The organism is Hyalangium versicolor (assembly GCF_020103695.1).
Classification (GTDB): domain Bacteria; phylum Myxococcota; class Myxococcia; order Myxococcales; family Myxococcaceae; genus Hyalangium; species Hyalangium versicolor.
On record NZ_JAHXBF010000037.1, the window covers coordinates 1 to 110,265 of the forward strand.

General features: G+C 68.0%; 95 protein-coding genes. 52 read left to right on the plus strand and 43 right to left on the minus strand.

Annotated elements, in window-relative coordinates:
• Window positions 1–87: 87 nt before the first annotated feature.
• A complete protein-coding gene (locus tag KY501_RS46495; protein WP_224371446.1) occupies window positions 88–1,371 on the minus strand; it encodes a hypothetical protein in 1,284 nt (427 codons plus the stop codon).
• 183 nt (window positions 1,372–1,554) lie between these two features.
• A complete protein-coding gene (locus KY501_RS46500; protein WP_224371448.1) occupies window positions 1,555–2,118 on the minus strand; it encodes an imm11 family protein in 564 nt (187 codons plus the stop codon).
• A 182-nt stretch (window positions 2,119–2,300) separates the two neighbouring features.
• Between KY501_RS46500 and KY501_RS46505 the strand changes: the two genes are divergently transcribed.
• Entirely contained in the window at window positions 2,301–2,864 is a 564-nt protein-coding gene (locus KY501_RS46505) for an imm11 family protein (protein WP_224371450.1), read from the plus strand.
• Between the two features lie 2 nt (window positions 2,865–2,866).
• Here the strand turns inward: KY501_RS46505 and KY501_RS46510 are convergent, their stop codons facing one another.
• Both KY501_RS46510 and KY501_RS46515 read right to left on the minus strand, forming a co-directional pair.
• Window positions 2,867–3,796 (minus strand): DUF2381 family protein, encoded by a 930-nt coding sequence (locus tag KY501_RS46510; protein WP_224371452.1) that lies wholly within the window; start codon window positions 3,794–3,796, stop codon window positions 2,867–2,869.
• Window positions 3,797–3,896: 100 nt separating this feature from the next.
• Window positions 3,897–5,909 carry a serine/threonine protein kinase gene (locus KY501_RS46515; protein ID WP_224371454.1) on the minus strand — a complete coding sequence of 671 codons (2,013 nt, stop codon included), beginning with the start codon at window positions 5,907–5,909 and terminating at the stop codon, window positions 3,897–3,899.
• 210 nt (window positions 5,910–6,119) lie between these two features.
• Here KY501_RS46515 and KY501_RS46520 point away from each other — a divergent pair, with 210 nt between their 5' ends.
• Both KY501_RS46520 and KY501_RS46525 read left to right on the plus strand, forming a co-directional pair.
• Window positions 6,120–6,593, plus strand: coding sequence for a cupin domain-containing protein (locus KY501_RS46520; RefSeq protein WP_224371456.1), 474 nt, complete (start codon window positions 6,120–6,122; stop codon window positions 6,591–6,593).
• 126 nt (window positions 6,594–6,719) lie between these two features.
• Entirely contained in the window at window positions 6,720–7,583 is an 864-nt protein-coding gene (locus KY501_RS46525) for an AAA family ATPase (protein ID WP_224371458.1), read from the plus strand.
• 133 nt (window positions 7,584–7,716) lie between these two features.
• Here the strand turns inward: KY501_RS46525 and fdhD are convergent, their stop codons facing one another.
• From fdhD to KY501_RS46540, 3 genes are read right to left on the minus strand one after another with little or no spacing between them, the layout of a single operon-like run.
• The gene (gene fdhD / locus KY501_RS46530; protein WP_224371460.1) at window positions 7,717–8,595 is read right to left on the minus strand and encodes a formate dehydrogenase accessory sulfurtransferase FdhD; all 879 of its coding nucleotides are present in this window, start codon (window positions 8,593–8,595) and stop codon (window positions 7,717–7,719) included.
• Entirely contained in the window at window positions 8,585–9,109 is a 525-nt protein-coding gene (gene mobB, locus KY501_RS46535) for a molybdopterin-guanine dinucleotide biosynthesis protein B (protein WP_224371462.1), read from the minus strand. The genes fdhD and mobB overlap by 11 nt, the downstream gene beginning before the upstream one ends.
• Window positions 9,106–10,350, minus strand: a complete 1,245-nt coding sequence (locus tag KY501_RS46540; protein WP_224371463.1) for a molybdopterin molybdotransferase MoeA — start codon at window positions 10,348–10,350, stop codon at window positions 9,106–9,108. Before KY501_RS46540 ends, mobB begins: the two co-directional genes overlap by 4 nt.
• A gap of 153 nt (window positions 10,351–10,503) precedes the next feature.
• On the opposite strand from KY501_RS46540, the gene mobA reads away from it, so the two are divergent.
• A complete protein-coding gene (mobA, locus tag KY501_RS46545; RefSeq protein WP_224371465.1) occupies window positions 10,504–11,103 on the plus strand; it encodes a molybdenum cofactor guanylyltransferase in 600 nt (199 codons plus the stop codon).
• Here the strand turns inward: mobA and KY501_RS46550 are convergent.
• Together KY501_RS46550 and KY501_RS46555 are read right to left on the minus strand one after the other, a co-directional pair.
• Complete coding sequence (locus KY501_RS46550; RefSeq protein WP_224371467.1) at window positions 11,082–12,548, minus strand: sensor histidine kinase; 1,467 nt, start codon at window positions 12,546–12,548, stop codon at window positions 11,082–11,084. The two genes, mobA and KY501_RS46550, sit on opposite strands and share 22 nt — an antisense overlap.
• Before the next feature lie 4 nt (window positions 12,549–12,552).
• Window positions 12,553–12,918, minus strand: coding sequence for a response regulator (locus KY501_RS46555; RefSeq protein WP_224371469.1), 366 nt, complete (start codon window positions 12,916–12,918; stop codon window positions 12,553–12,555).
• 180 nt (window positions 12,919–13,098) lie between these two features.
• On the opposite strand from KY501_RS46555, the gene KY501_RS46560 reads away from it, so the two are divergent.
• Window positions 13,099–14,727, plus strand: coding sequence for a sigma 54-interacting transcriptional regulator (locus KY501_RS46560; protein WP_224371471.1), 1,629 nt, complete (start codon window positions 13,099–13,101; stop codon window positions 14,725–14,727).
• A 281-nt stretch (window positions 14,728–15,008) separates the two neighbouring features.
• The gene (locus tag KY501_RS46565; RefSeq protein ID WP_224371473.1) at window positions 15,009–15,149 is read left to right on the plus strand and encodes a hypothetical protein; all 141 of its coding nucleotides are present in this window, start codon (window positions 15,009–15,011) and stop codon (window positions 15,147–15,149) included.
• On the opposite strand, the gene KY501_RS46570 is transcribed toward KY501_RS46565, so the two are convergent.
• The 4 genes from KY501_RS46570 to amrS form a co-directional block, all read right to left on the minus strand.
• The gene (locus KY501_RS46570) at window positions 15,133–18,744 is read right to left on the minus strand and encodes a serine/threonine-protein kinase (protein ID WP_224371475.1); all 3,612 of its coding nucleotides are present in this window, start codon (window positions 18,742–18,744) and stop codon (window positions 15,133–15,135) included. The genes KY501_RS46565 and KY501_RS46570 overlap by 17 nt on opposite strands.
• A 128-nt stretch (window positions 18,745–18,872) precedes the next feature.
• Complete coding sequence (locus KY501_RS46575) at window positions 18,873–20,225, minus strand: hypothetical protein (protein ID WP_224371477.1); 1,353 nt, start codon at window positions 20,223–20,225, stop codon at window positions 18,873–18,875.
• Complete coding sequence (locus tag KY501_RS46580) at window positions 20,215–21,609, minus strand: hypothetical protein (RefSeq protein ID WP_224371479.1); 1,395 nt, start codon at window positions 21,607–21,609, stop codon at window positions 20,215–20,217. The genes KY501_RS46575 and KY501_RS46580 overlap by 11 nt, the downstream gene beginning before the upstream one ends.
• A 113-nt stretch (window positions 21,610–21,722) precedes the next feature.
• Window positions 21,723–22,805, minus strand: a complete 1,083-nt coding sequence (gene amrS / locus KY501_RS46585) for an AmmeMemoRadiSam system radical SAM enzyme (RefSeq protein ID WP_224371481.1) — start codon at window positions 22,803–22,805, stop codon at window positions 21,723–21,725.
• Between the two features lie 117 nt (window positions 22,806–22,922).
• On the opposite strand from amrS, the gene KY501_RS46590 reads away from it, so the two are divergent.
• A complete protein-coding gene (locus KY501_RS46590; protein ID WP_224371483.1) occupies window positions 22,923–24,221 on the plus strand; it encodes a cytochrome P450 in 1,299 nt (432 codons plus the stop codon).
• A 33-nt stretch (window positions 24,222–24,254) separates the two neighbouring features.
• On the opposite strand, the gene KY501_RS46595 is transcribed toward KY501_RS46590, so the two are convergent.
• A complete protein-coding gene (locus KY501_RS46595) occupies window positions 24,255–24,902 on the minus strand; it encodes a hypothetical protein (RefSeq protein WP_224371485.1) in 648 nt (215 codons plus the stop codon).
• A 221-nt stretch (window positions 24,903–25,123) separates the two neighbouring features.
• Between KY501_RS46595 and KY501_RS46600 the strand changes: the two genes are divergently transcribed.
• On the plus strand, window positions 25,124–26,119 hold the full coding sequence (locus KY501_RS46600) for an SDR family NAD(P)-dependent oxidoreductase (RefSeq protein ID WP_224371487.1): 996 nt from the start codon (window positions 25,124–25,126) through the stop codon (window positions 26,117–26,119).
• Between the two features lie 25 nt (window positions 26,120–26,144).
• On the opposite strand, the gene KY501_RS46605 is transcribed toward KY501_RS46600, so the two are convergent.
• The 3 genes from KY501_RS46605 to KY501_RS46615 form a co-directional block, all read right to left on the minus strand.
• Complete coding sequence (locus KY501_RS46605) at window positions 26,145–26,477, minus strand: SPW repeat protein (protein WP_224371489.1); 333 nt, start codon at window positions 26,475–26,477, stop codon at window positions 26,145–26,147.
• A gap of 134 nt (window positions 26,478–26,611) precedes the next feature.
• Window positions 26,612–27,352, minus strand: coding sequence for a hypothetical protein (locus KY501_RS46610; protein WP_224371491.1), 741 nt, complete (start codon window positions 27,350–27,352; stop codon window positions 26,612–26,614).
• 11 nt (window positions 27,353–27,363) lie between these two features.
• Window positions 27,364–27,501, minus strand: coding sequence for a hypothetical protein (locus tag KY501_RS46615; protein WP_224371493.1), 138 nt, complete (start codon window positions 27,499–27,501; stop codon window positions 27,364–27,366).
• Between the two features lie 144 nt (window positions 27,502–27,645).
• Between KY501_RS46615 and KY501_RS46620 the strand changes: the two genes are divergently transcribed.
• Together KY501_RS46620 and KY501_RS46625 are read left to right on the plus strand one after the other, a co-directional pair.
• Window positions 27,646–28,569, plus strand: coding sequence for a DUF2381 family protein (locus KY501_RS46620; protein ID WP_224371495.1), 924 nt, complete (start codon window positions 27,646–27,648; stop codon window positions 28,567–28,569).
• Between the two features lie 11 nt (window positions 28,570–28,580).
• Window positions 28,581–29,075, plus strand: a complete 495-nt coding sequence (locus KY501_RS46625; protein WP_224371497.1) for a hypothetical protein — start codon at window positions 28,581–28,583, stop codon at window positions 29,073–29,075.
• A gap of 10 nt (window positions 29,076–29,085) precedes the next feature.
• Here KY501_RS46625 and KY501_RS46630 read toward each other — a convergent pair whose 3' ends face one another.
• Window positions 29,086–29,658 (minus strand): hypothetical protein, encoded by a 573-nt coding sequence (locus KY501_RS46630; protein ID WP_224371499.1) that lies wholly within the window; start codon window positions 29,656–29,658, stop codon window positions 29,086–29,088.
• 542 nt (window positions 29,659–30,200) lie between these two features.
• Here KY501_RS46630 and KY501_RS46635 point away from each other — a divergent pair.
• Complete coding sequence (locus tag KY501_RS46635) at window positions 30,201–30,695, plus strand: hypothetical protein (protein WP_224371501.1); 495 nt, start codon at window positions 30,201–30,203, stop codon at window positions 30,693–30,695.
• Window positions 30,696–30,736: 41 nt separating this feature from the next.
• Entirely contained in the window at window positions 30,737–32,128 is a 1,392-nt protein-coding gene (locus KY501_RS46640) for a hypothetical protein (protein ID WP_224371503.1), read from the plus strand.
• Between the two features lie 3 nt (window positions 32,129–32,131).
• Here KY501_RS46640 and KY501_RS46645 read toward each other — a convergent pair whose 3' ends face one another.
• Genes KY501_RS46645 through KY501_RS46655 form a run of 3 tightly spaced genes read right to left on the minus strand, consistent with a single transcriptional unit; the run spans window position 32,132 to window position 34,663 of the window.
• Complete coding sequence (locus tag KY501_RS46645; protein WP_224371505.1) at window positions 32,132–33,067, minus strand: proline dehydrogenase family protein; 936 nt, start codon at window positions 33,065–33,067, stop codon at window positions 32,132–32,134.
• Between the two features lie 20 nt (window positions 33,068–33,087).
• Complete coding sequence (locus tag KY501_RS46650; RefSeq protein ID WP_224371507.1) at window positions 33,088–33,957, minus strand: alpha/beta fold hydrolase; 870 nt, start codon at window positions 33,955–33,957, stop codon at window positions 33,088–33,090.
• Complete coding sequence (locus KY501_RS46655) at window positions 33,950–34,663, minus strand: lysophospholipid acyltransferase family protein (RefSeq protein ID WP_224371509.1); 714 nt, start codon at window positions 34,661–34,663, stop codon at window positions 33,950–33,952. Before KY501_RS46655 ends, KY501_RS46650 begins: the two co-directional genes overlap by 8 nt.
• 213 nt (window positions 34,664–34,876) lie before the next feature.
• On the opposite strand from KY501_RS46655, the gene KY501_RS46660 reads away from it, so the two are divergent.
• From KY501_RS46660 to agmC, 9 genes are all read left to right on the plus strand, one after another.
• Entirely contained in the window at window positions 34,877–35,374 is a 498-nt protein-coding gene (locus tag KY501_RS46660; protein ID WP_224371511.1) for a hemerythrin domain-containing protein, read from the plus strand.
• A gap of 135 nt (window positions 35,375–35,509) precedes the next feature.
• Complete coding sequence (locus KY501_RS46665) at window positions 35,510–36,016, plus strand: cell wall protein (protein ID WP_224371513.1); 507 nt, start codon at window positions 35,510–35,512, stop codon at window positions 36,014–36,016.
• A 209-nt stretch (window positions 36,017–36,225) separates the two neighbouring features.
• Window positions 36,226–37,089: a tryptophan 2,3-dioxygenase gene (locus KY501_RS46670; protein WP_224371515.1), complete on the plus strand. Its 864-nt coding sequence runs from the start codon at window positions 36,226–36,228 to the stop codon at window positions 37,087–37,089.
• A 127-nt stretch (window positions 37,090–37,216) separates the two neighbouring features.
• Window positions 37,217–37,390: a hypothetical protein gene (locus KY501_RS46675; RefSeq protein WP_224371517.1), complete on the plus strand. Its 174-nt coding sequence runs from the start codon at window positions 37,217–37,219 to the stop codon at window positions 37,388–37,390.
• A gap of 65 nt (window positions 37,391–37,455) precedes the next feature.
• Window positions 37,456–38,574: a hypothetical protein gene (locus KY501_RS46680; protein WP_224371519.1), complete on the plus strand. Its 1,119-nt coding sequence runs from the start codon at window positions 37,456–37,458 to the stop codon at window positions 38,572–38,574.
• 129 nt (window positions 38,575–38,703) lie between these two features.
• Window positions 38,704–41,613, plus strand: a complete 2,910-nt coding sequence (locus tag KY501_RS46685; protein ID WP_224371521.1) for a GAF domain-containing protein — start codon at window positions 38,704–38,706, stop codon at window positions 41,611–41,613.
• Window positions 41,614–41,826: 213 nt separating this feature from the next.
• On the plus strand, window positions 41,827–43,731 hold the full coding sequence (locus KY501_RS46690; RefSeq protein WP_224371523.1) for an OmpA family protein: 1,905 nt from the start codon (window positions 41,827–41,829) through the stop codon (window positions 43,729–43,731).
• A 611-nt stretch (window positions 43,732–44,342) separates the two neighbouring features.
• Window positions 44,343–46,271: an OmpA family protein gene (locus KY501_RS46695; protein WP_224371525.1), complete on the plus strand. Its 1,929-nt coding sequence runs from the start codon at window positions 44,343–44,345 to the stop codon at window positions 46,269–46,271.
• A 15-nt stretch (window positions 46,272–46,286) separates the two neighbouring features.
• A complete protein-coding gene (gene agmC / locus KY501_RS46700; RefSeq protein WP_224371527.1) occupies window positions 46,287–52,508 on the plus strand; it encodes an adventurous gliding motility protein AgmC in 6,222 nt (2,073 codons plus the stop codon).
• Window positions 52,509–52,789: 281 nt separating this feature from the next.
• On the opposite strand, the gene KY501_RS46705 is transcribed toward agmC, so the two are convergent.
• Together KY501_RS46705 and KY501_RS54475 are read right to left on the minus strand one after the other, a co-directional pair.
• Window positions 52,790–53,548, minus strand: a complete 759-nt coding sequence (locus tag KY501_RS46705) for a DUF5953 family protein (protein ID WP_224371529.1) — start codon at window positions 53,546–53,548, stop codon at window positions 52,790–52,792.
• Window positions 53,545–53,955, minus strand: coding sequence for a DUF6310 domain-containing protein (locus KY501_RS54475; RefSeq protein WP_373691726.1), 411 nt, complete (start codon window positions 53,953–53,955; stop codon window positions 53,545–53,547). The genes KY501_RS46705 and KY501_RS54475 overlap by 4 nt, the downstream gene beginning before the upstream one ends.
• Before the next feature lie 610 nt (window positions 53,956–54,565).
• On the opposite strand from KY501_RS54475, the gene KY501_RS46715 reads away from it, so the two are divergent.
• From KY501_RS46715 to KY501_RS46735, 5 genes are all read left to right on the plus strand, one after another.
• Entirely contained in the window at window positions 54,566–54,763 is a 198-nt protein-coding gene (locus KY501_RS46715) for a hypothetical protein (protein WP_224371533.1), read from the plus strand.
• Window positions 54,764–54,891: 128 nt separating this feature from the next.
• On the plus strand, window positions 54,892–56,352 hold the full coding sequence (locus KY501_RS46720; RefSeq protein WP_224371535.1) for a cyclic di-GMP-binding domain-containing protein, MshE-related: 1,461 nt from the start codon (window positions 54,892–54,894) through the stop codon (window positions 56,350–56,352).
• Between the two features lie 4 nt (window positions 56,353–56,356).
• Entirely contained in the window at window positions 56,357–56,752 is a 396-nt protein-coding gene (locus KY501_RS46725; RefSeq protein WP_224371538.1) for a type II secretion system protein GspG, read from the plus strand.
• Between the two features lie 124 nt (window positions 56,753–56,876).
• Window positions 56,877–58,262 carry a universal stress protein gene (locus KY501_RS46730; RefSeq protein WP_224371540.1) on the plus strand — a complete coding sequence of 462 codons (1,386 nt, stop codon included), beginning with the start codon at window positions 56,877–56,879 and terminating at the stop codon, window positions 58,260–58,262.
• Between the two features lie 129 nt (window positions 58,263–58,391).
• Entirely contained in the window at window positions 58,392–58,979 is a 588-nt protein-coding gene (locus KY501_RS46735) for a Fis family transcriptional regulator (RefSeq protein WP_224371620.1), read from the plus strand.
• A 276-nt stretch (window positions 58,980–59,255) separates the two neighbouring features.
• On the opposite strand, the gene KY501_RS46740 is transcribed toward KY501_RS46735, so the two are convergent.
• A complete protein-coding gene (locus KY501_RS46740) occupies window positions 59,256–59,804 on the minus strand; it encodes a hypothetical protein (RefSeq protein WP_224371541.1) in 549 nt (182 codons plus the stop codon).
• Between the two features lie 150 nt (window positions 59,805–59,954).
• Between KY501_RS46740 and KY501_RS46745 the strand changes: the two genes are divergently transcribed.
• A complete protein-coding gene (locus KY501_RS46745; protein WP_224371543.1) occupies window positions 59,955–60,497 on the plus strand; it encodes an O-acetyl-ADP-ribose deacetylase in 543 nt (180 codons plus the stop codon).
• Entirely contained in the window at window positions 60,494–61,324 is an 831-nt protein-coding gene (locus KY501_RS46750) for a methylase (protein WP_224371545.1), read from the plus strand. Before KY501_RS46745 ends, KY501_RS46750 begins: the two co-directional genes overlap by 4 nt.
• Here KY501_RS46750 and KY501_RS46755 read toward each other — a convergent pair.
• Entirely contained in the window at window positions 61,310–61,873 is a 564-nt protein-coding gene (locus KY501_RS46755; protein WP_224371547.1) for a putative ABC transporter permease, read from the minus strand. The two genes, KY501_RS46750 and KY501_RS46755, sit on opposite strands and share 15 nt — an antisense overlap.
• A gap of 159 nt (window positions 61,874–62,032) precedes the next feature.
• Here KY501_RS46755 and KY501_RS46760 point away from each other — a divergent pair, with 159 nt between their 5' ends.
• Both KY501_RS46760 and KY501_RS46765 read left to right on the plus strand, forming a co-directional pair.
• Complete coding sequence (locus tag KY501_RS46760; RefSeq protein ID WP_224371549.1) at window positions 62,033–62,455, plus strand: hypothetical protein; 423 nt, start codon at window positions 62,033–62,035, stop codon at window positions 62,453–62,455.
• A 122-nt stretch (window positions 62,456–62,577) separates the two neighbouring features.
• Window positions 62,578–63,012: a hypothetical protein gene (locus tag KY501_RS46765; RefSeq protein WP_224371551.1), complete on the plus strand. Its 435-nt coding sequence runs from the start codon at window positions 62,578–62,580 to the stop codon at window positions 63,010–63,012.
• Between the two features lie 82 nt (window positions 63,013–63,094).
• Here KY501_RS46765 and KY501_RS46770 read toward each other — a convergent pair whose 3' ends face one another.
• A complete protein-coding gene (locus KY501_RS46770) occupies window positions 63,095–63,775 on the minus strand; it encodes an SCO family protein (RefSeq protein WP_224371553.1) in 681 nt (226 codons plus the stop codon).
• Between the two features lie 191 nt (window positions 63,776–63,966).
• Between KY501_RS46770 and KY501_RS46775 the strand changes: the two genes are divergently transcribed.
• From KY501_RS46775 to KY501_RS53490, 5 genes are read left to right on the plus strand one after another with little or no spacing between them, the layout of a single operon-like run.
• Complete coding sequence (locus tag KY501_RS46775; protein ID WP_224371555.1) at window positions 63,967–64,293, plus strand: hypothetical protein; 327 nt, start codon at window positions 63,967–63,969, stop codon at window positions 64,291–64,293.
• Entirely contained in the window at window positions 64,293–65,084 is a 792-nt protein-coding gene (locus tag KY501_RS46780; protein WP_224371556.1) for a cytochrome c oxidase subunit II, read from the plus strand. Before KY501_RS46775 ends, KY501_RS46780 begins: the two co-directional genes overlap by 1 nt.
• Complete coding sequence (locus KY501_RS46785; protein WP_224371558.1) at window positions 65,081–66,829, plus strand: cytochrome c oxidase subunit I; 1,749 nt, start codon at window positions 65,081–65,083, stop codon at window positions 66,827–66,829. Before KY501_RS46780 ends, KY501_RS46785 begins: the two co-directional genes overlap by 4 nt.
• Window positions 66,826–67,386 (plus strand): cytochrome C oxidase subunit III, encoded by a 561-nt coding sequence (locus KY501_RS46790; protein WP_224371560.1) that lies wholly within the window; start codon window positions 66,826–66,828, stop codon window positions 67,384–67,386. The genes KY501_RS46785 and KY501_RS46790 overlap by 4 nt, the downstream gene beginning before the upstream one ends.
• The gene (locus KY501_RS53490) at window positions 67,383–68,366 is read left to right on the plus strand and encodes a cytochrome c (protein ID WP_255637403.1); all 984 of its coding nucleotides are present in this window, start codon (window positions 67,383–67,385) and stop codon (window positions 68,364–68,366) included. The genes KY501_RS46790 and KY501_RS53490 overlap by 4 nt, the downstream gene beginning before the upstream one ends.
• A 15-nt stretch (window positions 68,367–68,381) precedes the next feature.
• Here KY501_RS53490 and KY501_RS46800 read toward each other — a convergent pair whose 3' ends face one another.
• Entirely contained in the window at window positions 68,382–69,164 is a 783-nt protein-coding gene (locus KY501_RS46800) for an AraC family transcriptional regulator (RefSeq protein WP_224371562.1), read from the minus strand.
• Window positions 69,165–69,271: 107 nt separating this feature from the next.
• Between KY501_RS46800 and KY501_RS46805 the strand changes: the two genes are divergently transcribed.
• From KY501_RS46805 to KY501_RS46825, 5 genes are all read left to right on the plus strand, one after another.
• Window positions 69,272–70,270, plus strand: coding sequence for an aldo/keto reductase (locus tag KY501_RS46805; RefSeq protein WP_224371564.1), 999 nt, complete (start codon window positions 69,272–69,274; stop codon window positions 70,268–70,270).
• A 48-nt stretch (window positions 70,271–70,318) separates the two neighbouring features.
• Window positions 70,319–71,494: an AAA family ATPase gene (locus KY501_RS46810; RefSeq protein WP_224371566.1), complete on the plus strand. Its 1,176-nt coding sequence runs from the start codon at window positions 70,319–70,321 to the stop codon at window positions 71,492–71,494.
• Entirely contained in the window at window positions 71,491–72,054 is a 564-nt protein-coding gene (locus KY501_RS46815; protein ID WP_224371568.1) for a hypothetical protein, read from the plus strand. The genes KY501_RS46810 and KY501_RS46815 overlap by 4 nt, the downstream gene beginning before the upstream one ends.
• Window positions 72,055–72,252: 198 nt before the next feature.
• Window positions 72,253–75,744, plus strand: a complete 3,492-nt coding sequence (locus tag KY501_RS46820; RefSeq protein ID WP_224371570.1) for a GAF domain-containing protein — start codon at window positions 72,253–72,255, stop codon at window positions 75,742–75,744.
• Window positions 75,745–75,862: 118 nt separating this feature from the next.
• Window positions 75,863–77,521: a glucosaminidase domain-containing protein gene (locus KY501_RS46825; RefSeq protein ID WP_224371572.1), complete on the plus strand. Its 1,659-nt coding sequence runs from the start codon at window positions 75,863–75,865 to the stop codon at window positions 77,519–77,521.
• Between the two features lie 80 nt (window positions 77,522–77,601).
• Here the strand turns inward: KY501_RS46825 and KY501_RS46830 are convergent, their stop codons facing one another.
• Together KY501_RS46830 and KY501_RS46835 are read right to left on the minus strand one after the other, a co-directional pair.
• Complete coding sequence (locus KY501_RS46830; RefSeq protein ID WP_224371574.1) at window positions 77,602–78,387, minus strand: hypothetical protein; 786 nt, start codon at window positions 78,385–78,387, stop codon at window positions 77,602–77,604.
• A gap of 37 nt (window positions 78,388–78,424) precedes the next feature.
• Window positions 78,425–79,219, minus strand: a complete 795-nt coding sequence (locus KY501_RS46835; protein WP_224371576.1) for a hypothetical protein — start codon at window positions 79,217–79,219, stop codon at window positions 78,425–78,427.
• 167 nt (window positions 79,220–79,386) lie between these two features.
• On the opposite strand from KY501_RS46835, the gene KY501_RS46840 reads away from it, so the two are divergent.
• Entirely contained in the window at window positions 79,387–79,812 is a 426-nt protein-coding gene (locus KY501_RS46840) for a nuclear transport factor 2 family protein (protein ID WP_224371577.1), read from the plus strand.
• Between the two features lie 6 nt (window positions 79,813–79,818).
• On the opposite strand, the gene KY501_RS46845 is transcribed toward KY501_RS46840, so the two are convergent.
• The 5 genes from KY501_RS46845 to KY501_RS46865 all read right to left on the minus strand — a co-directional run bounded on the left by KY501_RS46845 (window position 79,819) and on the right by KY501_RS46865 (window position 82,598).
• On the minus strand, window positions 79,819–80,466 hold the full coding sequence (locus tag KY501_RS46845) for a hypothetical protein (RefSeq protein WP_224371579.1): 648 nt from the start codon (window positions 80,464–80,466) through the stop codon (window positions 79,819–79,821).
• On the minus strand, window positions 80,463–81,320 hold the full coding sequence (locus tag KY501_RS46850; RefSeq protein WP_224371581.1) for a hypothetical protein: 858 nt from the start codon (window positions 81,318–81,320) through the stop codon (window positions 80,463–80,465). The genes KY501_RS46845 and KY501_RS46850 overlap by 4 nt, the downstream gene beginning before the upstream one ends.
• Before the next feature lie 20 nt (window positions 81,321–81,340).
• Complete coding sequence (locus KY501_RS46855; RefSeq protein ID WP_224371583.1) at window positions 81,341–81,886, minus strand: hypothetical protein; 546 nt, start codon at window positions 81,884–81,886, stop codon at window positions 81,341–81,343.
• Between the two features lie 134 nt (window positions 81,887–82,020).
• Window positions 82,021–82,398, minus strand: a complete 378-nt coding sequence (locus KY501_RS46860; RefSeq protein WP_224371585.1) for a hypothetical protein — start codon at window positions 82,396–82,398, stop codon at window positions 82,021–82,023.
• Between the two features lie 11 nt (window positions 82,399–82,409).
• Window positions 82,410–82,598 carry a hypothetical protein gene (locus tag KY501_RS46865; RefSeq protein WP_224371586.1) on the minus strand — a complete coding sequence of 63 codons (189 nt, stop codon included), beginning with the start codon at window positions 82,596–82,598 and terminating at the stop codon, window positions 82,410–82,412.
• A gap of 332 nt (window positions 82,599–82,930) precedes the next feature.
• Between KY501_RS46865 and thiD the strand changes: the two genes are divergently transcribed.
• Entirely contained in the window at window positions 82,931–83,743 is an 813-nt protein-coding gene (gene thiD / locus KY501_RS46870) for a bifunctional hydroxymethylpyrimidine kinase/phosphomethylpyrimidine kinase (protein ID WP_224371588.1), read from the plus strand.
• Between the two features lie 107 nt (window positions 83,744–83,850).
• On the opposite strand, the gene KY501_RS46875 is transcribed toward thiD, so the two are convergent.
• The 3 genes from KY501_RS46875 to KY501_RS46885 form a co-directional block, all read right to left on the minus strand.
• On the minus strand, window positions 83,851–85,347 hold the full coding sequence (locus KY501_RS46875; protein ID WP_224371590.1) for a CBS domain-containing protein: 1,497 nt from the start codon (window positions 85,345–85,347) through the stop codon (window positions 83,851–83,853).
• A 226-nt stretch (window positions 85,348–85,573) separates the two neighbouring features.
• A complete protein-coding gene (locus KY501_RS46880) occupies window positions 85,574–86,257 on the minus strand; it encodes a hypothetical protein (RefSeq protein ID WP_224371592.1) in 684 nt (227 codons plus the stop codon).
• 81 nt (window positions 86,258–86,338) lie between these two features.
• Entirely contained in the window at window positions 86,339–88,186 is a 1,848-nt protein-coding gene (locus KY501_RS46885) for a vWA domain-containing protein (protein ID WP_224371595.1), read from the minus strand.
• A 251-nt stretch (window positions 88,187–88,437) separates the two neighbouring features.
• Between KY501_RS46885 and KY501_RS46890 the strand changes: the two genes are divergently transcribed.
• Window positions 88,438–92,847: a pilus assembly protein gene (locus tag KY501_RS46890; protein WP_224371597.1), complete on the plus strand. Its 4,410-nt coding sequence runs from the start codon at window positions 88,438–88,440 to the stop codon at window positions 92,845–92,847.
• 92 nt (window positions 92,848–92,939) lie between these two features.
• Here the strand turns inward: KY501_RS46890 and KY501_RS46895 are convergent, their stop codons facing one another.
• Entirely contained in the window at window positions 92,940–93,884 is a 945-nt protein-coding gene (locus tag KY501_RS46895; protein WP_224371599.1) for a tetratricopeptide repeat protein, read from the minus strand.
• A 651-nt stretch (window positions 93,885–94,535) separates the two neighbouring features.
• Between KY501_RS46895 and KY501_RS46900 the strand changes: the two genes are divergently transcribed.
• From KY501_RS46900 to KY501_RS46915, 4 genes are all read left to right on the plus strand, one after another.
• Window positions 94,536–95,891: an AHH domain-containing protein gene (locus tag KY501_RS46900; protein ID WP_224371601.1), complete on the plus strand. Its 1,356-nt coding sequence runs from the start codon at window positions 94,536–94,538 to the stop codon at window positions 95,889–95,891.
• Window positions 95,892–95,909: 18 nt separating this feature from the next.
• Window positions 95,910–96,473, plus strand: a complete 564-nt coding sequence (locus KY501_RS46905; RefSeq protein ID WP_224371603.1) for an imm11 family protein — start codon at window positions 95,910–95,912, stop codon at window positions 96,471–96,473.
• On the plus strand, window positions 96,460–96,702 hold the full coding sequence (locus KY501_RS46910) for a DUF5953 family protein (RefSeq protein WP_224371605.1): 243 nt from the start codon (window positions 96,460–96,462) through the stop codon (window positions 96,700–96,702). The genes KY501_RS46905 and KY501_RS46910 overlap by 14 nt, the downstream gene beginning before the upstream one ends.
• Window positions 96,703–96,933: 231 nt before the next feature.
• The gene (locus tag KY501_RS46915; RefSeq protein ID WP_224371607.1) at window positions 96,934–97,179 is read left to right on the plus strand and encodes a hypothetical protein; all 246 of its coding nucleotides are present in this window, start codon (window positions 96,934–96,936) and stop codon (window positions 97,177–97,179) included.
• Window positions 97,180–98,073: 894 nt separating this feature from the next.
• On the opposite strand, the gene KY501_RS46920 is transcribed toward KY501_RS46915, so the two are convergent.
• Both KY501_RS46920 and KY501_RS46925 read right to left on the minus strand, forming a co-directional pair.
• On the minus strand, window positions 98,074–98,313 hold the full coding sequence (locus KY501_RS46920) for a hypothetical protein (protein ID WP_224371626.1): 240 nt from the start codon (window positions 98,311–98,313) through the stop codon (window positions 98,074–98,076).
• A 129-nt stretch (window positions 98,314–98,442) separates the two neighbouring features.
• A complete protein-coding gene (locus KY501_RS46925) occupies window positions 98,443–98,769 on the minus strand; it encodes a hypothetical protein (protein ID WP_224371609.1) in 327 nt (108 codons plus the stop codon).
• 283 nt (window positions 98,770–99,052) lie between these two features.
• Here KY501_RS46925 and KY501_RS46930 point away from each other — a divergent pair, with 283 nt between their 5' ends.
• The 3 genes from KY501_RS46930 (at window position 99,053) to KY501_RS46945 (ending at window position 101,964) form a co-directional block, all read left to right on the plus strand.
• Window positions 99,053–99,430, plus strand: coding sequence for a response regulator (locus tag KY501_RS46930; protein WP_224371611.1), 378 nt, complete (start codon window positions 99,053–99,055; stop codon window positions 99,428–99,430).
• A 56-nt stretch (window positions 99,431–99,486) separates the two neighbouring features.
• On the plus strand, window positions 99,487–101,538 hold the full coding sequence (locus KY501_RS53800; RefSeq protein WP_304608720.1) for a response regulator: 2,052 nt from the start codon (window positions 99,487–99,489) through the stop codon (window positions 101,536–101,538).
• A 147-nt stretch (window positions 101,539–101,685) separates the two neighbouring features.
• Entirely contained in the window at window positions 101,686–101,964 is a 279-nt protein-coding gene (locus KY501_RS46945) for a hypothetical protein (RefSeq protein ID WP_224371613.1), read from the plus strand.
• A 3-nt stretch (window positions 101,965–101,967) separates the two neighbouring features.
• Here KY501_RS46945 and KY501_RS46950 read toward each other — a convergent pair whose 3' ends face one another.
• Both KY501_RS46950 and KY501_RS53495 read right to left on the minus strand, forming a co-directional pair.
• Window positions 101,968–103,548, minus strand: a complete 1,581-nt coding sequence (locus KY501_RS46950) for an LVIVD repeat-containing protein (protein ID WP_224371615.1) — start codon at window positions 103,546–103,548, stop codon at window positions 101,968–101,970.
• On the minus strand, window positions 103,545–105,338 hold the full coding sequence (locus KY501_RS53495; RefSeq protein ID WP_255637404.1) for a response regulator: 1,794 nt from the start codon (window positions 105,336–105,338) through the stop codon (window positions 103,545–103,547). Before KY501_RS53495 ends, KY501_RS46950 begins: the two co-directional genes overlap by 4 nt.
• A 533-nt stretch (window positions 105,339–105,871) precedes the next feature.
• Between KY501_RS53495 and KY501_RS46965 the strand changes: the two genes are divergently transcribed.
• The gene (locus KY501_RS46965) at window positions 105,872–106,981 is read left to right on the plus strand and encodes an AAA family ATPase (protein WP_224371617.1); all 1,110 of its coding nucleotides are present in this window, start codon (window positions 105,872–105,874) and stop codon (window positions 106,979–106,981) included.
• Between the two features lie 80 nt (window positions 106,982–107,061).
• Window positions 107,062–108,486, plus strand: coding sequence for a serine/threonine protein kinase (locus tag KY501_RS46970; protein ID WP_224371619.1), 1,425 nt, complete (start codon window positions 107,062–107,064; stop codon window positions 108,484–108,486).
• A gap of 10 nt (window positions 108,487–108,496) precedes the next feature.
• Here KY501_RS46970 and KY501_RS46975 read toward each other — a convergent pair.
• Window positions 108,497–110,265 (minus strand): tetratricopeptide repeat protein (locus KY501_RS46975; RefSeq protein ID WP_373691727.1); only part of this gene is annotated, 1,769 nt, incomplete at its 5' end.

Genomic DNA, 110,265 nt, shown 5'->3' on the forward strand with positions numbered 1-110,265 from the left:
TCTCCAAGTACGCTGCTTCTTCGGGGACCAGATGGATCAGGTGCGGCGGTCGTCTCCTCATCCACCAGAGCTATTCATTCCCCACGACTATGTCGAATGACTTGTCGGACACTCCACTAGCCCCCGCAAAGAAGCACGCTCCTCGGTGGTGAGGGCGCGCTCGCCTTCCAGCTCCAGCTTGGCCCAGAGCCACTCGAACTCCCGCTTCTTGTCTCCAGGTAGCCGTGCGAGCGCAGTCCGCAACCACCCGGCCGCTGCCTGGCCGCCGTGGCCCAGGGCCCGGCGCATGATGGAGCCGGACCAGCGCGCCAGGTAACTGCCGCCCTTGAGCAGGACACCCCCTGCGTACCAGAAGGCCAGCTCCTCGACACCGCGCTGAGCCAGCCAACGGGCGCCCTCTTCCACCTCTCGTCCCCAGCGCCAGAGGATGAGCTCGTGCATCGCCCGGTACTCGGCCACGAAGGCCGCGTTGGCCTCGGGAGGAGGTGGCTGGTGCATCACCTCGGCGGACTCCACCCAGCCCTGTGCTTGGTGTTCCTGGGGAGCGTGGAGCAACTTCAGGCGCAGGCGGACGGTGCGAGGGCCGAGTCCAAGGGTGAAAGGCAGCAGTACCTGCACTGCCTGCTGCGAGACCTGGGGAGAGAGTGCTCGAGGGGGTCCACCTCCTCGTGTGATTTGGAACAGGCGTAGACGCCATCCCTCCACCCGGCCATCGTCCAGGTTCGCCTCAAGCTCCACCCGAGCCTCGCCGCCCGAGGGCACCTGGAGAGCCGCGAGCAAGGGGCGGAGACCATCGGTGGTTGCGTGCACCGTATCCGCTGGAATCTCTCGCAGGAGCAGTGGCAGTGAGCGAGCCTCTGGGGGCCGCAAGGCGGCTGCTGTGACGTAGTCCACCGTCCAGCGCCCTGGATCACGCTGCAGTGTGAGGGTGGACGCTCCCGTCTGGCGAGGGGCATAGCGGGAGAGGACGGTGGCAACCGCGAACCGGGTCTCCTCGTCGTCCCCTGAAGTTGTGGCAGGAGCGGCGAGCCCCTCTGCCGAGAAGCCTGTGAGGGTGAGGGCGCCGCGCTGGTTCCAGAAGATGAAGGAGAGGCGAGTTCCCGGTACTCGAAGAGCCCCGGCCACGGACGCTACCTGAGCCGCCAGCAGGGAGGACTCTGCCTTGGTGGCCTCTTCCAGCTCCTGCTCGCTCAAGGCGGGTGTCAGCCCGGTGCCGGAGGAGCCACTTCCCCCCATCCCCGATTGCCCCGTTGCGCACCCCAAGCCGTTCAGGCTCAGCCACAGGCACAGCACGGTCTGGACGAACCACCCCACGTGAGAGGTCGAGTAGAGCAAGGCACGTGGAAAGAGCGAGGGGCGTCGAAGGCTCATGAAGAGGCCAGAGAAGGGCTTGCTGCTACATGTCTGAGGTGGCTGAGGCGGGGCCTACGTGCCGTAAGTCCCAGGGAAAGGTGAGGGCTGGGAAGAAGCCTCCATTGGACGCGATGGAGAGTAGCAGGGATACGCCGGACGGGCGGCTTGCGCGGGCCCAATCCGAGCACTGCCCCTCCGGGTCTAGACCTCCTCGAACCTTGTGCCTTTGGCTCCCATGTCCGCCAAGGCGTCCTTGATCTCCCCTGAGACGATCAGCGGGCCGGTCCATCCCTCGCACCGGAACACCTGTGCGCTTCCCACCTTGGTCTTGTCGATGCGCATGTCCCGCACGGAGGCATACTGACCGACCTTGTGAGGCACTCCGTCCTCGTGCGTCCAGAGTTCGATCCGGGACGCTTGCTCGTCGATACAGCGGATCAGGTGTGTGGCCACCAGGATGAGGTACTGATCCGGTTGGCCCTCCACGTCCACGGGGATCAGTTGCACCTCGTCCGGAGTCAACTCCGCGAACATGGACGCGACCCGTATATGGACCACCGGGATCATGATGCCCGCTTCTGTGAAGTCCAGCGGCTTGCCCGCAGCTTCGACGGGAATTCTCAAGCGGTCCGCGATGTGGATGGGCGTTCCGAGCCTGAACTGCCCGTCATCCACCTTTCGGCCCTGACTGTCCGTCGGCGTGTCGAGGTCCCAGCGGTGCGGGACTTTCAGATCGTCGGCCAGTCTGAAGAACCGCTTGGTCATGGGCTCCGTTTATCGCGGCTTGGGTTGGGTGACGGGTTGCTTGAATTCTGTTTCCGGCGTGGCGATCTGCCTGGCCAGTTTCCGGAGTCGGGCCTGCGCGCGGTGGACTTCTCGTTGCGGATGGTGGCGATGTGGTGCGTCTCGATCTCGTTACCCGGCGGTAGTCGCGCTAAGTGAAGTTCATGGCTCAGCGTTACTTCAAGCTGGCTGACGACGTGACGTTCCCGAACCGCTGGCACCTGGCGATGCCCCGAAACACTCAGGGCATCAAAGTGGACGACTATGAGTTCTGGAGGGGAATGCCCGTCCACATCATGGGGCGTTTGAGAATCCCCATCGAGATCGCGGGTACGCCGCTGGACTACACGGAAGCAGGCCTCAACATCCCGGTCGTCCATGTCCGGATCGCATCCATGTTCGCGGAACTCGCCCCTGATGATTTGCAACTGATCCCTGTAGACGTCGAGGGCCAGCCGGACCAGTACCTCATCCTTGTGGCGACACGCCTGAGCTGTTGTATCGACGAGCAGGCGTCCCGCATCGAACTGTGGACGCATGAGGACGGAGTGCCTCACAAGGTCGGCCAGTATGCCTCCGTGCGGGACATGCGGATCGACAAGTCCAAGGTGAGCAAAGCCCAGGTGTTTCGCTGCGAGGGGTGGGAAGGCCCACTGATCGTCTCCGAGAAGATCAAGGAAGCGCTGACGGCCATGGGTGCCACAGGCCCGCGATTCGAGGAAGTCTAACGCTATGGGAACTTCAACCCGGGCACGGTGATGGTTCGTGCCTTGCCCTCGTCCCACAACTCGAGGGTATAGCTCCCATGAACCCTGCGGTTGGAGATCTCCACCCAGACCGAGCCCGAGTCGCCCGCCAACAGCGGAGCGGGTTGGAAGATCCATGGCTGCAGCGCCGGGCCTGAAGGCTGCTGCAATGAGGCCCCCTGCGTCCGCCAGGCCTTCCCCCCCTCACGCATCGCCATCTCCACCTCCACCACGATTCGCGTCTTGGCGCGGTACACCGTGACTCGAATCAACTGGGGCATGTCCTCATTCGAGGAAAGCTGCTTGCGAAACGTGAGTTGCTGGACCGTGAGTCCATTGTCATCGATGGCGCCCTGCGCGAGCAGTTGCGCGAGAAGGGCGCTCTCTTCCAGCCCCGCAGGGGGCGCAGCCCGCTCCGCCAGGCAACGTTGCAACTCCGCCTCCTTGCGTTGCAACTCCGCCTCCTGACGCTGAACCTCGCCCTGACAGGCGTCCGCCGGGCGCGCCGGACGGGAGACTTCCACCTGGCGCTCGGCTTGGTCCCGATAAACGACGAGCACGAAGCTCACGCTCTCGGGGGCCTCCGCGTCCGCGAAGCGCACCTTCAGCGAGAGCCGCTCTCCCGGCTGGAGCTTCTCCGAGGGTACCAGCACCAGCAGGCTTCCCAGGGCTTCCACTCTCCGGAAGCGCTCGCGCCCCTCCAGTAGCACCGCATCCCGGACCAGGGCCCGGTCGAACAGCACCGTGGTGGACAGGCCCGGGCTGATGCAGAGCTCCGGGGGAACCGCGCCACCACCCGTCGGCAGCTCGATGCGGCGCACCGCCGTCTGACAGGGAGGAGGCTGCGCCCCCGCGACGGAGGCTGTCACGAGCAGCACGAGCGCCAGGAGGACTTCACGAGGGGAAGGGCGCATGCGACGGAATCTCCGGATCGGCGGGGGATGCGGACGTTCCGCCTCTACCACGCCTTCCAGGATACAGAGCGGGAGGAGCCCGCTACACCCCCCAGTCGACTCAGTGGTCCTCGAACGTGGCGCGGACCCGCTGGCCGGCCCCCACCATCATGGCACCCGGCTTCGAGCCCGGAAGGAAGGGGACGCCCCAAGAGCCGCGCTCCGTATCCAACTCGGCACAGAACGGGATGCGCTCTCCATTGGGCAGCCGAGCCTCGACGAATCGCGCGTAGAGCTTGTCCGCGATGATGAAGTCGCCCACGAGCACGAGCCCCGGGGGCACCTTGGGGGCCGCGCTTCTCCTATAGGCAACCACCTCATGCCGCCCCTCTGTGACGATGACGGGCTCTTCATCCGTCATGCCCTTCTTCCATCCCGGCATGCGCACCCGCTCGTACCAACCCAGCGCATCTCCCAGGCCGAAGCGCTCCTTCATCGCCTCTTCGGCTCCGGGAGGACACAGTTGGCGGGGCGGAGGCCCAAGCCGCACGGCCGCATCGGATGAGGCACAACCCCCCACCAGGGCGCAAGCGGCCACGACTCCCGCGAGCGGGCTGACGGTGCCGGAGCCCGGGCTCCGCGGCTTCTCTGGCTCTGGCGGGGCAGAGGGGTTCTTCGCGGGAGGTTTCGTCCTCATGGATGGACCTTTCAGGTGTGGGGAAGAGGGGTGCGCTTCGGCGAGCGCCGACAGGCCCGCGTCAGCAGAGAGGCTCGCGACGCCAGAATCCGGGCCCGCATCGCCGCGGAAGTCCGCCGCCGTGAGCCCCGAGCCCGCGTCCCGTACTGCCTCGGAGGGAACTGGCTCGGTGGGGAGCAGCAGGGGTTCGGACGAGATGACGGGGGGCTCCCAGGCGGGAGCGTCCGGACTCGAAGGCTCCACAGGCCGGTTACCCCACAGCGCCACGCCCAGCACGGCGAGCAACACGAGGCCCGAGGCTCCCAGCAGCACCCACCGGCGGCGTTCCGGCTTCGAAGGACCCGGAGAGGCCCGCTCCTCGAGCACCGTAGGGGCACGGTCCTCGCTCGGAGAGGTGGTCCCAGGCAAGGCCCGTGGCCCCCCCCAATCCGTCGGGCCCGAGAGGGGCCCCTCCGGGTCTTCGGCGCTGGACATGACGGCCGGGCCCCCCATGCCCTCTGTCGTCGCGGCATTCGCGCCGGGCGAGAGCGACACGTCCAAGTTGGGGGCTTCGTCACGCAGCCACGGCTCGAACAGCTCGTGCAGCGCCCGTCCGCTCGCAGGGCGATCCTCGGGACGCTTGGCCAACAGCCGTAGTACCAGTTCCCCCAGCGGCTCGGGCACCTGCGCGTTGAGCGCGGCCGGTGAGGCGGGCATCTCCTTCTCAATCAGCGAGGTGAGCACCTCTCGAGGCAGCGTGGGCGGGAAGGGCGGAGCGCCGGTGAGCACCTCGTAGAGCGTGCAGCCCAGCGCGTACAAGTCATCCGAGGGCTGGAAGCGGTAGCGCGCCTCGGGGTCGGCGTACTGCTCGCGGTGGAAGCGCACGGCCTCGGGGGTGCGCAGGTGCGGGGTGCCCGGAGGCAGGGGGCCCTCGGTGAGCGGCTCGTGCATCAAGGGGTGCTCGGCCGCGCCGAAGTCCACCAGCATGGGCTCGCTGTCCCGCGCGCGCACCAGGATGTTGGAGCCCTTCAAGTCCCGGTGGTGGATGCCCTCGGCGTGCAGCGCGTCCAGCGTGAGGGCCAACGTGTCGAAGAGGCGGAGCACCTGGCGCAGCGGGGGGCGCGTCTTCTTCACCCACTCGAGCAGGGTCGTGCCCTCCACATAGTCCATGACGAAGTAGAGGTGGCCGGTGAGCGGGTGGGGCCAGCGGCCGTGCGCCCAGACGCGGACGACGTTGGGGTGGCGGATGAGCAGCAGGCAGGCCAGCTCGCGCCGGGTTCGCGCATCCGTGAGGTTGAGATCCTCGCTGCCTGGGGGGTGCGCGGCGAACTTGATGGCATACAGCTCGCCGTTGCACTCCGCGCGGAACACCGCGCCGAAGCCCCCAGCTCCCAGCCGAGCCTGGATGCGAAAGGGGCCCACCATCATGTCCGGCATCAGGTGGAAGGGGTGCTGCATCGTGCTTGCTCTGGCGCGGGGAGCCGATCCGTCACGTCTCCACCGACTCGCGCCTGGGTGCGGGCCATGTGACCCATGAGGAGGGGTTGGAACAGTATGACCTACAGAGCAGGTTGGTTCAAGAGAGAAGGACCTGATGGGTTGAGCCCTGGCCGCGCGGGTGGCGAAAGGGCCCTGCGCAGGGGCGTGGGCCGGGCTAGGGTGCGCGGCATGGTCGACGAGCTGGTGAGAGCGTTGGGGCTCCAGCCCCATCCCGAGGGCGGCTTCTACAAGGAGACGTACCGCGCCTCGGTGCGGGTGGAGACGCCTCGAGGTTCACGCTCGGCGGGCACGGCCATCTACTACCTGCTGCCGCGCGGAGAGTTCGCGGCCTGGCACCAGGTGGCCTCGGACGAGGTGTGGCACTTCTACGATGGCGCGCCCCTGACGTTGTACCTGCTGAGGGATGCGGGGCTGGAGGAGGTGACGCTCGGCCGGGACGTGGCGCGCGGGGAGCAGCCCCAGGTCGTCATCCCGGCGGGAGTGCTCCAGGCGGGGGTGCCTCGAGGGGACTACACGCTGGTGGGCTGCACCGTGGCGCCCGGCTTCGACTTCGCGGACTGGGAGATGCCCACGCGCGACGCCCTGCTGGCGCGCTACCCGGAGCACGCGGAGCTGTTCCGCCAGTTCACCCGCCCCGGCTGAGCCGTGGGTGTGCGCACCCACAGGGGAGGGAGTCACCGGCTGGCGGGTTGCTCGGCGCTACAGCGTTCACGGGTACTGGAAAATTGAAAATATGGGAGGATGGGGGTGGGTGGTGCGCCAGGGCATATGATCCAGTCGGTCCGCTTCGAAAACTTCCGGAGTTTGAAGGACGTGGAGGTGTCGCTGGAGCCGTTGACGGTCCTGGTGGGGCCGCCGGCTTCGGGGAAGACGACGTTGCTCGACGGGTTCGATTTGCTGCTGGGCTGCGACGCGACGGACTTCTGGCGGCAGGATGAGGCGCATCCGGCGGTGGTCGAGTGGCGGTACGACACCGGCACGAAGACGCGGGTGGAGTACCCGGTGGGGAGGTTGGATTCGACGCCGATGCTGACCCACACGGTCCAGGCGCTGGCGTTGGACCTGGTGGCGCTGCGGGAGGAGAGCACAACGGGGCGCTCGCCGGCGCTGAACCGGACGGGAGACAATCTGGCGGGGGTGTTCGCTTCGCTGCAGACGGGGCAACGGCAGCGGGTCATCCAGGAGCTGTGCCGGCTGGTGCCTTCGTTGGGGGATGTGGCGCTCCACCAGACGGGGACGCGGACTCAGCGGCTGAAGTTCCGGGACTGGTGGAAGACGGACCTCTGGTTCACACCGGATCGGGTATCGGACACGGTGTTGCTGCTGCTGGCCTACCTGGTGCTGCCGTACCAGGTGCCACCTCCGGACCTCATTACCCTGGACATGCCCGAGCGAGGGTTGCCGCCTCAGCTCATGAGCGACCTGATGAAGCTGCTGCGGAGCATGAGCACGGGCAGCCTGGGGAGCGCGCCGATCCAGGTGGTGGTGGCCACATCCTCGTCCGGGCTGCTCAAGCATGTGGACTCGAAGGAGATCCGCGTGTTCTCACGCTCCACGGATGATGGCGCGGTGACGGTCAGCTCGGCTCTGGAAGTCGTGGCCGACTGGCGGCAGCGGCTCGAGATGGCGTGAGTGGATCCACGGTAGGCACGGTAGGACGCGCAGGTCGCGGGCCCCTCGTCTCGGCGCGGGTCCCCCCGTCGGCGGACGGGTCCTCCCGCGCCGGCCGTCCCGCTCTTCCTCGTCACACAGCTCCTTTACGAACCTACGTGCCCCCAAGTCGTTGAGCGTGGGTGTACACGTTGAAGCGTCCGTCTCGGACGAACGTGGCCAGTGTCACTCCCGAACGATGGGCCAGATCGATCGCGAGCGAACTGGCCGCGGACACACTGGCCACCACGGGAATCCGCGCCACGGCGGCCTTCTGGACGATCTCGAAGCTCGCTCGCCCACTGACCACGAGCAGCGCGGGAGGCAGCTCGGAACGCGGGACCGAGGAACTCGTCGAGGCCCGTGAGGAGCGCACCCTCCCACTGAGCACCAGCGCCCCCACCACCTTGTCCACCGCGTTGTGCCGACCTATGTCCTCGGCGGCCGCGAGGAGCTCTCCCCGCGAGTCCAGCACCGCTGCCGCGTGCACTCCGCCCGTCCTCGCGAAGTTGAGCTGCACCTCGCGCAGCCGCTCCGTGGCGCGAGCCACCACCTCGGGCCCAAGCGCCAGTCCCGCAGGAATCGGTGAACACACGGCCATCAGGTCATCCACGCTCCGCCGCCCGCAGACGCCGCACGCTGCCGTCGTCAACGTGCCGCGCCTCGCCGCGCTGACCCGCTCCACCTCCAGCACCAACCCGGCAGCGGGAGTCACCTCGATGACGTTGCCCCAGCCCTCCTCTCCCGGCCGGCCACAGTAGGCGACACCTCCCAGGTCATCCACGGAGCGGAGGATTCCCTCGGAGAACAGGAACCCCACCGTGAGCTCCCGGTCCTGACCCGGGGTACGCATGGTGATGGCCACCGTGTCGCCGCTCACGCGGATCTCCAGCGGCTCCTCCACAGCCACCGAGTCCTCCTCGGAAGCCAGGCCCCCCGCATCGGAGAACCGCACCATCGGGCGTTGGGTGATGCCCTTCTCTTCACGACTCATGCGTCTGCCCTCGCGCAAGGCGCGTGATGAACTCCGCGAGCCCTGGAAGTTCCGTCGTCCCGAACCGCAATAGTCCCGTGGGTGCACCCTCGGGGAGCCGAGGCTCATCCGTCACCACCGCGAGCACGTCCGAGCGCGTCGAAGCCAGCAGTGGCCCATGGTCCTCGCGCCAGACCTCCAGCTTGGGCAGAGGCCCGTCCTTCCAGCCCTCGACGAGCACCACATCCACCCTGTCCCGGAAACGCTCGAGCAGCGGCAGCAACGCCTGCTCCGGTGCATCACTCACCGAGAGCTGTACGCCAGCCGGTGTGGCGAAGGCGACCAGCGCCGCACCTCCCTGCTCGAAGCGAGCCGTGTCACTGCCGGCACGGTGCAGCGGGTGCGCATCCGAAGAGTGTTTCACCACGCCCACGCGCAAGCCTCGGGAGCGCAGCTCGGGTACGAGCCGCTCCACGAGCGTCGTCTTCCCTGCTCCGGACCAACCGATGATGCTCACCGCGGGCAGGGTCTTCACTCCTCCACCGCCACGTACCGGGGCCGGTCAAATAGCTCCAGGTCCACCTCATCGCCCTCGGCGAAGTCGGCCCGGCCAGGAGCCAGGATGGCGAACCCCTCGGCGCCCACGTTTTGGAAGATCTGCCCCGCTCCCTGGGGCCTCAGCCGGGCCCATGGAAGGCCACCGCCCTCGCGGGACTCCACAGTAGCGGTGATGAGGTAGGTGAGACCCGCCTGCTTGTGCCGGCCCTCGGAGAGCCTTACGCGCAGACGGCGGCGCTCCTCGTGCACGCCCTGGAGCCTGAGCAGCAGCGGCCGCCCAAGCTGATCAAACGCCACGGTGGCTGCACCGGGATTGCCGGGGAGCACCACCACGGCCAGGTCTCCCAGCCGCGCCACCGCCACGGGCTTGCCGGGCTTGAGGGCCACGCCGTCCACGAAGAATCGGGCTCCCAGCTCCGCGAGCACTCGCTTGACGCGATCCTTGTCGCCCACGGAAGCACCACCCGTGGTGACGAGCACGTCCACCTTCGTGGCCAGCGCCGTGATGGCGGCACGCAACTCCGCGTCGTCGTCTCGGGCCCGCTCGGTGGCAACCACCTGTGCACCGGCCTCCTGAGCCAGCGCAGCCATGAGGATGAGGTTGCTCTCGTACACCTGGTAGGGCAGGGCGGGTGTCCCAGGAGAAATCAGCTCATCACCCGTGGCGAGCACGGCCACGCGAGGCGCGGGGCGCACGAGCGCGGTGGCAGCGCCCATGGAGGCCAGCACCCCCAGCACATGGGAGTCCACACATTGGCCGGCAGGGAAGAGCGCAGTCCCCGCAACGACTTCCTCTCCCGCACGGCGGATGTCGTGGCCGGGAGGAACGGTGATGAAGATGGAGACATGGCCATCCTCCTCGGCGCGCGCGGCCTCCTGACGGACCACGGCATCGGCGCCTGGAGGAATGGGGGCACCGGTGAAGACACGCGCGGCCTCGCCGGGCTGGAGGGTGCGCAAGGCCGGAGCCCCGGCATACACAGTGTCGACGATGCGCAGGCGCGCGGGCCGATCCCGGTTCACCCCCCGAGTTTCCTCGGCCCGCAGGGCCCACCCGTCCATGGCGGAGTTGTCACAGCCGGGCAGCGATCGCGCCGCACTCACGGCCGAGGCCAGGAAGCGGCCATGGGCGAGCAGCAGGGGCACGGACTCCGGAGCCGCCGGGGTGACGGCCTCGAGTGCGGCTTGACGCGCGGGGATGAGGGGAGTGAGCGACATGAACTCTCGCTGAGTCTCCAAGACTCCAACAAAACCGTCGGGGGAGGAACTCCCGCGAGCATGAGAGGCGCCTGCTGGACAGAAAACGCTCTCAACCCTCCACGGCGGGTGCGGGGGTGCGATGCTGGGCGGGTGGGCTCCGGAGGTGGATTCATGGACTTCTTTCCCGATGTCACACTGGCAGTAGTGGCTGGAGGCCAGGGCCGGCGGCTGTCCGGAGTACCCAAGGGGCTCCTGAAGCTGGGCGACCGCACAGTGCTGGAGCGGCTGCTCGAACTGTCGCCGCTGTTCGCGGAGGTGCTGCTCGTCGCGAACACACCCGAACCCTATGCCCGCTTCGGCCTGCGCACGGTAGCGGACGTGGTGGAGGGCAAGGGCGCCCCGGGAGGTGTGCACGCGGCGATGGCGGGAGCGAAAACGGCGTGGGTGCTGGCGGTGGCGTGCGACATGCCCTTCGTGATGCCCGAGGTCGTGCGCGTCCTGCTGGAGGCCCGGAGCCCCGAGGTGGACGCGGTGTGCTTCACCGTCGAGGGGCGTGTCGAGCCGCTGCTCGCCGTCTACCGCTCCACCCTCGCGGGCCCATGGGGCGGGGCCTTACAGCAGGGAGACCCCTCCCTGCGCGAACTCCTCTCGCAGTGCAGGCCCCAGCTCCTGCCAGAGGAAGCGCTTCGAGCCGTGGACCCGGAAATGAACTCCCGGGTGAACGTGAACACGCCCGAGGACCTGCTCCGTTATGGGCTCTCGTTGCCCTGAGGCGAGCGCGGCAGGCGCACGGTGAAGGTGGTGCCCTCCTCTCGAGTGGAGCGGGCCTCGAGCGTCCCGCCATGCGCCCGCGTGATCTGGTACGCGATGAAGAGCCCCAGCCCCAACCCGGCGCTCTGCCCGTTCTCCTCCTTGCGCATGCCCCGGCGGAACGGCTCGAAGAGCCGAGGGAGCAACTGAGGCTCGATGGGCTCGCCCAGGTTGTGCACCTCGAGCCGCACCCATGCCTCCTCACCTCTCACGGTCACCGTCACCGGCTGATCCGGAGGGCTGTAGTCCAGGGCGTTCTTCACCAGGTTGCCCACCAATTGCGCCAGCCGATCTCCATCCCACTCGCCCTGGAGATCTCCCTCCACGTGCACCCGCAGCTCTCGCTCCGGCCACGCCACCCGCAGCTCCTCCAGCACCGGGCGGCAGGTGACGCGCAGGTCCACCTGCTGGCGGATGATGGGAATGCCTCCGCCCAGCCGCCCGCGCGTGAAGTCCAGCAGGTCGCTGATCATCCGCGCCATCCGCTCGGCGCTCTGGGAGATGCGCCCGGCCGGCTTGCGCAGGCGCGTCGGCATCTCGTCGTCGCGCAGCAACACGCTGGCCGACAGCGCGATGGCATTGAGCGGGTTGCGCAGATCATGACTGACGATGCCCAGGAAGCGCTCGCGGAACTCCGCCGTCCGCCGCAGCTCCTCCTCCCGCCGCTGGTGGTCCGTCAGGTCGGTGCTGATCACCACCGCGCCCACGATGCGCTCTCCCATGCGCACCGGTGCCGCCGCGCAGCGGGCCACCAGGGTCCGGCCCGTGCTCGCGTGGCGCAGCACCACGTCGCGTGTCACCGCCTCGCCCCTCAGGGCGCGCGCGAAGGGCTCCTCCTCGGCGGGGAGACGCTGGCGCGTCACCGAATCCAGGCTCTGGAGCCGCTCCCCAAGCTCCAGTGGGGAGGTGTTCTTGAGGTTGCCTCCCAGCAGCGCCCGGGCCGGAGCGTTGGCGTGCGTGATGGACTCGGAGTCTCCCACGTACACGGCGTCCGGGATGCTCTCGAGGATGGCCTCCAGCTGCGCCGCGTGGTGAGCCACGGTGTCCTGCTCCTCTGGGCTCTTCGCGGCGGCCGCCTCCTGGACCTGATCGAGGAAGCGGTGGAGCACCCGCAGCTCCGAAAATTGGAGCACTCCCCCGGTCTCCTCCAACAACCCGAGCAGTCCATCGCGCAACAGTCCACACGCCCGAGCCACCACCGCGGCACCTGGCGACATCGAAGGCAGCACTCCGTCCAGCGGCTTCCCTTCGAGCCGGGCCTGGAGCCCGTCCAACATCCGGGGCAGCAGCTCGAGGAGCCGCTTGCGCATCGACTCCGCGTTCGGGAGCCCTTCGGATACATTTCGCCCGAGCCGGGAGAGGAGTTCCTCGCGCCGGGTCGCGAGCACCTCTCGCAGGCCGTTCATTGCTTCATCCACAGTGCATGGAGACAGTAGCGAACAGCTCGCTGATCTCGAACGGCTTTTTGAGGATGCCCTGGGTTCCCGGAAGGACCGTGCGGCCACTGGCGGTGACGATGATGATGGGCACCGGGCTCATGGCCGGGTTGTCCCGGATGTGCCGGAGGAACTCCTCGCCACTCATCACCGGCATCATCAAATCCAACAGCACGAGGCAGGGGGGGCCGATCTGATCGAGCACCTCCAGCCCCTCCTGGCCATTCGAGGCCACGGCCACCTCGAAGCCTTCGGTCTCGAGGAGCTCAGCCATGGCCGCACGGATGTCCTCATCGTCCTCGACGATCAGGATGTTGCCTCGTTCGCCGATCGTGCTCACACCTGGATTGTAGGCAGCCTTACGGTGATGGGGAGTGCGTGCCCGAGAACTCTGTCGGATTCCAACGAGCGCACGGCCTCGGAGTGCGAGTGGGGGGTGATCCGGACTCCTTCGCGCCACCGTCCAACGTTCGATACAGTGCCACGCCGGGACGGTGGTCAGCCGGAGCGGATTTCTACCATGCGCGAGGGAAGATTTGCCGACGAGTCGACGATCGGCTTCAAGAAGCGGAACCACAGCGAGCCCGTGGCCCGCCTCGTCCCCGCGTTGACCATCGTCTCGCACCCCATGTCGCATCGCGTGGGCGAACGCCTGCTCCTGGACGGAGTCATGGCGGGCCGCGAGGAGGGCGTCTCCCGCAACGCCCCGGACTTCATGCGCCCGGATGCCGCGCTGGGCTCTCCCCTGGCCGATCCCTTCCTGAGCCGCAAGCCCGTCGTCTTCGCGTCGGGCTCGACAGGGGGCGTGCGGTTGACCCCCGGCGATGGCATCAAGGTCACCCTGGCGGGCGAAGTGCTCAAGAGCCCCTGGGAGTTCTCTCCCGAGGAGCTCTCGGTGGGCGTGGCGCTGGAGCTGGCCGAGCGCGTGGTGGTGCTGCTGCACTGGGCCGATCCTTCGGCGAACTCCCCCGTGGATGCGCTGGGCATGGTGGGCACCAGTGTGGGCATCCAGAACGTGCGTCACCACATCGAGCAGGTGGCGGACTTGCGGGTGCCGGTGCTCGTGCGCGGAGAGACGGGCTCGGGCAAGGAGCTCATCGCCCAGGCCATCCACCGGCAGAGCGCGCGCCGCGAGAAGGTTTTCATCAGCGTGAACCTGGGCGCCATCCCCAAGGAGCTGGCGGCCTCGGAGCTGTTCGGCGCCACGCGCGGCGCCTTCACGGGCGCAGTGAGGGACCGCGAGGGCTTCTTCCGCGCCGCCCACGAGGGCACGCTCTTCCTGGACGAGGTGGGCGAGGCGCCCCCCGAGGTGCAGGTGATGCTGCTGCGCGTGCTGGAGACGGGGGAAATCTATCCCGTGGGCGAGCGCACTCCGGTGAAGGTGGATGTCCGGCTCATCGCCGCGACGGATGCGCATCTGGAGCAGCAGATCCAGGAAGGGCGCTTCAAGGCGCCGCTGCTGCACCGGCTGGCGGGCTATGAGATTCGCGTGCCTCCGCTGCGGGAGCGGCGGGAGGACATCGGGCTCTTGTTCCACCACTTCGCGCGCGAGGAGCTGGAGTCCATCGGCGAGGCGTGGCGGCTGAAGCCGGAGGACTCGTCCACCGAGCCGTGGCTGCCGGCACCGTTGGCCTCGCGGCTGGTGCGCTACGGGTGGCCGGGCAACATCCGGCAGCTGCGCAACCTCACGCGCCAGCTCATCATCGGCAGCCGGGGGCACTCGCGGCTGCGGCTGGATCCGCGCTTGGAGAAGGAGCTGGAGCAGTCCCTGCTGCCACGGCCCGGCCGTCCCATCTCCGGGACCGGGCAGGCCGTGGGGGCCGAGCCGAAGCCTCCCGAGCAGAAGGGCTCCTCCCGCCGCAGGGCCTCGGAGGTCTCCGAGCCGGAGCTGCTCGCGGCCCTGCGCGAGAGCGCGTGGGACCTGAAGGCCGCCGCGGACCGGCTGGGCATCCCCCGCTCCTCCATCTACGACTTGATCGACAAGAGCCCCAACATTCGCACCGCGGGGGACCTCACCGTGGAGGAGATCACCCGCTGCTTCCAGGAGTGCTCCGGAGACCTGGATGCCATGGCGCAGCGCCTGGAGGTCTCCAAGCGGGCCCTGGGCCGCCGCATCAAGGAGTTGGGTCTGGAGGACCGGAGGACCTGATCCTCTGAGCAGGTTTCCGTGTCAACGGCCGGTCCGACGTGTCGGGTCTCCCTGTCCGACGTGTCGGAACCCGGCCTGACACATCTGTTGGCCAGCCGATAGAAATGACAGACCCGAAAGAGCAGCCGATTTTCCGGCTCTTGGGCGTGGCATCGCGATTGCTCAAGCGTTCCCTCGGTAGGGAGGAGCGCAGGGGGTTGGGTAGGGCAGTGGCGGGTTCTCACGGGGGGTGAGAGCCTCCTCCACCTTCCAAATCAGTTCAGGACACAGGGGGTAGCACCATGGCGACCGAGAGCGACAAGAAGACGACCCAGACGAGCGGTTCAGGCAAGTCGACGAACAGCGGTAACACCGGGTCGACCTCGAGCGCCGGTGGTGGCGGCGGCGGCGGGACCGGGGACGTGATCATCGTCTCGGGTTAGTCCCCAGGTGGGGGTTCTTTAGCAGTGCTCGGGAGAAGTCCTCCTGAGCCCGAGCCCGCAGGGTCAGCTGCTCATCAGGGCGGTTCTCCAAGGACGCCCGCAGCAACGACAACTGAGCACGCACAAGCAGCGCCTGCGGCCACTCGGGACATGTTGACAGGGCTTCTTCCACCAAGGCGAGGCCGCGCTCTAGCTGGGGGGCTGGGGCGCGGCCCGCATCCTTTTCGAACATCGCCCAGGAGTGCTGCAGCGAACCGAAGGCCAGTCGAGCCTCGGCCGCATCCGGCAGCAGCGCGAGTGAGCGCTCGAAGTGGCGTTCCGCCTCCTGGAATTCCTGCAGGCTTCCCTGTCCGCGCTGTGCGTGCCAGCGGGCCATGAACCCCTGGAGCTCCGCCAGCTCGAGCCACGCCCGGCCATGTTGAGGGTTGATGGCCAGGGCCTCGCGCAGGGCCTTCTCCGAGTGCTGGAGCTGAGGGCGCGGATCCTTTCCCTGCCGCAGGTCCACCTCGGCCAGCAGGAGGAAGCCGCTGCCCACGCTGATCTGCGGCTCGGTGCCATTCTTTCCCAGTCGGATGGCCTGCTCGAGCGACGCGAGCGCGGAGCGCATGCTCGCGGTGGGGTTCTGGGACTGGCGCCAGAGGTACGTGGCGCGCCACAGGTGGGCCTCGCCCAGGTTGGTGTGACCGAACACTTGTTGCGGCGCCAGGTGGATGGCCTGCTCGAAGGCGGCCTGGGCCTTGTCGAGGAGGGGGAAGGGATCGCCTCCGTGCTCCCACGTCTGCTGCGCCTGGTGGAGCAGCGCGATGCCCAGTCCATTGTGGAGCTGTGGGTTCTGATTGATGGCCAGCCCCTGGCTGTACAGCTCGAGGGCCGTGCTCAGGTGGCGCGAGGCCTCCGGGCCGCACGGGTGCAATTCGGCCCACTGTGCCTGGATGAGGCCGCCATAGAGGTAGGGCACCCAGTTGCGGGGGTTGAGCTCCATGGCCCGTTGGAGCGCGGTCCACGCCTGCCTCAGGTCCTCCTCCTGCTGCTCGCTCACCGGGCCCTTCTCGTTGGGCGCGGGGTGCTCGGCCCGGCGGTAGAAGGCCATGCCGAGGTTGCTCCACGCGTCCGGGATGCGCGGGCTCAGGCGGGTGGCCTCCTGGAAGGACTCGATGGCCTGGCGACGATGGTCCGCGGAGCTGGCGCCGGTGTCGTCCTCGTAGCCGGCCCACATGAAGAAGAGCCCGCCCAGCGTGTTGTGGAAGTCATAGTCCCGATCCTTGGGAGCGATCTGCTGGAGGGCCTGCACCGACTGGCGCAGTTGCTCGCGCGGATCCTGGCCCCGGCTCACGCGGAAGTTCGCGGACTGGAAGAGGATGCGCCCCAGCTCCAGGTGCGTCTGCGGACCGGTGAGCCCCTGTTCGAGCGCCTTTCGCGCGGCGGCGAGCGCCGCATCGAGCGCGGCCTGCGGATCCTCTCCGTGGGTGGTGCGGTACTCGGCGAGCCGGCGGTGGAAGCGGGCCTCGAGCAGCAGCGAGGTGGGATCCTCGGGCAGGGCCTCGAGGGCGTGCACCACGGCTTGCCTGCCTCGGGTGAGGGGAGGCAGCACGTCACCGTGCCCGTACATCTCCATGAGCGCGGCGGTGTATTCGAGCTTGGCCAGGGCCTGGTGCACGGCGGGCACGCTCTCGCCAATGGCGGCAGCGGCGGCGTAGGCGTTGCGGCCGGCCTCGAAGTCGGCGAGCGCGCCCTCACGGTCTCCCTGGTTCCAGCGCCGGGCGGCGCGAGCCTGGAGGATGTCTCCGTGCAGCAGGGGCACCTCGTAGAGCCAGGGCAGGCGATTGCCCATGGCATCCACTCGCGCGAGGGCCTCGTCCAGCCGGTCCTCATAGAAAGAGAGCAGGGCCGAGACGTAGTCAGCGGAGGGCACGTCGGCGCCCTGGCTCAGGCGCAGGTAGACGAGGGCCGGATCGCGGAAGTCGCGTTGGAGCTCCTGCTTGCGGACCTCGCGCAGTTCGGGGTTGCGGGTGCGCTCCACCTCCAGGAGCTGATCCTGGTACAGGTGGCCCAGCACGAGGGCCAACGCATAGGCGACGCGGGGTTCGTGGAAGCCGCTGTTCCATGCGAGCTCCAGGTGCTTGCGCGCCAGCGCATCATCCCCGAGCGCCAGGTAGCCGCGGGCCAGGGCGTAATTGCCGGGGCCCACGGCGGCGTCTCCGGCTTGGCGGATCTGCGTGCCCAGCTCCTCCATGTGCTGGCGGATCTCCTTGCGGTCCTCGCGCGTGTCGTGGAGCGGCGAGAGGCCCGAGTAGCGCGCCAGGGCTTCGATGTGCTCGACCTTCTCGGTGAAGCGGCGGGCGAGCTCCTCGCGGTGGGTGGCCTGGGAGTGGGTGTAGATGGCCGAGCCCAGCGCGAGGGCGACGGCGAGCAGGGCCGCGGAGGCCACGCTGACGATGAGCCGGTGCTTGCGAGCCTTCTTGCGCAGCCAGTACCAGAAGCCGGTGGGGCGGGCCTGGATGGGCTCGCCGGCCAGGAAGCGATCGAGATCCTCGATGAGGGAGCGCGCCGAGTCGTAGCGGACGGAGCGGTCCTTCTCGAGACACTTGAGGACGATGGCCTCGAGGTCCGCGGGGATGTTCGGGTTGAGCTTGCGGGGCGGGGTGGGCTCGACGGTGGCGATGTTGTTGAGAACCTCCAACCCGTTGGCGCCGGGGATGGGAGGCTCGCCGGTGAGGAGGAAGTAGAGCGTGGCGCCGAGGCTGTAGACGTCGGCGCGCCGATCCAGGCTCTGCACCTCGCCCCGGGCCTGCTCGGGAGACATATAATGTGGCGTGCCGAGCACCGAGCCGGTGGAGGTGGCGCCGCCCTTCTCACTCCAATCATGGGCCAGGCCGAAGTCCATGACGAAGGGCTTGAGGCGGCCGTCTTCGGAGCGCTCCACGAGGATGTTGGAGGGCTTGAGGTCTCGGTGGATCAGCCCGGCGCGGTGGGCGGCGTGAACGCCCTCGGCGGCATCCCGGAGCGCGAGCACCTTCTGTTCCACGGTGAGCTCGTCCGACAGTTGCCCCAGGGGCAGGCCATCGACGAACTGCATGGCGATGTAGGGCTTGCCCTGAACTTCGCCGACTTCGTGGACCTTGCAGACGCGCTCGTGCTCGACGCGGGCCTGGGAGCGAGCCTCGGACAGCAGGCGGCGGACGAGTTCCGCGTCATCGCCCTTGACGAACTTGAGGGCGACGTTGCGGCGCAGGCGCAAGTCGTAGGCGAGGAAGACCTGGCCCATGCCGCCCTGGCCGAGGAAGCGGACCCCCGAGTAGCGATCCCAACCGGGGATGGGGAAGGCGGGGTCTACCTTGTCGCGATCGTTGAGCGTGAGGGCGGGGCCGAGCGTCTCGCCATTGTCCGTCCGCGAGCGCGGCACGAGGGTGGGGTCGACATCGGCCTTGCGGATTTCGGCGAGGGACTCCTCGGAGATGAGGCCCCGCTCCTTGAGGAGGGACATGGGGCTGCGGCCCAGGCGGCGGGCCTCTTCGCCCAGCGAGGTGGCCTCCTCGCGCGAGATGAGGCCCTCGGCCACGGCCATGCGCAGCTCTGCCTCGGTATCGACGCGCATCAGGGAAGAAGGGGGCCCACGGGTGGCGGGCCCCAGTCATACCCGATGCAGGGCTGTCTGCGTAGGGGACGAGCGGCGGACGGTGGCCGTACCCTTGGTACGCGGGTGAACGGGCGGCGGGGCGTGCTTCAGTGCGAGTGAACGCGAGCCAGGCGCTGAGCGGTGCGGAAGAGCTGAGAGCAGGAGTAGTCCAGAGGCGCCTCCTGGTTCTGGAGGGCATGGCGGGCCCGGAGGAAGGGCAGCCAGGCCCTGTCACCGATGATGACCGCGGCCTCTTCCAACTTCTTGCGCGGCAGCCAGCGGCCGCCGAGCACATCCACCAGATAACGGCCGAGGAAGGCCCCCAGGGCGGGTACGAGGGTTTCTCGCTGCTCGTGGGACAGGCGCCTGCCCCAGTTCGCGTGCCACAAGTGCCAGTCGAGGTGAGGCAGGGCCTCCAGGGTACCCTTCATGACCTGGGGCACTTTCTTATGGAACAGGGCGACGAGCTGCTCGGAATAGAGGCCCTCGTAGGTGTCGATGGCGGCCTTGATGTTGTCCACATCCGACTCGGGAGCCTGGGAGGCGGGCAACCACTCGGAGACGGCGGGAGGGCGGTAGCGGTTGAAGCGCTCGACGAGGGCGCGCTTGCCGCCGAGCACGCCTTGGAAGTCCGCCTCCATGCGCAGGATGTCGGCGACGTCAGGGTCGAACTCCATGGGGACGGGAACGAACTCGAGCGAGCGCTGACGCAGGGTGGCCAGAGTGGAGTCCAGGGAGAGCTCGGGGCGCAGGTGGACGAGGGCACGGGCCTGGGCGAGGCGGGCCTCTTCGGAACTGAAGTCCGCGGGAGTGGGGCGTGTGAGCCAGAGGACGGCGCCGTGGGGTAGTTCCTCCATGAGGGCGGAGGGGGTGGCCAGCAGGCGCTCGCGGCCGATGGCCTGCACCGTGGCCGGGCCGTACACGTTGAGCCAGAACGTCTCGTAGATGGGCCGGGGCGTGCTCAGGTCATTCACGGTGGGATCGGTGCTCAGACCGAGATCGGCGGAGTTGTGCCCTACGCCGAAGGTGAGCGGGAGGCAGGAGGCCATGGCTCGCACGAAGGAGACGAGGTACGCGGCGCGCCTGTCGGCTTGACCCGGCTCACGCAGGAACGAGAAGGGCTGCAGGTATATGGAAAGAGAGCAATAGACTCCCTCCTCCTTAGTCGTCCTGCTCGCGAACGAGACAATGACCTCTGGCGGCTGGGAGCGCACCAGCATGAGCGTGAAGGTCTCTCCAATGTAGGACTCAGGGAGCCGCTTCCGCAGAGCCTGGCGCGAGTAATTCAGCCAACGACGACGACCGACGTGCGACATCTTGTTTGGGCGTACCTCGGGGTCCAGTGACTCGATGGTCTCCAAGACTTTCTCCAGTTCCTCGAAGCCCCTCTCCATGGGGTTCTGGGAGAAGAAGAGATCAAGCCGCAAACTGGCGTCATGGTTCCATTCGTCAGGGGACATAGAAGTGAAGTTGGACCCCAAATCGAGGTGCTGCTTTCAAGAGGGCATCCTTGAATTCGAAAGAAAGCTCTGCCCCGTCATAGACGACGTGCACTTGTGAGACCCGCACTTTCTGGCCGAAGAGCGGGTGGCTGCGTCGACGCACCTCGACCCCTCCCCCGTACTTGGTTGTGGCCTCCCGGCTGTCGATCTCGAGCTGTTTGAGCACCTCGTTAGGGTTCTTCCCAGAGAAGTCGTGCTGCTTGTTGCTGAAGGAGTGGATGGAAGGTTGACGGCCTGGGCCGAGCGTCGCCTGGTCGACGGCGAGCTGATCGACATACACGGGGGTGGCACGGCCCTCGAGCTGGAGCCCCGTGTTGTCGGTGACCAGGGGTTGCTTCATCCCCGGGAGGCACTGCCGCGAGCCCTCTGCCTGCTGGAGCCAGCGTGTGACGGCGCGCTGGAACTCCAGGGAGCGCTGGAACGTGTTGAGAAGTCCCGAGTAGCTGTTCCAGATGAGAGGCGGCTTGACTTGCACCCCGGGGGACACGGGGCGTGTACCGGCCAGCTCCTCGTAGCGGCGATGCCAGTAGGCCACGTAACTGGTCCAGCGAGGATGATCGGCCTCGATGCCTGCGGGAGGCTGCGAGGAAGCAGGGCGGTGGCGGGCGAGCTCATTCAGGCTCCGAGGGTGGCGCGCGCCCGTCTCCAGGGCCTCGGCTTCGGCGAGGCGAGCCTCCAACGCCGGCAGTTCCTCCGCGGCGATACGAGCCTCCAAGCCTGCCAACGCCAGCCTTCCAGCCTCTACCGGAGCAGCGGCTTCCGCTGCTGTGGTCCTGGCATCGGCCGTTGCTGCTTCCACTTCCGTGGCACCGGCGGCACCTTGCTTGAGGACGGTGCCCACCAGGAGCACGTCGAGCACGGCGGCGATGGTGGTGTTCCTCACATGCTGGAGCTTGGCCTCTTGGGAGAAGCTGGCAGCCATGACCTGGCGCAGGTGCATGCCCCCTTCGCCGCGTGAGGGCATGAACTCGTCCAGCTTGTGCCACTGCACCACGCAGGCGGGCAGCGAGCCGCAGACAATGCCCAGGGATTGTCGGGCCAACTCCTGGCCAGTGGCGCGGAGGGAGGTCTCCAACTGTCCGAAGAGTGCCCGGGCACGCAAGTTGCCGGTCTGGGAGTCGGCGTAGACGCGCTCGAGGTGCTCCGCACGGTAGACGAGGAGCACCGCGGAGCGCTTACCCACCAGGGTGCCGCGCTCGTCGCAGTAAAGCGCGTAGTCGAAGGAAGGAGCGATGTCCTTCTGCAACTCCTCGAGAGGAACGGCGTCGGGTTCGGAGCACGAGCCGCCCAGTTGCGTGGAGGCCAGCAGGACCAGGAGCACCCAACAGCACAGGCGTGGCATGGGCGCAAAGCCTGTCATCGCCCCCGAGTCGGCAGAAGGACCTCACAGGCAGGGACCCGGGACGGACGAAAGCCGTACCCCTCAAGGCCCTCTTGTTGGCGCTGCTCGACGAGCTATGCGCCGGTGGCCTGGATGCGCACGGGAATGCGCCGCCGCCCGAACTTCCCCGGCGCAGCATCGAAGCGGCCCGGCACTGCGGCTCCACAATCCGGGCAGTGGCCCTCCGGCGTCACCCGGTACTCCAACAACTGGTACCAGTCCCGCACGATGAGCGATGCCCCACACCCTCCACAGAGCGTGGTGTCCCCTTCCACGTCATGCACGTTGCCCGTGTACACGTGGCGCAGGCCCACCTGCCGGGCAATCCGCCGCGCCCGCCTCAACGTCTCGGGAGGCGTGGGCGGCACGTCCATCATCTTGAAGTCCGGATGGAAGCCCGAGAAGTGCACCGGCACGTCCGGTCCCAGCTTCTCGTGCACCCACTCGGAGAGCTGCGTCAGCTCCGCCTCCGAATCATTGTGCCCGGGGATGAGCAGCGTGGTGATCTCGAACCACACGCGCGTCTCGTGCTTCAGGTACTCCAACGTCTCCAGCACCGACTGGAGCTTCGAGAACGTGATGCGGTGGTAGAAGTCCTCGGTGAACGCCTTCAGGTCCACGTTCGCCGCGTCCATCTTCGCGTAGAAGTCGCGCCGCGGCTCGGCGTGCATGTAGCCCGCGGTCACCGCCACCGTCTGGATGCCTCGCGCATGGCACGCGTCCGCCACGTCCATCGCGTACTCGGCGAAGATGACCGGATCATTGTATGTGAACGCCACGCTCTTGCAGCCCAGCTCCTGCGCGCGTTTCGCGATGGCCTCGGGCGAGGCCTGATCCATCAGCCGATCCTGCTCGCGAGACTTGGAGATGTCCCAGTTCTGGCAGAAGCGGCACCCCAGGTTGCACCCCGCCGTGCCAAACGACAGCACGCTGCTGCCCGGATAGAAGTGGTTCAACGGCTTCTTCTCGATGGGGTCCACGCAGAACCCAGACGAGCGGCCATACGTGGTGAGGACCATCCGGTCCCCCGCTCGCTGCCGCACGAAGCAGAAGCCCCGCTGGCCCTCGTTCAGCTTGCAGTCGCGCGGACACAGGTCGCACTGGATGCGCCCGTCCTCGAGCACGTGCCACCACCGCCCTGGATATTCGAGGCTCACGCCAGTCCTCCTCCCGTCCTTCGATGATTATCAGCCACGAGCGGGATCCGCCTCGTGCTCGGCCGGTGCGCGGCCGGGTCTCCAGGCCCCTGGCGCACAGGGCATATGATGCGTCCCATGGCCAAGACTCCCCCGCACCCTCCTGGCGCCTCCGAGGGCCGCAAGCCCCTCTCCGCCGACCAGTGCCCGCATCTGGGCCGCGAGTACAACCACTTCGCCGGCCCGCACCTCGAGAATCCCTATCCGTTCTTCGAGCAGCTGCGGAAGGAGGCGCCCGTCACCTTCAATCCCATGCTGGGCATGTGGCTGATCAGCCGCTACGACGACGTCATCTCGGTGCTGAACAACCCCACGGCCTACTCCTCGGCGGGCGTCGCTACCACCTCGGTGGACAGGCTGACGCCCGAGGCCCAGGCCATCCTCGGGCCCGGACCCATCATCCATGACAGCCCGCTCAACATGGATCCGCCGGTCCACACCCGCATGAAGCGCCTGCTCCAGCGCGGGTTCACGCTCGCCAAGGTCTCGCGCCAGGAGGAGCGCGTCCGGCAGCTCACCAACGCCCTCATCGATGGCTTCATCCACGAGGGCCGGGTGGATCTCGTCCAGCGGTTCACCCATCCGCTGCCCGCACAGGTCATCCTCAACATGGTGGGCGTGCCGCAGGAGGATGTGGAGAAGGTGCGGCGCTGGTCCGGTTCCCTGTTCGGGCTCATCTTCGCGGACATTCCCCCTACGGTGCAGCCCGCCATGGCGCGCGACGTGGTGGAGTACCGCAACTACTGCACGCAGCTCATCGAGCAGCGCCGGCGCCAACCGCAGGAGGACCTCACGAGCGATCTCGTGCAGGCCGAACCCGATGGCGAGGCACTGACGATGCCAGAGCTCATCTCGCTGATCGGCGGCTCCCTGCTGGCCGCAGGCCATGAGACGACGAGCGCGCAGCTCTCCATCGCCGTGAAGAACCTGCTGGAGCATCCAGAGCGCTGGCAGCAGCTGCGCGAGGACCGGACGCTCATCCCCAAGGCCCTGGAGGAGTGCATGCGGTTGGAGGGCGTCGCGCCCGGCATGGTCCGCACCGCCATCCAGGACGTGGAGGTGGGAGGCGTGCTGCTGCCAAAGGGCTCGCGCCTGTTCCTGGTCTACGGATCCGCCAACCGCGACGAGGCGCACTTCAAGGACCCGGAGCACTTCGATCCGCACCGCGAAAACATGCAGCACCTCAACTTCAGCCGGGGCATCCACTTCTGTCTGGGCGCTCCCCTGGCCCGGCTGGAGCTGCGCGTGGCGCTCGAGCAGCTCATCGAGCGCATTCCCGGCATGCGCCTGGTGCCCGGCCAGGACTACGGCTACCACCAGGAGATGCTGATCCTTCGCGCCATCCGCCAGCTCCAGGTGGAGTGGACCGTTTCCTGAGCCGAGCGGAGGCCCCTCGCACAGCTGGGGGCCTCACCTGCTCATCGCTGGCGAGTGGCTGAGCACATCGCGCCGCCACTCGCCGAGCCGGTCGAATTCATCCTCCGGCCACGTGCCCAGGTGCACCATGACGATGCCTCCATCCGAGGTCATCAGGCTCGCGTCCACGTGGACGCTCGGCTCCACCACGGCATTCGGAGGATCCACGTAGCCTTCCTGGTGCTCCAACTCGAGCGATGCCAGGCGCGCCCCGGGAAACTCCGCGAGACAGAGCGTGAGGAACTCGTGCGGCGGCCGGTACGGCGGAGGCGAGCCGATGTGCATGCCCCACGGATCCATGCGCCGCTGGAGCGTGGTGGTCCGCACCCAGGCGAGCACGGCCCGCTCGTACAGGGCTCCCACGTGGTCCACCGCCTGCGGGTGCCGCATGCCGTCCTGCCCTCGCAGGTGCAGCGTGTAGTGCGGCCGCTCGCCCGGCCACCACCAGCTCAGCTCGAAGCGATCTCCCGGGCCGGACTCGTTGGAGGGGAAGAGCGCCTCCAGGTGCCGGAGGTATTGCTCCTGGCTCAGGCTCAGCCGGTGCGCGCGCAGGGCATGCCAGTCCGTGCGGGAGAAATGCAGGACTCTCGCGCGGTATGCGCGCGGATCCGTGTTCAGCAATTCTACCCAGTCGTCGCTCATGCGGACGGTACCAGCCTACTCCTTCACGGCCGCGCGTGCCGGAAGTTCCCCGTGGAAGGGGCTTGCCCCTCCGTCGCGGTCTTGCGTTCAGTGGTAGGCACCGCGGGTGCAAAGGGTGGTCCGCCCTACAAGCGGACAGCCGAGCCATCCTCCCGCAACCCCTGTTTCCTCCCTTCTCCCCTGCCCATCCTGGGGGACGGACGAGCGGATCGAGGACGGGAATGGCTCGAGAGAATCTTCAGGGCAAGGTGGCGCTGGTCACGGGGGCTTCGAGCGGAGTGGGCTGGCAGTCCGCGGTACGCCTGGCGGAGCAGGGCGTGCGGCTGTGCGTCACCGCGCGGCGTGTCGAGGCACTCGAGAAGCTCCAGCGCGAGGTGCTGCGGCGGGGCGGCGAGTGTCTCGTGGCGCCAGGGGATGTCACCGTCCAGGAGGATGTGGAGCGCGTGGTCCACGCCTGCCTGGAATACTACGGACAGTTGGATCTCCTGGTGAACGTGGCGGGCGTCCAGTCCTACGGGTATTTCGACCAGCTGCCGTGGGAGCACGTCATCCGCACCTTCGATGTGAACTGCTTCGGGTACATGCGCTTTGTGCGCGCGGTGCTGCCGCACTTCCGGGCTCGGGGCCGGGGCCACATCCTCAATGTCCAGTCCATGCTCTCCGTGGGCGCGGCGCCGCTGCTGGGTGCGTACACGTCCTCGAAGCACGCGGCGCTCGGATTTGCCCAGTGTCTGGAGTTGGAATTGCGCGGCACGGGCATCCGCGTGTCCAACGTGCTGGTGCCCTCGGTGGCCACGCCGATGTTCGACCACGCGCCCACGCAGTTCCACCTGGCACCGGTGCCGGTGCCGCCCACGTACGAGCCGGATGTGGCGGCGCGCGCCGTGGTGAGGTGCGCGCGGCGGCCGGGGCGGACCTCGGTACCGGTGTTCCTCCAGGGGCGGCTCATCCTCTGGATGGATCAGTTCCTGCCGCAGGTGGGCAAGTGGCTGCTGGGGAAGTTCGGCGCGCGGATGCAGATGCGCGAGAAGCCGGTGGAGCGCTCCGAGGGCAACCTCTTCGTCCCGGTGGCACAGGGCGTGGGGCCTCGGGGGAGCGTGCCGCCCACGCCGCGCTGGAAGCGCTTCTCCGCGACGGCGGCCCTGGTGGCGCTGGCGGGCGGGGCGCTCGGGGGAGTGGCGCTCGGGGCGCACGAGGTGGCTCGGGCCGTGAGGTGAGCGGAGGACGGTCGTCCTCGAGAGGTCATGTCTGGGTCGGGCGCTGCAGGCTGCGAGCGGGGGCCTGCCCGGACAGGACGGACATACAGATGACGAGCACGCCGACGATGATGTCGTGCGCCGTGGGCAGGGTGCTGTCGCCGTAGCCGAGCAGGAGCGGGGCGAGCAGGAGCCAACCTCCGAGCGCCACATTGACGAAGCGCAGCGCGGGGCGGGAGGCGGCGCAGAGGGCCACGATGGCGACGGCCAGCCCCACGATGAGCTCATTGAAGCGCGCGGCGCGCTCGGGATAGGCGAAGACGAGGGGGGCGATGAAGAGCCAGACACCCAGGACAAAACTCAGCCAGCGAGCCCACATGATGCAGCCCTCCCGTGCACTGTCCAACACAAGGTGGGGAGCGCCGGGGGGAACCCGCAAGCAGAGGAGGAGGCGGGCGAGCGTGCGTCACGCGGGCCCCTGGCACAGCGGAGACAGTCATCCGCCGGAGTGAGTCACAACACGCGGGCGGCGCGGGCCTCCTCCAGGGTGTACTCTCGCCCGGCGGTGGTGAAGGGGCCCGTCTTCTGGAGGAGCCACGCGCGGGCGCCCGGAGGCATGTAGAAGTCCTCCTCGAAGGGCGAGAGCCCCAGGTGGCGCAGGTAGTCCTTGAGCATCTCAAAGGTGAACCGGTCCCTCACCCGGCGCGCCTGGTACTGCTCCACCTGCTCGAAGGGGAAGGGCTCGCCCGACTGGTCGAAGACCCAGCGGCCCCCATCATTGGAAGCGGCCAGGGCGCGCACATAGTTGTTGAGTTTCCCCGGCTGTTTCGGGCCGTACACCTCCAGCATGACGGCACCGTAGCGGCCTCGGTCTCCGCGCAGTGTGTGGGGCACGGCGACCACCCGCAGGCACCGGATGCTCAGCTTCCGGGCCATGACGCTCATGGCGCTGGCGGCATCCGTCCCAGTCCACCCGCTCTCGACGTAGGCTGTCCAGGTGCTGCGCGTCGGGATGAAGAGGTACCGTCGCTGCCCTTCCCCACTGGTCAAGGGCAGCAGGCTAGAGAGGACTTGCTCCAGAGTGCCCGTAACGGGGAGCACCTCCACGGTGAGGCCACGAGAGATCTCCAGCCCTTTGTGCCAGTTGGCGAAGGCTTGCGCTGCCTGCTCCGCACCTGACTCCAGAAAGCCCATCGTCGAGGTGACAGGCGCCCAGCGGTCCTCCAGCAGGAGTCCCTTCATCTCTTGCGTCATTCAGGCCCGCCTCATTCCTCAGGGATGATGATCAGGATGACCTCGCCTTCCGGGTCGTTGGCGGTGAGGCGCGACTGGTGGCCAGGGCCATGGCCCGAAGCGTACTCCACGGAATAGCGACGGCCCTTGATGTGAGCCGCATCGGTCACTCCTTAACGCATGCACGCACCGCTCGTTGAACGCGCGCCATGCGGCCGATGATGGTTGTCCCTGTCCCACTGCGGCGGGATTCGAGTGGCAGAGGCCTTCACGGGTTGGAAGCTTGGAGACCCATCTGGTAGGTTTGCCGCACTATGCGGAACTTGTTCTTCTCTGGCGCGGTCCTGCTTGTTGCGCTCGTGTCATCCGTCACGCTGGCCCGAGAGCGTGACCCGGTCGCCGTTCGGACACTCCTGCTCTCGGAGCACCCGCACGATGCCACCCATCGCATCTACGTGGCGGGGCAGGTGGTGACAGTGCTGCGGTTCGAGCAGGCGTGCGACCCCGCCAGGACGAAGCTGCTGGGCTGGGAGGGCCGGTTCGAGCCGCTGGCCTGCGTGGGGAAGCACGTGGTGCTTGAGCCGCTGCGGGATCTCGACGAGGACGAAGGTGTCCCGCTGCTCGTGACGCTCGCTGACGAGACGGAAGTGCCGTTCCTGTTGAGGCCGCCCAAGCGCGACGAGTGGGCATGGACGGACCAGCAGGTGAACGTGTTCAAGGACCGCGAGAGCTACGCGTCCATCGTCTCGGCTTTGGGTGACGCGCGCCGCAAGAACGCGGAGCTGCGAGAGGAGGTCGAGCGCCTCCGACAAGAGAAGACCTCGAAGGACAGTGCCCTTGCCGCGGTTCTGGCTTCGGGTGCCATTGATCAGACGCAGTTCAAGCCGGCGGATTGGGTCTCCGGCAAGGACACTGATGCCGAGTTCCACGTCACTTTGTTCCGGGGAAAAGGTAAAGCGGGGGCGGTGTTCAAGATCAAGAACCTCGACGCGCGGCAGTCTTGGGCTTTGAAGACGGCGCGCCTTGTGACTCTGGCTGGCGGTCAGGAGCGGGTGGTCGCTGTGAGCGCGACCAGCACATCGATCTCTCCAGGCGGGTCCGGCGTTGTTGCCTTCGTCGTGGACAAGAGCGCGTTCATGGAGGAGGGGGCTCTGACGAACTTGTTGCTGGAAATCTACCGGCACGATGGGCTTCGGCAGGGGTTCGTCCAACTGGATCATTCACTGGTCGAGAAGTAAAAGCGGCGAGCATGAGTTCCAACAAGATCGCCCTCTTGAGCTGCGCCGTCCTGTTGGCGACCTCCTCCTGCAGTACGGCGATGGGGGATGTGTACCTCCGCCCGGACGGCACCCCGGGGCCGGAGGAGTGCCCAGCGGAGGCACGCAAGATGATGGACGTTCTCCAGATGTTCGTGGGGAAAGCCGCTTTCGCTCAGCTCGATGCGAACCAGTCTCGTGTATGGCCCATCACTCTGTACGAAGGGCCCATCGAGAGCGTTCTCGAAGATGATATCGGCCTGCTGGCGGCGCCGGCACGACTCTATGGACGGGTCTGGACCGGAGGCCCGCAGGCAGTCATCCGGTACTACGAGGCTCACCCGTTGACAGGGGGCAGCAAGATACCCATCTGCGCGGTTGCACGGCTGGGGCTGGGCCAACTCAGGAAGCGGCCCGACTCCAAGCCCGGGACCGCCGTCCTCGACTCCTCGGCAGCAGGGGTTGTCATCGTGGACGCGTTCCGGTGAGCCCTCCCGCTTAGAAGAGCAGCTCCACCAGCCAGGGAGCCCGGTGCTCGAAGCGCCCATGGGGCGGACGGAGATCCGGTACGGGAGTGAAAAGCACTTCATTGGGCAGGCGGGCGAAACCGAACGTCGCCTCAACCATGGCAGCGAGCTTCTCCTCGTGGGTCTGGAACTCGAGAGGCAGCGGTGGGTAGCGCGTCCAGGATTCCCGCTCGGTCCTGTCATTCTTCCAGTGGTGCGCACAGAGGGCGTACACGGGAGCCAGCACGCTGAGCCTGCAGATGACGGAGTCCTCACGTGTCCGGTCGAGATACGGCTCCTGGCCCGGCAAGTCGACCTGACATTGGTAGGACGGGCCGTACGGAAGGCGCGTTCGTTCGAAGACCTTGCAGCCTGGGAATGATTCCTTCACCCGCTGGAAGAAGTCACTCCAGGCGCGAGTGTCCTTGGCGGCGGAGTGGAGCCTTTGGTTCAGGTGCTGAATCTCAGGGGAACTCTCGTAGCGGGGATCCTCTTCGGAGAGACCCACAGGGTAGTAACGGTGAACGCACTCGAGGAGCGCGGGGACGGAAATCTCCGGGAGCATCGCGGTCACCACCGATCAGGAGTGAAGAGCAAGTCGATGAGTCGTGCCTTCCCCAGCGCAAGGTTCCCGCCTGGAGTCGTCAGGTCGGGCAGAGGTGTGAAGAGCACTTCATTGGGCAAGCGGGTGGACCGGAAGGTGGACTCGATGAGCAACGCGAGTCTGGCCTCGTAGGGTTGGAACTCGGAGGGCAAGGGTGGATAGCGGGTCCATGACTCCGCGAACGGTCCTGTGTCCAGGGAGTGTGAAGCATAGATGACGTATGCTGGAGCGAGCAGGCTCAGCAGGCATACGACTGCGTCGTGCCGCTCTCCTTGGATCACCGGCATCGGCAAGGAAACGCGAAGGCGGTAGCATGGGTCGTGGAACAGCAAGGTCGTGTCCCAAAAGCCGCAGTTCGGGAACGCTTCTCGCGCACTCCGGATGAAGGACTTCCAGGCTTCAGTGTCTTGCTGTGCGACGGCCTTCAACAGTGCAAGCCGCTGAGCTTCCTCGGAAGCGTCATAGGCGGGGTCGTCAGGCCAGAGCCCCGAGGGGTAGAACTGGTGAACGAGTTGGCCGAAAGCATCGGCGGATGGAGTTGGCGCCATGAGGCAGTCACTACCGAGAAAGTGATGGAGGTGGTGGCCGTAGCGAGCGGACTGACTTGTTCATGGGAATGTTCTCCGGGGGACACCCACCTCCTTGAAGCGGCTGACGCGAGTACCCGGAACGTTGCCGAACCCGGGATTGCTCATGAAGGCCTGCATCCTCGTTCGGAACTCGTCACAGGCAACGGCCGTGGGAAGTCGCTCCTTCAGAACGTATCGGGCCGCTTCGTCAGCTGCATTGGCAGCAGCGCGTTGCGCCTTGGTGGCCGTAATCTTCCCTGCCTCCTCAGTGACTTCCGGTACACCTACTTCAATGTCGCAGAGTGCTGTTTCTGGATACGCGGGCGAGAGCCTGCCCAGCAGGATGACGACCTGCGCGACCTTCCATCCCCCCGGATCCTGCCCTCGACGGGCGACGACATTGGTGAACGGGATGGCATGAAGCCCTGACCTCTTCGCATGGTGATGCGATGCTACTCAGCGAGCAGTGAGTGCTCGCCACCAAACAATGCCCCCTCTCCCTGAAGGCTCCCATCGGAGCTACCGATTCCGGTCAGGTGCTCGGGTGGGCGGGGCGCCTGTTGCTCGCGCTTTGCGTGCTGGGCGGTGCTCTTGTCCTGGCGGCGCTCCTGTCGCCTCGAATCTGGTTACCAGAACCCGTGGAGCCCTCGCCTCCCACCCCTCGGCCCGTGCTGCTCACCGAAAGCGCCGGGCAGGCCGTGATCGTAGGTGACGTGGCGTTGGCCCGAAAGCAGATCGATGAAGCTGTGGCGGAAGATCCGCACCATGCCCCCGCGCTGCTGCTCCAGGCGTGCATGGCCTTGGAGTCGGGAGACTTCTCGGCGGCCCGAGTTGCTCTGACACGGCTCAAGTCCGAGGTTCCCGAGCGTCGGGGAGCGGAGTTGTTGGAGCGGTTGCTGGTGTACCGCACACGCGCCCCCGAGATGGGCTGGAGGCAGGCGTTCCTGAAGGCGTGGACAGAACTGGGTCGCCCCGGCTTCCTGGACAGCCCGCTGTTGCTCCCACGGGTGGAACTCCCAGCGGTCCAGGACTTCATGCCCGCGCACGTGGAGGAGCACGCCACGTCCGCTGCGGGTCGGTTGGCCCTGGTCCTCGCCAGACCCCGGATTCCCCAGGAGAACGCGCGCTGGCTCGTGGAACAACTCCCCACGCTGGAGGAGCCGGGATGGGTGTTGGCTACCTCCGTGGCCCTGCTGCCAGCGAATGTCCCGCCAGCACTCCATGAGAAGGCCCGTGCTGTGATCCGAAGGCGATTGAGCCGGCTCGTGGAGGCCTCTCCACGAGTGATGCAGCCACGCCTGTTGCTGCTCTGGGCTGAAGCTCCCGAGTGGGCGGCCTTCAGCGAGCAGGAGTTCACGGTGCTGGAGGCCATCGCCGCGCTGCCTGTTTTGAGCGACACCTCTCCCTTCCAGATCTTCCTGGAGGCGCGAGCACGCCTGAAGGAGGCGGGGATTCCCCACCCCGGTATCGGTGCCTTCGAAGCCGCACTCTGGTCCAACACCAATTGGTCCGCGTACCTGCTCCTGGATAGGGCGGAGAGCACCCGCAGTCTGCTCCTGCCCGGGGCGCGGCACAGGCTTGGCCGTATTCTCTGGAAGATTGGATCGCGGGTGAGCCAGCAGTCCACTCATCTGGAGCGCATGATGGGCCTCCAACTCATGGAGGATGGTGCCATGGACATGGAGGATGAAGCGGAACGTGAGCGCGTGGAGCACGCCAGGAAGGAGGCCATCGCGCTTTTTCACTCTGCGGATCAGGCCGACCTCGAGCGGTGGCCCCTTCCCTCCCTTTGGGAGGAGGTGGCGGAGGCCCGCGCCCGTGACGAGTGGGGCCACATCCGCGAGTTCGCCGGCACTCCCTGACGGCTACCCCTTCACCAGGTTCTTCAGCACGAACCACAGGTTGGCGGGGCGCTCGGCCAGACGGCGCATGAAGTAGGGATACCAGTAGCGCCCATACGGCACGTAGATGCGCACCGGAAACCCTGCCTGTGCCAACCGCACCTGCAAGTCTCTCCGGATGCCATACAGCATCTGGAACTCGAACGCGTTCTTCGGCAGCCGCTGCTTCGCCGAGTAATCCAGCGTGGCGTCGATCATCCGCTCATCGTGCGTGGCGATGCCATGGTACACGCCGCTGTCCAGCAGGATGCGCATCACCTTCAAGAAGTTCGCATCCACGTCTCGCTTTTCCTGGAACGCCACCTCCGGGCCCTCCAGGTAGGCTCCCTTGCACAGTCGGATGCGCACCCGCTCCGCACACAGCGCCCGCGCGTCCTTCTCCGTGCGCCGCAGGTAGCTCTGCAACACCGCGCCCACGTGCGCCTCGCCAAACTCCGCGTGCAGCGCGCGCACCGTGTCCAATGTGGCCTGTGTCACCGCGCTCTCTTCCATGTCCACCCGCACGAACGAGCCGCGTGCCTTCGCCTCGCTCACCACCCCCCGCGCGTTCTCCAGCGCCAGCTTCGGATTGAACAGCAGGCCGCACTGCGTCAACTTCAAGGACACATTGGCTCGCGCGCCCTCCGAGTCGATGCGCGCCAGCAACCTCCGGTACTCACGCACCTCGTCTCGCGTCTCGGCCGGTTTGGACACCGCCTCGTTGAGGTGGTCGAAGCTGGCCATCAACCCCTGTGCGTTGAGCCCCTTCACCGCCTCTACCGCCTCCTCCAATGTCTCCCCGGCGATGAAACGCCCGGCCAGCTCGCGCAGCGGACCCACGCGCGTGGCGACATCTTTCAATCCCTCACGGCGTGAGAGGAACAGCAGGGCGGAACGGGACAGGTGTGTGGTCGCGGTCATGGCACTCGCAATTACATGTGTCAGGTGGTTCCGGAGAGGTATTGCAGAAGGAAGTCACCCACGAAGGCGTTGAAGGCTTGTGGATGGCTCATGTACGGCAGGTGGCTGGCCTCGCGGAGCACCTCCAACCGCGCGCCAGGGATTCTCCGCGCCACGTCTCGCGCGTACCCCAGCGGCACCAGCGTGTCTCGCGCCCCGTGGATGATCAGCGTGGGCACGCGCAGCTGCTCCAATACACCCAGGTAGTTCGCATCCAGCACGTCCCGCAGCCGGCGCAGCAGCTCCAGCGGGGACAGCCTCCGCGCCTCGCGGACGATCTCCGCCCGTCCCTCGGGAGGAAGGTGCCGCCCGCCCAGCACGCGCGCCACCGTGGGCGCGAAGACATAGGCGAACGGCTTGGGCATGCGCACCAGCGTGGACAGGCTCAACGCCCATCGCCGCACCCGCTGCACGCTGGCCACCGGAGACACCAGCACCAGCGCTCGCACGCGCTCCGGGTGCTCCAGCGCGAAGGCCAGCGACACGAGGCTGCCAAATGAAGAGCCCAACAACGCGAAGCGCTCCGGCAACCGCGCCTCCGGATGCTCCAGCGACGCCACGTTCCACTGCAGCGGCGTGTGCGTCATCGGCGTGCGCAGCGTCGGCGTCCACAGCAACATCCTCAAGTGCGGAGCCAGCGGCGCCATGGGCGCGAAGGAGCGTCCCGAAGCCCCCAATCCTGGCAGGCACACCACCGTGCGCGACGCGTCCGCGTTGCCCCCGGGAAAGGTGAAGAGCCGCACCGGCACGCCTCGCACCCGGCGCTCCTCGAGCGACAGCTCATAACCAGGCTGGATCTCCTCCGGCTCGGGGACAAAGGGCGGTCGAGGCGTCGCCATCGTCTCAAGCATGGCATGCTCGCAGCAGGAGCCGCCGCACGCTGGCGGCCACCCTGTCCCGGAAGGCACTCAGGCGCGACTCAGGCGCATCCGCCGGGGGCGGCTCGTGCGGCTCTCCCACGGCGAAGGTGATTCGCACCGGCAAGGGCAGCGGCCCCAGCCCCACCACCAGCGGCATGCGGTATTTCTCCTCCGAGGACAGTCGCAAGCACAGCCGCTCCTCGCCCGGCGGATAGACGAACGTGTCATCCACCCCGAAGCCCGCGAAGGGGACAATGGGCACACCCGTCCGCGCCGCCAGCCGCACGAAGCCCAGCGCCCGCTCCCAGCGCAGCGTGTAGCGCCCCTGCGGACGCTTGAACGTCTCCCACGCCCCGCCCGGGTAGCACACCACGAGGTTGCCCTCGCCCAGCGCCGCCAGCGCATTGTCTCGCGTGCCCTCCACCCCACCCAGCCACGGCAGCACCGTGCGGATCAACGGAATGCGGAAGAAGCCTCGCTCGGCCAGCCCCAGCGGATAGCGCCCGGTGGCCTGGTGCACCAGATGGAAGAAGACCGGCGTCTCGTAGCCCCACACCCCGTGGTTGCCCACCAGCAACACCGGGCCCTTCGTGGGCAGGTGCTCGGCGTCCAGCAGCCGGGCGCGGTGGTACAGCGCCGACAGCGCGGCCCCCACTTCGGCCAGACGGAACACGGCGCGGCGCGTGGTGCGGAACAAGGTCTCCACGAGAGACCAAGATGGGGACGCGCCTGTTTTCTGGCAGCCTGCTCCCCTCGCCAGACCAGCCAGCCAGCCGAGCCCTCCATCTCCAGCCCGAGTCAGGGAAAGCGCCCGCTCCTCCCGAGAAGGTGCTTCGCCTTGTCATCCCCGGGGCGGCAATGCACTCGGGCCATTGTCCCCAGGGCCCATCGTGCCGATGGTTGTGAGGCCATGGGACCCTTCGACATCCTCACGGAGCAGCACCGGGAGCTGGAAGATCAGCTCGAGGCATTCGAGTCCGATGAGGGCCCACGCGAAGCCCAGACGCAGCGGGAGCGGTTCGAGGCGCTCGCCGAGCTGCTCCGGCTCCATACCTGGCTCGAGGAGCGTTACCTCTCCCCGCTGCTCACTCGCGTGGAGGGGCGGGGGCGCGCCTGCCAGGAACGGGAAGAACACCTCACCATGAGCGAGCTCATGGAAGAGCTCGAGGAGTTCGAGCCCGAGGCCGATGAGTGGTGGGCTCGCCTCACGGCCCTGGAGGATCTCATCGTCGCCCATGCACGCCAGGAGGAGCTGGAGACCTTCCCCCGGCTCGACGCCACGCTCGAGCCCGAGGAGCAGGATTCCCTGCGCCGAGCACTCCTCGGGCTGCGGGAGCAACTGCTCTCGCGGCCGTCATCCCTGTCGGGTAACGGGCCTTCATTCGAAGAAAACTCAGGGAATGCGTGACTCGCGACACAACTCTTTGTAAAGAGATTCGACAATCTCTCTCTTGAGAGCTATTGAGCGTTTCGAGCGTTCTCACGCTTGATTCACCAAGTCTCACCCACACATTCACATACCCAGTAAGGAGTTCCCCCCAACATGTCTGTCGACAAAGCGTTTCGGGAGATGATTCGCAACGAGATCGAGGTCCAACTCAAGCCCCTGCGCGCGGTGATTTCGCGGCTGGAGGCCGGCACGTCGGACCTGGACGCGTTGCGGGATGTAGCAGAGCGTCTGGCCCCCGTGGCCCAGGCGATGGCGCCGCTGTTTGGCGCTCCGGCGGCGAAGCCCATCAAGCGGGGCCCCGGCCGGCCGGCGAAGGCGGCCGCGCAGCCTGTCAGCACGGGCGGCAAGCGCCGTGGCCGCAAGCCGGCGTCGGATGGTTCGCGTGAATGCGCAATCATCGGCTGCGGCTCGCCGAGCCGCACCAAGGGCTACTGCGCCGCGCACTACCAGAAGCTTCGCATGCTGACGAAGACGAACCGTCGGCCCTCCGCGTGGGTGGACTACGCGCCGCCCAACAGCGTGGAGGACATCCGTCTTCCCCGTGGCCGCGCCGCCGCCAAGGCGCTGGCCCAGGCGGCTCAGGGCGGCAGCTCAACCTGATACGTCTGTCGCGATTTACGAAACGTTGAGACAGTTCCCCGCCGGACAACGGCCCTTGTCCACCCCACCGGGGGGGTGAGGTACGGCGGACTGTCTCAACCACACGAGGCCAGGGTCGCCACGGTTTCACGCCGGGCACCCTGGCCTCTGTCTTTTCGCCCCACGCCCATTGCGCCGGGAGGGCTCCTGGGGGCATGAATGCTCCCCTCATGAACAAGCGCGAAATGGAGCCCGGCATCCTCACGGAGCTCGCCGGCCATACCACTTACGGAGAATATCTGCAGTTGGATCGCCTGCTGGCCACGCAGGTGCCGCGCTCCCAGCCGCCCCACCATGACGAGATGCTGTTCATCATCCAGCATCAGACGAGCGAGCTGTGGATGAAGCTGCTCATCCACGAGCTGACGGCGTGCATCCGCTATGTGCAGTCCGACAAGCTGGAGCCCTCCTTCAAGAGCTTCTCCCGGGTGGGCCACATCCAGCGCATGCTCTTCGAGCAATGGAGCGTGCTGGAAACGCTGACACCCAACGAGTACCTGGAATTCCGCGCTGCCCTGGGACACGCCTCGGGCTTCCAGAGCTTCCAGTACCACGCCGTGGAGATGCTGCTGGGCATGAAGGAGCCCAAGGTGCTGGGGCCCTTCAAGCACGTGCCCGCCCAGTATGCGGAGCTGGAGCGGATGCTCGAGTCTCCCAGCCTCTATGATGAGTTCCTCCGGCACCTGGCCCGCGTGGGCCACCCCGTCCCCGCCGACCGCGTGCAACGCGACTGGCGCCTGCCCTATGAGCGCAGCGAGCAGGTGATGGAGGTGTTCCGTCGCATCTACGAGAACACCGAGAAGCACTGGGATGCCTATGAGATGTGCGAGAAGCTGGTGGACACCGAGGAGCGCTTTCAGCTCTGGCGCTACCGCCACATGATGACGGTGATGCGCATCATTGGTTTCAAGCAGGGCACCGGGGGCTCCTCGGGTGTCACGTTCCTGCGCCGGGCGCTGGATACTCGTTTCTTCCCGGAATTGTGGGATGTGCGTACGGAGCTGTCGCCGCCCCAGACCCGGCGGACCCCGTAGCATTTTTCATCCATGCATTAGAAAGACGCACTCCGGAAGGCGGGAGGGGTGCCATGCATTCAGGCCGATAGGCGAGACGGGCCCTAGTTTGAGAGGTTGAAAACCCTTTCATCGAAAGGAGCCCATCATGGCCGAGCATGAGAACCCTCGTCCGGAGCCGCGGTTGCCGGAGGATGAGGAGCGCATCAAACGTCAGGCGGGAGAGAGGCCCGTCCCCACGCCGGGGCACATCGGCAACCTGCCGGATGATGCGCCGGGGCCTGGCAAGCCTGTCGTCTTCCCGCCACGTGAGCCGGAGTGAACACGCGCCGTGTGACTGGAGATCCACATTCCGTGGGGGGAGTGGGAGTAGACTCCTCGGCCCTTATGTCCGCAGAGCCCCTCATCCTCGAGAAGGCCCACGCTCTCTGCTACCGCATCTATGACGTCGCGGACGAGATCGACCTGGAGAAGGCACGCCGGGTGCTCGCCCAGGACGCGCGCCGCCTGAAGCTCTCGCGCGAGAACAGCCAGTACATCCAACTGCCCAACCCGCCCGTGGCCTACGAGCTGGGCCGCCGGGTGCTCGCGCTGCGCGCAGGGCCCGTCACCGTGGACGCCACCGCGCGCCTGTTCGACCATGGCGCCGTCTCCATCATCCTCGCCGTCCCCATCCCCGAGGGCACCACCTTCGAGCAGCTCGCGGGGGTGGCCGACGAGCTCTATGACAGCCAGGCCCTGGAGGCGCTCACCGCCGAGCTGTTGGAGGGCGTGCGCAAGACGATCTCTCCCGCCGCCCAGGAGCGGCGCACCTGGGAGCAGAACGAGAGCTATACCGTCCTCTTCGTCGAGCGCATCCGTGGCAATCCCCCCGCGGAGGACATCCTCGCCCGGGGAGACCTGGCCCGGCTGCTGCTGGGCGAGGTGGACTCGCGGCCCCTGTCCCGCGGCGAGAGCGAGGCCGTCACCCAGAACCGCTTCAGCTACTCGGTGGAGGACCTGGTCGTCGTCGATTGGAACAGCGCCTTCGTCTACGAGCCCTCCGGTTCGCGCGACATCCCGGATCTTCTGGAGATCGCCAACGCCCAGCTCCTGGAGTTCCGCTTCTATGACGAGGTGCTGGATGGGCACATCGCCCGCATCCATGATCAGGTGCAGGCGCGGCGGCAGGGAATGGAGGCCCTGTTCCGCAGCCCGTACCGCGACCTGGTGCGCGAGACGCTGTCCACCCTGGTGGATCTCAATGAGTTCATCGAGCGGGTGGAGAACAGCCTGAAGATCATCGGCGATTTCTATCTGGCCAAGGTCTACGAGGCGGCGGTGAGAAGGCTGCGCATCCCCGCGTGGCAGGGCTCCGTCACCCGCAAGCACCAGTTGCTGGAGCAGACGTATGGACTGCTCAAGGGCGAGGTGGACACGGCGCGCTCGCTCACGCTCGAGGCCACCATCGTCGCCCTCATCATCCTGGAGATCGTCCTGGCGTTCCTGCGCGTCTTCGACCACTGAGGTCACGAAGACCCCCCTCTTAGGGACAATGCCCCCGGGGGAATCCGCCGGAGGGATTCGGCAACGGGGGGGCACTCGTGGGAGACTCTCCTCGTTCGGGTCCTTCGGGAGCCGAATGGGGGGAATGACATGTCCGTGCCCGAGAGCAGTCTCGTGGCCGCCGTAGAGCGAATGGCCCGCGCTCTAGAACAGCTCGCTACAGCGCCCTCCGTGCGGGCGGTGCTCGACGAGGTGATGCGGTCAGCTCGGGCCACCCTGTTGGCGGATCACGGCTCGGTGAGCTGGGTAGAAGAGGACGGCTCCCTGCGCACTGTCGTCACCCCCGGGCTTTCCGAGGATGTGGCCACCTCCGTGGCGGTGCTGCTGCTGCGCCAGACGCTGGGGACGGCGGAGGCACCCCAGCCGTATGAGCTGGGGGAGCTGCACTCCAGCGCGCTCCTCGCGCCCGAGCCCGCGCTGCGCGAGCGGTTGGATTCGAGGGCGTTGCTGGCCTACCCCGTGTTCCTTGCCGATGGCACCCGGGTGGGGGTGTTGATGGGCTGGTTTCGTCAGCCCCATGCGCGGGTGCGGGAGGATGAGGTGCAGCGTTTTGCGCTGTACGCGCGGCTGACCGGCATCGCGCTGGCGAAGGACCGGATGATGGAGGAGGTGCGTGGCGCGGTGGTTCGGGCCCGCGCCGAGGCGGAGCAGGCCGAGGTGCTGCGGCTCAGCCGCTTCCAGGCGGTGACGGAGGCCTTTGGCCGGGCCCTCACGCGGACCCAGGTGGCTCGCGCGGTGCTGGATCAGGGGCTGCCCGCGGTGGGCGCGGCGGCGGGCTCCGTGCACATGGTGGCTCCAGACGGCCGGGACGTGGAGCTCGTGGCCTCCGTGGGGCTGGCGCCGGAGGTGGAAGCGGGGATCCGGCACCTGCCTCGGGAGGGAAGGATGGCCGGGCACGACGTGGCGCGCACCGCGGCGCCGGTGTGGCTGGAGTCTCCCGAGGAGCTGCACGCCCGCTACCCGGAGTTCGCCTCGCGTCCGGGCATGGACGTCCATCAGTCCTTCGCCTTCCTCCCTTTGCAGGCCGAGGGCAGGGTGATGGGGGTGATCGGTTTCGGTTTCGCCGAGCCGAAGCGCTTCACCGTCCCCGAGCAGGCCTCCATTCTCGGGCTGGCGCGCCAGTGTGGGCTGGCGCTGGAGCGCGCCCTGCTCTACGAGCGCGAGCACGCGGCACGGCTCCAGGCCGAGGCCGCCGGGCTGCGCCTGCGGCTGCTCGCGGATGCCAGCATCCTGCTGTCCCGCCCGCTGGACTGGGAGCAGACGGTGGAGGGCGTGGCCCGGTTGGCCGTGGGCCCCTTCGCTGACCTCTGCATCGTGGACGCGCTCGAGGACGGAGTGGTGCGCCGGCTGGCGGTGCTGCACGTGGATCCGGCTCGCGCGGATCTCGCCCACCAGTTGAAGAGCTCCCCTCCCGATCCGGAGCGCTCCATCATCTCGGAGGTGCTGCGGACGGCGGACTCCCATTTCACGCCCCGGGTGACTCCGGACATGGTGAGCCAGCGGATCGCCGACCCGCGCGTCCGGAAGGTGGTGCGCGAGCTGGGCATCCACTCCTTCATCGCCACTCCGCTCATCACGCGGGAGCGGACGCTGGGGGTGCTCACCTTCGTCCGGGGGCAGGAGAACGCGCCCTATACCCTGGAGGATGTGTCGCTGGCCGAGGAGCTGGCCCGGCGCGCGGCCCTCGCCATGGACAACGCGCGGCTGTTCCGCGCCATGCGCGCCGCCGAGGAGGAGAGCCGCCAGAGCGCCACGCGGCTGCACCTGCTGGTGCGCGTCAGCCAGCTCGTCGCCGAGGCGGGGCTGAACCTGGGCCAGGTGCTGGAGGTGCTCGTCCGCGAGGTGGCCGAGGCCATCGGGGATGGGTGCATCCTCCAGCTCGTCTCCGAGGACGGGCATTGGCTGGAACCCGCCGCCGTGCACCACCCGCAGCCCGAGGGCCGCAAGCTGCTGGAGCAGGCCGTCGTCGCCCGGCGCATGCGCGTGGGCGAGGGGCTCCAGGGGGCCGCCACCTCCACGGGGCAGACGATCATCTTGAGCACCCTGCAGGCGCAGACGCTGGATGACAGCGGGCCGGAGGCGGCGCTGCGAGCCTACCTCCAGAGCTACGGGCCGCAGTGCGCCATGGTCGTGGCGCTGGTGGCGCATGGGCACGCGTGCGGCAGCCTCCTGGTGCTGCGCGCGGCCCGGGGGCGGCCCTACGGGCGGGATGATCAGATGTTGCTGGAGAGCATCGCCAACCGGGCGGCGCTCGCCATCGAGGACGCGCGGCTGTATGGCGCGGCGCTCCAGGCCTTGCGGCAGCGGGACGACTTCCTCTCCGTGGCCGGCCACGAGCTGAAGAATCCGCTCAACGCGCTGCAGCTCCAACTGCGCGTGCTGGCGCGCAAGGTGCGCGAGGACAAGCTCTCCGAGAGCATGGTCGAGCGCACGGACCGGGTGGCCCGCACCGGCGAGCGGCTGGGGCTGCTCATCGAGGATCTGCTGGACATGTCACGCATCAGCGCGGGGCAGCTGCGGCTGCAGCGCTCCGAGGTGGATCTCTCCGCGCTGGCTCGGGACGGCATCAACCGCATGGCCGAGGAGCTGGCCCGGGTCGGCTGCGAGGTGCGGGTGGAGGCCGAGCAGCCCGTGATGGGCTCCTGGGACAAGCTCCGGCTGGAGCAGGTGGTGATGAACCTGCTGTCCAACGCGGCCAAGTATGGCCATGGCCGCCCGGTGCGGGTGCGCGTGGAGGCTGCTCCGGCGGGCCTGGCGCGGCTGTCCGTCCGAGACTGCGGCTATGGCATTGCCCCCGAGGACCACGAGCGCATCTTCCAGCGCTTTCAGCGCGCCGACGCCACGCGCCACATCCAGGGCCTGGGCCTGGGGCTGTGGATCTGCCGGCAGATCGCCGAGTCCCATGGGGGCACACTGCGCGTGGAGAGCGTGCTGGGCGAGGGGTCCACCTTCTTCCTGGAGTTGCCGCGCACGGTGCCCGAGGCCCCAGCCGTTCCTTGAGGCCCGCCTCTGTTCGGAAGATGACGCGCAGCGGCGCTGACTCAACCCGTTGGGGCGGGGGGAGACAAAGAACCCCGGCGCGTAACAAACGAGGTTTTTCTCTGGACGTTTGACGAATCCTCGACTTGTGTGCGCGCCCTGGTATGGACCGGGAGCAGCCCCCAGTCCGTAGAGCACCCCAACGCCATCGATGCTGCCCAGATGGATGATCGCATGAACCGACCCACCACTTCCTCGACGCGCACGGGCACACCTGCCCGCCTGAGTCTTCTCGCCGCGCTGGTGCTGAGCACCGGCGCCCTGGCCCAGCCCGCGGGGCTGCCCGAGTTCGAAGTCGAGCGCCTGGAGTTCAACCCCAGCGGCGCTGGCTCGCTGCTCATCAACTCCGGCCAGATTCTGCCGGGGGGCTCCTACCGCCTGGCGCTGATCGGCCACTACGAGAACAAGCCCCTGACGCCGGAGCTGATCGACGCGACGCAGGAGAGCGGCTTCCGGGAAGTGAACCTGGTGGCGCACCGCACCACCGCTCACCTGGTGGGCGCCTACGGCCTGGGTGACAAGCTGGAGGTGGGCCTGCAGGTTCCCCTCATCATCAGCCAGGAGCAGGGCCGGGTGACGGACACGCCCTTTGGCGCTCCCGAGGGCGGCTTCAAGCTGGGCACGCCGATCGCCAACCTGAACATGAGCCTGTTCAACCAGTCCGAGAGCATCCCGGTGGACGTGGGCGTGGGCGTGAGCGTGGGCTTCCCCCTGGGCAGCCCGGACTCGCTGGCGCGCGAGAACTCGCTGCGCGCCATCCCGCGCCTCACGGTGGGCCGTGAGACGGACGGCCTGCGCGCCGGCTTCGAGCTGGGTGCGGATCTGCGCCCCCGCGTGTCCATTGGCGAGGGCGACAACGCCGAGGCCTACAACCGGGTGCGCCTGGGCGCCTCCGTGTCCTCCGTGGGCGAGGGCGTGCGCTACGAGGCGGACATCCTCCTGTGGATCCCCACGGGCCACGAGTTCCTCACCGCCGAGACGCTGGTGGGCGTGCGCAGCCCGCTCTCCAATGACGTCGAGGTGTTCGCCCTGGGCGGCGCCGGCTTCGGCGACACGCTGGGCAACCCGAACTTCCGCTTCATCCTCGGCGCGGCCTACGGCGGCATGCCGCCGCGCTGCGTGGCCGGTGGCAAGCACACCCCGCAGCAGTGCCCGGACCTGGATGACGACAACGACAACGTGAAGAACAAGGACGACGCCTGCCCCACCGACGGCGGCAAGGTGGACGTCAAGGGCTGCCCCATCAAGGATCAGGACAAGGACGGCGTCGAGGACAGCGCCGACAAGTGCCCCACCACCGCGGGCGCGGAGTCCGCTCAGGGCTGCCCGGATCAGGACGGCGACGGCGTGCAGGACTCGTCCGACAAGTGCCCGACGCTCAAGGGCCCGGCCGACCGCAACGGCTGCCCGGACACGGATGGCGATGGCCTGGATGACTCGGCCGACAAGTGCCCGAGCGAGGCCGGCCCGGTGGACCGCCAGGGCTGCCCGGCGAAGGACTCGGACAAGGACGGCATCCTGGATGAGCAGGACAGCTGCCCGACCGAGGCCGGTATCCCCGAGCTGAAGGGCTGCCCGGCGAAGGACTCGGACAACGACACGGTGGCCGACCACCTGGACAACTGCCCCACCGAGGCCGGTCCCGCCGACAACCAGGGCTGCCCCGCCAAGCAGAAGCAGCTCATCGTCATCAAGCAGGACCGCATCGACATCAAGGACAAGGTGTACTTCGACTCCGGCAAGGCCACCATCCAGGCGCGCTCCAACGCCCTGCTGGACCAGATGGCCAAGGTGCTCGTCGCGCACCCGGAGATCCAGAAGATCACCATCGAGGGCCACACGGACAACAGCGGCCCGGCGGACCTCAACCGCACCCTGTCGCAGCAGCGCGCGGAGGCGGTGCGTGACTACCTGACCAAGAAGGGCGTGCCCGCCGAGCGTCTGGATGCCAAGGGCTTCGGTCCGGACCGCCCGGTGCAGCCGAACACCACCGCCGAGGGCCGCACGGCCAACCGCCGCGTCGAGTTCATCACCCGCTACGCGGATGATGGCCAGACGCAGCCGGCGCCCCAGCAGTAGCCATCCTTAGAGAAAAGTAGAAGTGCAGAAGGGCCGAGGCACCGTGCCACTCCGTGGCGGGACCTCGGCCCTTTCGTTTTCTCGAAGGGATGTGGCGCTGCGCGTGCTCGCTGGCCTGCTGCTTCAGGATGCGAGCAAGGGAATGGCGCCCGGCCTCACCTTGTGGCGAAACGCAGCAGGCTCTTGAATGCGCCGCCCAAGTGACCGCTTCGACTGATCATTCCCGGGGACGCGCAGTTGTTGCGGAACGCCACGGCGCGGAGCGCTACCACGCAATTCGCCACGCCTCGCGGAGGCCTGAGTGCAGACATCTCGTGGACTTACGGGCACGCGAGAGCGTGGCACTCGCGTTGCTACATCGGACTTTGGGGAAGCACACTCCCTGTAGCAGCTTCGTGAATCTCCGAGTGTCAATCCCTCTCGCGGCTTGGGCGGGGGGGGATCCACGAAGGCCGAGAAATGGAAAGTAGCTTCCGGACCATTAACACTGCCCCGCAGGTATCCCTCTACCCCGGGCACTCGCTCGCGGATCAGCGTCGGTTGGCGCTGGTTTCGTGCGAGCGGTGCCCTCCTCTCGTTCAATCCCGGTCTCTCGCAGGAAAGACGACGACATGACTGAAGCTCCATCGCCCGCCGGAACCCAGGCTCGAGCCTCCCGACGCGCGGGCCCCAAGTCCTCCCTTCTTCCGCTGACACGTCAGCTGACGTGTCCGCTGACACTCGCCGTACTTCTGACAGGGGCCTCCGCGTTCGCGCAGCCCCAGGGGCTCCCGGAGGTGGAGCTGGAGCGCCTGGTGCTCAACCCGAGCGGTCAGGGTTCGCTGTTGCTGGGCACCGGCGAGCTGCTGCCCGAGGGCAGCTACCGCTTGTCCCTGCTGGGGCACTACGAGAATGATCCCCTCGTCCTCTATCGAGGCGAGGACGACAAGCTGGGCTCGGTGGTGAAGCACCGCGTGACGGGGCACCTGGCGGTGGCCTACGGCCTGTCGGAGCGGGTGGAGGTGGCCTTGCAGGTGCCGGTGGTGCTCCTGCAGAAGGGCGATGACCTCACGGCGCTGGGTGTGGGCAAGCCTCGCGAGGGGGTGTCGCTGGGCACGCCGTACCTCACGCTGCGCTTCGGCCTGCTGTCCGAGCGCAATGACAACCCGGTGGACCTGGCGGTGGGCGTGCACGCGGGCCTGCCGCTGGGCAGCGCCGAGGCGCTGTCCCGGGAGAACTCGATTCGCGCGGTGCCCAGCGTGATGGTGGGCAAGCGGTTCGGGTTCCTCCGCGCCGCGTTGGACGCGGGCGTGTCGCTGCGCCCGAGCGCCACCTTCAGCGGGAACACGGATGTGGATGATGAGCTGGGCAACGAGCTGAACCTGGGCGGCGTGCTGGCCACCACGGGTGAGGGCCTGCGCGGCGAGTTGAACGTCGTCGGCCGGATCCCCTTCAAGGATGGCCTCGCCACCGTCGAGGCGCTGGCGGGTGCGCGGCTGCCTCTGACCGAGACCCTGGAGGGCTTCGCGATGGTGGGTGTGGGCTTCCAGCGGTCTCCCGGAACGCCGTTGTTCCGCGGGTTGCTCGGCGTGGCCTACGGCAGCGTGCCGCCCAAGTGCGTGGCGGGTGGCAAGCACAAGCCCGAGCAGTGCCCGGATCTGGATGATGACAGTGACGGGGTGGTGAATCGCGCGGACTCGTGCCCGCTGCAGGGCGGGCGGGTGGATGCGCAGGGCTGCCCGCTGAAGGACTCGGACAAGGACGGCGTGCTGGATGCGGACGACCGGTGCCCGACGGTGCCTGGTGAGGCCGCGCTCCAGGGCTGCCCGGACTCGGACAAGGACGGCATCGAGGATGCGGCGGACAAGTGCCCGCAGGCGGCCGGCGTGGCGCAGTTCCAGGGCTGCCCGGATGTGGACAAGGACGGCATCGAGGACTCGGTGGACAAGTGCCCGGCCGAGGCGGGCCCGAAGGATCGTCAGGGCTGCCCGGTGAAGGATGCGGACAAGGACGGCATCCTGGATGAGCAGGACAAGTGCCCGACCGAGGCCGGTATCCCCGAGCTGAAGGGCTGCCCGGCGAAGGACTCGGACAACGACACGGTGGCCGACCACCTGGACAACTGCCCCACCGAGGCGGGCCCCGCCGACAACCAGGGCTGCCCCGCCAAGAACAAGCAGGTCGTGTCCATCGGTCAGACCGGTATCAACATCAAGGACACGGTCTATTTCGACACTGGCAAGGCGACCATCCAGAAGCGCAGCTTCCCGCTGCTGGATCAGGTGGCGAACCTCCTCAAGTCGCACCCGGAGATCGAGAAGCTCCGCATCGAGGGCCACACGGACAACGCGGGCAAGCCGGCCGCGAACCTCACGCTGTCACAGCGGCGCGCCGAGGCCGTGCGTGACTACCTGATCAAGAAGGGCGTGGCGTCGCAGCGGCTCGATGCCAAGGGCTTCGGGCAGGAGCGGCCCATCGCCGATAACAAGACAGCCAAGGGCCGGGCGACGAACCGCCGGGTCGACTTCGTCAACGCTACCAATGAGGGCACCCAGCAGTAACGGGGGACCAGACACATGAACGGACTCAAAAAGACTCTCCTTCAAACCGCGTTGCTTGCGGTCACCGTTTGTGCCCTGCCAGCGCTGGCAGGCCCAGACACCTACGGGTTGGGCACAGGCAAGGACGGCGCGCTCACGGTCGCCGCAACGGGCCTTCAGGTGAACGCCTATGCGCAGGTGACGGCGGCCGCCTCTCCGGGAAACACCAGCATCACGGTGGGGACCACCACGGGCTTCGCCAACGGCGATCTGGTGCTCATCCTCCAGATGACGGGCATCACGCCCGAGCCGCCGTCGGGTGGCTCCTCGCCGGTGGACGTGACGAATGATGCCGTGGGCCGCTGGGAGCTGGCGCGGCTGACAGGCATCACCGCCTCGACCATGACCCTGGACGTACCGCTCGTGTACTCGTACGCAGCCACCGTCTCCCAGGTCATCCGGGTGCCCGAGTACACCACGGTGACCATCAACGCGACGCGCAACATCACCGCGCCGGCATGGAATGGCATGGTGGGCGGCGTCGTGGCGTTCCTGGCCAATGGCACGGTGACGAACAACTCTTCGCCGGGCTTCCTCGCCACTGGCAGGGGCTTTCGCGGTGGCACCTATGTGGATGACGTCAGCGGGGCCATCGGATGCACGGGCTTGGATGAGCCGTCCGCCACGGGAGCGGCCAAGGGCGAGGGCATCGCGTTCACGCGGTATGGCCCCACGCAGACGGGGCGCGGCCGGGTGGCCAACGGAGGCGGTGGCGGCGTGTGCTTGAACTCGGGCGGCGGCGGCGGCGGCAATGGCGGCTCTGGCGGCCAGGGCGGCAACAGCGATCTGGGCACGGACGGCAATCGCGCGGTGGGCGGCCAGGGCGGCGCGGCGCTGACGTTCGCGAGCCTGGATCACCTGCTGATGGGCGGTGGCGGTGGCGCGGGTCACGGTGACGGCGCGTCGCCGTCGGCGGGCGGTGCGGGTGGTGGCATCATCTGGTTCCGGGCCAATGCACTGGCCGGGCCTGGGAGCCTGGCGGCCAACGGCGCCACGGGCGGCAGCACGTCGGCCCAGGATGGAGCCTCGGGCGGCGGTGGTGGCGGCACCATCTATATGCGTTTCGCCACCTCGGCGGCCTGCGGACTGATCCAGGCCATTGGCGGCACCGGCGGCAGCGCGAACGGTGGCGTCCAGGTGGGCCCGGGCGGTGGTGGTGGTGGTGGCCGCATCCTGTACCAGCGGGCCACTGGTACGTGCACTCCGACGGCAGCCTCCATCATTGGCGCGAGCGCGGGTGTGCAGCAGGACTCTTCCGCTCCGGGCGGATCGCCGTACGGGGCCGGTGCAGGCGTCAACGGTAGCTCCACCACGCTGACAACCGGCTTCCCGGCCACGATGCCCGCTCCGACGGTGACGACGCCGGCCAACGGTTCGCGGACCAACAACACCAAGCCCCCCTACAACGGCACGCTGGCCACGACCGCTCCCACGGGCACCCAGGTCGCCATCTATGTGGACGGGGTCTTCGTGACGAATGTCACGCCCGATGCCTCCGGCAACTGGACGTTCACGCCCACTGCGGCGCTGGCCGAGGGCAGCCACACCATCTACGCAGTGGCCGTCAACACGGCTCAGGCCGTGCAGAGCTTGAAGAGCAACACCAACACCTTCACGGTGGACACCACGCCGCCCGCGGCGCCCGTGGTGAGCACGCCGGCCAACAACTCGGCGATCAGCGACAACCGGCCGACCTACGTGGGCACGGCGGAGGCCAACAGCACCGTCACCGTGTACGTGGACGGCGTGCTGCTTGGCACTACCACGGCCAATGCCTCGGGAGTCTGGAGCTTCGTGCAGACCGCGGCGCTGCTGGAAGGCTCGCACACGGTGAGGGCGACAGCCACGGACGTGGCGGGCAACGTCAGCCCCAGCTCCAACACCAACACCTTCACGTTGGACTACACGCCGCCCGCGGCCCCGGTGGTCAACACGCCCCCGGATGGGGCTCGGACGAACAACCCCCTGCCGCTCTACACGGGCACGGCCGAGGCCAACAGCACCGTGAGGGTGTTCGTGGATGGCGTGTCGATTGGCACCACCACGGCGACCGCCACGGGCACCTGGAGCCTCGTGCAGCCCACGACGCTCGCGGACGGCACGCACACGGTGTACGCCACGGCCACGGATGCGGCGGCCAACGTCAGCCCCAACTCCAACACCAACACGTTCCTCATCGACACCGTGCCGCCGCCCGCGCCGGTGGTGATCAACCCGCCCAATGGCTCGGTCACCAACGACAACACGCCGACCTATAGCGGCAATGCGACCGGCGCCGTCAGCGTCACCATCTACGTGGATGGCACCATCGTCGGCACTGCCTCGGTGATTGGAGGTTCCTGGACCTACACGCAGATCACCCCGCTGCCGGACGGCGTCCACACGGTGTACGTGACCTCCGTGGATGCGGCAGGCAACGTCAGTGTCCAGTCCAACACCAACACGTTCACGGTGGACACCGCGCCGCCCCCGGCGCCTGTGGTCGTCACTCCGGCCAACGGCTCGACGACCAATGACAACACGCCGACCTACAGCGGTACGGCGGAGGCCAACAGCACTGTCACCGTCATCGTGGATGGCACGGCGGTAGGCACCACTATCGCTACCGCGACTGGTTCCTGGTCGTTCACGCCGACCACGCCGATCGCGGATGGCTCGCACACGGTGAAGGCTACGGCCACGGACACCGTGGGCAACACCGGCCCCGACTCGAACACCAACACGTTCACGGTGGACACCACGCCTCCGGGAGCACCGGTGGTGGTGACTCCGGCCAACGGCTCGCGGACCAATGACAACACGCCGACCTACAGCGGCACGGCGGAGGCCAACAGCACCGTCACCGTGTACGTGGATGGCACGGCGGTGGGCACCACCACCGCCAACGCGAGCGGCAACTGGACTTTCACGCCGACCACGCCGATCGCGGACGGTTCGCACACGGTGGCCGCTCGGGCCACGGATGCTGCGGGCAACGTCAGCGTCAACTCGAACACCAACACGTTCACGGTGGACACCACGCCGCCTGCTGCGCCTGTGGTGGTGACTCCGGCCAACGGCTCTCGGACCAACGACAACACGCCGACCTACAGCGGCACGGCGGAGGCCAACAGCACCGTCACCGTCATCGTGGATGGCACGGCGGTGGGCACCGCCACCACGAACGCGAGTGGTGCCTGGTCGTTCACGCCGACCACGCCGATCGCGGATGGCTCGCACACGGTGAAGGCCACGGCCACGGACGTCGCGGGCAACACCAGCCCCGAGTCCAACACCAACACGTTCACGGTGGACACCACGCCTCCGGGAGCACCGGTGGTGGTGACTCCGGCCAACGGCTCGCGGACCAATGACAACACGCCGACCTACAGCGGTACGGCGGAGGCCAACAGCACCGTCACCGTCATCGTCGATGGCACGGCGGTGGGCACCACCACTGCGGACGCGAGCGGCAACTGGTCGTTCACGCCGACCACGCCGCTGGCGGATGGCTCGCACACGGTGGCCGCCAGGGCCACGGATGCCGCGGGCAACACGAGCGTCAACTCCAACACCAACACGTTCACGGTGGACACCACGCCTCCGGGAGCACCGGTGGTGGTGACTCCGGCCAACGGCTCGCGGACCAATGACAACACGCCGACCTACAGCGGCACGGCGGAGGCCAACAGCACCGTCACCGTGTACGTGGATGGCACGGCGGTGGGCACCACCACCGCGGACGCGAGTGGCAACTGGTCGTTCACGCCGACCACGCCGCTGGCGGATGGCTCGCACACGGTGGTTGCCAGGGCCACGGATGCCGCGGGCAACACGAGCGTCAACTCCAACACCAACACGTTCACGGTGGACACCGCGGCGCCCTCGGCCCCGGTCGTGACGACACCGGCCAACGGCTCGCGGACCAACGACACCACGCCGACCTATAGCGGCACGGCAGAGGCCAACAGCACTGTCACCGTGTACGTGGATGGCGTGTCCGTTGGCACCGCCACCACGAACGCGAGCGGCAACTGGACCTTCACGCCGACCACGCCGCTGGCGGATGGCTCGCACTCCGTCTACGCCACGGCCACGGATGCGGCGGGCAACATCAGCCCCAACTCCAACACCAACACGTTCACGGTGGACAGCACGCCGCCCTCGGCCCCTGTCGTGAATGCTCCGGCCAACGGCTCGATCACCGGCGACACCACGCCGACCTACAGCGGCACGGCCGAGCCTGGTAGCACCGTCACCATCATCGTGGATGGCAACCCCGTGGGCACCGCCACCGCGGATGGCTCGGGCATCTGGACGTTCACGCCGACCACGCCGCTGGCGGACGGTTCGCACATGGTGCGCGCCACGGCCACGGATGCGGCGGGCAACACCAGCCCCAGCTCCAACACCAACACCTTCACCGTGGACACCACGCTGCCCGCGGCTCCGGTGGTCGTCACTCCGGCCAACGGTTCGAGCACGACCGACACCACGCCGACCTACAGCGGCACGGCTGCTGCCGGCACCGCCACCGTCACGGTGTACGTGGATGGCACCTCGGTGGGCACCGCCACCGTGGATGCGAGCGGCAACTGGACGCTCACGCCGACCACTCCGCTGGCCGAGGGCAACCACAGCGTCTACGCCACGGGCACCAACGCCGCGGGCAACACCAGCGGCAACTCCAACACCAACACGTTCAGCGTGGACCTGACCGCTCCGGCGGCTCCGGTGGTGACGACGCCGGCCAACGGCTCGAGCACCAGCGACACCACGCCGACCTACAGCGGCACGGCCGAGGTGGACAGCACCGTCACCATCATCGTCGACGGCACCGTGGTGGGCACCACCACCGCGGACAGCAGCGGCAACTGGACGTTCACGCCGACCACGCCGCTGGCCGACGGGCAGCACACGGTGACGGCCACGGCCACGGATGAGGCGGGCAACGTCAGCGGCAACGCCAGCACCAACACGTTCACGGTGGATACGGGCGCTCCGGCGGCTCCGGTGGTCACCGCTCCGGCGAATGGCTCGAGCACCAACGACACCACGCCGGCCTACACCGGCACGGCGGAGCCTGGCAGCACGGTCACCATCATCGTGGACGGCAACCCCGTGGGCACCACCACGGCGGACGCCAGCGGCAACTGGAGCTTCACGCCCACCACGCCGCTGACCGAGGGTGACCACACGGTGACGGCCACGGCCACGGATGCCTCGGGCAACACCGGCCCCGCGTCCAGCGGCAACACCTTCACGGTGGACCTCACCGCTCCGGCGGCTCCCGTCGTCACCACGCCGGCCAATGGCGATGTGATTGCGGACAACACGCCGACCTACAGCGGTACGGCGGAGCCTGGCAGCACCGTCACGGTCATCGTGGACGGCAGCACGGCGGGCACCACCACCGCGGATGCCAGCGGCAACTGGACGTTCACGCCCACCACGGGCCTGGGCAACGGCGAGCACACGGTGACGGCTACGGCCACGGACGAGGCGGGCAACACCAGCGGCAACGCCAATACCAACACCTTCACGGTGGACGCCTCGGTGCCCAACGCGCCGGTGGTGACGGGCCCCGCCGATGGCACGGTGACCAACGACACCACGCCCACCATCTCGGGCACGGCCGATCCGGGCAGCACCGTGACGGTCCTCATCGATGGCACGGCCGTGGGCACCGTCACGGCGGACGCGAACGGTAACTGGACGTTCACGCCCACCACGCCGCTGGCCGATGGCCCGTACACGGTGACGGCCATCACGACCAACGCGGCGGGCAATGCCAGCCCCGCGTCCAATGAGGTCCACATCGTGGTCGACACGGCGGTGCCCGATACGTCCATCGTCTCGGGTCCCTCGGGCGACACAGACACCACGAGCGCCACGTTCGACTTCGGCTCGACCGAGGAGGGTGTGACGTATGAGTGCAGCCTCGATGGTGGCGAGTTCAAGCCGTGCTCGGATCCCACCACGTTCGAGGACCTTGCCGAGGGCGGACACACCCTCAGCGTTCGTGCCAAGGACAGCGCTGGCAACGTGGATCCGACGCCTGCGACCGCGACGTGGACTGTCGTGAAGGCCAGCCCGGAGGACATCAACTTCCGTGGCGGCGGCGTGGGTTGCGCCTCGACGGGTGGAGATCGCTCGGCGCTGGCGATGATGGGCCTGGCGGTGCTCTCGGTGCTGCTGACCCGGAAGCGTCGCGCGTAGCACCTCGTGGCCTGCCCGCTCCTAGAGAGCGGGCGGGCCCTGCGGCCCGGAGTGCCCTACTCCGGGCCGTGCGAAGTTCGAAGGGGCTTCACGCGGTTCGGCGTGCCCTCCGCCTGGCGTCCCTGGCTGCTGGGGCAGTGCTTTGAGTTCGTGGAGCTTGTCGCGAGCAACCTCATGCTGAGCATCCTTCACGAGGATGCGTTGGTAGAGCCCGATCTTCTTTGCCGGGCCGCGCGCGAGGGCTGCTTCGAGAGTGAGAACTTGCCGCTCAGCGGCCTCCTTCACCCCGGAGTGACGCGCCCGCCGATCTCCGGGAAGCGCTCGTAGGTCCGCAAGAGCGCTTCTAGATGGGCGGGGTTGTCAAGATTGAGCGGTGCATTCGTGAGCTGCACCACCCACCCGCCCGACGCCGTGCGCCGCGCTCGCGTGAGCAACTCGGCGTCGCGGGCCGGGTCCGGGAACCCGATCGCTTGCGCGGCAGCGGCGGACCAGAAGTTCAGCCACCCAAGGGAATAGGGAATCTCTGGCGAGCGGATGTGGTCGAAGAGCTTCAGGGCGGGCAACCCCCGGCGTGGGGACGGCGGTCCTTCCAGCGTGGGTGCTGTCTGATACGCGATGTCCAGCGCAGCGGCATCCGGCGTCGCATGCCCCCAGAACGCGCGTGCGCCCTCCGCTACGCCCTCCAGCATCTGCGCCGCTGCCGCGATAACGGCCTCGTCTAGCGGCAACTTCGCATGAACGTGGAGTTGCGGCTGGCCGCCCGGGCTGAGGATTGCTGGGCTCTGTCTCCCCGCAACCGTCACAGGGTAGCTCTCGTCGCCATTGCACAGGAGCGGGAGCTTTCCGCGTCTTGTCGCCTCAACGAGCCAAGCGTCGCGTTGCGGTAACTCGATGGGGCGCCCTCCTTCGCCCACTTCCCACTTCAGGAGCAAGCCGGGCAGCGCCCGTTCCATACCACTGACGACAGCGAGTGTGCGGCCGTCATTGGCCACGAGCGCTGGCGCGTAGACGGCCAGAACGAGGCGATCTCGAGTGGTCATCGTTTGCATCCCGTGACGACGATCTTGAGAGAGGGAAGGACCTTGAGCAGCGCGTCTTTGTGCGCTTGGGTGCTCACCCCAACAACGAAGTCGTATCCACAGGCCCGCGCAGCGGCAAGTTCCATGGTTAGTTGCTCCACCTCCTTCTCAATCTCCCGCTCCTGGATGAAGTCAGGGTAGGTGTCAAATAGGTGGGTCTTGATCTCCCACAGCACACGCACGCCGACTTGCAGCGCATCGAAGCGCTCACCGCCCACGAGTACGTCCATGCCGGGATAGCGGTTGGGCGGAAACTTATCGGCGCACTCGTTATGCGGGACATCCCCGCCCGCGTGCGGCACCAGGATGGGCTGGCACCCCGGGCGGCGCTCCAGTGTCACTGGGGGAGGCGGGGCGCTCCTGTTCACTCTGGGCTCCTCCGGTGCGGGGTTTGCCTCCGGCTGCTGCGCGTCCCGCGGAGCGTCTCCGGCCCAAAGGCCCGGCTCCCGGGTGGGCGGCAACACGCGCTTGTGTGGGCTCCGAGGCAGGGACTGGGGGTGAACCTGCCCTGGCTGCCCATGGGCGGGGAGGCCCGTGCCGGGTACAGCGGGTGGGCGCACAGGCGCCCAAGCGTAGGTCTCAGGCGCTTCTTGAGTCTTGGCCGCCTCTTGAGGAGTGGCGCACCCAGTTACGACAACGGCAACGGCAACGGCTTGGCGGAGTGCGCTGCAAGTTCGGAAGTTCATTTCGCGTCCTTTCAGCGAAGAGGGGGCGGTGCGGGTCAAAGCTGGGCCAGTTCCCCTCGGGAGTTGGCCAGCAAGCTCTGACAGCTTGAGCCAGGGGCGCGCGCGTCCGACAGCACCAACTCGGCCCGGGGCACGCGCCAGGACGGCAGCCCTCGTCGCAACCGCTGTGGCCGGCAGGGAGATGACGACGGTGCTTCCTACGACGGCGACTGCGCTTACCTCTCCCACGCTCGAGACGATGGCTGCCGCCTTGGTGAATACAGGTTCGGGGGACGAGGAGAGCTCGAGCCTGATGTCCCAGCTCCTCTTCGCCGTGGACCCGGGTCGGCTCATGTGGGATAGCCCCTACTCACTGGGGCTCATCCCTCGGGAGGGCGGCGGCAGCCGGATCGGCGCCTGCGTGCCAGAGGGCTCGGGCGTGGAGAAGCGACCCCTGGAGTCAGCACGCTCCCCCCGTTCGCGGGGGCCTGACTGGCGGCTGGAGCCTTGAGTGAGGGTCCGAAATGACTGCGAGCTTGTTTCTTGCGCTCCCTGTGTGGGACCCGGTGGGGTAGTCTCGAAGCGTCAGAAAGGAAAAGCCCTGCGGCCAGCCTTCGGGTGGCCGAGACCCTGCCTCGGATGAGTGCCTCCAGTCCCCTCTTCGGCGACCTCCTGCTCAAGCTCGGCATCGTCACGCCCGGCCAGGTCCAGGAAGCCCTCGCGCTCCAAGCCCTCACTGGCCAGCGTGTGGGCGAGGCCCTCATCTCCCTGGGCTACGTCACCCGCGAACAGATTCAAGACGCGCTCGGCGAGGCGCTCGGCATCAACAGCGACCGCACCGCCTCGCACCCGCCCCTGGGCGAGCTGCTCGTGGGCATGAAGTACGTCTCCCTCGGCCAGCTCGAAGAGGCGCTCGCCTTCCAACGCAAGGACGGGCGCAAGCTCGGCGAAATCCTCGTCGAGATGGGCTACTGCACCTACAAGCAAATCTACGAGGCGCTCAGCCTCCAGGGCCGCATCTCCGGCCGCCAGGAGCCCCCGCGCCCCGCCACCGAGGGCAAGCACCGCGTCATGGTGGTGGATGACAGCCCGCTGGCGTGCGCCTTCGTGCAGGAGGGCCTCGAGTCGCTGGGCTACGAGGTGCTCTGCTTCGATGATCCGTACAAGGCGCTCGAGCAGGTGAACAAGCTACAGCCGGCCATTGTCCTCAGCGACTTGGACATGCCAGGCCTGGACGGAGTGGAGTTGTGCCGGCGGCTGAAGGACGGCCCGGCGCGGCAGGTGCCCGTCATCATCCTCACCGCCAACGACAGCGAGACGGAGAAGGTGAAGGGGTTGCGCGCCGGTGCGGACGACTACGTCAACAAGTCCGCCTCCATGGACGAGCTGTCCGCGCGCATCGAGAGCGTGATGCGCCGCACCGGCGAGACGGAGCGCATGCGCCGGTTGTTCGAGCGCTACACGTCCCCCCAGGTGGTGGATGAGATTCTCAAGAGCCCGGACACCGTGGTGCTCACCGGTGAGAAGCGCGAGGTGACGGTGCTCTTCGCGGACATCCGCAACTTCACCGGGCTGGCCGAGAGCCTCGCGCCTGAAAAAGTCGTCCATGTCCTCAATGAGGTGCTCGGGCGGCTGTCGGACGCGGTGCTCACCGCGGGCGGTACGTTGGACAAGTTCCTGGGCGACGGGCTCATGGCCGTGTGGGGCGCGCCGGTGCACCGCACGGATGACGCGCTGCGGGCGCTCCAGGCGGCGAAGATGATGATGGCCGCCATGGAGGAACTGCGCACGCAGGCCCATGTGGAGTGGATGGCCAACCGGGGTGGCGACCGGCCGCTCGTGCTGGAGCTGGGCATCGGCATCAACTCGGGCGTGGTGGTGGCTGGCAACATCGGCGGCGCCATGCGGACCGAGTACACGTGCATCGGAGACGCGGTGAACGTGGCCGCACGTTTGTGTGCCCTCGCGGGCCCGGGAGAGATATTGGTGGGAGAACGCACGCGCGAGCTCGTCCAGGGCCGCGAGATGGCGTTCGAGGAGTTGCCGCCGGTCCGGCTCAAGGGCAAGCAACAGCCCGTGCCGCTCTTCCGCGCGCTGTGAAGTCATGAGCGAACAATCGAATCCCCCGCGCCCCGCTCCCACCAAGCTCTTCCTGGGAATCGCGGTGGCGGTGGCTCTCGCGGTGACGATGGTGACGGCCGCCTTCCGGCTGCACCGCCAGGATCCGTCCTGGGCGCGCATCCACGATGACCTCATCCTGCTGAACTCCGCGCTCGAGAAGTACCACGCCGATCACGGCGTCTATCCCGACGAGGGCAGTATGTGGGAGGTGCTCGTGCCCAAGTACGTGCCCTCGGTGCCGGTGGATCCGTGGGGCCGCGAGTACATCTACGAGAACAATGGCAACAAGCCGCTGCTGCTCACCTTCGGGCAGGACGGCGAGCGCGGTGGCACCGGCGCCGAGCAGGATCACCACCAGTTCGACGGCCACGTGCGCTGAGCAGCCGAGGGGGCCAGGGCTCCCCGCGCCGTTCCCGTGTCGGCCATGCGCGACCTGAGGACAGGCTTGCCATCGCTTGTCCGTGCTCGGGATGAGCACCCTGAAGCTGTCGTAGGAGGTTGCCATGTCCGTCATCTGCGTCACGAACCTGACCCCGCACTCCGTGAGAGCAGGCACCGCCGCGGCGGCGGTCGCGGCCCGGCTCGGAGAGCCCCTGGCGCTGCACGGCGTGGTCGAGCATGAAGGCTCAGGTGCTGGCGGCTTGCAGGCCGAGGCTCCTCTGAGCGAGCGACTGGAGGCGGAGGCCGAGCGCCTTCGGGGCCTGGGTGCGGAGGTGCGCACGGTGCTCCACTCGCGGCTCGACGAGGTGATCAGCGACGCGGAGTGCCGCCAGGCCCGGTGGCTGGTGGTGGCCTCGGAGGGGTGGGGGGCGTCTGCCTGGCGCCGGGGGCCGCTGCCCGAGCGGATCGTGCGCCGCGCCTGCGCTCCGGTGCTGGTGGTGCGCAACGATGGGGCACTGGTGGAATGGGCTCGGGGAAGGCGGCGGCTGACGGTGATGGTGGGGGTGGACACCTCGGAGGGGGGAGGCGGGCCCAGCGCCTTCCTGCGCTCGCTGCGCGAGGTGGGGCCGTGCGACATCATCGCCGCGTATGTCTGTTCGCCGCCGGAGGAGCGCGAGCGGCTGGGCATCCACACTCCGGTGCGCGTGGAGTTGTTGGATCCGGTGGTGCGCGGCATCCAGGCGTTGGATCCGCAGGTGGAGCATGTGCTGCTGCGCGAGGTGCGCGAGCGCGTGGGCGAGTTGCCGGGGGAGGGGCAGGTGGAGATCCACCTGGAGCCCGGCTACGGGAGACGCGCGGACCATCTGCTGCACGTGGCGCGTGAGCGGAGCGTGGATCTGCTGGTGGTGGGCACGCACCAGCGGGCGGGCCTGCAGCGGTGGTGGCACGGCTCGGTGTCCGAGGGGGTGCTGCGCCAGGCCGAGCAGTCCGTGGTGTGCGTGCCGCCTCAGCCGGTGCGGGCCCGTCCGGCCTTGCCGCCGCGCACGGTGGTGGTGCCGGTGGACTTCAGCGAGGGGAGTCTTCGAGCCATTGCCCAGGCGCGCTCACTGGTGGCCGAGGGCGGGCGCATCCACCTGCTGCACGTGCACGAGCGGCGGTTGGGGGATCCGGACTGGACGGACCACTACGGCGTGCTGCCCGAGCCGCCCGGTGAGCACCAGGAGGTGCTGCGCCGGTTGGAGGCGCTGGTACCCGAAGGGGAACTGGCGGTGCGCTGGAGCGTGGAGGGGGTGAGCGCTTCAGACATGGCGCTCGCGGTGTGCCAGGCGGCCGAGCGAGAGGGGGCCGACATGGTGTGCGTGGCTGCCTCGGAGAGCCGGCTGGGCCATGTGGGCGGGGTGGCGCGAGAGTTGATGGCGCGGTGTCACCGCCCGGTGATGGTGGTGCCGTCGGCCGCGCCGAGCAGAGAACCCCGGGGGTGGGCCCCCGAGCCCATCCACCCAGGGTGAAAATCCGTCCAGCCTGGATTCTAGAGGCCGGGAAATCGGCCTGATAGAAGTGTGAGGCATTCGACGGCCAACCCGCTGGGGCGTTAGACTGGACCCGACCTCTTTTTCCGGGAAGGAAGGTCTGACGTGCTGATACCGCGCGGCTATCGCGAAGAGGAGCTCGTCTCCAACCGCGCTTCGTTGTTGCTCTATGGGGGGACGGAGGAGGAGCGGCGTGCATGGGCGCAGGAGGCGGCGCACCATTTCGAGCACGAGGGAGCGCTCATCGAAGTTCGTCAGGCAGCGGAGTTATCCGAGGCGCTCAAGCGTCCCAAGGGCGTAGTGCTCGTCTGGGACGTGTCGAAGCTGGGGCTGGAGGCACAGGGGAACATCCTGCGGTGCCTGCAGATGCAGGAGGAGCGGCCGAAGCTGGTGTTGGGGATGACGGGTTCGGCGGACTCGGCGCTGGAGCGCGGGGCACTGCGAGAGGATCTGCACTACCGGTTGCACCAGGCGCAGGTGGATCTGACGGTGCCGGGGTTGCGAGAGGCGCTGAAGAAGCGCTGGGCGGTGCTGGCGGAGCAACGCGCGGTGAAGGAAGCGGCCGAGCGCGAGGCAGCCGAGAGTGAGCGTCAGGCGGCCCTGGTGCGCAAGCCGGGCACGGTGACGCGGTTGGCTCCGCAGCAGCGCAAGGTGCAGTCCTCGAAGGCAGCTCCGCGCAAGGCCAGCCGCAGGTAGCGAGCCGGAGAGGCACGGTGTCCGGCGAGTCTGGCCCAACTGGTACTACAGGCATACCAGTTGGCTGGTACTCGCCGGGACACGGGCAGGAGCCCGGTGACGCAGGCATGGACGCGGACCCACGGTCCATGGCGCACAGGTCGCGGGCCCCTCGTCTCGGTGCGGGTCCCCCCGTCGGCTGACGGGTCCTCCCGCACCGGCCGTCCCGCTCTTCCAGGGGACACGGCTCAACTGCCCGGAGTGGATTCGTGAATGCCACTCCCGAGATGGCGCGGATCAGCGGCCGGTATGGCGGTGCTTCTGTCCGCGCTTCACCTTGAACCCAGGAGCCTGCGCCGCTGCCTTGGAGCGCTTGGGGGCAGCTCCCGGCATCGTCTTGCGGCCCGCCTCCCGGAGTGCCACGGGCTGGGTCTCGGTGTTCACGCGGCGGCTCTTGGTGGAAGCACCCACGGCGCTCCTCGTCGCCGGAGCCTTCTTCATCACCACGTCCTTGAGGGACTGCTCCCGGATGACATCCTGCTTGGGTGCACGCGCCGTGGTGCGCGAGACCTTCGCCGGAGCCTTCGGCGCGGCAGCCTGGATGGGCTCGCTGGCCGGAGCGGCCTTCTGGCCCATCATGGACTCCTCCGTGGTGCGGACCTTGGGAGCGCGACGGCCCAGCTTCTCCTGGAGCTTGTCCACCGTCTTCACCGCGGCCACCGTCGTCTCCACCAGCGCGCGCGCCCCGCGAGTGCCGGCCTTCGCCGCTACCTCCACGCCCCGCGTGCTCACCTTCGCCGCCGCCTTCTTCACCTTGTCCACCAGTCCACGCCTGAGTGTCGCCATGTCATCCTCGGGATTTGGGAAGCCATTTCGCTTCGGCGAAAGGTAGTCACGCGCCGACCCGCGTGAAGCCGGGGGACAGCCTGCCCGCCTGCTGTCACACTCCAGGGAAGCACACTGTCCGCTACGCACCTTTCGAGAGAGGTGAATGACATGAGCGACTCGCGGCTCGAACTCATCCAGGGCGACATCACGAAGATCTCCTCGGATGCCATCGTCAACGCCGCCAACACCTCCCTCCTCGGCGGCGGAGGCGTGGACGGCGCCATCCACCGAGCCGCGGGCCCCGAACTGGTGATGGAGTGCCGCATGCTCAACGGCTGCCCCACCGGCGAGGCGCGCATCACCCGGGGTTACAAGCTTCCCGCACGCCACGTCATCCACACCGTCGGCCCGCGCTGGCAGGGCGGAGGACGAAGCGAGGCAGGCTATCTCGCCCGCTGCTACCAGAGCGTCTTCGCGCTCGTGGAGAAACACGGGCTGCGCTCGGTGGTCTTTCCCTCCATCTCCACGGGCATCTTTGGCTATCCCATCGAGAAGGCCTCGCGAATCGCCCTGCGGGAGATCCACGCCGCGCTCCAGCGGCTGCCCCAGTTGGAGAAGGTGACGGTGGTCCTCTTCACCCCGTGGGACCTGGAGGTGTACCAGCGAGCCCTGGCCGGCGAGCCCGAGCCGGCAGGGGAACTCGGACGATGACGTCTCCGGAGCGCCGTACGCGGGGACGGACCGCACGCTCCCGGCTCCGGGCGCTCGATGCCTATCTGTGCCGGTGCGAGCGCCCACTGCTGGAACGCCAGGACGGATCCTGGCGCGAAGCCGCCTTTCTCGACGTCGGCTTCGGCGAGCACCCGTGGACCACGCTGGAGAGCGCCGAGGCCTTCCGGGAGCTGAACCCCTCGCTGCCCGTCATCGGAGTGGAAGCCGATGAAGGCCGAGCCGCCGTCGCAGTGCGCCACGAGGACTCACTCACGCGGTTCCGTCACGGAGGCTTCGATTGGGCCTCCACGGCGAGTCAGCCCACGAGGCTGGTACGCGCGATGAACATCCTGCGCCAGTACCGCCCCGAGGACGTGGAGACGGCCCACGCGGAATTGGGCTGGGCGCTGCTGCCGGGAGGCCTGGTGGTGGAGGGCAGCACGGACACCCAGGGAGGTATCACCGTGGCCTACCTGCTGCGGCGCACTCCCGAGGGCCTCACCCGCGAGGCCCTGCTCTTTCACACGGACTTCCACCACGGCTTCGCCCCACTGCTCTTCCGGGACTGGCTCCCCAGGGACTTGCGTCGCCGGGTGCAGCCCGAGGAGCCCATCCACGTCTTCTTCACCGCCTGGACGCAGGCCTGGACCGAGGCTCGGGAGCACGGCGCCTGGGAGCCGAAGAGTGCCTTCCGGGAAGGTGCCCTCCGTCTCGCCGCCTCCACGGGAGCCGTGGCCACCGAGCCCTGGCTGCTGGAGAACGGTTACCTGCGGTGGCAGCCCCCCAGCGGCGTGCCCCGCCCCAACCCCGAGTCACCCCCTATATAAGGAGGCGCGAGCCTCCCTCGAGGCCCACAGCTCGGGCGGGGTCACCGGCTCCGGCTCCGGCTCCGGCTCCGCGGCGCCAATCCGCACCCGGCGCACCAGCGAGCCCATCGGCTCATAGAGCCAACCGCACAGCCACCAGAACGGCGCGTAGTCCAGGCGGATCAGCCCGTTCACGTTCCACGGAGACGCTGAGTAGTCCCACGGGCAGCGTCCAATGGCCGCCACCAGCACCGCCCCCGCCACGTACTCCACCGCGAAGCACACCGCCATGCCCACCAGCGCCCGCGTCGCACGGCTCAGTCCGACGCGCTGCAGCATCCCCGTGAGCCGCTCGCCCAACAGCAGCCCCGCGCCCCAGATGGGGTGCATCCACAGGTACGAGTACCCCATCAACCTCAGGTCCCCCACCCCCGTGGCCAGGTCCAACACCGAGGTGAAGAGGCACTCGATGCACCACCCCAGCAGCCCGTAGACGATGAACCGCCCGAGCCACCCCAAGCGCTGATCGCCGGGTCCGATCTGACAGGTTGTGTCCCCCCCACCCCTCATCCGCGCCTCCCACGCCTCTCGTGGCGTGAGAGAACATGGGTTTCACCCCCTACCCACCGCAAGACGTCCCATGGACAGTGTCTTGCGCAAGGTCGGAATTCCCGGGCAGACTGTTAACCCCCAGTCGCTCTCTCCAACACAATCCCCCGGAGTTCGAACATGTCCCAGGACACCGCCCCCCGCCCCAAGCGTGGTCTCAAGCGTCCCGTCGAAGTCGTCCGCGCCGAGCTGCTCAAGGATGCGGACACCAAGCGCATCGCCAAGGCGGTGGGCATGGAGCTCGAGGCCTATGTGGAGCTGGTACTCCAGTACGCCCAGGACAAGGACAAGGAGCCCGTGCTCGACGTGGCCACGGACGAGGACCTGCAGGCCAACGGCTTCAGCACCCCGTCCGCCGAGGACGTCGCCAACTTCCTCATCAAGGGCGCCAAGGGTGAACTGGGCGTCAACCAGGAGTTCGAGAAGTCCGGCTTCGAGAACTCCAAGGGCCCCAAGGGGCCGTCCCTGGCGGGCTCCCCGACTGGGGAAGTCCCCAAGGGCGACCCGTCCCTGATGGACCAGGTGAAGAAGGGACGTAACTAGTCGGCTCGCTCGCAGTGAAAAAAATGATCGGGAAATAGGCGGGTAGGAAACCTTTTCACGCCCCCCCCGATAACCTCTTTGTACCTTCACTCTCTCCAAAAAATTCGAAAGCGAGCCAAGTCATGGGCCTCTTTTCCTCCATCAAGAATGCGTTCAAGGCTGTCGGCGACATCGCGGGCAAGGTTGGCGGCATCGCCAGCAAGGTTGCCAACATCGGCAGCAAGGTGCTCGGCGTCATCAGCAAGCCCCTGTCCGAGCTCACCAAGCCCATCAAGGACCTGGTCGGCAAGTTCGCTGACAAGCTCCCCTTCGGTCTGAACAAGATCGTCAAGCCCTTCGCTGACAAGTTCATCGACGGCGCCGCCAGCTTCCTGAACAAGAACGTGCTGGGCGGCATCGGCGGCCTGGCGGGCGCGGCCAAGACGGTGGGCGACATCACCAACATCGCCGAGACGGTCGGCGGCGTGGCCAACAAGGTCGGCGCGTTCTCCAACGACATCGCCACCGGCAACTGGCAGCAGCTGATCGCCCACGCGCAGGGCGCCCTGGTGGAGTGAGACTCCCCCGCCTGAACAAGGCGCGTTGAACACTCTGGGCCGGTCCCCGATGAGGGGGCTGGCCCTTTGTTATTTCCAGGGGTTATGCGCCCCCGGCCACCGTCTCGCGGGCCAGCCGGTCCGCGTCGCGCAGCAGCTTCTCGAAGGCCGCGTCGTCCGCGCTCTCGTAGTAGCCGCGAATCTCTCCGGTGCCGTCCACGAGCACGAAGTGGTTGCCGTGGAAGATGCCCATCACGTCCGCCTCGTCCAGGTTCTCGCGGCCCATGGAGATCTTGAAGCTGTTGACCACCGTGTCCTTGAGGCGGGCGTAGTCGCCGGTGAGGAAGCTCCAGCGGGCGGCGTTGGCGCCGTGCTTGTGGGCGTACTCGGCCAGGCGCTCGGGGGTGTCGTAGGTGGGGTCCACCGAGAAGGAGACCAGCTGCAGCTGGGGCCCGAAGGCGTCCGTCTCCTTCTGCACCCGGGCCATCTTCCGGGTGAAGGCGGGGCAGACGGTGGGGCAGCGGGTGAAGATGAAGTTGGCCACGTAGGGGTGGCCGCGCAGCTGCGCCGAGCCGAACGCCGAGCCGTCCTGACGGGTGAAGGCGAAGTCCGGCAGGGTGCCGAGCCGAGGCAGCGACTCGGACGGGGCCTGGGAGCGCAGGAAGCCGAGGGTGAGCGCCGCGAGGCCGAAGGCGAAGACGGCGACTCCCAGCCAGAGGGCCGGGTGGCGCAGCAGGGAAGGCTGTGCCGGGGTGGCGGGGGTGGCAGCGGTGTCAGCGGACATAGGCGTGCACGGGACTAACGGATGTGGCTCGGGAGCACAAGCGACGGGTTGACGCAGCGCGGCGGCAGGAGGGCCAGCGAGCGCTACCGAGGAGCCGGTGGAGTGCGGGCGGCCGTGCGGGTGAGGGAGGCGGAGGGAGCCGGCGACGCTTGAGAGGAGGGAGGGGGCATGGTAGCCGGTGAAGCTTGCCGATGCCCCGTGTCCGTCCCGTCCTCGGTGTCCCTGTGGCGCTCTCCCGGCGGGAGAGGGCTGGAGCGCCGGTGCCCTGCGTCTCGAGCGGCCCGCGCTGGGCTCGGGAGCGGTGGGTGGCGAGGCTCGGGACGCTGGTGGCCGTGGGGCTGTGCCTGCTCCCGGCCTGGGTGCTGGCATGTCCCACCTGCGTGGCGCGTCCGCCGGAGTCCATGGTGCGCTCGGCGCTGCTGGTGGGGGGCATGCTGCTGTTGCCGTTCCTGCTGGTGGCGCTCGGAGTGTGGGCGGCCGTGCGGACGGCGCGAGGTGATGCGAAGAGGAGCGATTGATGGATGCCGTGCCCGAGCCTCCTGGAGCTACCTCGCGCCACAGCGCGTTGGCTGTGGCGCTGCCCGAGGATGCGAGCACCCATGGGCACCGGATCGACTCGCTGCTGGAGCTGAGCCACCACTTCGACTTCGTCCTGGCGGTGGTGATGGTGGGGTGGCTGGCGTGGATGCTGGTGCGCTTCCGAGGCGCTCGGCAGGTGCCCGCGGACGGTGGCACGCGTCGCAGCCGCACGCTGGTGATGGTGGCGGCGCTGACGGTGTTCGGCGTGGTGGATGGCTCTCTGTTCGCGCGATCGCTGGGCTACCAGGATGACGTGCTGTGGAACTTCGACGTGCCGGCCGGCAACCCGGACACGGTGCGCCTGGAACTGAACGCGCGGCAGTGGGCGTGGGAGGTGCGGTACGCGGGAGAGGACGGGCGCTTCAACACGGCGGATGACGTGGTGACGTGGAGCGACCTGCGGGTGCCGGTGGGCGTGCCGGTGTGGGTGCAGCTGGCGTCCACGGATGTGGTGCATGGGTTCTCGCTGCCGAACTTCCGGGTGAAGCTGGACGCGATTCCGGGGCGGGTGAACCAGACGTGGTTTCAGGCGGCGAAGCCGGGCGTGTGGGAGGTGGCCTGCTACCAGCACTGCGGTACGAGCCACTACAAGATGCGAGGCACGCTGACGGTGATGGCGCCGGAGGAGTACGCGGCGTGGCTGCGCGAGGCGAGCCGGCAGGCCAAGCGGGCCTATGACGATTCGGACAAGGCGGCGCACTGGGGCTGGGAGTGGAGGCCCAAGCCATGAGGCTCTTCTCCACGGATCATAAGGTGGTGGCGCGGCAGTTCCTGTGGGCGGGGCTGGGCTTCCTGGCGGTGGGCGGGTTGCTGGCGCTGCTCATCCGCTGGCAGTGGGCGTACCCGGGCAAGGCGGTGCCGGGGCTTGGGTGGGCGCTGCCCAGCTCGGGCGGAGCGCTGACGCCTCCGGCGTACACGGGCGTGTTCACCATGCACGGACTGGTGATGGTGTTCTTCGCCATCACCCCGCTGCTGATTGGAGCGCTGGGCAACTTCGTGGTGCCGTTGGCGGTGGGTGCGCGAGGCATGGCGTTCCCCCGGCTGTCGGCGCTGAGCTTCTGGACGTTCGCCACGGGTGGGGCGCTGGTGCTGGCCTCGTTCTTCGTGAGGCTGGGGACGGCGAGCGCGGCGTGGACGAGCTACCCGCCGCTGTCCACGCACGTGTTCACGCCCGGGGTGGGGCAGACGCTGGTGATGGTGGGCGTGGTGTGCGCGGCGCTCTCGTCGTTCCTGAGCGCGGTAAACTACGTGGTGACGGTGGTGCGAGCCCGCGCGCCGGGGATGACGTGGGGCCGGTTGCCGCTGACGGTGTGGGGGCTGTTCCTCACGTCGGTGCTGAACCTGTTGTTCATCCCGGTGGTGGCGGCGGCCACGGGGATGGTGTTGCTGGATCGGCTGGCGGGCACGCACTTCTTCCTGGAGGGCGCGGCGGTGCAGGCGGGCGGAGACCCGATGCTGTACCAGCACCTGTTCTGGATGTTCGGGCATCCGGAGGTCTACATCCTCATCCTGCCGGGCTGGGGGATGATCGGGGACATGGTGGCCTTCTTCAGCCGGCGGCCGGCGCACGGGTACCGAGGCACGGTGCTGGCGATGAGCGCGGTGTCCTCGCTGTCCGGGCTGGTGTACGCGCACCACCTGTTCACGAGTGGCCTGTCGCCGATGCTGGGGCGGGCGTTCAGCACGCTGACGCTGATCATCTCGTTGCCGTCGACGGTGATGTTCCTCAACTGGATGGTGACGATGTGGCGCGGGAGCGTGCGGCTCACGGCGCCACTGCTGGCGGCGGTAGGGGCGATGGTGGTGTTCGGGCTGGGAGGGATTACGGGCCTGGCGCTGGGCGCGGTGGCCACGGACATTCCGCTGCACGGGACGATGTGGGTGGTGGGTCACTTCCACCTGACGATGGGCGCGGCGAGCTTCCTGGCGGTGTTCGCGGGGATCTACTTCTGGTTCCCGAAGATGTTCGGGCGGACGATGCACGCGGGGATGGCGAAGACGCACGTGGTGCTGACGGCGCTGCTCTTCCTGGCGGTGTTCGGCGGGCAGCTGCTCACGGGATACGCGGGGCAATTGCGGCGGTTGTATGACCCGTACCAGTACCAGTACCTGCAGCACCTGCTGACGCTGAACAAGGCGACGAGCCACTCGGCGTTCACGCTGGGGCTGGTGCAGCTGCTGTTCGTGGTGAACCTGGTGTGGTCGCTGCGCAGGGGACCGGCGGCGGATGCGAACCCGTGGCAGGTGGGGACGCTCGAGTGGACGTGCGCGCCGAGCCCGCCGCCCGTGGACAACTACCCGCAGGTGCCGGTGGTGGTGCGAGGGCCGCATGCGCTCTCGCAGCCGGAGGCGCATGAGCTGCTAGGGCGTGACTGGATCGGCCAGGCGGAGGCGTTGCCGGGTGAGGCTCCCCAGGCCGAGGCGAGTGCGCCGGAGCTGGCTCCGCCGATGCCGAGCGCGGGAGGTGTGGGATGACGCCCGGACAGGCACCTGTTCCCGCCACGCGAGCGGATGAGGTGACGGCGTGGTTCGGCGTGGTGGTGGGGCTGGGCGCGTGGGCGATGTTCTTCGCGGCGCTGGCGTTCTCGGTGGGCTACCTGCGGATGCGCGAGCCCTGGCCTCTGCTGGGGATGCCTGCGTTGCCGACGCTCCTCCCGTTGGTGGCGGTGCTGTTGCTGGGAGCGGCGGGAGTGCTGCTGCACCTGAGCGGGCGGGCGGCGAGGGTGACGCTGTTCGCGGCGGGAGCGCTGGGCGCGTGGGTGGCCTCGCTTGCGGTGCAGGGCTTTGTGTTGAGCACGCTGTGGAGCGCGGGACTGCAGCTGCCCCAGGGAGGAGCGCAGGCCTCGATGGTGTACGGGCTGGGCGCGGTGCACGGCGCGCACGTGGTTGTGGGATTGCTGGGAGTGGTGCGCGAGCTGGTGCGAGGAGCGCGAGGCACGGATGTGCACGCAGCGGTGCGGCTCTGGGGCATCTACGGAGCGTTCCTGGCGGTGACGGGGCTGATCCTCTTCGGAGCGGTGTACCTGCCATGAACGCGAGACGCGCGGTGCTCACAGTGCTGTCGGTGCTCACAGTGGCCGGGCTGGGATGCAGCTCGCAGGCGCCGAAGCTCGAGCCGCTGAAGCTGGGAGACGGGCGCGCGGTCGCGGCGGAGACGCTGGAGCGCGGGCGGGACGTGTACGTGTACTACTGCGTGTCCTGCCACGGGGAGAAAGGGGACGGGCAGGGGCCGTCCGCGGTGGGGATGCGTCCACCGCCGCGGAGCTTCCGGCAGGGGCTGTTCAAGTTCGGCGGAGTGTCCGCGGGCGAGCTGCCCACGGACGAGGCGCTGAAGCGCACGGTGCGGCGAGGGCTGCACGGCACCTCGATGCAGGGCTGGGGCGTGCCGGAGGCGGACGTGGAGGCGGTGGTGCAATACCTGAAGACGTTCAGCCCGCGCTGGCAGCAGGAGGCGCCGGGCAACCCGCTGGAGCTGTCAGCGGATCCGTGGAAGGGCCGCGAGGCGGAGGCGGTGGAGCGGGGCAAGGAGGTCTACCACGTGGCGGGCAAGGGGCACGCGGGGTGCTCGGGTTGCCACATCTCGTATCTGTCTCGGCCGGAGCTGGAGGCGCTCACGGAGAAGGTGACGGGGCGCAAGGTGGATTTGAGCAAGGCCGATCCGTACACGCAGATGGCGAGGGACTCGGACTACGCGGTGGCGGTGGATGAGAAGGGAGAGGTGGCGCAGACAGCGAAGGTGCTACCCCCGGACTTCCTGATGCAGCGGCTGCGCACGGTGTGGCCGACGGGCACGAAGGTGGAGGGTGCCGATTACACGCAGGAGCGGCAGCGGGAGGACCTGTACCGGGTCATCTCGGCGGGCGTGGGAGGCGCGGCGATGCCGACGTGGAAGGGCGCCATCCCCGAGGAGAACCTGTGGGCGCTCGCGTACTACGTGCAGACGCTCGTCACTCAGCGGGACACGCCCGAGGGCCGCGCGCTCAAGGAGCAACTGCTCCACCCCGCGAAGTGACACGGCCGGAGCCCGTCACGACGAAGCACGGCGACCGCTTCGAGATTTCCCGTAACGCGCTGGCGTCGTCCCGACGAGCCGCCTGAAATGGTGCGTCAGCTGTGCTTGATCGTAGAAGCCAGCTTGAGGCGCCACGTCGGACGCCCGCACGCCGCGATGGAGCAGCTCCTTCGCGCGCGCGACACGCAGATGCGTCATATAGGTATGCGGCGGCATTCCAATCTGCGCGCGAAACGCGCGGCACAGGTGGAACTTGTCGAGGTCCGCGTAGTCCGCGAGGTCATCGAGCGTGATCGAGTCGCAGAGTCGCTCGCGGATGTATTCCATCGCGCGTCGGACGGGACGTGAATAGTCAGGAAGCGCGGTGCGGATGACCACCAGCGCGCTGACAGCTTCCGCGACGGCGACCTCGAGTGAGAGGCGGTCAACCCCTGCGCACGCGGCATCGATGAGGCGGTGGAACGGCGCGGCGCGTGGGTCGTTGGCGTCGAGCTGCGGGATCGCCACCGCCCTGCCTTCGCCCTGGACCTGAGCGACTTCGTGCGCTGGCAGCGTGACGACGGTGAACGTCGTCGGTCCACGGTGGGCGAGGTGGCGAACCACATCGCCAGGCTGTTTGACCAGGATGGATCCGGGCACGGAGCGCCAGACCCTGCCGCTGCCCCACCACTCGGTGTCGCCGTGCTCGATGCGCCCGACGCCATAGCGGTCCTTCACCCCAGTATGCAGCGAGGTGGTCGTCCCGCGCCCCGCGTGGAGACCCGGCAGCGAGACGGGAAGCTCGGTGAAGCGGTCCATCCTCTCAGGATAGTCCCGCGAGCGTGTTGGCGCTTGTCGATTCTTGGCGGAAGTATTGCGCCAAGGATCGACAAGTGCATGCGGTCGCCCATCCGTAGAACGGGTCCATGCACGATCAACAAACCGACTCCCACTCGACGTCAGCAACTGTGGCTGGGGCCACGCCCAGGAGAATCGCACTCGGCTGCATGGGGCTGTCCGGCGCCTACGGCAAGACGGACGATGCGCAGAGCATCGCTCTCATCCATGCCGCAATCGAACGCGGCGTGACATTCCTCGATACCGCCGACTTCTACGGTTCGGGTCATAACGAGCTCCTCATCGGCAAGGCCATCGCCGGCCGCCGCGATCAGGTCCAGCTCTCGGTCAAGTTCGGCGCACTGCGCGGCGCCGACAAAAGCTTCGGTGGTATGGACGGGCGACCCGCGGCGGTGAAGGCCTTCCTTGCGTACTCGTTGGTTCGGCTCGGCACGGAATACGTCGACGTGTATCGTCCAGCGCGCTTGGACCCGGCGGTGCCCATCGAGGACACGATCGGCGCGATTACCGATCTGGTGAAGGCCGGCTACGTGCGATCGATCGGGCTGTCCGAGGTCGGCCCCGAGACCATCCGGCGCGCGGCGAAGGTCCACCCGATCGCCGACCTCCAGATCGAGTATTCGATTGCGAGTCGTGATCCGGAGGACGCGATCTTTCCGGTGCTCACGGAGCTCGGCATCGGCGCGACGTTGTACGGAGTGTTGTCGCGCGGGCTGCTCTCGGCCAGCCCGATCAACGCCGACGACGCGCGCGCCCACATGCCGCGGTTCACCGGGGAGAATCGCGAAGCGAATGCCAAGGTTGTCGCCGGTCTTCAGGGACTGGCGAAGCGTTGGGGTATCACGCCGAGCCAGCTCGCGATCGGCTGGGTGCTCGGCAAGCAGCAGCCGCGGTTCAGGCCGACGCTCGGCATGCGCACGCTCCAGCAACTGGACGAAGCGCTCACTGCGAAGCCGTTGACCGCGGAGCAGCTCGCCGAGGTCGAGGCGATCGCGCCGCGAGGTGCGATTGCGGGCACCCGCTACGCAGCCGCGCAAATGGCCATGCTCGATAGCGAGAAGCGCTGACACTCTTCAAAGTGACACACATGGGCTGGGCTGCTGTAGGGTGAGCGCATGCTGCGCTCGATCGACCTGACCAACTTCAAGAGCTTCGAAGCCTTTGTGCGAGTTGAATTCTCGCCATTGACGGTGCTCGTGGGAGCGAATGCATCGGGTAAGAGCAACCTGCTCGATGCCATCCGGCTGGTGCAGGGGTTGGGGCTGGGCTTTTCGCTGACGGATACACTCCAAGGCCGCGTCGAGGCGGGACGAGAGATCTGGCCGGGAATCCGCGGCGGAATTTCTGAGGTCATTCGTCGAGGTCAGGAAAGAGCCGAGATCGACACGGACTGGGATCTTCAAGGGCAACGGGTGAGTCACTCTCTGGGATTCACGGTGAAGCCCGAGCCTCGGATAGACGGAGAGGGTTTCGCCCATCTCACGGGTATGACGGATTCCGGGCAATGGACGCAGGCACGAACCTTCGGGTTCGACGAAACGGAGGATGCGTGGCTCGGGAGCAGCCAGAGCCTCTTCTCCGAGCTGGAGCATCTCCTCAAGCAACGGCCTGAGTTCGAAGCAGCACGGCTGGCGCTCGCACTGCGGCAAGTGCTCCAGCGGCTGGTCGTGCTCGATCTGAAGCCTGAGCGCATGCGGGGCTATTCGCCCCAACATGCTCGGGAGATGGGCGCGGAGGGTGAACACCTCTCTTCCGCGATCTGGGTGCGCAGCCGGACCGAGGACGCGCGGCTGGAGTGGGTGGACTGGCTCTCCGAGCTGTGTGCTCCAGAGATCACCGAGATCGACTTCATCGAGACCGAGCTCGGGGATGTGATGCTCGTGTTGGTGGAGAAGGACGGCACTCGTACCTCCACGCGCGCGCTGTCGGACGGCACCCTGCGCTTTCTCGGAACACTGACCGCGCTGAAGACGGCGCCACCTGGGAGCATCTTCCTCATCGAAGAGCTCGAGCAAGGATTGCACCCCCAGCGCATCCACCTGCTCGTCGAGTTCCTGGAGATGGTGACGAAGGAGCGCGGCATCCAGGTCATCGCCACCACCCATTCACCTCAAGTCCTCCAGTCGCTCTCCTCCGAGGGGCTGAACAACGCCGTGCTCTGTGCCCGCGCCCAGGATGGTTCTGGCACCCTCCTGCGCCGCTTCGAGGACATCCCTCACTTCAAGGAGGTCCTCGCGAAGTCCGGCATCGACCACCTCTTCACCACCGGCTGGCTGGAGCGCGCGTTGTGAAGGTGCTCATCATCCCCGAGGATCCCACCCTCGACGCGCACATCCTCCAGCCCATCGTGGAGAAGCTCTTCGAGGAACTCGGACGCAAGGCCCGGATCGAAGTCCTCCAGGATCCCCACCTCAAAGGCATCGACGAGGCGCTCAACAAGGACATGGTGGCGCGCATCGTCGAGGAGAACCCGATGGTAGATCTCTTCCTCCTGGTCGTCGACCGCGACTGCAACCGCTTCGAGAACGAAGCACGCGCAGCCTCCCGAGAGCAGGAGCACCCGGGGAAGCTCCTGTCCTGCGTGGCCATCGAGGAAGTCGAGGTCTGGATGCTCGCGCTCCATCGCGAAGCGCTGGGCGAGCGCTGGGGGGCCATCCGCTCCGACTGCGACCCCAAGGAGCGCTACGCGGAGCCTTTCCTGCGTGAGCAGGGCTGGTTGTCGCAGGTGGGCAAGGGCCGCAAGCGCGCCATGCGGGGACTCTCGGCGCAGTGGAAATCGCTGCTCTCGTTGTGCCCGGAACTCTCGGCCCTTCACGAGCGCCTCCGGGTCGGATTCACGCACGCGTCCTGAACATCGACCGTGCGGTTGAACTCCGGCCCTTCTCCCACTCCTCGGGTTCTCCCCATGGGTGCGCCTGCTCGGCAGAATGCACTCCGTGCAGGCAGCCGAGCCCCGATACCAAGCGTGGATTGCATGTCCACCGTCGACAGTTCGCACGCCGCGACCGCGAAGCCATCTTGCGGACTCTGCTAAGCCTGGACTGTCGCCATGAGGAATCCGAGCCAGCACCCAGCACCGCAGCAGGACGGCGTCGGGTCACCGGCTGAGGGTGACTCGAAGTTCGAGCCATTGCTCGACAGCATCCCCGATGGGCTCGTCTCGGTGGACCGCGACTGGCGCATCACCTACCTCAACGCCGTCACCGAGCGCATGGCCGGCCGCTCGCGCGCGGAGCTGCTGGGCAAGGAGCTCTGGGCCGAAATCCCCGCGCTCGACAGCACCCCCTTCGCCCCCGTCGTCCGCCAGGCCATGACGTCCGGCGAGCGCACCACGCTCACGGACTACTTCTCGCCCACGGATGCCTGGCTCGAGGTCCGCATCTTCCCCTCGACCACCGGGCTCGTCCTGGTCATCCGCGACATCACCGACATGCGTCAGGCCGAGGTGGAGCGCCTGCGCCTGCTCGCCGCCGAGCGCTCCGCCCGCGAGGCCGCCGAGCACGCCGCGAACCGGCTCGCGCGCCTTCAGGAGCTCACCGCACAGCTGTCCTCGGCCCGTTCTCCCGAGGAAGTCATGTCCGTGGCCGTGGAGCACATCATGGCCGCCGTGGGCGCCAACATGGCCACCGTGGGGCTGCCCGTCGAAGGGCAGAACATGCTGCGCACGGTGGCGTACAACGGCTGGTCCCGCCAGCTCTACCGCGACTTCCAGTTCATGCCGCTGGATGCGCAGCTGCCCCTGCCCCACACCTTCAACACCGGCGAGCCCGTGTGGCTCGAGTCTCCCGAGGCCCTCGCCGCGCGCTACCCGAACCTGCTCCAGGTCATGCTGGAGCAGACGCCCGCGCGCTCGGTGGCGAGCATGCCCATGGTGGTGGAGGGGCGGATCATCGGCGTGCTCGCGCTGTGCTTCCCCGAACCGCGCGCCTTCTCCGGCAAGGATCGCGAGTTCCTCCTGGCCCTGGCCCGGCACTGCGCGCTGGCCATGGAGCGCTCGCGGCTGATGGACGAAGTGGAGGCTCAGCGTTCGCGGCTGGAGGAGCTGGTGATGCGCGCCCCGGCGATGATGTTCGTCACCCGCGGCCGTGAGCACCACTTCGTCCTGTGCAACCCGCGCCAGCGCCAGTTGCACGGTGGCAGGGACCTCACCGGCCTCACCGTGCGCCAGGCCATGCCGGAGCTGGAGGGGCAGGGGCTCTTCGAAGTGATGGATCGGGTGTACGCCACCGGCGAGGCCTTCGTCGGCAAGGAGTACCCGGTACGCACGGGCCGGCACGGCTCGGATGTGCTCGTGGCGGAGACGTACTTCGACTTCGTCTACCAGCCGCTGCGCAACGCCGACGGCCAGGTGGAGGGCATCGCCTCGTTCGCCTTCGATGTAACGGATCAGGTACTGGCGCGGCGCACGGTAGAGGAACTGCTGCGAGACATGGCGCGCAGCGAGGAGCGCTTCCGTGCCTTCCTCACCTCCACCTCGGAGATCATCTGGGACATGCCGCCCACGGGCGAGTTCGACTCGGATCAGCCGGGGTGGAGGGCCTTCACCGGGCAGGCTCGCGAGCAGTTGCTGGGCTGGGGCTGGCTGGACGCTGTGCACCCGGAGGATCGCGAGGAGATGGAGCACTCGTGGCGCCAGGCGGTGGTGGCGTTGGAGCCCTATCAGGGCGAGGTGCGGCTGCGGCGGCATGACGGGGTGTACCGTCACATGCAGGTGCGCGCGGTGCCGGTGCTGGAGCCGGATGGCTCAGTGCGCGAGTGGGTGGGCAACCACCGAGACATTACCCGCCAGCGTGAGGACGAAGTGGAGCGAGCGCGGCTGCTCCAGCGCGAGCAGCACCACCGCGCCCAGTTGCAGGGGCTGGCCGAGGCCTCGCTGGCCATCGGTCAGGCGGCCTCGCTGGACGGGGTGCTCCAGATGATCACCGAGCAGGCACGGGAGCTCATCGGCGCGCACCAGGCCGTCACCAGCCTGTCCACGGGCGAGGACTGGGCGCAGGCCATCCACACCATCTCGTTGTCGGACAAGTACGCGGCATGGCGCGGGTTCTCCGCGCCTTCGGATGGCACGGGCATCTACGCGGAGGTGTGCCGGACCAATCGCTCCATGCGGCTGACGCAGGCGGAGCTGGAGGCGCACCCGCTGTGGCGAGGCTTCGGCGCGCACACACAGGGGCATCCGCCCATGCGGGGCTGGCTGGCGGTGCCGCTGGTGGGCCGCAACGGTCGCAACCTGGGGCTCATCCAGCTGTCGGACCGGAACGAGGGAGACTTCACCTCGGAGGACGAGGCCATCCTGTTGCAGTTGGCGCGGCTGGCGGCGGTGGCCATCGAGAACGCGCGGCTCATCGCCGAGTCCCAGGCGGCCAACCGAGCCAAGGACGAGTTCCTCGCGGTGATGAGCCACGAGCTGCGCACGCCGCTCACGGCGGTGCTGGGCTGGACGCAGATGCTGCGCAACCGCAAGGACGACGCGGCGGTGCGGGAGAAGGGCCTGGAGGTCATCGAGCGCAACGCGCGCTCGCTGGCGCAGCTCATCGAGGACGTGCTGGACGTGTCTCGCATCCTCACCGGGAAGCTGACGCTGCACCGCAAGGCGGTGGACCTGATGAGCGTGGTGCAGGCGGCGGTGGAGGTGGTGCGGCCGCGCGCGGAGCAGAAGGGCGTGTCGCTGTCGGTGGAGGATGCGCCGGGCGAGGGGCATGTGACGGGAGACCCCGGGCGGTTGCAGCAGGTGTTCTGGAACCTGCTGGTGAACGCGGTGAAGTTCACACCGGCCGGGGGGCATGTGGAGGTGCGGGTGGAGCGCGCGGAGACGGCGTGGCGCGTGCGGGTGAAGGACACGGGGCAGGGCATTCGCGCCGAGGCGCTGCCGCACCTCTTCGAGCGCTTCTGGCAGGCGGACGGCAGCAGCACGCGCGAGCACGGCGGGCTGGGGTTGGGGCTGGCCATCGTCCGGCACCTGGCGGAGCTGCACGGGGGCGAGGTGGAGGCGGAGAGCGCGGGGTTGGGGCACGGGGCCACCTTCACGGTGGTGCTACCGGTGCCGGCGCTGCTGCCCGAGCCGGAGCGCCCGGTGGGCTCAGGGGAGGGAGCCGCATCGGTGGCCCGGCTGGATGGGGTGCGCGTGCTCCTGGTGGAGGATGCGCCGGACGCGCGCGAGCTGATCACCCTGCTGCTGCGCGAGCGCGGGGCCGAGGTGAGCGTGGCGAGCAATGGTCACGAAACCATGGAGCGCCTCGCCGCCCAGCTACCGGACGTGCTCGTGTCGGACATCGGCCTACCGGGAGAGGACGGGCACGCGCTGCTCAAGCGGGTGCGAGCGTGGGCGGAGGCGCAGGATCAATGGATTCCAGCCATTGCGCTCACGGCGTACGCGGGGGCGGAGGATGCGCGCCGGGCCTACCGAGCGGGCTTCCAGGTGCACATGGCCAAGCCGCTGGAGGCCGAGGAGCTGGTACGGGCCGTGTCGCGGCTCGTGGCGCGGGGGGAGGACAAGACGCCTTCACTCTCAGTCATGCCGATCCCGCCTGGGCGTGCATGAAACGGGCCTGTGCGAGCGCATACCACCCGGAGGGCTGATCGCGATTCGCAACTCTGCCTCCCTGCGGTCGACAATAAGGGAAAGCTCGAAGTCCCTAAGGGAGCATTTCCCTGTGACCGTGAAGACCTATTCCGTTCGTAGTGGCGACACCCTGAGCGCCCTGGCCAAGAAGTTCGGCACCACCGTTTCGGCTCTGGCCAAGAGCAACAACATCTCCAACCCGAGCAAGATCGCCGTCGGCCAGAAGCTGACGATCCCCGACACCTTCGACTCCAAGCCGACGACGTCCTCCGGCAACACGACCGGCTCCACCTCCACCCCGACGACCGGTGCGGCTGCGACGGATAGCGCGGGCCGTACGTACCCCACCTCGCAGGATGGGACGCCGCTGTTCCGCCAGGGTGATGCAGCCTGGGGTGGCCGCATCATGGGCGATGACTCGACCATCTCCGCGGCCGGCTGCGCCATGACGTCCACCGCGATGGCCATCAGCAAGATCTCCGGCAAGCCCATCAACCCCGGGCAGCTGGATCAGTACCTGGACAAGAACGGCGGCTACTCGGGCGACGGGCTGAACTGGGGCGTGGCGGCCAAGGCCGCGGGCCTGAGCGCCGCCAAGGCCGGGTGGAACCTCGACACCATCAACAAGCAGGTGGACGCGGGCCGTCCCGTGGTCGTGGGCGTGGACTACAAGGCCGGCAGCAACGGCGGCGCCAACGGCACCGACCACTGGATCGCCATCACCGGCCGGGGCACCGAGAACGGCAAGCCCGTCTACTACGCCAATGATCCGGCCACCGGTGGCCAGATCACCCTGCGCCAGGACGGCGACCGGCTGGTGGGCGGCCCGAAGAGCTACAAGACGACGGGCCAGCTGGTGACGTTCTCCGGCGGCAACCCGAAGCCGGGCAACACGGGTGTCACGCCGCCGACCACGAGCGGCACGCCGACCACCCCGAGCACTCCGTCCACGGCCAGCAGCGAGCTCAAGGGCATGTCGCTGCCCTCGGGAGACCTGGAGAAGGGCGCGCGTGGGCCCGAGGTGGAGCAGCTCCAGAAGGCGCTGGTGAAGCTGGGCCACATGACGCAGAAGGAGATGAACACGGGCCCGGGCGTCTTCGGCCCGAAGACGCAGGCGGCGCTCAAGGAGTTCCAGGCGGCGCACGGCGTGGACGCGATTGGCCGCTACGGCCCGAAGACGCGCGCGGCCTTCGAGCAGCTCGGCGCCAAGGTGGGCGGCGGCACCGAGAGCCCCTCCACCCCGAGCACCTCGGGTCCGGGCACCTCGGCGCCGGTGGGCGATCTGCCGAAGACGGGCAACGCGTTCCTCGACAAGGTGGCGGCGGACGCCATCCGCAGCCAGCGGGCGACGGGCGTGCCGGCCTCGGTGACGCTGGCGCAGGCGATGCTGGAGAGCGGCTCGGGCAAGTCGGGCCTGGCCACCAAGGGCAACAACTTCTTCGGCATCAAGGGTGAGGGCCCCGCGGGCCACGTCACCATGCCGACGAAGGAGTTCCTGAACGGCAAGTGGGTGACGGTGGACGCGAACTTCCGCAAGTACAACACGCCGGCCGAGTCCTTCACCGACCACGGCAAGTTCCTGCGGGACAACAAGCGCTACGCCAACGCGTTCAAGTACACGAACAACGCGGAGCAGTTCGCCAAGGAGATCCACAAGGCCGGGTACGCCACGGATCCCGAGTACTCGAACAAGCTGATCTCCATCATCAGCAAGTACGGCCTGGAGCGCTTCGACAAGATCGGCGCCGGCAACTGAGAGGCATCGGTAGAACGGGGGGGCTCGCGCGAAGGACTGGCGCGGGCCCCTCGCCGTTGCGGGGTCCTGGGTGCTGAAGCTCAGCGCAGGTTGGGGGGCAGCAGGCGCTCCTGGGTGTCCTTGCTCAGCTGTGCGCTGGGCCATAGCAGGATGCAGCCGAGCAGAAAGCCCAGCGTCGCCACGAGCGCGACATAAGGCTCCCAGTGGGAGAACGCAGAGGGCCTGTTGAAGAGACTCGCGGTGAAGATGAGGAACCAGAGCACTCCCATGAGGCCCAGTGTGACGAGGCCCGTCTTCAACAGGCCGCGCAGCCGCAGCAGTGCGCCCCCGAGTGTCGTGGCGGTGGGGCCCAGCAGTGCGGCGAGGATGAGCCAGTCCGCCGTGTTGCTCCGCTGACTGAGGCTCTCGACCATTTCAGGCAGGGCCAGCACGGACTGGGCGATGAAGCCCGTGAGCAGGGCGACGAGACCGGGGGCTGGCAGAGAGGACAGGGACAGCGACTCGCGAGGAGGCTGAACCCGGGTGAGCGCCTCGGGAGGGATCTCGAGCGCATACGGGTAGCCCAGAGCGAGCAGGGCCTGCACGGCCGCGGCGTGCACGGTGAGCCCTCCTTCTTCACTGCCCTGGAGTTCGCCCACGTAGGGAGCGTCGAGGAGGGACAGCAGCAGGTCGGCGCGGGCCCGTGGGGACTCGTCATCGGCCAGTGGGCGAGCGAGCCCCTGGAGGAGGGCGTCCACATCGCCTCTTGTCGCCCCGGGCGAGCGCACTGTGCTGACCAGCACAGGCAGCGAGGCCGTGCCCGGTAGAGGCCCGATCGTCTCGGGGACGGCCTCATCGGCGGAGTGGAGTGGGCGGACACGTTCCATCACGGCCTCATTCTACCTGCCGCGGAGGCCTTCTGCTTCAGAGGGCTCGTGGGGTGGGGGGCGGTTCCTCTGCCTGGGCCGGTGCGTCCTTGTCGAGCCACGCGCTGGGGCGCAACAAGATGCTGCTGAGCAGGAATCCCAGCCCCGCCACCCACAGGATATGGGGATGGGGATAGTCGAGCATGAAGGGTTTGCGGATCAGCTCATCGGTGCAGACGTAGAGCCAGAAACCTCCGACGAGGCCCATGCTGACGAGGCCGGACATCAGCAGTCCGCGCAGCCGCGACAGGCCGCCCGCCAGCGTCATGGCGGTGGGGCCCAGGAACATCGCGAGGAAGAACCAGTCCATCAGACTGCCCCGCGTGTCGACGGCCTGGAACACCCAGGGAAGAAGCTCCACGGCTTGGGCGGTGAAGCCCGCGAGCATGGCGATGGTGCCGGGGATGGGGAGCTTGAGCCCCTGTAGCGCTCCATGGAAGCCCAGGGGCCCGGTGAGCGCTTCGGGAGGGATTTCGAGCGCATACGGATAGCCCAGTTCGAGCAGGGCCTGCACGGCGGCGGCATGCACGGTGAGCCCCTTTTCACTGCCCTGCAACTCGCCCACGTCGGAGGACTCGAGGAGGGACAGGAGCACGTCGGCACGGGCACGCGGGGACTCGCCATCGGCCAGCGGACGGGCGAGCCTTTGGAGGAGCGCGTCCACATCATTCCTCGTCACCCCGGGCGAGCGCACCGTGCTCACCAGCACGGACAGAGAGGACGTGCCCGGCAGAGGCTCGAGCGTCTCGAGGAAGGCCTCATCGGCGGAGTGGGGCGAGCGGACGCGTTCCATCGCGCCCTCAGTCTACCTGCCGCTCAGGCCCGTGAGAGCGCGCCCGGCGAGGAATGTTGGCTGGAGCCGCTCTGCCCAGCGAGGGAGCGGGCAATGATGGGAGCAGGGAGTGGGCCGCGTGAACACCCTTCGAACGATACGCCTTTGACGGGCCGAGCGAGGAGCGCATGGCGATGGAGCGAGCGCAGCGGTTCATGGATGCACTGGGGAGGCTCGAGGAGCGCGGGGACGTGGAGACCCTCGTGTCTCTCTTCGGCGAGAACGCGCAGGTGAGCAACGCCGCCTCGCAGCGCGTGTTCTCGGGGAAGGACGGGGCGCGCCACTTCTGGACGGAGTACAAGGGCATGCTGGACCGGGTGCGGTCTTCCTTCCGCAATGCCATCGAGGCGGGGGACAAGGTGGCCCTGGAGTGGGAGACGCAGGGCACCGCCCACAACGGCGCCGCGGTGAGCTACGAGGGTGTCTCCATCATCGAGTGGGATGGCGATCAGATCCGGCGCTTCTACGCGTACTTTGATCCGGGGCTGCTCGGGCGGGAGGTTTCACACGGGATGGCGCAGCGCTCGGAGGTTCCGGCGACCACGCCGGCGTGAGCCGCGTCAGGCGGCTCGGACGGCCTCGAGCGTGCGGCACAGCTCGTCGATGGTGTCGGTGAGCTCGCGGGCGCGGCCAGCGGCGTGGGCGGTGGCACCTTCGTAGCGCAGGAGCGTGAGGCGGGTGGCCAGCTCACCTGCGCGGGCCAGGGCGCGTTCGAGGTCTCCCCGGGCCTGGGTGCGCAGGGCCTCCAGGCGGGAGAGGTGGGCCAGGCGTTCGCGGAGGATGTCGGCCACGGGCTTGGAGTCCTGGCGCTCATCCATCGCGGCCAGCTCGCGGGCGAGCTTCTCCACGTCATGATCCGGAGTGGACAGCACGGCATCGAGTTCGGTGAGCCGGCGCGATGCCGCGCGCAAGGCCGTGCCGAGCGAGCGCACCCGAGCGGTCTCCAGAGCTAGCGGATCCCCCAGCTCGCGGCCAAGCCGCTGGAGCGCATCGTGGAGCGTGGCCTCGGCGGCCTCGATGCGGGAGTTCTCGGAGCTCACGGGAGCGGAGGTGCCGGGCATCAAGACAGGGAGGAAGAGGGGCCAGAGACAGGCGTGGAGGCTGGCGCGGGCAATGCCCATGGCGCCTCGGGGCTCGCTGCGTCCGAGCACCATGGCCACCGTGACGCCGGTGAGGCAGTAGGCCACGACGGTGACGAGGGCGATCATCGCCAGTTCTCCTCGGAGCTGTCGAAGGAGCTCCCGGAGGAGCGGGGCTGCCAGTCACCCTGGAGGGAGTCGACATTGGAGCGCCAGAGGGTGGAGGCGGCATCGAAGGCGCTGCTCTCGAGGGGGCGGAGGACGACGGTGGGGCTGCCGGGGTTGCCGACGAAGGGGCGGACGACCCAGGCCATCTGCACGCCGACCATGCCGTAGAGGGCGGTCCATGCGAGCAGGTGGAGCACGGTGCGGCCCTGGACGCGCAGCGCCTTCACGAGCACCCAGACACCGCGCAGGGCAGCGAGGCCGAGGAAGGCAAGGCTGCCGAGCATGACGTGGAAGTAGCCGGTGGGCGGGTGGTTGACGGCGTTGGCGAAGGCGAGCCAGACGGGAGCCAGGCCGAGCAGGGTGAGGCCAGTGGTGGCGAGAGCGACGAGGGCCTCGCACACGGCCTGGAGGGGGGAGATGCGAGCGCCCAGCAGTCGGCCATAGGCGTGGAGCGCGGGCAGACACACGCCGAGGCTGCCGAGGCCGACGAGCATGAGCTTGGGAGCGGCGACGACTCCGGCGAGAGGCGAGCGGGTGAAGCCGAGGAGGAAGCCGAAGACGCCGAAGCCCGCGAGAGCGCAGACAGTGAGGCGCAGGGGCAGCTCACGAAGCTCGGGGCCTCCGGCCTGGACCTGGGCGAGCACGGCGGAAGGGTTGCGCAGGAGGAGTTCGGCGGTGCGCAGGATGCTGGTGGGCGAAGGAGGAACCACGGCAGCGGCTGCGGGAGCCACAGCGGGCGCGGAAGAAACGAGGGCCGCCGGAGCAGAGGCAGACACGGAGAGCGGCACGGAAGGCTGGGTGATGGACGCGGACATGGGAGCCTCGGGAGTGCGGATCAGCGCCAGTAGAGCCCAGCGCCATGAGCGCACTGGGCGAAGGTGATGGCGTGGAGGACGAGGAAGGCGACGCGGGTGGAGCTGGTGAAGGAGACCCCGTGGCGTTCGAGCGACTGGGAGAAGACGTGGCCGCTGCCGAGGAGCGCGAGGACGGTGAAGAGGAACGCCAGGGGCGAGACGATGGAGGACTCGGGAGCGGTGGCGGCGAAGAACCAGAGCAGAGGCGTGGTGGAGACGAGGCACACGCCCAGCGTGTGGATCGCGTCGAGCGCGGCCTGGACGCAGTGAGCGGCGCCGAGCCCGGGTTGGCGGGTGACCCAGAGGATGTAGAGCGCGGGCAGACAGAGTGCCCAGGCGAGCAGGTTCACCGCGGGGAGGGCGAAGGCCCAACCCAGATGGGTGACGCTGAGTGCCTCATGGGTGACAGCGGTGCGAAGGGCGAAGCCGAAGAGAGCGGTGCCGCCCAGGCCGATCGCGAGCGGACGAATGGAAGGCAAGGCGAGGGCGTGCGTGCCGCCAGGCGCGGCAATCGAGGAAGGCTGCATGCGGGCTCCGGTACGAGAGAGGACAAGCGCCGCTGTGCATCTTCGGGGCCAGCTTGCCTGTCAGAGGAGCACGCGCCCACGCCGTGGCCCGACAGCCATACCCCCGAGTCTCATCGCCCGCACCGGGCCTCACCTCATGAGTCGGAGTCGAGATCCGCGGAAGAGACGTGTGGCACGAGGAGGAGTTTCCCATCTGAGGCTCGCCAGACCTCGTACGTCCTCTCCCCGACCTTCACGTACACCCCCGGAGCGGGCGCTGACTCCTTCAGCCACTCAACGGCGTGAGGCATGTCATCGAATACGTGCTCGACATGAGCCTCGCGAGTGGCGGGCTCCTTTATGTCTCGGAGGTACTCGCGGAAGGACGGAAGTTGGTCGGTCACGTAAAGAAACTGGAGCGCGTAGGCCGCAAGCTCCACGGCCTCTCGCGACTCCGCAGGGGAGCTTTCAGAGACACTGCCCAGCGCACGGCATGCCGCCTCGAAATCGAACTCCTCCAGGCGCTTCGTCACGGCATCTCTCCTCAAAGGGCGGCGAGAGGAAGCAGTACCAACACTCCCGTTCCCGCGGTGGTGACCACGAAGGCTGCGCCAGCGACCATGACGATGCTTCCTACCAGGACCTCCGTTCGAGGGCGGCTGAGCCAGCCCTTGGCTGCTTCCATATCCGGGAACGCGAGCGGATGCGCTTCGGTCTCCTTGAGGCACTCCATGTACTCCTCGCGGCACTTCTTCGTGCAGTACTTGTCGTGCCCTTTGTCGCCACGCTTGAGGGGGTAGGGAGGCTGCGTGTTCCAGCATCGCCGGAAGCATTCGATGTGCTCCTGGTCGCAGTTTCGCGTTCCTCCAGAGGTGTAGACGAGTTCGAAGGTTCGGGAGGTGGACGAATGCCTTGGCGAGTCGCTCTCAGGCGAGCTTCGGAGCGACTGCTGGGAGCCACCGCAAGCCACCAGAAGTGAGCAGGTAGCCAACAAGGTCCAGGAGAGTCGGGAGTTCATCGGTGGAGTCAGCATATGCTCCCGCACCCCAGGAGGCTCCCCAGACAATGGAATCCCCCAGGCATGTGGCGACGGCGCTCACCATCGCTGGCTCGGACAGCGGTGGCGGCGCCGGCATCCAGGCCGATCTGCGCACCTTCGCGTTCCACCGCGTCCACGGCACCAGCGCCCTCACCGCCATCACCGCCCAGAACACCCTCGGCGTCACCCGCGTCGATGTGCTCCCCGCCGGCGCCGTCACCGCGCAGATCCAGGCCGTGGCCTCGGACATCGGCGTCAACGCCACGAAGATCGGCATGCTCTCCAACCGGGAGATCATCATGGCCGTCGCCGAGCAGGTCCGGCTCCTCAAGCTCAACCCGCTCGTGGTGGATCCCGTCATGGTCTCCCGCGCGGGCTCGCGCCTCATCGATGACAAGGCCGTCGGCGCCCTGCGCGAGCTGCTCATCCCACTGGCCACCCTCGTTACGCCCAACCGCCACGAGGCCCAGCTCCTCGCGGGCCTCGAAGTCCACACGCTCGAGGACATGCACGAGGCCGCCCGCCGCATCCACCGGCTCGGGCCCAAGGCCGTGCTCGTCAAGGGAGGCGCCATGCCCGGCGCCCTGCGAGGCACGGATGTCTGGTTCGATGGCCAGCGCCTCGAGACGCTCCGCGTGGAGACCGTCGACACGCCCAACACCCATGGCACCGGCTGCACGCTGTCCGCCGCCGTCGCCGCGCACCTGGCGCTCGGCCGAGAGCTCTTCGATGCCACCCGGCGCGCCAAGGACTACATCACCACGGCGCTCCATCACCCGCTGGCGCTCGGCCGGGGCAACGGGCCCTTCAGCCACTTCTCCGTCCTGGGTGATTCGTAATCACCGCTGACCGCGCTGGGGCCGAAGCTGTGCGCTCACGGGAGGCTCGGGGAGGCGCGTGTCACGTGCGCCTCCCCAGCCGCCACTTCTCCCCTACCTCGAGCGCATCAGGTCAGCCGGCTCCAGAACGAGCGCTTCGAGGAGATGCGATCCAATGCCTCTTGCAGCTCCTCGTCGAAGTCCGCGCGGTTGGCGATGTCGCCCATCGAGATGATGCCGATGACGCGGTCATCCTTCTCGACCACGGGGATGCGGCGGATCTGCTTCTTGCCCATCAGCTCGATGATGCTGTGGATGTCCTCGTCCGGGTGGACGCACTCCACGTCATCCGTCATCACGTCCTGGGCGCGGAGCTGATCCGGCGTCTTGCCACCGGTGAAGGCGCGGATGACCAGGTCGCGGTCGGTGATGATGCCCACCAGGCAGCCCCGGTCGTCCACGATGGGGACCACGCCGCAGTCCTCGTCCTTCATCAACTGGGCCACATCGCGCAGCAAGCTGTCGCGGCGCAGCGTCTTCACGCCCCGGGTCATGATCTCCCGCGCGGTGAGCGGTTCACGCTGCCAGCGGCGGAATAGACCTCCCAGGCCGGTGCCACCCTGGCGGCGGTGCTCGGTCTCCGAGCCCCGAGCCGTATACGTCTCGCTCCGGCCGATGTTCACCCCCGTGCCGGGCTGGCCCGGGCTGGCCTGCCCCAGGCCCAGCACCGAGTCATACCGGCCCTGGCCCGAGGATTGGCCCGGGTGTCCGTATTGTCCGTACTGTCCCTGTCCGTACAGGCCGCTGGGGCTCTGCCCGATGCCCGAGTACTGCCCCTGTCCGTACAGGCCTTGCCCGTACTGTCCCTGGACGCCGTACTGTCCCTGGACCCCGGTCTGTCCCTGGCCGGCATACTGGCCCACGCCGTACTGTCCCTGGGTGCCATATGGGCCCTGCGCGTACTGTCCCGGGTGTCCATACTGGCCGCCGGAGTACTGGCCGCGGTCCTCACGTAGCTGGCGCTCGTCCGCGCCGTAGCCGGTGCGGTCCCACTGCCGGTAGTTCTCGCCGCCCACGTCGCGGCGCGTCTCCAGCGAGTGACGGAGGTCCTGATCACCCATGCGCTGCTGGGCGCCTCCAATGCCCGTGGCATAGCGCTCATCCCGATCGTCCCGCCCGTACGGGCCCTGGGAGTAGCCACCCTGGCTGCGGCTGCCCCAGTCCGAAGGACGGAGATCGTGGTCGCTCGAGCCCATCGTGCCGCGCGTGCTCATCCCTGCGCCGGAACCCATGCCGCTCATGCCCTGGCCGGTGCCGGTGCCCAGGCCCGTGGCCACGTCCGAGCTGGTGCGCGGCTGCGCCAGCCGCATCGACGCGGCGCGGTGGAAGCGGCCCTGACGCAGGGAGGGATCCTCATCGCGCTCGGGGCTGTAGCCGCTGATATCGGACTCGGCACGCTCGCGAGAGCCGGGAGGCGACACATCCGCGCCACGCTTCGACATATCGATGCCGCGCGCCGACACATCCGTGCTGCCCAGCGAGACGCCTGTCCCATTCTCGGGGACGCCCGGGCGCTGAGAAGTACGACCGTCGTCCCTGCCGTTGTCCATTCGTCTGTCGGCCATCTGGAAGAACCTCCACTGCGGAGTGAATGTCCCGCGCTCGCCATGGGGAGCGCGGGCGGCGAAGACTGGGGATGGCGCCCTCGGGCTCCAAGGGGACGCCACCGCCCGCCAGGCCGTCTGTCCGCGGCAGGTCAGGTTCTCAAGGCCGGACGCTCGGAGTCGGACACCCCGGCCGCCCGCTGGTGAACGGAGCGGATCCAATGTGCCAACGCGAGCACCGCGAACCTCAGTGCACGCTCCAGAGCGCGCCGATCTCCTCGCAGGCCAGCTCCACGTCGTGCAGCCGGCGCGAGTTCGCCTTGGGGGCCTCGAAGAGGGTGCCAGCGAACACATCCACCACGTGGACCAGGCGATGGTCCGCGGGACCCAGATGCCTCAGATGCTGCTCGGCGAAGCTCTGCAGCAGCGTGGCGATGTATTGCCCGGAGCGCTCGTCCAGCGGGTGCCACTTGGCGAAGTAGAGTTTGAGCAGCCCGACTTTGTTCTCCCCGCGCCGATCCAACATCTGCAGCACCACTTCGGGGCGCACGCTGATGGTGACGCCGGCCACCTCGAGCACCGGGGGCTCCTGTCCCACCGCGCTGATGATGGTGTTGTCCAGCTCCAGCTTCGGCACCATCGAGGCGAACCGGTCCAGCGCCTCGATGCACAGTTGCAAGCGCTGGGCCTCGAACTCCGTCTGCGGCACTGTGTTGAAGAAGCGTTCCTGGTGGTCTCGGAGGATGCGAGCGTTCAGGTGGCCACAGAGGAACTCGGTGATGGCGAGCGAGGCTTCCGGGTAACGCAGGTACTGCGGATCACACGGGTGCTTCTGGTCGTGGATGATGCGTTTGCGACGAGCCGGTGAAGCGGTCAGGTACTCCCCCAGCTTGTTCACCGAGACGCGTGGCGACTCACGGGTTTCCGCCATGGGTACAGCCCCTTCGTGTGTCGTTGATGCAGCGACACTACAGAAGGGGTCTGACAACTCAGTCGCTGTAGGAAAACGCGCCTAACGCGCCGCGACGCGAGCCACCAGCGGTCGGGCCTTCTCCAAAAGCTGGAGGAACTCCTCGCGCTCGGCATTGCCTGCGGGAGTGGCCTCGCGAGCGATCTTCTGTACCTGCTCGAAACTCCAGCGCTGGGCGTGGGGGCTGCGGCGCAGCAACTCGGCGGCGCCCATGACGGCGGTGGCGAAGCGCAGATCCGGGCTGGCCGAGGCGAAGCTGGAGGCCAGGTACCTGCTGGAGAAGTGGAACTCGCGCTCGGAGGCCTTCTCGCCGCGAGGCTTCTTGGCGCGCACGCGCACGATGGCCAGGTTGTCGCCCGTGCCGCCCCCCTTGAGCTCCAGCTCGTAGAGCGCGGTGACGGTGTGGCCGGCGCCCAGCTCGCCCGCGTCCACCTTGTCATCCCGGAACTGGATGTCTGCGATGGCGCGGTTCTCGTAGCCCACCAGCCGGTAGCGAGCCACCTGGGCGGGATCGAACTCCACCTGCAGCTTCACGTCCTGGGCGATGACTTCGAGCGTGCCGCCGAGCTGCTCCTGGAAGATGCGGCGCGCGGCCATGAGCGAGTCCACGTAGTAGTGGTTGCCATTGCCCTTGTTGGCGAACTGCTCCATGAGCTCGTCCTTGTAGTTGCCCATGCCGAAGCCCACGGTGGTGACGGTGACGCCCTCCTTCACGTAGCCGCGGATCATCTTCAGGATGTCCTCGTGGCTGGTGGCGCCCACGTTGGCGTCTCCGTCCGAGAGGATGAGCACGCGCGAGACGGACTGCTCATCCACCGTCTTCATGGCCTGCTGGTAGGCCAGCTCGATGCCGGAGGCCATGGCGGTGGAGCCACCTGCCTCGAGCTCCTCGATGGCCTGGTGGATGACGGCCTTGTGCTCCAGGCCGGTGGGAGGCAGGGCCACCTTCACGCTGCCGGCATAGGTGACGAGCGCCACGGTGTCCCCATCCCGCAGGTTGTCCACGAGCATGCGCAGGGCGCGCTTGGCCAGGGGCAGCTTGTCCGGGGACTGCATGGAGCCGGAGACGTCTACCAGGAAGGTGAGGTGCGCGGGCTTGCGCTCGGAGACGCTGAGCTGCTTGCCCTGCACGCCCACGCGCAGCAGGTGGCGGCCGGGCGTATACGGCGAGGGCGCCGCGTCCATCTGCACGGCGAACGGCGAGTCGTCCGTGGGGGCTGCATAGGAGTAGCGGAAATAGTTGAGGAACTCCTCCACGCGCACGCCTTCTTGAGACGGCAGCGAGCCCTCGAGGATCTTCCTGCGCGCCAGCGTGTACGAGCCCGTGTCCACGTCGATGGCGAAGGTGGAGAGCCGATCCTCGCTCGCGGTGACGAAGGGGTTCACGCCCCAATCGTGGTACTGCTCGGAGTTGCTGGACGGATCCGCCGGGGGCGCTTCGTTGTACTTGGCACCCGCCGCGTACTTCCTGGGTGCCGCCATGCCCTTGCCACCGAGCATGGCGCTCCCCTGTCCATAGGCCACGGCGCCGCCGCCATAGCCACTGCCTTTGCCTTTCCCCGCCAGGCCCAGGCCTCCGCCACCCGAGCCCAGGCCTCCAATCCCAAGGCCTCCGAAGTTTCCCGACTTGGCCGCCAGGCCTGAGGGGGCTGGCGTCAATGTCTTGTTCATGTTCTCCACCGCTCCGTTGTCCAGGACGGTGGGGGGACGGTTCGAGGCGGGCGCGGCCGCGAGCCTGGCATCCTCTGCCTTCTTCCCTTCCATCTTCACCTTGGCGCGCTCCGCGAGCGGCTGCGGCTGTTCCTCTCGCGAGCGGCACCCCACGGACAACGTGCTTCCAGCAAACAGCGCGCAGACGATCCCACTGACGGCCACACGGCTCCGCCTCATGAACCCCTCCCTCGTGCTTTCGGGCTTTCGGGAAAGTTGGACAACGGTGCGCGCGGCAGGTTCCCGCGAACCTTTTGCGGAGTGCAAAGTTTGCGAGGCGGAGCCCCGGGTCGGGACAGGTGAGCCGGGAGCGGAAAGGCCCGTCGTTTCGATGGCTTGAGCGGAGCTTGGGCGAGGGACGGAGTTTGCAGAAGCCCGGCTCGCCGCGCGGGGCCCTCGGGGCTCGCGCGGCTTCGCAGGGAGAAACCACCATGCAGCACTCTGGGATTTCCGTCCTCCGCCAGCTCTGCTTCGGCCTCGTGGTGTTGGGCCTCGCGGGCGGCGCTCATGCCGAACTCGGCAACCCCTCCACCAACACCGCCGCCTGCTGCCAGCTCACCACGTCGCTCGTGAACGACGTGCTGCGCGGCAAGGATGTCTCTGGCGATGAGCGCTTCTTCAGCACCGACGGCGCTTCGCCCAACATCCACTTCCTGGTGGATGCCTCCAGCTCCATGCGCGAGCTGCCTCAGGTCGTCAACAGCAACCACGAGGCCTTCTTCAAGGACACGATCAACGGCTGCGAGAACCCGAGCCTGGATGCGTACTCGGCCAGCCGCGGCTGGGATCCGAGCTTCAAGTACCCGGTGCCGGATCCGGGCACGGGCTTCGCCGCGGATCCGGGCTACCCCAACCTGTTCCAGGATGAGAAGTTCTACGCGTACCTGTACTGGACCGACAGCACCAACCCGCCTCCCCAGTGGAACTCGGCGGCGGAGGTCTGCCAGGCGCGCGTGGTGAATTGGAACACAACGGGCGCGGCCGACTACAACCGCTGCCTGGAGTGCCTGAGCACCAAGGGCTATTGGAAGGAGAAGGACGCCGAGGGCCGCAACAGCGGCAACCAGACGAGCCTGGACTTCGTGTTCTGGGGCCGCTTCCTGAACTTCAACCCGCCCAAGTACGTCGCCGCGAAGGCGGTGCTCAAGTCCATCCTCAAGGACGTGAAGCGGGTGCGCGTGGGCCTGAGCAACTTCGCGCTCAACAGCAACCCCGCGCTGACCATCCCGCTGCGGCCGCAGGGGCCTTCGTGCTCGGCCATCGTCAGTGACTCGACCGCGTTCAACGGCCTGCGCGAGGACTACATCGACGCGATCAACCACCTGTCCTTCAACACGGGCACGCCGCTGGGGCGCTCGCTGCTCAACGTGGGCTATTACTTCACCTCGGACAAGAGCGTGTACGAGACCGACTTCGGCTTTGGCTCGGCCTACAACTACCCGTCGGAGTTCGCCAACGCGGCGCTCATCTCGCCTGACCGCAGCGTGTGCTGGGGCTGCCAGAGCACGTCCGTCATCATCATCACGGATGGCGAGCCGAGCGGAGACTCCGTGTCCCTGGCGATGGCGGCCAAGCTGCGCGCGCTCAACGGTGGCCCCGTGTACTGCCCGGCGAGCCAGCCGTGCGCCTCGGGCCCCTTGCCCTCCAACCGGGACATGGGCCCCAGCGACACCGTGCTCACCGATGACAACCAGAACTACTACCTGGATGACGTGGCGAAGTTCCTCTACGAGAAGGACCTTCAGCACCACGTGCCCGATCAGGTGGGCGATCTCAACACGGAGAAGCAGCAGCGGATCGTCACCTATACGGTGGGCTTCGGCGTGAAGAGCAACCTGCTCAAGCACACCGCTGAGGTGGGCGGCGGCCTGTATTACACGACCCAGGACGCCAACAGCCTCAAGCAGGCGCTGCTGGACATCATCAACACCGTGCAGACGCGCGCCACCTCGTTCTCGAGCCCCGCGGCCAGTGCGCTCCAGGTGGGCGGCGCCAGCGGCACGGTGGTGCCTCGCTTCGAGCCGGCGCGCTCGAAGACGGAGCCGTGGAAGGGTTCCCTCTACCGCTTCAAGGAGAGCCCCGAGCGCCTGCTGGGCTGCGATCCGATGAACCCTGCCGCGGGCGGGGACCTCAACCAGGATGGAGATTGCGATGACACGCTGATGATCGACAAGGCGGGGGACGCCGTCACCGAGGACGAGGAGGGCCACTTCGTGAAGCTGCTCTCGCCGCTCGTGCCGGCCCAGCCCATCTGGGAGGCCGGTGAGAAGCTGCACGCCGAGGGCCCCACCCGGTGGAAGACCCGCCGCATCTACACCCTCATCGACAACAACGTTCCCGGCGGGGACGGCAAGCTGGACTCGCGGGACACGCCTGTGGAGTTCACCGAGGCCAACGCGGCGCTGCTGCGCGAGTACCTGGGCATCAGCGACAACCCGGCCGCGTGCCAGGACCTTGCCGACCGGCTGGGGCTCCCGAGTCTGTCCGCCATGGACTGCGCGAAGCTCGTGATCCGCTGGTACCGCGGCGCGGACGCGCTCAACCCCGACCCGCTCCTGCAGGGACAGGATCGGCCCTTCCTGCTCGGCGACATCTTCCACTCGTCGCCGGCCGCCGTGGATCCACCCATGCCCAAGAGCTTCTGCTCCTTCTCCACGCAGTGCCTGTCGGCGCTCTTCTCCGGCTCCACGCCGCAGCAGAACGGCTACACGACGCCGGGCCGCACGGACGTGCTCGCCTACGACAAGTACGAGTACGAGGCGGGCAAGCGCGACAAGGTGCTCCTGGTGGGCGCCAACGACGGCATGCTGCACTCCTTCCTCAACGGCACCAAGGTGAGCAGCTCGGATGACGTGGATCCGTTCACCGGCCAGCGGAAGTACGACGACGGCACGGGCGAGGAGCTGTGGGCCTTCATCCCTCCGGACCTGCTGCCCAAGCTGCGTCCCAACATCGGCAAGCACGCCTACTTCGTGGACGGCACGGCCATGGTGCGAGACGTGTGGATCGACGGGGTGGGCGGGGCTAAGGACAACAAGAAGCAGTGGGAGGAGTACCGCACGGTCGCCGTGGTGGGCACCGGCCGGGGCGGTGTGCACCGCTTCGCGCTGGACCTGACGCGCGTGCTCGGCCACAACCCGGGAGACACCGCCAACCTGGCGCCGAGCCAGCAGGGAGACTTCCTGTGGATGTGGCCGCAGCCGTGCGATGCGCTCGCTCTGCAGGTGGGCGAGAGCTTCACCAGCTTCGCGCCGCGCCCGCCGCCCATCGGCCCGGTGGCGCTCACCGATGATGCGGATCAGGCCCTGCGCGCCTTCTCGGGCGACAGCGACAACCCCGGCACGGGGCCGTGGCTGATCGACAACACGCCCGCTCGCGAGCGGTGGGTGGTGGCGCTCAACGGAGGCTTCGACGAGCACATGCTTCGTGGCCGGGGCATGGCCCTCGTGGATCTCCAGAGCGGCCACACCGTGTGGAGCTTCTTCCATGGAGACGGCCAGAGCCGCTCGGAGCACCTGCGTTACCCGATCGGCGCGGGCCTCTCGATGATGGACATCGGCAAGGCGGACAGTCCGCTCGTGGATGCGGACACGCTGTGGGACTCGGCCACCGTGGGTGACTATGGCGGGCAGCTGTGGATGGTGCGCCTGTGGAAGCCGGGCGTGTGGAACGCGGGCAAGGGCCAGGTGGACAACTGGTTCGCGGCGCGCGCCTTCCGCGTGGCCAACCTGGCCGGGAAGACGGGCGATGCGGAGGCCCTGCGCGCTCCGTTCAGCTTCATGACCGTGAACACCCTGCAGCCCGATACCGGCTTCCTGCGCACCTTCGTGGGCACTGGCGACCGGGAGAACCTGCTGGAGAAGGGCACTGCCTGCCGCCTGTCCAACCCGCGCGCCTGCGCGGTGCAGGGCTGCGCCGTCAACAACACGCTCACCGTCCAGCGCGGAGGCTCCACGCTCTACACCACGAGCGCGGCGTACAGTGGCTACCACTACACCTCGGGCACCGAGTCCGTGGGTTCGCAGGGCAACTCGTGCGCGGGCGCGGAGGTGACGCTCACCTGGAACAACGATGCGGCCAACGGCTGCCTCAACACCAACGACGGCTCCATCCACTACACATGCGATGGAGACACCTCCTCGTGGAGCTGCCGCGACGAGACCAACACCTGGGCGCAGCTCAACCTCGTCCAGGACACGCAGCCGTACCCGCAGCGCTACTACGGCGTGTGGACGTACGGCGGCACGGCGCCCACGCGCCGCTTCGACACCGATGCCGAGGCCTCCGCGTATGACGACAGCCTGCTCACGGACAGCGACTTGCTGGACGTCGGCCAGTTCGACAACTCGGGCCAGGTCACCAGCAGCCCCCAGGCGGCGGTGCCCACGGGCAAGGGTTGGTACATCCAGTACGCGCTGGACAACGAGCGCACCGGCACCAGCGGCACGCTGCAGGCCGGCTGCGTGCTGTGGAGCTCCTTCGAGCCCAGCGGCGCCACGGCGGCGGTGTGCTCGACGACGGGCACCAACGTGGCGCGGCTGTACCAGGCCAACTTCGCCACGGGCCTGGCCAACTGCGCGGTGGGCTTCTACGACAAGGGCCAGGACCAGTGGGCGCGCTACACCGAGAGCACCACCGTGGCGGCTCCCGCCGAGCCGGCGATGCAGGTCTCCATCGGCGGCGGCGAGGTGGTGCTCGGCATCAGCCAGCAGGGGCCCGGCCAGTCCACGCGCGCGCAGATCCAGCGCAGCGACGAGGGCGTGAAGTCGCTCTACCAGTTGGAGCTCGACCCTCGCGGCCACGGCTGCCGCCACGAGGGCGTGGCCACGCTCTGCGACTGAGAGAGGCGGGCTGAAAGCACGAAGGGCTCGGAACCCACTCGAGGCTCCGAGCCCTTCTCATGTGCGGGCCTGAATGTCCGGGCCCGTGGGGCCTACTTGTTGGGAGCCGGCGTCGGAGCCGGAGGCTGCGCGGCTTCCTTGGCCGCCTTCTCCGCGGCCTGCTTGGCCTTGAACTTCTCCTGCTTCTCCTTGAAGACGTTCGTGAGGTCCTCGTACTGCTTCTGATACTCCTGGGCCTTCTTCAGGTGCTCGGCGGCCTGGGCCATCGCCTCGGCGGACTTGGCCTTGTTCTTGTTGGTGCGCGCCTCGGCCTCCAGCGTCGTCTGCTGCTGTTGCTCGTACTGGATGTACTTCGCCATCACGATGCGCTTGTTGATGTACGTGAAGGGATAGTCCGGGTTGAGCGCGACGACCTGATCCAGGTACGCGATGGCCTTGTCCAGGTGCTCGGGCACCGCGGTGGCCTGCGCGTTCTCCGTGCCGCCGCGCTTGGAGTAGATGGCCGCCAGCCAGCCCAGGCTCGCCTCGTCCTTCGGGTTGAGCTTGAGGGCCTCGTTGAACTTGGCCTCGGCCTGATCCAGGTTGCCGGCCTGGCGGTACTGGTCGGCGATCACCCGGTACAGCTCCGACTTCTCCTCGTTGGTGCCCTTGGTCGCGAGCACCTGGAGCAGCGCCTTCTCGGCGTCCTCGACCTTGCCGGCCTGGCGGAACTCGTCCGCGGCCACGCGGTACAGGTCCGTCTTCTCCGTGGGGTTCTTCACGAACTCCACGTACTTCAGCAGGGCCTCGCCGGCCTTCTCGTGCTCGCCGACTTGCTGGTGGGCGAAGGCCTTCTCCTTCCAGGACTTCTCCTGGTTGGGGTCCGCCTGGAGCGACAGCTCATACTCGGCGGCGGCCTGCTTGAACTCCTTCTTGTTGAAGTGGTTGGTGGCCTTGATGCGGTGCTCCTTGGCGGGATCGGGCGCACCCTCGCAGCCCAGCGTCCCCGTCAGGGTGAGCACTCCCAGCACCAGCCCCACTCTTCCCAGTTTCTTCATGCACATGCCTTTCGAGCGGTGCCGGGGATCAGCGATCTCGGCACGGTTTGAAAATGGATTGGCTCCGAGCACGCGGCGCGCGGCCCCGTGAGGCGCGGCAGCATACCCGAAGTCCATTGGTGTGCCCCCCTCCCTGGTGGGCTCCTCTGGCCTCTACCCGAGAGAGGGGGCAAAAGGAACGCCACTCTTCCACCCTGGAGAGCAGGCGGCCCGGAGTGGGCTCCGGAGGGGGGTGAGCGGGGTGGACGCCAAGGATGGAGAGAGTTCTGCCCTCTGTCCTGGCTCAGGTTCGACCGACCGACCGGTAGTCGCCTGCCTCGCCAAGGGTGACCCGGCAAGGCAAGGTGGTCGTCACCCAACCACCGGCGGGATAGCGCCCGAGTGCTGCGTTGATGCCTTCGCCGTATCCGGCTCGGCCCAGTGGTGCATACGAGGTGGGCGCGCGGCGAGCGACCAGGCAGGATCATCGCCGCGGCGCAGCGCTACGTAGGGAGGGAGCAGGGACGCAGCGGGCATGCAGGCGTCAGCGTCGGGAGGAAGGCTATCCCCGTAGGACGTCCGGAGGTGAAGCACGAGCGCCACCCAGCGGTTCCTCCTCTTCTCCGTGGCGCCCCTTTACCCTGCTCACCTGCTCGCACGAAGGGGTGATGCATGCTGCCGTGGCGGACTCTCTGGAAAGCCGAAGCGCTGTTGATGGTGTTCGTCCTTGGGTGTGCTGGCACCTCTCGGGTTCCCCTCGTGGAGTACACCGGCCAAGGTAAAGCCGTCGTCCACGTACCCCGCACGGCAGACCTGCCCCCGGTGGTGCTAGAGGAAGGGGAGTCCCAGCAGGCTGTCAGGCACCTTGCGAGCGAGGTGCGGTTGAGAGGCACGCCGCGCCAGACGGTGGAGACGGCGTTTCAGATGGATCCGCAGAGCGGCAATTACCTCTACCTCCAGCGGGAGAAGAAGCTGGTGCCAGCAGGGCCCGGCGAGTCCTGGGACGGTACGTTGACGAAAGAGGAGCTTGCGCTGGCGGAACGCTATCGACTCTGGTGCCGGAGCGCCTACCACTTCTATGGAGACTGTCTCGGGGGCGCGCTGGTGGCAGGGCGCTACCTGGACATGCAAGGCCGTTACGTCTGGGCGCTGGCCATGAGCAAGAGCCCCGTCCTGGACGAGATGAAAAAGGCGCTCGGAGGGATGGTGGAATTCCGCGCGCTCCTCAGCGCGGCCCTGTGGACGTTGGGTTCCATGCTGCTGATCCTGCTGCTCAACCCCGTGGCACCGGGGTTGGTGGCGGTGTTGGGCGTCGGGATTCTCCTGTATGTGGGCTATGACACGCTCCGCAACCTGGTGACGGGCTGGGCGGAGTTGACGGAGGCGGCGAAGGTCGCAACCACCTTCGAGCAGCTCCGCGACGCGGGCGAGCGCTTCGGCAGGATTCTCGGGAGCGAGTCCGCGCGTGCGTTGGTCATGCTGTTGGTTGCGGCCATTGGCGCGACGGCGCAGCAGTTTGCGGCGAAGGTGCCGACGCTGCCCGGCTCGGCGCAGGTGGCCATGCAGGCCGAGGGGCAGGCAGGATTCTCTCTTTCCGCCCTGGGGGCGGTGGAGGAGATCGCGGTCAGTGCCGAGGGTGTCAGCATCACGCTGCCCGCGAACGCGGTGGCCATGGGGGCGAGTGGCAGTAGCAGCACGGGCCCCTGCATCGAGACGCACCACATCGCTACCATCTGCAACGAGAAGTCCACCGCGCGTGGGGGCCAGTGGACGCCGCGCTTCCGGGAGATCTTCGCCAGGGCCGGGATGACGCTGGATGACCCGGCGAACAAGATGCCTCTGCCTGGGCATTACGGACCCCACCCCGAGCGTTATCACCAGATCGTCTACGACGTGCTGGAAGATGCAACGGTTGCCTGTCGCAGCGCCGTGGTGTGCCGTGAGAGGCTGACGAGGGCCCTCAAGCGACTGGCGGATCAGATTGCTACGCCGGGGACAGAATTGAACCAACTCGTCACCCGGCGGTAGTCACGCTAAGTGGAGCCCATGTCCAAGCGTTTCTTCAGACTCTCCGATGATGTGAATGTCCCGCATCGCTGGCACCTGAACATGCCGACGGACCGTCAGGGCCGAAAGGTGGACGACGCGCAGTTTCGTATCGGGGCACCTGTCCACATCCAGGAACGCTTGAGGATCCCCGTCGAGATTGCGGGCAAGCCGTTGGACTACACGGAGGCAGGCATCCGCATCCCGGTGATCCATGTCCGGGTTGCGTCCATGTTCGCGGAGCTGGCCCCGGATGATGTCCAACTGCTCCCCGTGGATGTGGAGGACCAACCGGATCAGTACCTCATCCTCGTTGCCACACGTCTCATCCGCTGCATCGACGAACAGGCGTCCCGGATCGAACTCTGGACACACGAGGACGGAGTGCCCGACAAGATCGGTCATTATTTCTCCGTGCGGGATCTACGCATCGACAAGTCCAAAGTGGGAAACACCAAGGTCTTCCGTCTCGAGGGGTGGACGGGCCCGCTCATCGTCTCCGAGGAGCTCCACGACGCCTTGGCGCGAATGGGCGCGATAGGCGCGAGGTTTGAGGAGGTCTAATAACCTCGGGTGGCTGAGCTATTGGTCTGCTGCTGCCGCGAAAGCCATCGGGTTCCCAGACCCGGCTCGCGACGCCGAGTTGCTCAAGCGGGCGCGTCGCACGCCGTCGGGCGGATGGGTCGTGCAACTCACCGATGCACCGCTCGACCTCGACAACCCCGCCCACCTGGACGCGCTCAAACGCGCCTACGAGCGCTTCCCGCAGATCGGCGGGCGCGACTCTCCGTGACCGCTCAGCGCATGATCAGTGACTTTTCGTCCAGGAGTGAGATTCACCGGACCCCGTTGCAAGCGGGGCGTCCACGGACCACCACTGTTGGTGGGCTCGGTCCGCCACAGCGGCCCCCAGCTTCCCAGGGGCGCGTATGCCTGGCTGCGGGTGTGCCAGCAGGCTCGCGAAGAAAGTAGGCTTGCCGTACCACCTTGCTGGGCTCCGTCCTCCCTTCGCGAGAAGGCGTTCATGAAATCCCTGCTCCCGCTTCTCCTTCTCGGAGCATCATGCGCTACTCAGCCCCCGGTCAACATGACGGCGCAAGATGCGCCCGTCCCTCGCGGACCGTGGTCGGAAGTGCCCGCCGTCGAGATGCCCACGGGGGACACCTCCATCCCCATCTCCTTGCTTCGAGATGTCGCGGACGCGTTGCTCAAGCTCCCGGGTGCCAATGTGTGTGACTGGGCAACGCAGCGGCCCATCGTGGGCATGTGAAATGTAGGCCGTTCTTCGTGGTGAAGGATCACGACTATCCACCCGCTCAGGTGTGGATAGTGGGGTACGTCCACAACCATCTCTGCGCTGCGCCTCCTTCCTCGCGTGATCTCAGCGCATGGCCGACGGATGCGTTCGACCCGTTTGTGGCCATGGCGGAAGTCCGCTTGTGGCCGGGCAACCCGGCTCCGGCTCGCCACAAGACCACGCCCATTGAGATGGCCTCGGCACTCGTGGCGGAGCGCCAGAACGGCACGCGCATATTCCTCCGTTACTTTCCTACAGGCGAGATTCAACAGTGGAGTGGGGCCCAGGCCCGCTGGGTGACTCTCGGTCACTGCGCCCCACGCGCATCTACCCCCTATTCCGAGACCCTGCCCCAATGTCGTGATGGCTCTCTACAACTGTTGCATGAGTAGACGCATGGCCTGTGGCGACGGCTGGGCAGAAGAGAATCAAGCCTTGAGGAGCATCGGGGCTATGAAACGCAGCGGCCAGCGCTCTGGTGCCGGGTGCGATGGAGGAAAGAAATGATCAAGATGTGTGCACTGGCTGCACTCGCAGCGACGCTTCCCGGTTGTGTCAGGCCCGCTTCCTCCTGGAAGGGAGAGGTGGTGTGGCCCGAGACCGGGCGAGACGAGCAATCGGTCAAGACCGTCGTCCCTCTCACGGAGGCGGGGGCCGCGCTCGCTGCGGCGGCCGCCATCCGCGAGATGGTGCGAACCAATACAGATCCTGGACTCTTCTGGGGATGCTCCAGTCCCGAGCAGGGATTGGATGTCGCCGTCTTCACGGGCCCAACGCCGGGCCTCTATTACGTGGTGGTGGACGAGCACTTCAATCGCTGCGGCGGCCCACGCGGGCGCGTGCTCGACTGGCACTATGTCTACGCAGTCACTCCCCAAGGCGAGGTGGTAGCCGAGGCCCCAGTCCCGTCAGCAGGGCCACCTTCAGCCCCCTCCCCGAGCCCTCCTTCGCCCGAGCCAACGCCCCCACCTGCCGTTCCCCCACCGGACACGGGCACCGGTACGCCCGCGTCGTCGCCACCACCGGCCTCTTCTCCTCCACCCGCGCCTGCTCCTCCGCCTGCGGCTGTTCCTTCTCCAGCGTCACCGCCACCTGCCCCACCGCCACCCGCTACGCCAGGGTGAGTGCCCACGCCCATAGCTGCGTCGCTACACCGAGGCCCTCCTTCCGGATGGACGCCGGGTTCCCGTCTGCTTCGTCCTGGGAGACCACACCGCGGGCGAGTGGGGGACCGTGCTAGCTCTTACCGCCGGGATGGTTGGCCCAGTAGGTGTCCGGGAGCGGGTTGTTGCCCCGGTCGCTGCGCGGGCCGTCCCCATCGGGCAATTCGTCGATGCCCTCGCGGCGGGGCTCGTCGTCCTCCTCCCCCGTGCTCTTGCGGGTGTCCGAGTGCTCCTCCCCCGTGCTCTTGCGGGTGTCCGAGTGCTCCTCGCCGGGCGCCTGCTGTCCGGGCGCGTCCTTGACGGGGCGGGTGGCGGGCTCGTCATGCCGCGGGGCCGTGGGGCGCCCGAACATGTCCTCGGCTGGCTGGGTTCCTGGCTTCTGGGTGTCGTGCGTCGCCATGATGGAAGTCCTCCCGACAGCAACGGTCATGGCGAGGCGCCCGGGCGGCAATCTGTCAGCAATGCAGGGCCCCGGGGCAGGCGGGCAGGCGTAGGACGGAGGGGCAGATCTTCCCACGGTCTTCCCTGGGGGACGCACCCGGAGTCCATATCTCGGAAGCCCGGAGTGCACGTGCCGTGACACGCAAGGCATGACACCGGGGTACGCTAGCTTCCGGCCAGCCGAGGTGAGACGTCGGAGCAGCCAGCCGCCGTGTCACGTCCCCCCATGACCGAGGATCGACATGCCGATTCGCAAGGTGCTGCTCGTGGATGATGAGGAGGACATCCGCACGGTGGGTCGGCTGAGCCTGAGTCGCGTGGGCGGGTGGGAGACGGTGCTCGCAGCCTCGGGAGCCGAGGCGGTGACGCAGGCCGTCAACGAGCGGCCGGACCTCATCCTCCTGGACGTGATGATGCCGGGCATGGATGGGCCGAGCACCTTCGCCCGGCTGCGTGCCCAGGAAGTCCTCGCGCAGACGCCCATCATCTTCATGACGGCGAAGATCCAGAAGCAGGAGGTGGCGCGCTACATGGAGCTGGGCGCCGCCGGAGTCATCCGCAAGCCGTTCGATCCCATGTTGCTGCCGGCCGAGATCAAACGGCTGCTGCCGTCCTCCTGAGGCCCCATCCCCATCATGATGACGCCGATGGTGAAGCCCCAGCTCGGGGAGCCTGTATGAGCGGTGGGACCGTCCTCTTCCTCGAGAAGGAGCGGGAGCTGCAGGCGGTGATGCCCGTGTACCTGCGCGAGCGGGGCTACCGGGTGGAGACCGGGCGCAGCGTGGCGGAGGCCCAGGCGGTGCTGGCGCGCATGCCGGTGAGCGTGGTGGTGGTGGACAGCCAGCTGCCGGGCATGGTGGACCTGGACTTCCTACGCGAGCTGCGCCGGGGAGGGCCCTCGACGCCCATCCTCCTGTCCTCGCGCTTCTGGAAGGACGTGAAGGGGCGCGAGTCGCTCCTCAAGGAGCTGGGGATCGCGCGCATCCTCCAGAAGCCGTACACGCCCGAGGAGCTCTTCATCTGGGTGGAGCAGGCGCTGGCGGCGCGGCCGCGCGCATTCGTTCCCCCGCCGAAGCCCGTGATTCCCCCCGAGCTGGCGGCCGAGCTGGCGGCGGCCACCGCGGACTATGCCCGGCACATGAAGCGCCGGTTGGCCTCGCTGACGGAGTCAGTGGCCAAGGCGCGGGCCGGCTCCGCCGAGGCGGTGGAGGCCGTGTACTACGACTCGCACAAGATGCATGGCTCGGCGGGCTCGTTCGGCTTCCTCGCGGTGGGCGAGGCGGCGGGGCGGCTGGAGGCGAAGGTGAGGCCGGCGCGCGAGGGCGTACCGGTGGACTGGGAGTCCATCGAGGCGGCGCTGGGCGAGCTGGCCGAGTGCATCGCCGAGGCCATCGCGCCTCCGGGCAGCACGGAGGGCGCGGGCGCGCAGAGGGGGAACTCCCCGGTGGCGCCCATGCCCGCGAGCGCGGAGGGCGTGGTGTTGGTGGTGGACGACGATCCGGTGTGGCTGAACGAAGTGGCGAAGATGGCCGAGGACCAGGAAGTGGAAGTGGTCCTGGCCCACGGGTTGGAAGAGGCGCTGGAGCGGGTGCGCGAGCAGTGGCTGGATGGGGCATTGCTGCACGTGCACCTGGGGGGGCCGCAGGGAGGCTTCGAGGCGGCGGCTCGGCTGCGGAGCGAGGGCAGCTCGCAGGGGTTGCCGCTGGCCTTCTTCGGCCACGAGGGAGACTTCGCGCACCGGGTGGCGGCGGCGCACGCGGGCGGCTCGCTGTACCTGCCCAAGCCCTTCACGGCGGCGGACCTGACGGGAGCGGTGGAGCGGCTGGTGACGGCCCGGCGTCCGGAGCGTGCGCGGGTGCTGGTGTTGGTGGATGACGAGGCCACGTGGCGCGCGCTGAGGCAGGCGGTGGTGGGGCTCCACGTGGAGCTGGTGTGGATGGAGGATCCCTTCCGGCTGTTGGATGCGCTGGCCGAGCACCGGCCGGACCTGCTGCTGCTGGACGTGGACGTGCCGGGCCCCAGCGGCTTCGACTTGTGTCGGCTTGTGCGCTCCACGCCCGCGTGGCAGCAACTGCCGGTGCTGCTGCTGACGGCGCAGCTGGGACAGGAGTTCCGGGCGACGGCCTTCGAGTCGGGCGCGGACGACTACGTGACGAAGCCGGTGCTGCGCGAGGAGCTGATCGCGCGCGTGCTCTCGCGGCTGGAGCGGGCTCGGCTGGCGCGCGAGCGCTCCGAGCGGGATGCGCTCACGGGCTTGTTGCTGCGCCGGCCGCTGCTGGAGGCCCTGCGTGCGCGGCTGGCCGAGAGCCAGCGTCAGCAGCGTCCGCTGGCGGTGTGCTTCCTGGACGTGGATCACTTCAAGCGGGTGAACGACACGCACGGCCACCTCGCGGGGGACCAGGTGCTGTCACGGCTGGGGCGGCTGCTGGCCACGCGCTTCCGCCGGGAGGATCTGCGCGGCCGGTGGGGCGGCGAGGAGTTCCTGGTGGTGCTGACGGGAGAGACGGCCGCCAGCGCGCGGGAGATCCTCTCGCGCACGGCGGCGGAGCTGGCGCAGATTCCCTTCGAGAGCGAGCGCGGAGAGCCCTTCCACGTCACCTTCAGCGCCGGCATCGCCGAGGCCCCCAAGGACGGCGGGGACGCGGAGACGCTGCTGCGCGTGGTGGATGCGCGGCTCTACCGGGCCAAGGACAACGGCCGCAACCGCATCGAGATCGAAGGTGGCTGAAGCCCCCATCAGACGTATTTCTTACAAATGGGGGGCTGAAGATCATTCAGTACGAGCACCAACGAACTGATCCAACCCCGGGATTTTTCGAAGGGCGTGCCCGGCGTACGACTTGCAGTGAGCATGGGAGTGTTTCGGGAACCCTCTATGCCTCGCACACCCACTGCGCTCCCACCGTACTACCGCGTCGACCTCTCCCCCGAAGCCTGGAAGGAGGTGGGCTGCGTGCCGGCGGACGACTTCCAGGTGCTGCAGGGGGTGATGGATCTGCTGGCCGTGGAGGGCACGCCGTACGAGTCGGACGAGGGTCCGCACATGCTCACGGTGGCGGGCTTCGAGATGCAGTACACGCGGGATGACGTGGCGCGCATCCTCACGCTGCACCGCGTGGCGCGAGCCCTGAACAAGGCGGGTGAGGCCGCGTAGCGTTCATGGCTCGCGGAAGATGAGCAGGCCGCGCGAGGTATCCACCGTGTACACGTACCCGTCCCCGGGCACGCGCATGCCGATGGCTCCCTCGTAGAAGCTGTAGCCGCGCTGGAAGTCCGTCTCGCGGAAGGTGTTGTACCAGGCGATCTGCTTGGGCTCGGAGGGGTTGGACACGTCCAGCACGCGCACGCCCTCCTGGTAGTGGGCGATGTAGAGCCGCGTGCCCACCAGCACCATGTTGTGGATGGAGAACTGGGGCCGCAGCCGCCACTCGGCCAGCTTCACCCCATGCGCCGGATCCGTCACGTCCAGCACGCGCAGGTGCGCGTCGTAGCCCTCGCCGCCCTCGAAGGCGATGGTGCGCCCGTTGAAGGTGCCCACCGCGTTGGCGTGGCTGGACTGGTTCGCGTACACGTACCGGCCCGCCACCTCGACCTGGGACGGATTGCTCACGTCGGTGACGATGTAGCCCAGGTTCCAGTGGTTGATGTACAGCCGCCCCTGGTAGGCGAACGCATCGTGCGGATAGCCCGTGCTCTGCCCGCCCGGCACGCTGAAGCGCGTGAGCAGCACCGGGGACAGCGGCTGGGAGATGTCGAAGATCAGCGTCTCGACGTGGGGATCCGGTGACATGGCGTACAGCCGGTCTCCCTCCACGAAGACGGTGTGCACGTCGATGGCATCCTGCGGCAGGTTGCGCACGAACACCGGCTCGGCGGGTTTCGAGATGTCGAAGACGAGCACGCCGTGGTTGGCGCTGGCCACGTAGAGCGCGTCCCCCTTGGACCACACGCCGTTCCAGTAGCTGTCCCCGGGCATCGTCACCGTGCGCTGGAAGACGGGGTGGGCCTTGTCGGCCACGTCGAAAACGGTGAGGCCGCCGGTGCGCCCGTTCGCGTTGAGCGACACCACGTAGGCGTAGCCCTTGGCCACGTAGATGTCCGCGGGCAGGCCCAGGGACACGAAGGACTCGGAGACGAGCTCGAGCCCTCCGGACTCCGATTCGCCCTCGGGCCACGCGGCGCGCAGGGCCTCGAAGGTGCCGTAGGAGCGCACGCGCCCGTTGCGGCAGTTGACGTAGCACCCGGTGAGGTGCTGGGAGCTGGAGACCTGGCAGCCCGCGTACGCGGTCCGGCTGAGATCCCCGTTCGACAGCGTGGCCTCCCGGGTCATGTAGAAGGAGGAACCCTGCCGGGCCTCCGTGGTGGCCGGGCCGCCCAGGAGGATGCTGGGGTTTCCGTCATCCACCAGGTGCATGGCGTTGGCGAACAGGATGCCGCCCGTGGGCGAGGCACTCGTCTCCACGCGGCTCTTCAGGATGAACACGCCCGAGGTGGGGGCTCGCTCCAGGGAGCCACGGTCGCACGACTCCAGGTTGAAGGCCGCCAGGTCTCCGCATGCCGCCGAGCTGCCTGTGGAGTAGCTGCACGGCGCCAGGGACCCGGTGTCCACCGCATCGCCGGGGTCCGACGGATCCGTGGGAGGCGTCTCGGGGACCTCGGGCTTCGAGGAGCAGCCGGCGAGGAGGAGGGCACAGCAGGTGACCAGGCACGCACCGGCCCGGCGCGGATGGAGGCTCATGGGGTCCGCGGTGGCAGCAGCCGGGTGACGCGCGCCAGCAGCGTGTGGATGGAGAAGGGCTTGGCCACGAAGTCCACCGCGCCCTCGCTGTACAGCTTCATCACGTCCTCATCGCGGATGCGCGCCGAGAGCACCAGCGAGCGCACGGGCGAGGAGGCCTCGCGCAGGGCGCGCAGCACCTCGATGCCGGAGCGCCGGGGCATGTGCACGTCCAGCAGCAGCAGGTCCACGGGCGTGAGGTTGGGGTTGAGCAGGCGGGCCAGGGCCTCCTCGCCATCCTCGACGGTCTCCACCACATAGCCTTCTTGCTCGAGAAGGCGTTGGAGCACGCGGCGCAGGGCGGGCTCGTCATCCGCCACGAGGATGCGGTGGGAGCGAGACTGCGAGCCATCTCCGGCGCGGGAGGACGAGCCGGGACGGGGAGGCGCGGAGCCGCCGTCGCTGGGAGTGTGCGGGGCGGCGCGGACGGGAGGCTGGGTGGGGGTGCTCACGGGAGGAAGGGACGGACGGGAGGTGGGGAGGGCAGCGCCCTCCTTGTCCGGGCGAGGGGGGCTGGCAGGCCGGGTCAGTGGCGGTGGCAGCGGAGTGGTGGCGGGGACGTGGGGGCGGGAGGCGGCGCTCGAGGAGGGCGTGGGAGTCCGGTGGCTGGGCGAGGGCGTCTGTTCCATCCGCGAGGGGCTGAAGGGGCGCTCCGGGCTGGAGCCATGGGAGGCCGTGGAGCCGGTGTGGCCATCCTTCTCGGCCGAGGCGCGCAGCAGGGTGCGGCGCTGCAGGTGGGCCATGAGCCGCAGCCGCAATTCGGCGGGCTCCACGGGCTTGATGAGGTAGTCGTCCACACCGAGCTGGAAGGCGCGCACGCGGTCCGCCGGAGCGTCGCGGGAGGTGTGGAAGATGACGGTGAGCGAGCGCCAGGCCGGATCGCCGCGCACCTGGGTCAGCAGCTCGTAGCCGTCCACCGAGGGCAGGCCGATGTCCAGCAAGAGCAGGTCCGGGTGGTGGCGCTGGAGGCTGGAGAAGAGGTTGCGCCCATCATTGAGCGTCACCACCTCCATGCCGGCGGCCTCCAGCACGGCGCGGGCGGTGGCGAGCACCGCCGAGTCATCATCCACCGCGAGCACGCGGAAGCGCGCGGGGCTGGAGCGCTGGATGGAGACGATCTCCTTGGCGAGCACCTGGGGCGGCGTGCCGAGCGAGAGCACCGCATCGGCGCCCTCGCGGGGCAGGCTGCGGGCTTCCGCGGTGGGTACGAGCAGGACGACGGGGGGCGGGGCGTTCAGCGAGCGCAGGGCGCCGCGCAGCGAGGTGGGCAGGGTGGGGCCCACCACGACGCGCTCCACGGGGCGCTCGGAGGTGATGAGCCGCACGGCCTCTTCCTCGGAGGAGGCGGCGATGGCGTCCAGGCCGAGGGCCTCGAGGTGGCGGGTGAGGTCCGAGGCCAGAGCGGTGTCCGTCAGGCGGACGAGCACGCGGGGCTTGTGGGGCACGAGCGGCAGGGTGCTGGGCGGGTGGGCGAAGGCCTCGGAGAGGGCTTGGATCAGCGCGGTGACGCGCGGGGTGAAGGGAGGGGACTCGCCCTCGGCGAGCTTTTCGAGTTCGCTGGCAATCCGAGCGACTTCGGTGAATCCGAGCGTGCTGGCGGTGCCGCGCAGGGTGTGGACGGTCTGTTGGAGCAGCGCGGCGGAGCCCACCGTGCCGGCCTTCCAGGCCTCTGCGTGGCGGCGAATCTGGCTCAACCGTTCGGACGCACTGGAGCGGAAGCCTTCGCGGACGGTGGCGAGGGCTTGAGCCATCTCTTCTGCGACACCACGCTCGGCCATGAGGGTCGTCGGGCTCGTGAGGCGAGGATGCGGGTGCGGGGAGCACCCGTGCCCACAGGTTTAGCACGAGGACTGACGTGCTGTCCGCGCCTGGAGGGTGGAAATGCCTGCTAGCTTGCTATCACTCGGGAAGACGGGCACTCCAGGCTCCCACAGTTGGAAGATCCGAGAACGCTGTTTGCCCGGAGAATGGCTGGATCCCCCATGAAATTCCGGGTGGAGCAGAGCTGCGCGCTCGTTCGGGGAGCGCGCGAGGCTCGCGGTGAAGGGTGCAGTGCTGCCGGTGATTGGAACCGCGGCGGTGGTTGAGCGCTGTCCCTCTTCATGCGGCTGGAGATCGAACTCACTTCTCGAACCTGCCGGGCTTCCTGAGGGCACTGGCCGTGCAACTACACGTCCCCACACCCCAGGAGTCGGTCCCGCATATAAAGGAGAGGAGTGGGTTGCAGCGCCACCTGGAGCAGTCGTGAGAGAACGTCTTTGGACCTGATTGGGCTCAGACGGCAATGACAGTGACGCGGCTGGAGATAGCGGGCTACCGCTCGGTGAAGGCGCTGGAGTTGCCGGTGCATCCGGTGACGGTGGTGGTGGGGCCGAACGGGAGCGGGAAGACGAACCTGTACCGGGCGCTGTACCTGTTGCAGGCGGCGGCGGAGGGGCGGCTGGCGAGGACGTTGGCGGAGGAGGGCGGTACGCCGAGCGTGGTGTGGGCGGGTCCGCGCGAGAAGAAGAAGCCGGTGCGGATGACCATCGGGGTGACGCTGGATGACGAGCTGGCGTACGAGCTGAGCTGCGGCATCGTTCCGGCGGATCCCTCGGAGCCTGGGACGCTGTTCGTGTTGGATCCGGAGGTGAAGGAGGAATACCTGTGGGCGCTGGTGGGGGGGCGGCGCGCGGTGTTGATGGAGCGCAAGGACCGGACGGCGTTCTTGAGGGATGCGGAGGGGAAGCGGGTGACGTTCCCCACGCAGCTGTGGAGCGCGGAGTCGGTGTTGGATCAGCTGGCCGAGCCGCAGCGGTTCCCGAGGTTGTCGGAGGTGCAGCGGACGCTGAGGGCGTGGCGCTTCTACCACCAGTTCCGGACAGACCTGGAGGCGCCGGCGAGGCAGCCGCAGATTGGAGTGAGGACGACGGCGCTGACGCATGATGGGAGGGACCTGGCGGCGGCGTTGGGGACGATCCGGGAGATAGGGGACAAGCGAGGGCTGGCGAAGGCGATCGACGACGCATTCCCGGGGGCGGAATTGTTGGTGGAGGCGCCGCAAGGGCGCTTCAGCCTGTCGATGCGGATGCCGGGGCTGTTGCGGCCGATGGCGGCGAGCGAGCTATCGGACGGTACCTTGAGATACCTGTGCCTGTTGGCGGCCTTGATGAGTCCGCGTCCGCCACCATTCATCGCGTTGAACGAGCCGGAGACGAGCCTGCACCCGGACCTGCTGGCACCGTTGTCGAGGCTCATCGTGGAGGCGGCGAAGCACAGCCAGATCTGGGTGGCGACGCACGCGGAGCCATTGGCGGAGGCCATCACGCGGCGCATGGGCTACGAGGCGGTGCGGTTGGTGAAGCACGGGGGGGCCACGGAGGTGGAGGGCACGGAGCGCCGCGAGGAGGAATGAGCCACGTGCAGGGTAGTCCTCCCAACGGAGGACCCATGAGGTAGAGTGCCGGGAGGTTGTCCTGGCCCAAGAGGAACCTCATGCCCAGCCGTCCTTCCGTCGAAGTGCCCGTGTCGATTCCGCCATTGGGGATGGGGGTGGTAGGAGGCTGGAGACTGCTCAAGTCGCGGAGCTGGGGCGCCTACGGGACGGTGTTCCGGGCCGAGCGGCTCGACAGGCCGGGTGAGGGCACCTTCGCGCTGAAGCTTGCGCACCACCCGAGGGATCCGAGGTTCGTGCGAGAGGCGGAGTTGCTGCGTCGGGTCCGCCACCCACACGTGCCGTGCCTGCATGACGCCGGCCAGTGGGAGCATCCCTCCGGTCCCTTTCCCTACCTGGTCATGGATTGGGTCGAGGGCGAGCCCCTGTATGCTTGGGCCCGAGGGCGGCAGCTTAGTTCGCGGCAGGTGATGGGAGTGCTTGCGGGTGTGGCCAAGGCGTTGGCGGCCACGCACGCGGCGGAGGCTGTCCACCGAGACGTAAAAGGAGACAACATCTTGGTGCGGCCAGAAGACATGCATCCCACGTTGCTGGACTTCGGCGCCGGAGACTTTCGAGGCGCTCCGATCATCACGAGCGAGGTGCTTCCGCCCGGGACGCCGGGCTATCGAAGTCCGGAGGCGCTGAGCTACCAGGAGCGCTACTGGAGGACGCAGGGGGCGCACTACAAGCCAGGGCCGGCCGATGACCTCTACGCCTTGGGTGTCACGGCCTATCGCCTCGTGACGGGTTTCTACCCACCGCCCTGGGTGCCTGCGGAGGTCCGAGAGCGCGATCCGTCGTTTCCGACGGTGGACTCCGAGCCGCCCGAGAAGTGGGTCACCGTGAGCCCGGAGCTGGCGGGGATCATCCGGCAGTTGCTCGCGGAAGAACCCACGGCTCGAGGGAGCGCGGCCCAGGTGGCCGAGGCCCTGGAGGAGGCTGTGCGGTCTGCCGGGGCAGAGGCCGATGAGCCCATCCTCCAGCGAGCCTCGATGCCCCCAGCCTCGCGAAGGAGCCAGTCGGGGCCGTCACGGCCTGTTGGAGCGAGATGGCCCTGGGCCAGCGCGGCGGGGCTGATGTCAGCGGTGGGGTTGGCGTCGGCCGTGTTGATCACGCAAGTCGACCAGGAAATACCCCTACCACCGCAATCACTCGAAGAGCTGCCTCCCCCAGTGCGAGATGAGGGCCGCGAGGATGCAGGCACCTCACTGGCGACGGAGGCCCTCATGGCAAGCACGCAGGAGGAGCAGCCGCCTGATCTCACGTGGGATGGGCTGGAGGGAGAGATGCCGGACAAGCCACTTCCGGGACAGGCGAAGCCCCCGTGCAAGCAAAGGAGTGCGGTGGTGATCAACGGGGGTTGCTGGGTGCGTCCGGAGGTCTCGACGCCACCCTGCAAAGAAGGAGAGTACGAATGGGAACGACTCTGCTACCTACCGATTCTCAGTGTGACTCGTCGTCCCTCGACCTCCGAGCCGCGATAGAGGGAATGACTCAAGAAGAGGTCTGACCTATCCGTTCGAGAATGGACCGGATCTGTTCTGCCTCAGGGATGCGGAGTTCCTCGGCCTTCGTGAGGGCCAGATGGAGCAGGTCGACAGCCCGCTCGTGATCACCCGCATGATTGCGTGCGAGATGCAGCATGGCCAAGTTGGCACGCCTGATAAGCAATGAGCGAATGTCGCCGAGCTTCTCGAAGGTGGGAAGCACCTCTTCGTGGCGAATGCGCAGGGCCTCGTCGGGCTGTCCTCGATTCTGGAGGATGTCGGCGATCTTTTCGAGAGTAGCGGCCCGCTCGCGGATGATCCCCAGCTTTTCAAAGACGGGAAGCACTTCCTCGCGGCGGATGTGTAGGGCCTCGTCGAGCTGTCCGTGGTCCTGGAGGATGTCGGCGATCTTACTGAGGGCAACGGCCCGTTCGCGGACGTCGCCCAGCTTCTCGAAGACGGGAAGCACTTCCTCGCGGCGGATGCGGAGGGCCTCGTCGAGCTGTCCGTGGGCCCGGAGTATGTCGGCGATCTTACTGAGGGCAACGGCCCGTTCGCGGATGTCGCCCAGCTTCTCGTAGACAGGAAGCTCCACTTCGCGGCGGATGCGGAGGGCTTCGTCGAGCTGTCCGCGGGCCTGGAGGATGTCAGCGACCTGTCCGAGGGTACCGGCTTGCGAGCGGATGTCGCCCAGCTTCTCGAAGACGGGAAGCACCTCCTCGCGGCGGATGCGGAGGGCTTCGTCGAGCTGTCCGCGGTCCTGGAGACTGTCGGCAACCTTGCTGAGGGCAACGGCCCGGGAGCGGATATCGCCCAGCTTCTCGAAGACGGGAAGCACTTCCTCGCGGCGAATGCGGAGGGCCTCGTCGAGCTGTCCGCGGACCCGGAGGACGTCGGCGATCTTACCGAGGGTAACGGCTCGGGAGCGGATGTCACCTAACTTCTCGAAGACGGGAAGCGCGTCCTCGCGGTGGATGCGCAGGGCCTCGTCGAGCTGTCCACGGTCCTGGAGGATGTCGGCGATCTGTCCAAGGGTAACGGCTTGTGAGCGGATGTCGCCCAGCTTTTCGAGGACGGGGAGCACTTCTTCACGGCGGATGCGGAGGGCTTCGTTGAGCTGTCTGCGGTCCTGGAGGATGTCGGCGACCTTACCCAGGGCAACGGTCCGGGAGCGGATGTCGCCCAGCTTCTCGAAGACGGGAAGCACGTCCTCGCGGCGGATACGCAGGGCCTCGTCGAGCTGTCCGCGGTCCTGGAGGATGTCGGCGATCTGTCCAAGGGTAACGGCTTGTGAGCGGATGTCGCCCAGCTTCTCGAAGACGGGAAGCACGTCCTCACGGCGGATGCGCAGGGCCTCGTCGAGTTGTCCGCGAGCCCGAAGGATGTCAGCGACTTTTCCAAGGGTAGCGGCCCGCTCGCGGATGTCGCCTAACTTCTCGAAGACGGGAAGCACATCCTCGCGACGGATGCGCAGGGCCTCATCGAGCTGTCCGCGGGCCTGGAGGATGTCGGCACGCATCCCGGAGGCGAGCGCGACTCCGCGTTCATCCCTTCGTGCATGATCGATTCGGAACTTTTCCTCAGCTGCGATCATTGCACGGTCGAGGGCACCGCCTCTGTATGACACCTCGCCGAATGTCCACAGCAGATGAGACCTAGTGGAGTGTCCGACAAGTTTTTCAACATAGTCAGGACCGGTGTCGGTCCATCCATGCGTGCATCTTGGAGCGAGTCCAGGACCAAGTGAACGGGTGGGCGAAGAGGCGGTTGTACTCG

Coding starts and splice junctions, on each gene's coding strand:
- KY501_RS46500 (WP_224371448.1), bottom strand. CDS start 2,118: ATGACCAAGCGGTTCTTCAGACTGGCCGACGATCTGAAAGTCCCGCAC.
- KY501_RS46685 (WP_224371521.1), top strand. CDS start 38,704: ATGTCCGTGCCCGAGAGCAGTCTCGTGGCCGCCGTAGAGCGAATGGCC.
- KY501_RS46680 (WP_224371519.1), top strand. CDS start 37,456: ATGTCCGCAGAGCCCCTCATCCTCGAGAAGGCCCACGCTCTCTGCTAC.
- KY501_RS46605 (WP_224371489.1), bottom strand. CDS start 26,477: ATGTGGGCTCGCTGGCTGAGTTTTGTCCTGGGTGTCTGGCTCTTCATC.
- KY501_RS46600 (WP_224371487.1), top strand. CDS start 25,124: ATGGCTCGAGAGAATCTTCAGGGCAAGGTGGCGCTGGTCACGGGGGCT.
- KY501_RS46520 (WP_224371456.1), top strand. CDS start 6,120: ATGGTCGACGAGCTGGTGAGAGCGTTGGGGCTCCAGCCCCATCCCGAG.
- KY501_RS46845 (WP_224371579.1), bottom strand. CDS start 80,466: ATGATCGCCCTCGTCACCGTCGTGGCCTACTGCCTCACCGGCGTCACG.
- KY501_RS46675 (WP_224371517.1), top strand. CDS start 37,217: ATGGCCGAGCATGAGAACCCTCGTCCGGAGCCGCGGTTGCCGGAGGAT.
- KY501_RS46950 (WP_224371615.1), bottom strand. CDS start 103,548: ATGAGCCTCCATCCGCGCCGGGCCGGTGCGTGCCTGGTCACCTGCTGT.
- KY501_RS46810 (WP_224371566.1), top strand. CDS start 70,319: ATGCTGCGCTCGATCGACCTGACCAACTTCAAGAGCTTCGAAGCCTTT.
- thiD (WP_224371588.1), top strand. CDS start 82,931: ATGGAATCCCCCAGGCATGTGGCGACGGCGCTCACCATCGCTGGCTCG.
- KY501_RS46930 (WP_224371611.1), top strand. CDS start 99,053: ATGCCGATTCGCAAGGTGCTGCTCGTGGATGATGAGGAGGACATCCGC.
- KY501_RS46885 (WP_224371595.1), bottom strand. CDS start 88,186: ATGAGGCGGAGCCGTGTGGCCGTCAGTGGGATCGTCTGCGCGCTGTTT.
- KY501_RS46780 (WP_224371556.1), top strand. CDS start 64,293: ATGGATGCCGTGCCCGAGCCTCCTGGAGCTACCTCGCGCCACAGCGCG.
- KY501_RS46630 (WP_224371499.1), bottom strand. CDS start 29,658: ATGCTCCCGGAGATTTCCGTCCCCGCGCTCCTCGAGTGCGTTCACCGT.
- KY501_RS46790 (WP_224371560.1), top strand. CDS start 66,826: ATGACGCCCGGACAGGCACCTGTTCCCGCCACGCGAGCGGATGAGGTG.
- KY501_RS46855 (WP_224371583.1), bottom strand. CDS start 81,886: ATGCAGCCTTCCTCGATTGCCGCGCCTGGCGGCACGCACGCCCTCGCC.
- KY501_RS46510 (WP_224371452.1), bottom strand. CDS start 3,796: ATGCGCCCTTCCCCTCGTGAAGTCCTCCTGGCGCTCGTGCTGCTCGTG.
- KY501_RS46865 (WP_224371586.1), bottom strand. CDS start 82,598: ATGGAGTGCCTCAAGGAGACCGAAGCGCATCCGCTCGCGTTCCCGGAT.
- KY501_RS46785 (WP_224371558.1), top strand. CDS start 65,081: ATGAGGCTCTTCTCCACGGATCATAAGGTGGTGGCGCGGCAGTTCCTG.
- KY501_RS46895 (WP_224371599.1), bottom strand. CDS start 93,884: ATGAAGAAACTGGGAAGAGTGGGGCTGGTGCTGGGAGTGCTCACCCTG.
- KY501_RS46540 (WP_224371463.1), bottom strand. CDS start 10,350: ATGTCGCTCACTCCCCTCATCCCCGCGCGTCAAGCCGCACTCGAGGCC.
- KY501_RS46550 (WP_224371467.1), bottom strand. CDS start 12,548: ATGAACGGCCTGCGAGAGGTGCTCGCGACCCGGCGCGAGGAACTCCTC.
- KY501_RS46775 (WP_224371555.1), top strand. CDS start 63,967: ATGCCCCGTGTCCGTCCCGTCCTCGGTGTCCCTGTGGCGCTCTCCCGG.
- KY501_RS46750 (WP_224371545.1), top strand. CDS start 60,494: ATGACGTCTCCGGAGCGCCGTACGCGGGGACGGACCGCACGCTCCCGG.
- KY501_RS46715 (WP_224371533.1), top strand. CDS start 54,566: ATGTCCCAGCTCCTCTTCGCCGTGGACCCGGGTCGGCTCATGTGGGAT.
- KY501_RS46875 (WP_224371590.1), bottom strand. CDS start 85,347: ATGGCCGACAGACGAATGGACAACGGCAGGGACGACGGTCGTACTTCT.
- KY501_RS46820 (WP_224371570.1), top strand. CDS start 72,253: ATGAGGAATCCGAGCCAGCACCCAGCACCGCAGCAGGACGGCGTCGGG.
- KY501_RS46515 (WP_224371454.1), bottom strand. CDS start 5,909: ATGCAGCACCCCTTCCACCTGATGCCGGACATGATGGTGGGCCCCTTT.
- KY501_RS46560 (WP_224371471.1), top strand. CDS start 13,099: ATGCGCGAGGGAAGATTTGCCGACGAGTCGACGATCGGCTTCAAGAAG.
- KY501_RS46770 (WP_224371553.1), bottom strand. CDS start 63,775: ATGTCCGCTGACACCGCTGCCACCCCCGCCACCCCGGCACAGCCTTCC.
- KY501_RS46590 (WP_224371483.1), top strand. CDS start 22,923: ATGGCCAAGACTCCCCCGCACCCTCCTGGCGCCTCCGAGGGCCGCAAG.
- KY501_RS46695 (WP_224371525.1), top strand. CDS start 44,343: ATGACTGAAGCTCCATCGCCCGCCGGAACCCAGGCTCGAGCCTCCCGA.
- KY501_RS46670 (WP_224371515.1), top strand. CDS start 36,226: ATGAACAAGCGCGAAATGGAGCCCGGCATCCTCACGGAGCTCGCCGGC.
- agmC (WP_224371527.1), top strand. CDS start 46,287: ATGAACGGACTCAAAAAGACTCTCCTTCAAACCGCGTTGCTTGCGGTC.
- KY501_RS46595 (WP_224371485.1), bottom strand. CDS start 24,902: ATGAGCGACGACTGGGTAGAATTGCTGAACACGGATCCGCGCGCATAC.
- KY501_RS46925 (WP_224371609.1), bottom strand. CDS start 98,769: ATGGCGACGCACGACACCCAGAAGCCAGGAACCCAGCCAGCCGAGGAC.
- KY501_RS46580 (WP_224371479.1), bottom strand. CDS start 21,609: ATGCCACGCCTGTGCTGTTGGGTGCTCCTGGTCCTGCTGGCCTCCACG.
- KY501_RS53800 (WP_304608720.1), top strand. CDS start 99,487: ATGAGCGGTGGGACCGTCCTCTTCCTCGAGAAGGAGCGGGAGCTGCAG.
- KY501_RS46915 (WP_224371607.1), top strand. CDS start 96,934: ATGAAATCCCTGCTCCCGCTTCTCCTTCTCGGAGCATCATGCGCTACT.
- KY501_RS46720 (WP_224371535.1), top strand. CDS start 54,892: ATGAGTGCCTCCAGTCCCCTCTTCGGCGACCTCCTGCTCAAGCTCGGC.
- KY501_RS46645 (WP_224371505.1), bottom strand. CDS start 33,067: ATGACCGCGACCACACACCTGTCCCGTTCCGCCCTGCTGTTCCTCTCA.
- KY501_RS46890 (WP_224371597.1), top strand. CDS start 88,438: ATGCAGCACTCTGGGATTTCCGTCCTCCGCCAGCTCTGCTTCGGCCTC.
- KY501_RS46745 (WP_224371543.1), top strand. CDS start 59,955: ATGAGCGACTCGCGGCTCGAACTCATCCAGGGCGACATCACGAAGATC.
- KY501_RS53490 (WP_255637403.1), top strand. CDS start 67,383: ATGAACGCGAGACGCGCGGTGCTCACAGTGCTGTCGGTGCTCACAGTG.
- KY501_RS46945 (WP_224371613.1), top strand. CDS start 101,686: ATGCCTCGCACACCCACTGCGCTCCCACCGTACTACCGCGTCGACCTC.
- KY501_RS46620 (WP_224371495.1), top strand. CDS start 27,646: ATGCGGAACTTGTTCTTCTCTGGCGCGGTCCTGCTTGTTGCGCTCGTG.
- KY501_RS46730 (WP_224371540.1), top strand. CDS start 56,877: ATGTCCGTCATCTGCGTCACGAACCTGACCCCGCACTCCGTGAGAGCA.
- KY501_RS46495 (WP_224371446.1), bottom strand. CDS start 1,371: ATGAGCCTTCGACGCCCCTCGCTCTTTCCACGTGCCTTGCTCTACTCG.
- KY501_RS46905 (WP_224371603.1), top strand. CDS start 95,910: ATGTCCAAGCGTTTCTTCAGACTCTCCGATGATGTGAATGTCCCGCAT.
- KY501_RS46570 (WP_224371475.1), bottom strand. CDS start 18,744: ATGCGCGTCGATACCGAGGCAGAGCTGCGCATGGCCGTGGCCGAGGGC.
- KY501_RS46525 (WP_224371458.1), top strand. CDS start 6,720: ATGATCCAGTCGGTCCGCTTCGAAAACTTCCGGAGTTTGAAGGACGTG.
- KY501_RS46625 (WP_224371497.1), top strand. CDS start 28,581: ATGAGTTCCAACAAGATCGCCCTCTTGAGCTGCGCCGTCCTGTTGGCG.
- mobA (WP_224371465.1), top strand. CDS start 10,504: ATGGACTTCTTTCCCGATGTCACACTGGCAGTAGTGGCTGGAGGCCAG.
- KY501_RS46830 (WP_224371574.1), bottom strand. CDS start 78,387: ATGGAACGTGTCCGCCCACTCCACTCCGCCGATGAGGCCGTCCCCGAG.
- KY501_RS46800 (WP_224371562.1), bottom strand. CDS start 69,164: ATGGACCGCTTCACCGAGCTTCCCGTCTCGCTGCCGGGTCTCCACGCG.
- KY501_RS46575 (WP_224371477.1), bottom strand. CDS start 20,225: ATGTCCCCTGACGAATGGAACCATGACGCCAGTTTGCGGCTTGATCTC.
- fdhD (WP_224371460.1), bottom strand. CDS start 8,595: ATGAGTCGTGAAGAGAAGGGCATCACCCAACGCCCGATGGTGCGGTTC.
- KY501_RS46760 (WP_224371549.1), top strand. CDS start 62,033: ATGTCCCAGGACACCGCCCCCCGCCCCAAGCGTGGTCTCAAGCGTCCC.
- KY501_RS46660 (WP_224371511.1), top strand. CDS start 34,877: ATGGGACCCTTCGACATCCTCACGGAGCAGCACCGGGAGCTGGAAGAT.
- KY501_RS46880 (WP_224371592.1), bottom strand. CDS start 86,257: ATGGCGGAAACCCGTGAGTCGCCACGCGTCTCGGTGAACAAGCTGGGG.
- KY501_RS46740 (WP_224371541.1), bottom strand. CDS start 59,804: ATGGCGACACTCAGGCGTGGACTGGTGGACAAGGTGAAGAAGGCGGCG.
- KY501_RS46505 (WP_224371450.1), top strand. CDS start 2,301: ATGGCTCAGCGTTACTTCAAGCTGGCTGACGACGTGACGTTCCCGAAC.
- KY501_RS46840 (WP_224371577.1), top strand. CDS start 79,387: ATGGCGATGGAGCGAGCGCAGCGGTTCATGGATGCACTGGGGAGGCTC.
- KY501_RS46965 (WP_224371617.1), top strand. CDS start 105,872: ATGACAGTGACGCGGCTGGAGATAGCGGGCTACCGCTCGGTGAAGGCG.
- KY501_RS46690 (WP_224371523.1), top strand. CDS start 41,827: ATGAACCGACCCACCACTTCCTCGACGCGCACGGGCACACCTGCCCGC.
- KY501_RS46970 (WP_224371619.1), top strand. CDS start 107,062: ATGCCCAGCCGTCCTTCCGTCGAAGTGCCCGTGTCGATTCCGCCATTG.
- KY501_RS46650 (WP_224371507.1), bottom strand. CDS start 33,957: ATGCTTGAGACGATGGCGACGCCTCGACCGCCCTTTGTCCCCGAGCCG.
- KY501_RS46565 (WP_224371473.1), top strand. CDS start 15,009: ATGGCGACCGAGAGCGACAAGAAGACGACCCAGACGAGCGGTTCAGGC.
- KY501_RS46725 (WP_224371538.1), top strand. CDS start 56,357: ATGAGCGAACAATCGAATCCCCCGCGCCCCGCTCCCACCAAGCTCTTC.
- KY501_RS46705 (WP_224371529.1), bottom strand. CDS start 53,548: ATGACCACTCGAGATCGCCTCGTTCTGGCCGTCTACGCGCCAGCGCTC.
- KY501_RS46610 (WP_224371491.1), bottom strand. CDS start 27,352: ATGACGCAAGAGATGAAGGGACTCCTGCTGGAGGACCGCTGGGCGCCT.
- KY501_RS53495 (WP_255637404.1), bottom strand. CDS start 105,338: ATGGCTCAAGCCCTCGCCACCGTCCGCGAAGGCTTCCGCTCCAGTGCG.
- KY501_RS46765 (WP_224371551.1), top strand. CDS start 62,578: ATGGGCCTCTTTTCCTCCATCAAGAATGCGTTCAAGGCTGTCGGCGAC.
- KY501_RS46665 (WP_224371513.1), top strand. CDS start 35,510: ATGTCTGTCGACAAAGCGTTTCGGGAGATGATTCGCAACGAGATCGAG.
- KY501_RS46755 (WP_224371547.1), bottom strand. CDS start 61,873: ATGAGGGGTGGGGGGGACACAACCTGTCAGATCGGACCCGGCGATCAG.
- KY501_RS46805 (WP_224371564.1), top strand. CDS start 69,272: ATGCACGATCAACAAACCGACTCCCACTCGACGTCAGCAACTGTGGCT.
- KY501_RS46835 (WP_224371576.1), bottom strand. CDS start 79,219: ATGGAACGCGTCCGCTCGCCCCACTCCGCCGATGAGGCCTTCCTCGAG.
- KY501_RS46900 (WP_224371601.1), top strand. CDS start 94,536: ATGCTGCCGTGGCGGACTCTCTGGAAAGCCGAAGCGCTGTTGATGGTG.
- KY501_RS46850 (WP_224371581.1), bottom strand. CDS start 81,320: ATGTCCGCGTCCATCACCCAGCCTTCCGTGCCGCTCTCCGTGTCTGCC.